We start from the raw sequence: 115,343 nt of genomic DNA, 5'->3' as shown, positions 1-115,343 counted from the left end.
CACATACCTATCCGTATCGCATTATTTGATTCTAAAGGCCAACAGATGGCAATTGGTAGGGAGCTTGTAGAGTTAAAAGAAAGTGAGCAGAAGTTTGTTTTTAATGATCTAAGCGAGCGGCCCGTAGTTTCTGTTTTACGAGAATTTTCCGCTCCAATTCGCTTAAAGTATGAGCTGAGTCAAGATGAGCTTTTGTTCTTATTACGCTATGAAACTGATGGTTATGCTAAATGGGACGCGGGCCAGCGTTTAGTGCTTAACTGTTTAGTTGACTGCTTGCGCTCACCCAAAGAGAAATGGCACATTCCAGAAGCACTGATTTCTGCTTTCAAATACATCTTATTAGACGAGTCTCTAGACACTGATTTGCGCGATGAGTTAATTTCTCCTCCTGGTTTTGAGGAAGTTGCCGCAACCATGGATTTGATTGATGTAACTCTTGTTGAGGAAGTACGTGATTATTTTGCTAAACAATTAGGATTAAGTTTGTTTCCCCAATTAAAACAAGTCTACGAACAATTATGGCGAGATGAGGAACAATACGAGGATTATAAAGACTATGAGCACAGAGGGTTGCGTTCTACCTGCTTATGTTTAATGATGCAAGCCAATGAAGCGGTAACTATAGATATTTGTAAACAACAATTTGCGGCTCGACGAACCATGACCGATCAACTGTCAAGTTTTGGTCTATTGGCCAACTGTTCTGATAACACCAGTCGCGCCCAAGCCATAGAAGATTTCTATAAGCAATGGTCTAAAGAGGACTTGGTTTTAGATAAATGGTTTGCAATCCAAGCCGCGTCTAAATTACCAGGTACTTTAGAACAGGTAAGACAATTGCTACAACATCCGGCGTTCAATATTAAAAATCCTAATAAAGTACGTGCTATTGTTGGCGCCTTTTGTTTAGCCAATCACCGTAATTTCCATGCCCTTGATGGCAGTGGCTATACCTTTCTAGGGGAAATGTTAGTTAAGGTAGATAAGCTGAACTCGCAAATTGCTGCGCGCTTGGCTTCACCTTTTACTCGCTGGCAAAGTTATAATGAGCCTAGACAGATCTTAATGAAACAGCAGTTAGAAAAATTAGCAAAATTGAAGCTGTCTCGCGATCTACGGGAAGTTGTCAGCAAGAGCTTGGCCGGGGAGAGCGAATAGTAATACAGGTCGGGCAACAGATTGCCCGGCAAAAGCTGTTATTGAGGTATTGGTGATATAGCGGCTAACTTTCTTATCCGAAAATGACGTTAACTTAAAGGAAATGAATCCAGTTCTTTTATAATTTGTCCTTGGGCATCGGCAATACCAACACCAATAGCGTATGCTGTTGCCTTAACTTTGACGTCATGTACTTTACTAAATTGCCCTATTAATAACTGCAGTTTTTGGTATAACGTTGCGCGTTGTTTAGGAGATAAATGCTCCGGATCAAAGACGGAGAAATGAGGTTGGTAATAACTCATGACGCTGGGACTACCCCATTGTTTAAATAGTTCTTGTCTTTTCCGATCTTTTGAGGCCCAATCAGGAGTAGAGGCATGCTGATCACGTAGCTCAGCTAATTGGCTTAATGTTTTGTTACTTAATTGCTGCAATCGCTCATTCTGTTCTAATGCTAACATGACATAGCCACTGGTACTGGCGTGAAAACGCTCTGTGGCGATCGATATGTTCTTTTGTTTTTGAGCCAAATCTTGAGTTTGCTTTATAACTGCGCTAATTTGTGTTTCTTCATACGTCGCGAGATATAAAGTGATATGAAGGGGATGGGTGAGAATAAAGGGCTTGACATGATAAGTACTCAGTAGCTTCTTCTGCTGTAGAAACTGATTAAAATGTTCGATGAGGGGAATGACCTGATTATTAGGCGTTAACTTAAGATACACGTTGATTGGTAAACTTATTGCTCGTGCTGTAATAGACATTACACAACATAGAACACCAAAAAAATAGAGGAATGCATGACATCTAAACGTTTTGCTGTTATCGGTAATCCCATCACACATAGCTTATCTCCTATTATTCATCAGTCTTTTGCTCATCAAGCGAAGATTGAACTTTCCTATGACAAAATACAGGGTGATGAGCGGCTCTTTGAACAGCAAGTATCTGATTTTTTCATTCATAAAGGCAAGGGATTGAATGTCACCTTGCCTTTTAAACAACGAGCATTTGCTATGGCTCAACATCGTACGGAACGATGTCTACTGGCTGGGGCAGCGAATACCTTATGGATATGTGACAATAAGTTGTACGCAGATAATACGGATGGCATTGGATTAATTCGTGATTTAACGCGTTATATCGATTTACCTGGAAAGCGTATTCTAATATTGGGTACAGGAGGTGCTGCGAGAGGAATAATACATCCCTTATTAGCTGCAAATCCTGAAACTTTAACTGTGGCGAGTAGAACAGTGGCCAAAGCAATAGCGTTGCAAAATGATTTTCCGCAAATTAAATATGCGGGTCTTGATACTTTATCGGAACTATTTGATTTAATTATTAATGCTACTTCTGCAAGTTTGGAAGGCAATACTATCTTTTTACCAGAGCAGGTGATGTCTTATAAACCGGTTTGTTATGATTTAGCATACCAACAAAAACAGGCTACTCCTTTTGTCGATTACGCTAAAAACCTAGGGTGTGTGGCAATAGATGGCATAGGGATGTTGGTTGAACAGGCTGCCGAAGCATTTTTTATTTGGAACGGGGTCAAGCCTAAAACAGAGTCTGTTTTGCAATTACTGCAGCAATATTAAAATGTCGTGTAACGGTTCACATAGCGGCGTCAACTTAAGCTTTTTAATGTAGCCTCAATCCCGGATTACGACTTCGTCTAATCCGTGCTACACATCCTTAAGTTGACGCCATTCACTGTTCATATAACGGTGTCACTTAACTAAAGAATGCAACAACTTCTTTAGCATTAGCAATAGTGTCATGGAAGCCAAGTTCTAAGAGCTCGCGGGTAAATTCTTTTTCAAATAATAAAAAACTTAATAAGTCCCCTGAATGGCTTTTTGCACCTAGAAAATTCAACAAATATCGCAGTAAGGCAGACATGGTTTTAAAATTGTTTTGTGCTAAAGAAGCCATATCTTGGCTTGGACGTAAATATAGAGTTGATATGGGACGCCAAGGAGAGCGGCGTTTTTTCCACATAGATAATAAAGTGGCTATCTCATTCATGCGATTAACCATTTCAATGTCTCTATCAAGGTTATCTAAGAACAATCCATTAAGCATATTACCTAAAATACTGGCAAAAGGAATTTCTTCATTGCGCAAAATTTCTGGATTAGTAAATTCGGGAAGTTCTCTTGTTCCTAAAATTAGAATCTTATCTACTTCAAAGCGTATAGCACCGCGTAAGGGAGCAACAAGCCCTATACTGCCATCTCCATAATGTAATCCATCTATAGCTATTGTTGGGAAGAAGAGAGGCAAGGCACTGGATGCCAAAATGTGCTCTGCACTGATGATGGCGCGTTGGCTACTATGACGAGGATAATGCCAATCATGAAATTCAGGGTGGTTATGGTTATAGAAAGAAATCGTCTGGTGGGTTTCATAGCAAAGACTAATCACCTCCAGAGTACTTAGATGTCCTGCATTAATATTTTCTTCTATACGCGAAAAATCGATAGTCTCATCAATAAACTGTTTCAATGGCGAAGTATCTAGTAAGTGGCCTGACTGTCGTTGTTTAATAATTAGGGTGCTCAAATTGCGCATTACAGACTTCCCTAATTCATAATTACTGGCCTTATAAATTTGCTGGCAATGGATCTCTCCCCATATCGATTCCAATTTATCCAGTGCCGTAGGAAAGTCATTAGCATTTTCTGCAAGTATTGCTGCATTAATACTACCAACACTGACCCCACTCACCATATCAAATGGAAAGGTTTTAGTTTGTAAAATGTGACCAATTGCCTTTAAAACACCAGCTTGATAGGCCCCTCGCGCACCTCCACCAGCCAGATATAGAGCTTTTTTAACCATGATGACTTATTCTTGTTTTTCATATTAAAAATATAGTTGAACATAGGCCTGCTTAGCAAGAAAGAATTGATGTAACTATACGGCTCGGTTCGTATAAAATCCATATTTTGCTCATCTTGAACAAAAAGAGAATCTTTTCACCAAGAGTTTAAGAGCTATAGTTCCTTTGTGCAGCTTCCAATTTTTTCTGCCATTATTATTAATGGCTTGATGCAATCTCGTGTGGTAGCAAAAGATAAGCATGTTACGTCATGTTCTCTTAATGTCTACTTGGTATATTTAAAGTAAGTCTTTTTTGGGAGCAGAGAAATGAGTCTAAGCGAAGATGAAATTGCTAAGAAATTAGATAAAGAAAATGTTCTAAAAGACTTAGAGTTAATGTTAGATCCTGTAGATTATAAGCTAGTTGCTTTAACTCGAGAATCTTTATTAAAGGCGGCAGCAGAAAAAGTACCTATGTTGTCACGATTATTGGATCGTGTAGGCGATTCAGGCGAATCAATTTCTAAGATAGGTGAACGAGTTAGTGATTTAACTCATACTGCATCCAGTCAATCGGTTAGTTCCGGGTTTCATATTGGTTCCGTAGCTATAGCTGCTTTTGATTTTGTGCGTATTCCTTTTATTTATCTTTCAGCCTATGTCTTGGGCCAAGAAGTTCCATTCACTCTGGATAACAATATTAAATGGGCTTATTCCGGAATATTAATGGCATTGGCAATTACGGCGCTAACTGTTCCTGTTGCAGCACCAATAATTGGTTTTATAGCTGCAAGTATCGGTATATCTGTGAGTACGTTTTTATTAGGCAAAACTCTCTATGAGCGTTATCAATTAGGTAAGGAATACAAAAAATTAAAGAAAGAATTAGACAGCGAAGAAGAGGAAATGCGTTTAATTCAAGAAGAGGTACACGTGTTACATGAACGCCTCAAAAAAGCGACAGATGAGCAAAGTATAATAGAGGTCTATACCGATATAGTGTTATTGCAAGAACGTTATATTGCACAGAAGAAAATTGTAGAAAAATTAAAAACGGATGAGCTGCATTTACAACAGAAAATAGAACAAGTAGGCATGATTCACGTGCTTGATAAAGGCGTTGGGATTGCGTTGGGATGTTTAACCATAGTGGGATTATCTCTCTCCTTATTTTTTCCGCCTGTGGGAATGGGAATATTAGCAGGAACAGCTATTGCCGGTGGTGTTTATCTTTTGGGTAGATTAACTGCTCCTTTGGTTCAGTCTTTTGGCCATTGGCTGGTAAGCAAATTTAAGAAATCAGTCGAAGTTGATTCTTTAGAGCAAGAGGCAGTGAACGACAATACGTTGACGGAGATCAACGAAGCACGGAAAGGTGCTGAATTAGATACGGCTCAGAAAAAGCTGGATGAGACGAACGAACAACATGTTCAAAAGGACATGCCCCATGAGTCCACCACCGATGTTTTGATTGGGTTAATGGGTAGTGATATTGAAGCGCGTAAAGCAAAGCATGAGCTTTCACATAAGGATGAAGTAACGATCGCCCTTAGTAACGAGCGTGTTACTCCTAAGCCAACCCAAGAGCATGTTAATAAAGAAAACGCTGATGAGGAAGAGGGGGAAGGGGAGGCCATAACAGAAACTGAGGGGCCTCAGCATCACTAAATGTGTCGTTAAGGCTCATTGCAAAAAGGAAAAAATTGCTTTAACTTAAAAATTTACCCTCTATAGGAATAGAATCCATGCTGGGCATTTTCCGTGAACAACCAGATGCATTTCGTATGATTTTCTTGTTGGAATTATGGGAGCGCTTTGGTTTTTACACGGTACAAGGCGTCTTGACCCTCTATTTTATTCGCTATCTAGGGTATAGTGATATGGATTCTTATTATACCTTTGGTGCTTACTCTGCTTTAGTTTATGGCTTGGTAGTCATAGGAGGATATCTTGGTGATAAGGTACTTGGCACTAAACGTACTATTGTCCTAGGACTGATTGTTTTATCAGCAGGGTATTTTTCTTTGGCTCTGGTCGATAAAAAAAATGTTTTTTTAGCTCTTGGTCTAATTTGCGTAGGGAATGGCCTATTTAAAGCGAATCCGTCAAATTTATTATCCAAATGTTATGAAGAAAATGATCCTAGGTTACATGGTGGATTTACTCTTTATTACATGGCCATCAATTTGGGTAGTATGGTTGCTTTATTTGCAGGACCTACCGTCGCTAGTCGTTATGGTTACACCTATACCTATTTAATTAGTGCTGTGGGTTTAATTATTGGCTTGGCTAATTATTGGTTTCAATATCAGTATATAGCTGATATTAATACAGCAGCAGATAAGCAACGAATTTCTGTGCGGCAATGGGGCATGGTAATTGTTGGCGTATTACTTCTTACCCTAATTTCCGCTCATTTATTACAAAATGTAATACTCGCCAAGAACTTATTATGGGGAATCACTTTTATAGTCATTGGTGCTTATATTCATTGGATGAGCAAAGAAGAAAAAGCATCTCGTATGAATATGCTAGTTGCTATGGTGCTTATGATCGAGGCAATTATTTTTTTCACTTTATATCAACAAATGCCGACGTCAATCAATTTGTTTGCGGTGAATAATGTAAACCCTGGTTTCTTAGGTATCACTATCGATCCTCAGAGTTTTCAAGCGTTAAATCCTATCTGGATTGTTCTAATGAGTCCAGTGCTGGCCTATGGCTATGATAAAATAAATGAAAAAGGTATTTTATTTTCTATTCCTTACAAGTTCGCTTTGGGCATGACCATGTGTGCTTTGAGCTTTTTAATCCTTTATTTTTCGCGTTTTTTTTATACTGATAATGGAGCGGTTTCTTCTTGGTGGCTCATTATTAGCTATTTGTTTCAAAGTCTAGGTGAGTTATTAGTTTCTGCTCTTGGAGTAGCAATGGTGGCGGAGCTAGTGCCAGCAAAAATTGCAGGATTTGTTATGGGGATATGGTTTTTAACCTCCGCTGTTGCTGGATTTATTGGCGCCACAGTGGCTTCCTATACTGCACTTCCTAAGCATATTAAACCTGGCATAGAGTCACTAATGATTTATACCACTGTATTTGCCTGGATAGGTATTATAACCTTGATTATCGCTTTATGTATGTGGCTATTAGCTCCGCATTTGAATCGTTATATTACTACCAATACAGCGAAGGAAAAAAATAAACTAGATTTGGTTGAATCGTCTACAGCTTATAATCCCAATCTGTAAGTGCTTACTTAGTGACGTTTACTTATGCATTTTGTAATGCCAACCATTTGTCATCCAGTATAATGGTCGTCTGTTCTCGGCAACCAGGCTATACGTGTTCAAGTTGACGTCATTACGTCAACGAGTACCAAATTCTTTGACTCCTGGTTCGAGCAAAATTCATCGATAGATCTCTTTCCAAATGCTACTGCAGAGGCACTGGTGCTCGACTTCTGCGTGTACACTTCGGGCTCCTCATCTCCTCGCAATTCATCCTTTGCAGCGCGCTTGGAAAGAAGTTTAATAAAGGTATCGGCTAGCGAATTACTGGCCATTGTAAAGAGGAGACTCCCTCTAATTTACTTTCCTTCTCTTCTTTCTTTTCTTTTTTTACTGACCAAAACTTGAGTGATTCATCTGCTAATGTTGTTGCAATAGCACATGGGTCCTGAGGATTTTGCGCTGAATGTAACACTTGTTCAGGCACCGCGGTACTTTGCTCTTTAACTAACCTGCGCCCCTCCTTAGACCAACAAGAAATAGAGGGATTGCCAACTCCTTGGGTTGCAAAAAAACCGTGTTGAGTAATCCAATGAATATCGCATACCGGCCCCTCTGTAGTTGCTTGAGCAAGGACTGTTCCAGACGTAACATCCCATAACTGTAATGTTTTATCTTCTACCTCACCTCCAGTAACAATTTTTTTAGGGTCTTCGGGCGAAAAAGCAATTGCTTTAGAAACGGTTGTATGTCCTGTGAATGATAGTCTTGGTTCGTGCAATTTGCGCACATCCCAAAGGCCAACGGAGTCGCCTATCCCTAAGGCGAGTGTATTTCTTTTATCGAATGCTAACCCAGCGAACCTTTCACCAAATGAGGTGATATGAAAAGTCATTCGCCCGGAGCGCACATCGTAATGACTTACAGTATATTGGCGATGGGGGGCGTTTTCAGCCCTATACCCAAGCAAATACGTTCCACTAGAAGATGCATCGGGAATTATCTTGGTAAAGATTGCTAAATTATTCACTGATGTTTGGCTATATGTTTGAGCATCAATAAAATGCAAGCTTGAGTCTGTGGTTGCCTGAGTAATAAACTTATTAGAGCAAGATAGGGCAGAAATAGTGGCGCTCGCCTCGTTGACTTTTCTAACGCTCTTCGTTTGAAGGTCATAGGAGTAAGTCGTATTACCTAGCCCTAGATATACCAATTCACTCCAGCACAATGGATTATAATAAGCATCACTCACTAAATTAGGCGCATCTAAAATACGAATATTATCCAGGGCAGAAAATTCACGCCTCTTGAGCATCAATGACTCTGGTTCGGGTAATTTAAAATTCAAGACTCTGGATCGTTGTAATGTTGTAAGAGAAAAACCAAACATTGTATGAAATAAAATGTCTGCCTCTCTGGTTGCAGGAATATCGAAGGTTCCCGCAAAAAGGGCCTCTTGCATTTCCCTTTCTGTTTGAGAAACAGGACGAGTAGGAATAAACCTATCACGATTCGGGCCAGGTTTCGTCTGAGGTTTTTTATTCTTTTGTGTAAAAGTATCTTGTTTTTCGGTCGTCATATTTAACTATACCACTGCTTAATCCTATAAACGAGTGTTTATTATACATGGCGGTCTAAAGTATTCCATAACTGGTGTTCTTTATTGCTCTGCCAAAAAATAGTATTTTTAAGCAAATAAGTAAGTGGTGTTTTAAAATTCATTTATTATTTTGGGAAGAATAGAGAATTTACAAAAAAGTGGTTAAACAATGCGCATCACTTGTGTTATATTTGCCATTTGCCATCGATAAAATAACACAAAGGATAAATAAAATTCTTGCGTGCCACGCATTTTTTCTATTATGGCTGTGTTATCTATGTTTCTCCGGTATTAAATTTACGTGGAAGAAAAATTCTGTGCTTTAAGGTTATGGACACATTACAACACAGTAGAATTTGCTAGTGCTACAAAAGTTCTAATATGAAGATAATCGGAGATAAAAATGAGTATGAGCGTGAAGATTGTATTGGGGAAACGCTCTCAAGAGTTGATTGAACAATACATAAATTTATGTCCATTTCACGTAACTGAGTTAAAGCAATTTGCTTCTTCTTTAGATTCTATGCAATTAATTGCTTGGTTACGTGACGACGTCACCATCCCTTCCTATGTTTCTTTGCGTTCTCGGCAAGAAATTGAATTTGTGCTTGCCTTATTAAGAGTTGAATTATTGAATGATTTGCTTAATTCTCTGGCAGGAGAGAACCCATCGAAGGAGGTTACAGAGGAGCCATCCTCTGAGTATGCAACACTGAAACTTATTCTCCTTGCTCTTGCTGGTACTCTATTTGCTGGTTGTGAAGGTTTTGACAGTATTACTACGATGCTGGGTGTTTTGTCATTACCATCTGTACTAATTCTTATCGCTGGACTGGCTTTTTCTATTTTATCCATAGTTGTTTTCTATAGTTATGATTTAATTCAGGTTTCAAAAAATCTGGGGGTGCCCTTAAGAGAAGCGCCTAAGTTACTTGATATTTATTTGCAGCAAATGAATGGGATTAAGAACTTAAGGAAAAAAATAGAGGGCTATCAATTAGCAACATTACCGTTAGAAGAGCTAATACAATTACAGCAAACACTAGTTATGCTTCAAATTCGTTTTCAGTCTGTAGCAGAAGCAAGTAACCAATTTAATAATGCACTTAATAGCAGTAAAATACAGCGGGGAAAATTTATAGTTACTAGTTTAGCTGGACTACTTTTTTTTGGTAGTGGTTTTTTTGCCGGACAATCAGTGGCTATGTTTGTCGCAGCATTTTATATTCCTGCAGTTTTACCAACTTTCTGGCCTGTCATTTTGTTTAGTACACTTGTCGGAATCGCGGCTTTTGCTCTTTACTGGCATCTCGAGCAAGATGGATTGAATAAATTGGTTAGCGGATGGTTTGGGCTAGATGAAGATAAAATAGAGCAAGTATGCAATACAAAGCGCCTCGATAGCGAAAGCCATAAGCTGGAGTTGTTAAAACAAAAAATAATCAGTACCGCACGTTTAACGGGTCATTTAGATACTCTACAAAATGAATTAATACGTGTTCACGAGAAAGAAGAAGTGCCGCCTAGCGATCCTACGGTTCAGCCTCCTCCTATTAGCACAACAAAAATCGGTGATAATATTTTTTCCTTTCATGCTCACCCCAAAGGAGTGGTGCCGAAGGAGGCTAAAGATGACTTGGATTCTAAAGATACTTTTACTGCTTCGTGTAGATGATGGTGTTCGCTTAAAGCATAAATCCTGTGCAATATAATTGTAGCTCGGTTGAAAGGACTGGCGTAGCGGTTTGCTTTAACCGCAAGCAACCACGCACTATACGAGTCTAGGTATCGTCATTCTATGAGCATTTACGGTAAGGCTAATTGCCAGCGCGTCCTAAATATTTAATATGTTTTTAACAAAAGGGATAGTAATTTTACGGTGAGCGGCAAGCGAAGCATCATCTAATAGATTCAATAATTGATGTAAATCATGCATATTACGAGAACAGCGGTTTAGTAAAAATTGAGCGACACTTTCAGGTAATTCAAATCCTCGCTTCAAAGCGTGCTGTTTTAAGGTATTTATTTTTTCTTCATCGCTTAATTCATTAAGTTGGATTGTTAATCCCCAAGAAAGTCTTGAGCGCAAATCAGCAAGACGAATAGGGCTTATGGCGGGCGGATGATTACCAGATATAATAAGCAGTCCTTTTTCCTCATCTTTGACTCGGTTATATAAGTGAAACAATGCTTCTTCCCAGGATGGATCATTGGCTATAGCATCTATATCATCGATACAAATTAATGTTTGTTCTTCTATGCCTTCTATCGCTTGAGGACCCCATTCCTTGAGAAGCATTAAAGGAAGATAAATAGCTGAGTGATTTGAGTTAACTGCTTGGCAGCAGGCTTGTAACAAGTGTGATTTTCCACAGCCTTTTGTTCCCCAAAGGTAGAGAAGTCTCTCTCCTTGAAAAGAGAGCATGTTTTGCAATTGCTGTTGTAATAGGGCGTTATTTTCCCAGTTAAAATCAGTAAGGGTTGCTTCATCATTTAATTTTATTGCTAAAGCTAATTGAGTATTCATTGGGATAAATCTTTTTGAGGCCATGCTCTTCTGCCCCAAGTCCAAAAGTAATCAACATAAGTTATTGCTGTGGTAAATGCCGTTATATAGATTAATACATCCATGAAAGAAGAGGAAAGTTTGAAAAAAGCCAATTCGAACAGGCATAAAGTAACCAAGGCCAATTGGAGCGTTGTATTAAATTTGCTTAATAACGAGGGTATAAAATCCAATTTGCGTTGAATACACCAATACCAAACGAGCACTCCTATAGAAATACTTAAGTCTCTTAAAAAGACGATAATCACTAGCCACCAAGGTAAAGAACCAAGCAGAGCTAATGAAATAAAACTAGACGCAACCAGTAATTTATCTGCCATGGGATCAACAAAAGAACCAAAGGTACTTTGACAATTTAAATATCTTGCTAACCAGCCATCTAGTCCATCAGTAAACCCAGCGATGATAAACGTATAAAATGCATCAACGTATTCATGATGATATAAATACATCACAAATGGAACAATTAGTACCAATCGGAACAAGGTTAATATGTTGGGTATGTGTTTTAGTATCATGTGCCAAGCGATAATTTTAAATTACTCTCAATAAACTTTGGTTTATTGAAGAATTATAAATATATTGAGCCAGAAGTAACATCTATAAATTTTGATGTTTTTAATGGCAGTAGTATGAGCTAGTTTATACAATACCGTTGCTGCTGTCACGTGATTGAGCGTTCTATCAGAAATTACCATCTAGAAAACTTAGTATATTTCCGAAAAAAGGACTAAAATCCTTGTGCAACCATCGGCCTCCTAATCATCTCTGCACCACCATGCTGCTCTGATGGGACAGCCCCGCATTTATGTAAGAGGTGTGCCTCCACGAGTGTTGTGAAGTCACTCTTAGCTGTAAAGAGGTAACGAGCGAAATTTTATTCACCATTATAAAAGTGGTTTTTATTATGGTATGTGCAGCGAGTTCGGTTGTTCTATATAAATACCTTTATTTGTATTTCCTTTTAACTTCATGGTTAATAAGCATTGATGTTGCCAAACACCAGATAGCAACAGGTGTTTCTGTTGGCTCAAAAGGGGAGAGGACAGTTCTTTGCTTAACTCATCGAGTATAGCGTGCATCACTTGGCGCACTATACTCCATAGTTGTTGGCCATCCAATTGATGTTCTTGCGCTAAAATTTTTATCCAGTAACCAATATTATTTTGCAGCGTTCCCTGGATAAAGCAATTATTTAACTCGGATATAGTGCTATTTTTAGATATTGGGGCTGGAGATAAAGTTAATTTTTCTTTATTTTCAAAACACTCTTCATAGGACACATTAATTATTTCATGGTCACGTATCATTAAACCCTGAGGCATATCATCAGTAAAAATTATGAAAGTATTTTGATGCTGTGTTGCAAAGGCAATGCCATATTTCAGCAATAGATGCAATTGTCCTAATAAGACTTTACGGCAATAAAGTTTGAAATAAACTATTGGATCTAATTCACTCGCTTGAATTATTTCAATAAGCAGAGGTCTATTGGATATAGGCGAGAGCGTTAATAAACCAGCTAAAGGTACGACTCTCTGGCCTGATGCAATCAGATTGGTCGGATTTTGCATAAGATTTACTGATACTTGTTGCTGATAATGTGAGAGGGAAGGTGGATTATGAATTTTTAGAGACGTTATTTCTGAGACTAGAAATAAGGTATGGTGATAGTGGTTTGCTTGCTCTAATAAAGAATTGACCCATTGTGATAGTGCCACATCATCTTGGTACGATGGCTCTTGATTTAGGTCTTTGGACGTATATGGGGTATGGATATCAAGAGATAATTTAATATAAGTATTTGATGGATTTATTGACATCATTACTTCCTCAGACATAGAAGGCATTACGGATTGATGATGTGGTAATAGGAAGAGTGATTTATCATCTATTAACTGGTTATAAAGAGACTGTAGTTTATTGCGCCATTGCCACGGATGTATTGGAATGGGGATATACTCCTCGGGAGGCAGATGATTTATTGTTAATTGCTCTTGCCATAGCCTAAATTCATCGGGAAAGCTTAATGCCATGGATGTTTTGAAATCGAGATGATGCGAAGCGATAGCGATTCTATTTTTGCGTAAAGCACACCAATGAAGGCGAATTTGGGCTTGAAATTCCGCTGAGTTTTGCAAGACTTCCCGTCGAGTAAATCCTATTTTGGCGCGAAAACAGGGATGAGATGGATGGCCTTGGCTGCCCCACTGTTCTAGAAATAATAACGCTTCATTTGCGGTATATTTGTCTTTTATCCATGACCAAAGGCTATCGTAGGAGCGAGCTTCATTACGAATTTGTGAGTTCCAACGTAATCTATAGGCTAGAGTCAATGCTTCATTTGCAATAGATTCATCTAATTCATCTCTAAGATTATTCCATTGATAAAATAGACTCGCTGGTTCTGATTGTTTTAATTTCGTTTGTAATTGATCTATAAAATCATGGACATGATGACTGATAATAGGTGAACGAGTTAAATGCTCCGCAAGGACAGAACGCTCCAAACGTTTTAACGTATTTTGGTGCGCCAAGGTGATAAAGTAATCAATGCTACTTTGTGGTAGGCCAATACCAATCTCAAATAATAAAAAGCGTAATTGGTGGCTAAGTTCGTCAAAACTCCCATATGCCAAAGCCATTTTGTCTCCAAAGATGAAATAAAGTATTACTTAAATATAAATGATAATCATTCTCATTTGCAACAGTATTATATAAAAAAACAAATCCTGCTTTGCAATGAGTTCTTGAAGAAGTCTATTGATAAATACGTTGACTTATACTAAGGACGAAATAACAGTTCATGGGAGAAGGGTAAAATGATAAGATGAGCTTTTTTTAAGCGATAATCATTATAAATGAAATACAGACCAGACATTGATGGATTAAGAGCGATTGCAATTTTACTGGTCCTTATTTATCACGGCGGACTTTCCTTATTTCCTTCTGGATTTGTTGGGGTGGACGTATTTTTTGTTATTTCAGGGTTCTTAATTACTAGTATTATTCATCGTTCGCTGTCTAATCATTCTTTTTCTTTTATTGATTTTTACAACCGAAGATTATGGCGATTACAGCCAGTCTTAGTTTGCTTTATCTTTTCGACTCTATTGCTTACCTTATTATTGTTTTTACCGGATGATTTGATTCAATTTAGTCGGAGTGCACGCAAAACTTCTTTATTTATATCCAATCTTTTTTTTAATCAAACAACAACAGGGTATTTTTCGCCGGACACTCACCAACTTCCATTATTACATACCTGGTCTCTATCTATTGAATGGCAATGCTATCTAATTTTACCGCTAGTGATGTATGGTTTGCATCGTATCTTTAGCGTACGAAATGTAGCCCTAGTGGTCTATGTGCTGACTTTTATCTGCTTATTATGCTCATGGTACTATTCAAAAACATTGCCTGTCCAAACCTATTATCAATTTTCCAGCCGAATTTTTGAATTTTTAATCGGAGCCTGTGTTGCTTTAGTTCCTTCTCGCCCGATGACAATAAACAAATATTTATTAAATTTTTTTGGTGGATTGGCCATTGTGCTTATTTTTTATAGTGCAAGCCTAGATGATATTCTTATCGCTTATCCTAATGGATATGCCGTTCTCGTTTGCGGCGCTACTGCATTTTTAATCGCTATTGGTCGCTTTTATCCAAATGAATTGATAGTGAAATTATTATCCTTACAACCATTGGTTTTTATCGGGGTACTATCTTATTCACTTTATATTTGGCATTGGTTGGTCTTTTCTATCATCAGATATCAAAGCATCATCGAGACCCTGCCCGTTTTGTTAATGGCTTATGGACTTACTTTCTGCCTGGCTTTCTTATCATGGAAATATATTGAAAAACCATCTAGGGCTTTGAATCGTCTGAAATTTAGCTATACAGTTGTTGGTTTATTACTAGTCCCTATAGCAATGATTCATGTCATTGATCATATTATTAAAGTGAAAGCAGGTTTCCCACAGCGCTTTAATCAGGAGTTAGTGGGGGTTTATCAACAATTGGAGCAATATGCTAGTGCACAAAGACCTTTATGTATTAGTAACAATAAAATAGATATAAACTCCCAATGTCACATAGGCGCTCAGAATGCTGATAGTAAAAAAGGGTTACTGATAGGCGATTCATTTTCTAATCATTATTGGGGATTTATCGACACTTTAGGGAAAGCGGCTCATTTAGCTGTTTTTGCTCAAGGAACTTCGTCGTGTATTACGCTGCCTGGAATTTATCTTTATGACTGGTGGCATTTTAAAAAGCAAATCTATCAGGAATGCCGAGAGCAAACCGATAAGTATTATCGATTGATACGAGAAAATCATTACGACTACGTAATCATAGGGCAAATATGGGCTAACTATTTTTCTGACAAGGTTATTAATCACTTAGGTGATGAGCGCTCTTTGGCGTTGACTAAAAAACGATTGGAAGTCGCTTTAGATGATGCATTAAGAATAATCACGGATTCCGGAGCGAAACCTGTTTTAATTAACTCCACCGCGATAACCACAGAAAATGTCCATGATTGCTTTTTTAAGCATATTAAATTCAGACGAGCTTATAGCCCTAATGAATGTAATTTTCCATTGACCATACTTGCTGGTGAACAGTGGTTTGATGATTTATTTGAACGGATGCAAATTAAGTATCCGCAATTAGTGATCATTGACCCTAAAAAAGTACAATGTGAAAATAATCAATGCAAAGCGGCGCTTAATGGGATTCCCATTTATCGTGATGAAGGGCATATAACCGATTATGCTTCCTATCAACTGGGTCTTATGTATCTACAAAAATTGGGTAATCCTTTAGCCTAAGATGGCTCGAAAAGCCCCCTCGCCCGCGTGAGATATTTTAATTAGAACCCAATAATCAATCGCGGGCGAGGGCTGGGGAGAGAGGCTTCGAAGGATATTTCTTCTTTCGCTTGACAACTATGGGCTTTGGGTCCGACAAATATCCTTGCTTTGCGCTTGATTTTAGGCAGGGAGCCTGGCCAATCCCAACAAAGGCTCTAATAAAAGGGTACTGCGCCCACATTATCAGGATATTTTAATTTTTATCTTCATTTTTGCGATAAAGAATTACTGTATTGCCAATCATTTGAACCAATTCCGCATCTAGTTGTTGGCATAAATCATTTGCCATTGCGATTCTATCTTCTCTTTCCGCACCATTAATTTTAACTTTGATTAACTCATGGGAGAGTAACGCGATATTGGTTTCTGCAACAACTGCTTCTGTTAATCCTTTAGCACCAAGAAGTATGACTGGCTTTAAATGATGGGCTCGAGCTTTAAGTGATTGTTTGAACGAAGTGTCCACTTTTATGTTCCTGATTGATAAAATGGCAAATTATTGCACGTTTTGCTGGGAAAAGGTAGTAAAATTAAGTATCATAGTAGCAAGCAATATAGAATTTGAGTGGTATGAGGCGTACAAAAAGCAGTAAACGCTGGTTAGAAGAGCATTTTAACGATGTTTACGTAAAAAAAGCACAAGCGGAAGGTTATAGAAGCCGAGCCATCTATAAATTAAAAGAAGTAGATGACAAGGAGTCTCTCCTTAAGCCTGGAATGACTGTAGTTGATCTAGGAGCTGCTCCTGGAGGATGGACTCAGTATGTTTCTGAAAAATTACAAGGTCGAGGGCGTATTGTCGCCTTAGATATTTTACCCATGGACGCACTACCTGATGTTACCTTCATTCACGGTGATTTTCGAGAAGATGACGTATTACAAGAGTTAGTAAATTTAATTCCCGAACGTGGTTTGGACTTGTTATTATCAGATATGGCCCCAAATATGAGTGGAACTGCCGCAATAGATATACCGCGGGCGATGTATTTAGTAGAGCTTGCTTTTGATTTTGCCGAAAAAATGTTAAAACCAGGGGGGACCATGTTAGTAAAAATTTTTCATGGCTCCGGTTTTGATGACTTAGTAAAACAAGCGCGAGCATCCTTTGACAAAGTGGTTATACGTAAACCATTAGCATCGCGGTCTCGCTCAAAAGAAACCTATTTGCTGGCAAAGGGCTATAATTTATAGTAATTTTATATATATATCTTATGGATAAAGATACAGTATTTTAGATGATTGTATTTACAAAAGCTGTAATTTGAGGTTATTCATCATCAAGCTGTAAGTAACTAACGAGGTTAATACTTTGAACGATATGGTTAAGAATTTATTTTTATGGCTGATTATAGCGATTGTTCTCGTCTCTGTTTTCAGTAATTTTGGCCCGCGTAACTCAGTTGCTGAGAAAGTTTCCTACAGCCAATTTTTGAAAGAAGTAGATCAAGGAATGGTGAACTCAGTTACGATCGAGGATAACAAAATCATTAAAGGCATCACGAAGAATAATAAACGTTTCGTGACTTATATGCCCATGCAAGATAACGCTTTACTAGGTGAATTGCTGAAAGGTAAAGTGGATGTCAGCGGTCAAGAAAAACAGCAAGAAAGTTTCCTCTTACATTTGTTCATCAATTGGTTCCCAATGTTGCTGTTAATTGGTGTTTGGGTATTTTTTATGCGCCAAATGCAAGGTGGCGGCGGCAGAGGGGCAATGTCTTTTGGACGTTCACGCGCACGCTTGTTGGGTGAAGATCAAGTTAAAGTAACTTTTGCCGATGTTGCTGGTGTTGATGAAGCTAAAGATGAAGTTAAGGAGTTAGTTGACTTTCTACGCGATCCTACCAAATTCCAAAATTTAGGGGGACGAATTCCGCGAGGCGTATTGTTAGTTGGTTCTCCAGGAACCGGTAAAACTTTATTAGCTAGGGCTGTTGCCGGTGAAGCTAAAGTTCCTTTCTTTACTATCTCTGGTTCTGACTTTGTTGAAATGTTTGTTGGCGTTGGGGCATCACGTGTTCGCGATATGTTTGAGCAAGCTAAAAAACATGCTCCTTGCATCATTTTTATAGATGAGATTGACGCAGTAGGTAGACATAGAGGCGCTGGGCTTGGCGGTGGCCATGACGAACGAGAACAAACTCTTAACCAATTATTAGTAGAAATGGACGGTTTTGAAGGCAGTGAAGGTGTAATTGTTGTTGCCGCAACGAACCGTCCTGATGTTTTAGATCCCGCATTACTCCGTCCAGGTCGCTTCGACCGTCAAGTTGTGGTGCCATTGCCTGATATTAGGGGCCGTGAGCAAATTTTAAGAGTGCATTTACAAAAAGTTCCTGTTGATAATAATGTAGATGTTATGGCTATTGCTCGTGGTACTCCTGGATTTTCTGGGGCTGACTTATCGAACTTGGTTAATGAGGCCGCTTTATTTTCAGCTAGATCCAATAAGCGCAAGGTTGGTATGTTGGAGCTGGATAAAGCTAAAGATAAAATTATGATGGGAGCAGAAAGACGTTCCATGGTGATGGATGAAAACGAGAAAAAATTAACTGCGTATCATGAAGCAGGCCATGCTATCGTTGGATTAAGCGTACCTGAACATGATCCTGTATATAAAGTTTCTATCATTCCTCGCGGTCGTGCACTTGGTGTGACCATGTTTTTACCTGAGCAAGACAGATACAGTCACAGTAAACGTCGCTTAGAAAGTCAATTATCCAGTTTATTTGGTGGTCGAATTGCTGAGGAGCTTATTTTTGGTCTCGAAAGCGTTACTACTGGAGCATCTAATGACATTATGCGTTCTACTGAGATCGCACGCAAAATGGTTACTACCTGGGGGTTATCTGCTTTAGGGCCATTAACCTTTGGTGAAGAAGAGGAAGAGGTATTCATCGGCCGTTCGATGAATAAACATAAGGAAATGTCAGATAGGACAGCACAACAAATTGATGACGAAGTTAGGGCTATCATTGATAGAAACTATCAAAGAGCTAAAGAAATTTTGGTAGCCAATATGGATACATTACACTTAATGGCGGAAAGCTTAATTAAGTATGAAACTATTGATTCCAAACAAATACAGGAAATTATGTCTGGTAAAGAACCTTCTCCTCCTGAGGACTGGGGCTCTTCTAAACCTTTGGAAAAGACTGATGCTGTCAATAATGCACCGGCTAAAATCGTTAGTAACGAGACTATAGAAAATCCTGCCGAAGAGCACTAATTTTATATCCGGTTATTAACGAGAGAGTTAGGTGAATTCCGATCAATTTGTCGACTGGTTAGGACGTCAAAATCAGTCTGAACTACACAATACTTTTGAAAAGCCGTTAATTATGGGAGTACTGAATGTCACTTCAGACTCCTTTTTTGATGGCGGGAAGTTTTTGTCTGTGAATAGAGCATGTGAACATGCTTTTCACCTAATTGCTCAAGGTGCGGATATCATTGATATTGGCGGTGAGTCAACTAAGCCAGGCGTACTACCGGCGCCTTTGGATCTTGAGTTGAGCAGGGTAATACCCGTTATAGAACAAATTCGTGCGCACTCTGATATTTGTATTTCCATTGATACGTATAAACCTGAAACAATGGCGGCTGCTGTTTATGCTGGGGCAAATATTATCAATGATATTTATGCCTTACGACAAGAAGGTGCTTTGTCTGTGGCAGCAAAGGCAGGAGTCCCTGTTTGTCTTATGCACATGCAAGGACAACCTCACAATATGCAAGAAAACCCTCAATACGCGAATGGTGTCATAGAGGATTTAAAACAGTTTTTTACCGAACGTATTAATGCTTGTGAACAGGCCGGCATAGATAAAAAGCGCTTGATATTGGATCCCGGCTTTGGTTTTGGGAAATTAGTAGGGCATAATTTGCAAATAATTTATAATATTGAGCAATTAAGAGACTTGCAATTACCCCTTCTTTTAGGTGTATCACGTAAAAGTACTATAGGGGCGGTATTAGACAAAAAAGTGAGCGATCGATTAATTGGAAGCCTTAGTATAGCCGTATATGCGGCTCTAAAAGGCGTGGGAATTCTTCGCACACACGATGTTGATGAAACACGCCAAGCTTTAGATATGATTGACGCAATTTGTCAATCAGGTTAAAGAATATTCAGGAGACCCTGATCCTGGGATAACTGAAGAACAATAATAACCCGAGAGTAATCATCTCGGATGAGATAATAAAGAGGTAAAGAAGGATGAGTCAACGTAAATATTTCGGCACTGATGGTATTCGCGGGCACGTTGGACTGTCCAGTATTAATCCTGAATTTGTTTTAAAATTGGGTTGGGCAGTAGGAAAGGTGTTAGCGAATGGACATAGGAAAAAAGTAGTAATAGGTAAGGATACTCGGGTATCAGGGTATATGCTTGAGTCTGCTTTAGAGGCTGGATTATCTGCTGCAGGCGTCGATGTGGCATTACTGGGTCCTATGCCTACTCCAGGTATTGCGTATTTAACACAAACCCTCAGGGCTAATGCGGGTATAGTCATTAGTGCATCTCATAATTTATTTGAAGATAATGGAATTAAATTTTTCTCTGCTGATGGCGGTAAATTGCCTGATAGTGTTGAGCTGGCAATTGAAGCAGAACTTGAAAAACAGTTAGAAACGGTAGCCTCAGGTAAATTAGGTAAAGCTACACGTATCAATGATGCCGCGGGGCGTTATGTCGAGTTTTGCAAATCGACTATTCCTTCTATGACTCGACTCTCCGGTTTAAAAATTGTAGTAGATTGCGCTAATGGCGCTACGTACCACATTGCTCCTAATGTCTTTGCAGAGCTCGGGGCGGATGTTATTTCTATAGGAAACAAGCCCGATGGCTTTAATATTAATAAAGACTGCGGCTCAACCTCACCTGAATTATTAAGACATAAAGTAATTAGTACAAAAGCAGATATTGGTATTGGCCTAGATGGTGATGGAGACAGACTCGTTTTAGTTGATGCACAAGGTAATCTTGTTGATGGAGACAAGATTCTTTATGTCATTGCTAAGGACCGCCAACAAAGAGGAGTATTGCATGGAGGTGTTGTTGGTACTTTAATGAGTAATTATGGTCTGGAATTAGCTATTGCTTCTTTAGGCGTCCCTTTTCTACGTACACGAGTGGGGGACCGATATGTTTTAGAAGCGTTGCGTGAAAAGGATTGGAAAATTGGAGGCGAGACATCTGGGCATATTGTGTGTTTAGATAAAACAACTACGGGTGACGGTATTGTTGCCGCATTACAAGTGCTCTCCATCATGGTCAAACAAGACAAGAGTTTGCAGCAATTAACGCAAGGAATCACTTTATTACCACAGTCTTTAGTAAATTTAAAAACAGATCGAGCTTCTGTCTTAGCATCTAATTCTCTGGTAATCGATGCCGTTAAAACATTGGAAGATAGCCTGAGAGGTGAAGGTCGAGTGTTACTTAGACCTTCTGGAACTGAGCCTTTATTAAGAGTGATGGTAGAAGGAATTAATGAGTCTGCTGTGAAACAACAGGCTCAAAAATTATGTGAGGATATTCGTCTCATTGATATGCAATTAAATGAAACAAGGCAGTCTGCTTAAGCAGTACAAATGGGAGGCGGATCTTTTTGCATGAGAAGATCTGCTTCTTCAAGCAATTGAGCCGTTTTCGTCTTGAAAAAACAAGGTTTCTTAGAGTATTCATGTTCGGCTTGTCCTGTAATCTTACCTACGATCCATCGATACAAATCTTCTATGACCTCCCAGATTTTTAAAAAACCTCTATGCCTTTTTAATGGTTCATAGCGCGGATCTAATGAAAGCGATGGCATTTGTTCGATTGATAATGGGGGGCTAATAGTCTCTTTGAGTGCTTTGGCCATGCGTAATGATTGTATCGCTTGCAACAATAGCTTTCCTTCAAAAGGAAAGTCTTTCTTCAACCTTAGGTATTGGGTATAAAGTGATTTAAATTGTTCAGGCACCAGCTCCGTTTCATTTTCTTCATCAAGTGCTTCATCAACTAGAGGCACATTAGGTTTGATAGACAGTAATTTATCCAGATCTTTTTCGGGGAGAGGGCAAAGGCGTATATAAGCCTGAATAATATTTATATTGGGGCTATGTTGTAAATCAAAGAGAATATCTCTTAAGACATGAGATGGCTTATAAGATGAAGGGTGCTTAATCAAATACGCTGCCAGTGCTTTACCTGTATTCAAGTACCACTCCTGAACTTCGCTGGGATGGTTTGATAATAAACAAGTAATTTGTTGATGATACTCTTCTAATTGTTGCAATTGAGTATCATCCATATACTGAGAGTTAACTCCTAGTTGTAATGGGGACAAAGGATACTCTTCTTTTGCGCTTGAAGAGTCACCCGATGGTTCTAGAATTGAGTCGGCCTGTTTTTGTAAATTTGCGCTTACTTCAACAGCCGTATCTGTGCGTTGTTCTTGTTGCACTATTTGTGTCGGTGAATGCGTGGATGCGGGTGTTTCTTGTTTGTCTGCAACGGGTATTAATGGAGTAGGTTGCTTATTTATTTCTTCTTCAACAGTGATTGTATGAGATGTCAGCACGCCGACCTGTTCCTGTATTCGTTCTTCAGACACCTCAATTAAAAGAACACCATCTTCACCTAAATTTGACTGTTTACGGAACGAGGTATCAATAGGTCTGGTGTTTGTTTCTGACGAGGATGAGGAGGGCTCTGTTATTGAGCTAGGCAGTACTGCCGCTGTTGATCCTATAGTAGATGTTTCTTGTAATAGACTTACTGGTTGCTCTGTTGTTAGATCAAGAGGCAAAATCGATGTCTCTGTGACTTTTGGCAGTTCCGTTGGGGGGAGATTACTTGGGGGAACAGCCTCCTCTTCGGAGGCGGACGAGGCGTCAGAAGGATTATGTAATAGAGCACTTGGTTGTTCTGACGTAAGCCGCAGCTCAACCAAGGGAGGCATCTCATCAGCCTGTAACGATTGGTTCATCTCCTTGGGTTCTTCTAACTTAGATGATTCAATTGGAGGAGGTTGTACAATAATGGATTGTTCTAACGTTAATGTGTGAGGAACTGAGAATACAGAAGGTTTGGTCTTTTCCTCCACATTAAGAGAGGGAGGTATCTTCTCAGAATGTTGTTGTGGTAATGGAATAGATGACTCTCCTGAAAGCGGCTGTTTATCCCACGGCGATTCTGTGTGTATTAGAGTCTGTATGGCTTCATGGGATACTATTGTTGGAGTATCTTTTTGTTTATCGGCTTCAACTGGTAGGTCGCTTAACTCTTTCTCTGTAGAGGCTGGTTGTAGACCATCCTGAGCACTGTCGGGTAACGGCAATGCTTGGATTTGTTCTATATTATGGGCTATTTCATTTTGTAAATTAGAGAACTCCTCCGTAAGAGACTGGAGAAGAGATGATTCAGGGGCCTCTATATTTGCCTTATCAATTTGGATGCCAATATTATTTTTCTGTTCTTGAAGCTTGCGTTGTTGTTGGAGCAATAATTCTAATTGAGAATCTAACTCAAGGAAGGAGTTACATGAATTAAGTTGCTCTTCTAATTCCTTCTTCGAGGGGAGTGAATTTATTTGCTCTTCTAATTCACATTGTCTAACCAATAGAGCATCTTGCTCTTGTGAAAGCTTATATTTAGTCCGCAACTCGCTCAATTGATGTGCAGTTGAACTTAATTCATTTGCTTTTTGTAAAATTAAGCTCATTTGCTCTAATTTCAGTTCAATAGCAGGCACGTTGTAAAGTACAGCAAGATAACGATCTGTGATTGAGTTATTAGTTGCAGAGATACTAGGAACTACTAAAATCGGATATTTTTCGAATAACTCATTTATTTGTAGCAATAAATTGTCTAATCCAGTAGTGGCTGGAATATTATTTTGAGCACGAGGGGCTAAGCGTTCTAAGGCGCTTACTTGCTCCTGCAAGATGGCTTTGTGTGAAGAAAGAATCCCCATTTTGTGTAATAGGCTTAAATACTTAAATGAGTTTTCTTGTTCTTGTATAGCGGTCTCATATTTTTTATGATCTTCAAACCAGCTAGCCCATTTATAAGGGTCAAGATAGGATAGGGCCGTTGGAATTTGATCTTGATATTGCTTGATTAAATTTGATTTATCAGGCGCTTTATTAAATTGCTCGGATAAACTTTCTTTTGTTTGGATCGCAAGAGTATTAATACTAATGTCCAACTGGACTTTTTCAAGTTCATTATTGACTGTACTTGCTTGTCGTTCAATTTCCTTTCTTTTATTTTGAATATCAATTGTCGCTATTTGTTTCTCAACTTGTGGAATTAAGTCAGCGAATTTATTTTTAATTTCTTTTAGCTGACTTACAGCAGACATTGTTGTAGCAACTATAGATTGGAACTCTTGCATCACACTAATAGTAGTACACGAGACTCCAAGTGCATTAAAATCAATGACTAGCTCGGCTATTTTATTTTTTAGTTGCAACAATTCTATTTTTGCAACGTTTAGATCGATAGCGGCAGATATCTTGTTTAGGTACGCACGGAATTCTAATACTGCTAACTTTTGAGTTTTACTATCTACAGGAGCACTATCCTCCAAGATTATCACACTTTGCATTTCTGGTTGTTCATTGAGTAGAGGCCTTAATTTCACAAAAGAAGAATCCAATGATTCGACAGTAGATTGAATTTGCTTTTGATGGTCATTAATTTTTTGTTGAAAGAACTCATCTTGCTTCTTTAATTCAATTAAATGAGCCTGTTGCAAGGTTAAATTGTGCTTTCGACTACCTATATCAAAGCTTTGATCAATTAATGTTCTTAATGAGACTAATCGATTCACGTGCATTTGCAAGTATGAAGGGGTTTGAGGAATATCCAGTGCGGGGTGTTGTTCAAATATAGCTCTTAACTTAACTGGATTAAATGGTGGGGTTAAAACGGAAAGGTCAGACATTATTTTCTGGATGATTTCTTTCATCGGTATATACTCCTTGTACAATCCGTACTTAAGATTCTAACTAAAACACCATACTAAGCAAGTAGGAATATAAAATAATAAATTGCAGGATTTATTCTCATAAAAATAGCGAATAATGCTACACATCCGGAGTAACTTTGGGTATAGTGCGCTACAGAAATCAGGAGGGATGATGAGACAGAAAATCGTTGCCGGTAATTGGAAAATGAATGGCCAATTTCAGCAGGTGATTCAACTGACCAATCAATTAAAAGAATTGATTGATGCAGAAAGCACTACTCAAGTTATAATAATGCCTCCAATAATTTATATTCCTTTAGTCAATGAGTTGCTAGGGAATAGTAATATAATGCTTGGAGCACAAAATATATATCCAAAGGATAGTGGTGCATATACGGGTGAAGTATCTGCATCCATGGTAAAGGAATTTAATTGCTCTTACGTTTTAGTTGGACACTCTGAGCGTAGACAATATTTTTATGAAGATGAAAAATTTGTCGCACAAAAATTCCACCATGTGAAAGAACATGGTATGATACCTGTTCTTTGCGTTGGTGAAACGCTTGTTGAGCGTGAGAAAGGACAAACAGAGCAAATTATTGCCAAACAGATATTGGCAATAAGTGAAAAAAATAAAAATTGCTTTCATGGATGTGTTATTGCTTATGAGCCTGTTTGGGCAATAGGTACTGGTAAAACTGCCTCTCCAGAGCAGGCACAAGAAGTACACCAGTTTATTAGAAAGTTAGTGGCGGAAATAAATCATAATGATGCCGAAAAGTTAACACTGCTTTATGGTGGTAGTGTTAACGAAAATAATGCTAAGGCATTATTTGCCATGCCAGATATTGATGGTGGCTTGGTTGGTGGTGCATCATTGAACGCGAAACAGTTTGTGGAAATTGTGAAATGTATCAATTGATATTAATTATTCATGTGGTAGTTGCTGTAGCCTTAATTGGCTTGGTGCTTATACAACATGGGAAAGGTGCTGATATTGGTGCCGCCTTTGGTTCTGGCGCTTCAAATACCTTATTTGGTAGTCAGGGAACTGGAGGTTTCTTATTTAAATTGACCGGTGGTTTGGCGATGACATTTTTTGTCACTAGTTTAATGCTGTCTTACTTGGTTTCAACCCAGTATCAAAAAGCAGAACAACAAGCAATTCCTCAACAAACCAGTGCTCCTGTGAATTCTGTTCCAGTTCCGGTTGATGGTGGTAATAGTAGTAAAAAACAATAAATACAAGTGAGAGTTGGATTTTAATATATTGAGAGAAACTGCATATAACGATGGGCTTGCTATTCTAAGATATCCCATCGGTGATGTTAATTTTAAAATGTATTAAATGAGAACTTATAAAACTATGCCGAAGTGGTGAAATTGGTAGACACGCCGTCTTGAGGGGGCGGTGGCGCAAGCTGTGCCGGTTCGAGTCCGGCCTTCGGCACCATTTAATCCGAGCAAGGTGAACTGATGCTATCTCAATATTTACCCGTTCTCGTTTTTATTATCATTGGGCTAGTCTTAGGATTAGCTATGTTGGGCGCTGGTTCGTTATTTTCGAAGCACAACCCTGATAGTGCCAAGAACGCACCGTACGAATGTGGATTCGATGCTTTTGAAAGTTCACATATCCCATTTGATGTCCGATTTTACTTGGTCGCTATTTTATTTATTATTTTTGATTTAGAGACGGCATTCTTTTTTCCCTGGGCATTAGCATTGCGTAAAATTGGTTGGTTTGGATGTGCCGCAATGTTGCTTTTCCTTGGGTTATTAGTTATTGGTTTTATTTATGAATGGAAACGAGGCGCATTGGAATGGGAATAATTCCTCCTCGTATATAGTCAAGAAGTCTTTGTGATTTCTTTTGTTAAATTTAACTGCTTAGAGGCTCGCTATGGCGGTTGCAGAATTGCAAAAAAATGGTTTTTTAACGACTTCGGTCGATAAACTCGTTGGATGGGCTCGCAGTGGTTCAATGTGGCCTATGACCTTCGGTTTGGCTTGCTGTGCAGTAGAAATGATGCATGTTGGTGCCGCACGTTATGATCTAGACAGATTTGGTATTATTTTTCGCCCAAGTCCACGTCAATCTGATGTCATGATCGTTGCGGGAACCTTATGTAATAAAATGGCTCCTGCTTTACGTAAAGTATATGATCAAATGCCTGAACCACGTTGGGTTGTTTCAATGGGCTCTTGCGCTAATGGGGGGGGATATTATCATTATTCCTACTCGGTAGTGCGTGGTTGTGATCGTATTGTGCCAGTTGATGTTTACGTACCAGGATGTCCTCCAACAGCTGAAGCATTGCTTTACGGCATTATTCAATTACAGAACAAAATCAGGCGTAAAAATATATTAGATGCCTAGTACCATTTAGTTTAGACAAATTGATTCATTGAAGGTGAATGTTGTAGATCATATTAATGAATTACTTTTCTAATTAAATTGTTATAGGGTCATTAAAGGTGCAAATTAGATGACTAAAAATGATCATTTGGTTGACGAGCTCAAGTCTAAACTAATCAATCACATCACTGATCTGAGCATAGCCTATGGCGAGGTAACCATAGAATGCAAAGCACAAAATTTGAAGGCGATAATGCTTGAGTTGCGTGATTTAGAGGCATTTTCTTTTGATCAGCTTATTGACCTTTGTGGTGTAGATTATTTGTCTTATGGTGAATACGATTGGGAAACTGAGTCAGCTACAGAAAGTGGATTTTCCCGCGGAGTTGAACGCCAAGAAGCAAGAGCTTATGCTATGGATAAACCTCGCTTTGCTGTAGTATACCATTTGCTGTCTACTAAGAAAAATCATCGCTTGCGAGTCAAATTATTTGTAGATGAGTCACATCTAATTGTTCCATCAGTACATGATTTATGGAAAGGCGCTAATTGGTTTGAGCGCGAAGCATACGACTTATATGGTATTTTATTCGAAGGACATCCTGATTTAAGACGTCTTTTAACCGACTATGGTTTTATAGGGCATCCATTTCGTAAAGATTTTCCTCTCAGCGGTCATGTTGAAATGCGTTATGATGCAAAATTACAAAAGGTTATCTATACCCCAGTAGACATCGCGCCCAGAATACTTGTACCCAAGGTTATTCGTAATGATAACCGTTATGTAAGTAATGAGGGTGATGAATAATGATTGAATTAAAGAATTATACTTTAAATTTCGGACCACAGCATCCAGCTGCGCATGGGGTGCTGCGTTTAGTTTTAGAGCTTGAAGGCGAGACTATAGTCCGCGCCGATCCTCATATAGGCTTACTTCATCGAGCTACAGAAAAATTAGTAGAAACGAAGCCTTACTTACAAAGTATAGGTTACATGGATCGACTAGATTATGTGTCTATGATGTGTAATGAGCATGCTTATGTAAGAGCATTAGAACAGTTACTCGATATAGAAGTTCCTCTGCGCGCACAATATATTCGAACCCTGTTCGATGAGGTTACGCGAATTTTAAATCATCTCTTATGGCTAGGTGCTGTAGCGCTAGATATAGGTGCAATGACCGTCTTCCTCTATTGTTTTAGGGAAAGAGAGTATTTATTTGATTGCTATGAAGCTGTATCTGGTGCACGTATGCATGCCACTTATTACAGACCAGGCGGCGTTGCTAGAGATCTCCCCGACACGATGCCTCAATACAAAGCATCAAGATGGCATAGCGACCGCGAAGTTGAAAAAATGAATGCTGACCGTCAAGGTAGCTTACTTGATTTTCTCGAAGCATTTGCCGAACGCTTTCCGCATTGTGTGGATGAATATGAAACTCTCTTAACAGATAACAGAATCTGGAAGCAGCGTACTGTAGACATTGGTGTCGTCTCGCCTGAAGATGCGTTGCAATGGGGGTTTACAGGGCCGATGCTTAGAGGTTCTGGTATCGCTTGGGATTTACGAAAAAAACAAAGCTATGCTGCTTATGATAAAGTAGAGTTCGACATCCCTGTTGGTAAAACAGGCGATTGCTATGATCGTTATTTAGTGCGTGTTGAAGAGCTAAGACAATCAAATCGTATTGTTAAGCAATGCATTGATTGGTTAAAGAAAAATCCCGGACCAGTTCGTGTGGATAATCATAAAGTGACCCCACCTCGTCGTGTAGAAATGAAACACGATATGGAGGCATTAATCCACCACTTCAAACTATTTACTGAGGGTTTTTGTTTACCACGTGGGGAAGTGTATTCAGCTGTTGAAGCTCCTAAGGGGGAGTTTGGTATTTATATGGTTTCTGATGGGGCCAATAAGCCATATCGTATGAAAATTCGTGCTCCTGGATTTGCTCACTTATCTAGCTATGATGAAATGGTGAAAGGTCATATGCTTGCTGACGGAGTAGCAATTTTGGCAAGTCAGGATATAGTATTTGGTGAGATAGATCGCTAATTTTAATCTTTTATGTGCAAATAATTAGGCACTAATTAATGAAATAAAGGTTTAGAAATGTCTGAGAATTCAGCAAAAATATTACATCAGTTCATGTCAGCAAAAGGCATGCACGATATTAATCACTGGATTGCAAAATATCCCGCAGATCAAAAGCAATCTGCTGTAATGAGTGCCTTAAGGATCGTTCAAGAAGAACACGGCCATTTAACCCCTGTTTTGATGGACGCTATAGCTGAATATCTAGAGATGCCTCCTATTGCCGTATATGAAGTGGCTAGCTTCTATACCATGTATGAACATAAGCCTACTGGAAAACATACTATTAATGTGTGCACTAATATTTCTTGTTTACTTAGAGATTCAGCAGATGTTGTCGAACATTTACAAAAAAAACTAGGGATTAACTTAGGTGAAACAACTTCAGACGGGCGTTTCACTTTAAGATCCGTTGAATGCTTAGGTGCCTGTGTAAATGCACCGATGATGCAAGTGGATAAAGATTATCATGAAAATCTTACTCCGGCGTCTATAGATGCAGCATTAGAACAGTACGAATAAAAGATAGAGGTGGTCGTCATGGTTGAATTAAATCAAGTTTGTTACCGAACAGTTCATTTACCTGAGCCTTGGACTCTATCAGCTTATGAAAGTCTTGGTGGCTATAGTGCTTGGCGCAAGATATTAAAGGAACAAACACCGCCACAAGTTATTATTGATGAATTGAAAACTTCCGCTTTACGTGGACGTGGTGGAGCCGGTTTTCCTACTGGCCTTAAATGGAGTTTTATGAACCGTAATTCTCCAGTACAAAAGTATGTAGTATGTAATTCTGATGAGGGTGAGCCTGGTACATGTAAAGATAGAGAGATTTTAAGTCTTAACCCACACCAATTGATTGAAGGCATGGCCATCGCTGGATATACCATGGGCGCTACCATTGGTTATAATTACATCCGCGGAGAGTTTTGGCTACCTTTTGAACGAATGGAATCCGCTTTGAAAGAAGCATATGAAGCAGGATTATTAGGTAAAGATATTTTAAAAAGTGGGATTGATTTTGATCTGTATAATCATCTAGGAGCGGGCGCTTATATTTGCGGTGAAGAAACTGCTCTATTGAATTCCATAGAAGGTAAGAAAGGACAGCCTAGATTTAAGCCCCCTTTTCCTGCAAATTATGGTTTATATGGAAAACCAACAACAATAAATAATACTGAAACCTTCGCCTCCGTTCCTGTAATTATGGAAAAAGGCGGTGAATGGTTCTTAAAACAGGGCCGGCCCAATAATGGCGGTACCAAATGCTTTAGTGTAAGTGGCCATGTAAATAAGCCTGGAAACTTCGAAATTCCACTAGGGACATCTTTCAAAACGTTACTTGAATTGGCTGGTGGCGTTATTAATAATCGTAAAATTAAAGCAGTTATTCCTGGCGGTACGTCTATGCCCGTTTTACCAGGAGACGTAATGCTTGGCCTTGATATGGATTATGACAGTATCCAAAAGGCTGGGTCTGGGTTAGGTTCCGGAGCTGTAATTATTATGGATGAGACTACGTGTATGGTTACGGCTTTATATCGTATCGCAGAATTTTATATGGATGAGTCTTGTGGCCAATGTACCCCATGTCGCGAAGGTACCGGATGGATGGTTCGATTACTGCACCGTATTATACATGGGCACGGAGAACCAGGGGATATAGAAAGACTAGTCAATGTTGCTGATAACATTGAAGGACGTACCATTTGTGCATTAGGCGAGGCAGCAGCTTGGCCTGTGCAAAGTTTTGTTAAGCATTTCTATAATGAATTTGATTATTTTATTAAGCATAAACGTTCGGTCGTTGCAGCATAATTTAGAAGGTTAGACCATGGCTACTATTGAAATAGACGGTAAAACATTTGAAGTAGAAAACGGTAAAATGATCATTGAAGTTGCCGATGAAGCGGGTATTTATATCCCTCGTTTTTGTTACCATAAAAAACTTTCTGTGGCTGCAAACTGCCGTATGTGTTTGGTTGAAGTTGAAAACGGTAGAAAGCCTGTCCCAGCTTGCGCAACTCCTATCACTAATGGAATGAAAGTATTCACGAAATCAGAGGAGGCGTTGCATTCACAAAAAGTGGTGATGGAGTTTTTGCTAATTAACCACCCCTTAGACTGTCCTATATGTGATCAAGGAGGGGAGTGTGAGTTGCAAGATATTTCTATGGGCTTCGGCGCAGATCAATCGGAATATACTGAAAGCAAGCGCTCCGTAGACGATGATGACTTGGGTGCTCTTATTTCAACGGAAATGACGCGCTGCATTCATTGCACACGTTGTGTTCGTTTTGGTGAAGAGGTTGCCGGAGTACGTGAGCTAGGTGCGACTGGTCGTGGTGAACACATGCAGATTGGTACTTTTGTGAAGCACAGCATGACGTCGGAGGTTTCAGGGAACATTATAGATTTATGCCCTGTTGGCGCTTTAACATCAAAGCCTTACCGTTTTTCAGCGAGAGCATGGGAAATGACCCAGCATGATGGTGTTGCCCCTCATGACTGTTTAGGAACAAATATATACTTCCACACCCGAAATAATAAATTGATGCGTGTGGTACCCAAAGAAAATGAATCAATAAATGAAACTTGGATATCCGATCGTGATAGATTTAGCTATTTAGGTCTAAACAGCCAGTTTCGTGCAGGTAAGCCAAAAATTAAGCGCAATGGTCAATGGGAAACTGTTGATTGGGAAACGGCGTTGAAATTCACAGCTGAAGGAGTTAGTCGAATAATTAAACAAAATGGTCCAGAGCAAATGGCCGCTTTTGCATCCAATTCGTCAACCCTGGAGGAGCTCTATTTATTACAGAAATTAATGCGAGAACTAGGGGTGCAAAACCTAGATCACCGTTTGCAACAAACTGATTTTAGAGACCAAAGCAATCAAACCACAACACCGAAAAGCTCCCTGCCATACGCAGAAATCGAGCATCAAAACACAATAGTATTGGTAGGTTGTAATGTTGATAGAGAAGTCCCACTAGCAGGGCTACGAATTCGTAAAGCATTTCGCAATGGAGCAAAAATATTCGCAATCAATCCAGTTAATTTTGAATATCGATTTGAACTTACTGAAAGCAGCGTTACTTCTCCTTTAGAAATGCCTATGCAATTAGCTAAGCTAGCTTTAGCGTTAGCGCATGATGCTAAGGTCTTACCTGAAGAAGTGCAAAAATTATTAATTGGATTAGAAGTCGATAAGACCACAATACATATAGCTCAAGCACTTAAAGAAAGTAAAGCCTGTTTAGTCACTGGGGCTCTATGTGAAAACCACCCGGAAGCTTCTTTGTTGCGTACATTAGTTTTTGAAATCCAAAAATTATCAGGTGCAAAAGTCCTACGCTTGACGAGTGGAGGTAATACTGCGGGGGCTTGGATGGCCGGTATGCTTCCGCACAGGGCAACTGCTGGTAAATCTGTTACGGAACCCGGGCTTGATGTTCAGGCGGCACTAAATGCAAAGCTTAAAGGATATTTTTTGATGGGTGTTGAGCCCGGATATGATTTTGCTAATCCTCACGGCGCAAGACAATCAATGCTTGCCGCAGAATTTGTTGTAATGCTAACTGCATACAATCATGAATCGATGTTGGATTACGTCGATGTTATTCTACCTATGGCTCCATTTGCAGAAACATCCGGAACATATATCAATGTGGATAATACGTGGCAGACAGTAAAAGGTGCTTTGGCACCTTACGATGAGGCACGACCCGCATGGAAAATATTGCGAGTATTAGGTAATTTATTACATTGCAAGCATTTTGATTACTCTTCAACAGAAGAAATATTATCTGAAATAAAAACTAATGCAGCTATGACAATGGAACATGATTATATACCTTATTATCCAGAATCTTTACCTGTTATTAATCAATCATTAGTTAGAGTCGGTGAATGGCCACTTTATCGTACAGATGCTATCGTAAGGAATGCTAAAGAGTTGCAATTATGTGCAGCATCTGAAACAGCTTGTATACGTATTCATCCATCGACTGCAGATAGATTGAAATTAGAAGAAATAGCTACTGTATCTCAAGGTGATATTGAGATAACATTGCCGCTAAAACGTGATGAGCGTATTGCGGCTGATGTGGTATGGGTAGCGAATGCAATGCCTGAAACAGCTGATTTAGGTCATTCATTTGCTGCAATAACAATTAAAAGCGCTAAATAGGTAAAAAAATGCTTCAAGACATTAGCATATTGATTTGGATTATCATCAAGATACTTGTAATAGTAGTGCCTCTACTTCTTTGCGTTGCCTATTTAATTTACGCGGAAAGAAAAGTTATTGGATACATTCAAGTTAGAATAGGCCCAAACCGAGTGGGTATTAGCGGGTTGCTTCAACCCTTTGCTGATTTAATTAAATTAATCACTAAAGAAATAATTATACCTACTAAATCAAACAAGTATCTTTTTATTATTGCCCCACTTTTTGCTTTAGTCCCTTCCCTAGCTGCTTGGGCAGTTATTCCCTTTCAGGAGGGCACGGTATTAGCTAATATTAATGCCGGCGTTCTTTATGTATTCGCTATGAGCTCGCTTGGGGTTTATGGTGTTCTTATTGCTGGTTGGGCATCCAACTCAAAATACGCAATGTTCGGCGCACTAAGAAGTACTGCGCAAACAGTTTCTTATGAAATTGCAATGGGATTTGCTTTAGTTGGGGTATTGCTAGCGGCTGGTAGCATGAACCTTTCGGATATAGTAATGTCTCAACGAGGCGGAATTTTACATTGGTGGTTTATTCCTCTATTCCCGTTATTTCTGGTTTTTTGGATTGCCGGAATTGCTGAAACCAATAGAGCTCCCTTTGACTTGGCCGAGGGGGAATCAGAGATTGTAGCAGGATTCCACGTCGAATATTCTGGAATAGGGTTCGCTCTTTTTTTCTTGGCAGAGTATGCCAGTATGATACTTATCTCAGTAATGATAAGTGTTTTATTCTTAGGTGGATGGATGTCACCTTTTGAAGGGATCCCTGTTTTAGAAAACATATTTTTCGTAGTGCCTGGCTTTGTATGGTTACTTATAAAAATTAGTTTCTTTCTTTTTGTTTACTTATGGGTAAGGGCAACATTTCCACGTTATCGTTATGACCAGTTAATGCGATTAGGTTGGAAAGTACTTATCCCGGTTACCATAGTTTGGATTGTCGTAACTGCCTTAATGGTTGTTACTCACCTTAAACCTTGGTTTTGATGGTTAATAGAGAAGCCGATGAAAAAAGCATATCAACAAATAAAGCATTACGTACGCAGTTTTCTTCTGTTAGAGTTGTTATCTGGTTTAAAGCTAACCGGTAAATATTTCTTTAAGAAAAAATTTACAGTTCAATTTCCAGAAGAGCACACTCCATCGTCACCTCGGTTCAGAGGCTTATTGGCATTACGCCGATATCCTAATGGTGAGGAACGATGTATTGCATGTAAATTATGTGAAGCAGTGTGCCCTGCATTAGCAATTACTATTGAATCTGAAGCAAGAGCTGATGGTTCAAGAAGAACCACTCGTTATGATATAGACATATTTAAGTGTATCAATTGTGGTTTATGTGAAGAGTCATGCCCTGTAGATTCTATAGTGGTTACTCCAATACAACATTATCATGTAAGCGAACGCGGCCAGAATATAATGACTAAGGAAAAATTATTAGCTTTAGGTGACATGATGGAACCGCAATTGGCAGCAGATCGTGCTGCTGATGAAAAATACCGATAAAGAGGTCAATTATGCATGATTTATTAGTTCAGGTAATTTTTTATATTTTTGCTGCCTTAGCGGTCGGTTCTGCTTTAATGGTAATTAGTCAAAATAACCCAGTGCGCTGTGTGCTATTCTTAGTACTCACTTTTTTTGCCAGTGCCATACTATGGATGTTAGTTGAGGCGGAGTTTCTCGCGTTGATTTTGGTATTGGTATATGTAGGCGCGGTCATGACTTTGTTCCTCTTCGTAGTCATGATGTTGAATATCGATGTTGAAAGTATTAAAACACATTTAATACGCTATTTACCCTTTGGTTTGATTATTGTTGCTTTACTAACAGGCCTGTTGATGGTTGCTATTCCTGCAGATTCTTTTAAAGGAAATATAGAGACTCAGCAAAATAGTCAAACGTCTGATTCACAATTGCTTAACTCTTCTTCTGTAACCAATCCTAACGATTCAAAAGGAGAGGTTTCTAATACTGAAGCATTAGGCATGGTTCTTTATACTGATTATTTACTCGCGTTTGAGTTAGCTGCCGCCCTCTTACTGGTCGCTATAGTATCAGCAATTACCTTGGTGCACCGAGGCGCTATTCGTTCCAAACGTCAAAATATAAAAGAACAAATTATGACTCGTTCCCAAGATCGAGTTCAATTAATCAATATGAAATCAGAGAAATAACAATTGGGGAATCCTTTATTATGATACCTGTTAATGATTATCTGATATTGTCTGCGATTTTGTTTAGTCTAAGCCTTGTAGGCATCATGCTAAATCGCAAAAATATCATTCTGCTACTAGTGTGTGTTGAACTAATGCTATTAGCGGTAAATACAAATTTCGTAGCCTTTTCACATTATTATCGTGAATTAAGTGGACAAGTATTTGTCTTCTTTATTTTAACAGTGGCAGCAGCAGAAGCCGCTATAGGTTTAGCCATAGTCATGTTGCTCTACAGAAATCGCGGCAATATTGATGTAGATAAGATGAATCATTTAAAAGGTTAAGATCGTGAGTATACTACAACTTTGTTTAATTATTGTTTTAGCTCCCCTTGTTGGATCTGTCATTTCTGGTTTGTTTCGTAATCAGATTGGCCGAGTAGGGGCTCATATGGTAACTATTATAGGAGTTACTATCTCTTTAATATTATCAATAGATATAGCCTATAAATTATTTTCAGGGGCGATTAGCTCGACAAGTGTTTTATTTTATCATTGGGCCACAGGTGGATTATTATTTTCCTATGAATTTAATTTAGGTTTTTTAATCGATCCGTTAAGCGTCGTAATGTTGGTCATTGTCAACTTTGTTTCTTTATTGGTTCATATATATAGTATTGGATATATGGCAGATGATGATGGATATCAGCGTTTCTTTAGCTATATTTCCTTATTTACTTTTATGATGTTGATGCTGGTGTCTTCAAATAACTTCCTCCAATTATTTTTTGGTTGGGAAGGTGTAGGTCTCGTATCGTATCTCCTTATCGGTTTTTGGTATCAAAGAGAATCTGCTTTGGAGGGAAGTCTAAAAGCATTTTTAGTGAATAGGGTAGGGGACTTCGGTTTTGTTTTGGGGATAGCATTAGTTTTTGCTTATACAGGTAGTCTTGATTACGCGACTGTATTTAAAAGTGCGACCTACTTAGCTAGCCAAAAGATAGAATTATTTTCTGGCCACCCTTGGTCATTGATGACTGTTATTTGCCTCTTGCTTTATGTGGGGGCTATGGGTAAATCAGCACAGGTACCATTACATGTGTGGTTACCTGAATCTATGGAAGGTCCTACACCTATTTCAGCGTTAATCCATGCGGCAACGATGGTTACTGCTGGGGTATTTATGATCGCTCGAATATCTCCTTTAATTGAGTTATCAACTACAGCATTAACTGTTGTTCTAGTTATTGGAGCTACAGGCGCATTATTTACTGGTATCTTAGCTCTAGTAATGAATGATATTAAACGTGTGGTTGCTTATTCTACCCTGTCACAACTAGGTTATATGATGGTGGCAATGGGGGCTTCAGCATATAGTGCGGGCATGTTTCATTTGCTTACACATGCGTGCTTTAAAGCGTTGTTATTCTTGGGCGCAGGATCAGTTATTATTGGAATGCACCACGAACAAGATATGAGGAAAATGGGTGGGTTATGGAATAAAATGCCAATCACTTACGCCACTTATTTAATTGGTTCATTGGCGCTTTGTGCATTTCCTCCATTTGCAGGTTTTTACTCAAAGGATACAATTATTGAGGCAGCGCAATTATCACAAATTCCCGGGAGTAGTTATGCCTATTTCTGCGTTGTAGTAGGAGCTATGGTAACCGCTCTTTATACTTTTAGATCTTTATTCATGACCTTTCATGGTCAGCCTCGTATGGATGAGCATACGTTGAGTCATGTTCATGAGTCTCCATGGGTAGTTTGGTTACCCTTAGTGTTACTCGCTATTCCATCTGTGATTCTCGGTTATGTACTTTATATGCCCATGCTTTTTGATAAACCAACCCTACTCAGCTCGTCAATTTTTGTTCTGCCTGAGCATAATGTATTGGCGGAGTTAGCTCATGAGGTAACTTCACCTTTCACAAGTATGCTTCATTCAGTTCACTCACTGACTTTATGGATTTCTTTAGCCGGTGCGTTTATAGCATGGATTTGCTATATTGCTTTCCCTGCTATTCCAAGTTATTTAGCACAGCGTTGTTCTTTAATTTATAACATGCTGATGAACAAATATGGTTTTGATCGTTTTAATGACATCTTTTTTGTTAAAGGCTCTAAAGGTATAGGCGAATTCTTTTATAGCGTAGGCGATCAAAAGTTAATTGATGGGGCTGTAGTAAATGGCAGTGGCCGACTGGTTCGATGGTTTTCAAGTAAAGGTCGTATAATACAAAGTGGCTATCTGTATCATTATGCAACAGTAATGGTATTGGGATTATTAATATTTCTGTGCTGGTTGATACTGGGCTAAAGACAAGGTAAGAATATGCATCATTTGCTTAATTTGCTGATTTGGTTGCCAATTATAGGCGGTGTTTTTGTACTCCTAACAGGAGATGAAAGTAATCCTAATATTTCGCGTTATTTATCGTTATTTACGGTATTGCTATGCTTAGTTGTTTGTATTCCTTTAGTAAGTGGTTTTGATATACAAACTGCAGGCATGCAGTATTTAGAGGACATTCCCTGGATGCCGGCCCTAGGTATTAACTACACTCTAGGTATCGATGGTTTATCACTGTTACTTATAGTTTTAAGTATTTTTACTAATTTAATAGTAATACTTTCTACCTGGGATGGGATTAAGAAAAGAGTATCGCAATACATGGCTTCATTCTTAATTATGCAAGGCCTGCTTGTTGGTGTCTTTTCGGCAATGGATGCCATTTTATTCTACATATTCTGGGAAGCTACATTAATCCCTATGTATCTTATTATTGGTATATGGGGTTCGGATAACCGCGTTTATGCTGCTATAAAGTTTTTCCTTTATACCTTCTTAGGCTCTGTATTAATGTTAGCTAGTTTCTTGTATATGGGGTACATTGCAGGATCCTTTAAGATAGAAACCTTCTATGCAATTAAACTGAGTATGACCGCACAGACATTAATTTTTATTGCGTTTTTCTTAGGATTCGCAATCAAGATTCCAATGTTTCCAGTGCATACTTGGTTGCCTGATGCTCATACAGAAGCGCCTGCCGGCGGTTCCGTAATTTTAGCGGCAATTTTACTTAAGTTAGGGGCATACGGATTCATTCGTTTTTCCCTGCCTATAGTGCCGGACGCGTGTAGTAAATATGCCGGGGTAATGGTTGCCTTATCATTGATCGCGGTAGTTTATATTGGATTAGTGGCAATTATTCAAAAGGATATGAAGAAATTAATTGCTTATTCATCCATCTCTCACATGGGATTTGTAACTTTAGGCTGTTTCGCTATATTTGCTATTGCAAATCAAACCGGATTAACTACCGCAGGTTTAGTTCTTGAAGGGGCCATTGTGGTGATGATTTCTCACGGTTTCGTATCAAGCGCAATGTTCGCCGGCGTCGGATTTATTTATGATCGTATGCACACACGACGGTTAGCTGACTTTGGTGGTATTGTAAATACTATGCCTATTTTTGCATCATTTTTTATGTTGTTTGCTATGGCCAATGCAGGACTACCTGGCACATCAGGCTTTGTTGGTGAGTTTATGGTGATATTAGGTAGCGTAAAGGCTGGTTTTTGGGTTGCCTTTTGGGCTGCTACTACATTAATTCTCGGCGCAGCTTATACATTGTGGATGTATAAGAGGGTTATCTTCGGTGCTGTTGCTAATGATAAGGTAGCTGCTTTAAAAGATATATCGGGATTTGAGTTAAGTGCTTATGTTTTGCTTGCTTTGATGGTTATCGCTTTGGGTATATATCCCAAGCCGATGTTGGAATATGTTCATCAAACAGTAAGCCACACTCTAGCACTAGCCGCTAAATCTAAATTGTAACGTTGCAAGGTTAAACAATATGACTGCATTACTTGAAAATATCCATGTAGCCCTTCCAGAGATGATCGTGCTGGCGACCGCATGCCTTGCATTGCTTACCGATTTATTTTGTCGGCATAAATATAAATCGGCTACATTTTTCGTCGCATGTATAGGCCTGTTTTTATCGGCGTGTGTTAGTTATTTATATATAGGCAGCTTTAAAGTAGTCACTTTAAACGGCTTATTTATTAGTGATGATATAGCTCATCTGATGAAGTTTTTCGTTTATATTACCGTTTTTTTCTGTTTTGCTTATTCTCATAATTATATGGAAGAACGGCAAATGCCGTATGGGGATTATTATGTACTAGGTCTTTTTTCAACCCTAGGTATGATGATTCTTATATCAGCTCATTCACTGTTAACAATATATCTAGGTTTGGAGCTCATGTCATTGCCTCTTTATGCTATGACAGCAATTAGACGCACTGATAGTGATGCGTCAGAAGCCGCAATGAAGTATTTTGTGATGGGAGCCATTGCTTCTGGAATGCTGTTATATGGTATTTCATTAATTTACGGGGCTACTGGAAAGCTTGATCTACTCGAAGTTGCTAATGCAATCGCTGCAAGCCATCAGCAACAAAATTTATTGCTGGCTTTTGCTTTAGTATTTATTCTTGCCGGAGTTGGCTTTAAATTAGCTGCAGTACCTTTTCATATGTGGGCGCCAGATGTCTACCAAGGTGCTCCGAGTGCGGTTACTCTATTTATTAGTACAGCACCTAAAGTTGCGGCGATGGGTATGGCGTTTCGCTTACTCACAATTGGTTTTATCGATATTGCGGCACAATGGCAGCAAATTATATTAGTCATGTCTTTACTATCAGCAGCATTAGGAAATTTATTTGCTGTAGTACAGAATAAAATTAAACGTTTACTCGCTTATTCAGCAATATCTCATATGGGATACGCATTATTTGGAGTTTTGGCTGCAAACGCAGCAGGTTATTCCGCTGCCTTATACTATATTGTTGTTTATGCTTTGATGTCTGCGGCTGCATTTGGTCTCATCGTTTTAATGTCGAATCAAGGCATGGAAATAGATAGCGTAGATGATTTAAAAGGATTAAATAAAAGAAGTCCTTGGCTTGCGTTTATGATGCTTGTTGTCATGTTTTCTATGGCCGGAGTTCCCCCTACCGTTGGTTTCTTTACTAAGTTGTTGGTGCTTAAAGCGTTAGTAGATGCCAATATGTTATGGGTCGCAATTGTTGGTCTTGTACTGACTGTTATAGGTGCATACTATTATTTGCGAATTGTTAAAATTATGTATTTTGATCAGCCTACTCATAATGAGCGAATTGTGATCGGTAAAGGCAATGGATTGTTCTATTCGTTAAATTGCCTTTCTTTACTGTATTTAGGAATATTTCCTGGGGCCTTAATTGCTGCATGCATTAATGCTTTTAATGGTTAATGTCATAGGACATATTAATTCCAAACTCTATACCAATAATGCTAGGTCATGTATCCCTGCCTAGCATTGCAAAAACTGTTCATCTTATGCTCTAAAAACCATTGATATACTATCTACAGCGAATTAAGACTAATTAATTACTAAACTTTGCGAAAAGTACTTGCTATGATCAGCAACTCCCAGTATAATTGGCCTCAGTTGACGCGGGGTGGAGCAGCCTGGTAGCTCGTCGGGCTCATAACCCGAAGGTCGTAGGTTCAAATCCTGCCCCCGCTACCACTTTTCAGAACCCCATTTATGGGGTTTTTTATTATGTTAAACAGGGTACTGTGCTAATCTAAGTCAGTTAACAGACTTGGGCGTGTGCGCCCTTTCTTTGTTTGTTAATTTAATATTATGATGCAAGATGAACTAGTACAATTACTGTCTCCCATTGTTAATGACATGGGATATGAACTCTGGGGATGTGAATACCTCTCTCAGGGTAAACACTCTTTATTGCGTATATACATAGATAAGCCAGATGGAATTGGAATCGAAGACTGTCAAGCAGTTAGTAAGCAAGTTAGCGCATTACTTGATGTAGAAGATCCAATTCCAGGAAACTATAATTTAGAAATATCATCCCCAGGCATTCCTAGGCCATTGTTTAACCATGAGCAATATCAACGTTACTTAGGACAAGCAGTTCAGGTAAAGACTTTTAAGCCAGTAAACGGTAAACGGAAAATGTCAGGTATTATTGTTTCAGCGAATGAAAGCACAGTAGTATTGGATATAAATGGGGAACATCAAGAACTACTTTTTTCAAATATTGTGAAAGCAAATTTGACAGTCTAGAGAGGCGAACAATGAGCAAAGAATTGTTATTAGTTGCTGAGGCGTTATCAAACGAAAGAGGGGTAAGTAAAGAAGTTATTATTCGTGCTATTCAGTCAGCACTAGAGTCTGCGACACGCAAGATTTTAGGCTTAGAAATAGGTGTGCGTATTAAACTTGACCCGCGAACTGGCGAATATGAAACTTTTAGATATTGGGATGTAGTCAATGATGATGAGCTTGAATTTCCCGATCATCAATTAACTTTAGACGAAGCTAAAAATCGTAATCCATCAATCGCAATTGGTGAGCGGATTGAAGAACTTATTCCTTCTATTGAATTCGGTAGAATTGAAGCCCAGACGGCTCGTCAAGTAATCATGCAAAAAGTTAGAGAAGCTGAGCGTGAACTAGTTATTGATCAATTCCGTAGTAAATTAGGTCAACTAGTCTATGGAACCGTTAAGAAAGTTACTCGAGATAATGTGATTATTGATTTGGGGGGTAAAGCAGAAGCCTTTTTACCTCGGACAGAGATGTTGCCTCATGAGATGTTTCGACCTAATGATAGAGTCCGTGCTTATTTATATGAAATTTCACCTCAGGCTCGTGGCCCGCAGCTCTTTGTAAGTCGTACACGTAATGAAATGCTTATTGAGCTATTCCGCATTGAAGTTCCTGAAATCGGTGAAAATATTATTGAGGTTCGTGCCGCTGCTCGTGATTCAGGAAACAGAGCCAAAATTGCTGTTAAAACTAATGATGGACGTATAGATCCTATCGGTGCTTGTGTCGGTATGCGTGGTGCAAGAGTCCAGGCGGTATCAAGCGAACTTGGTGGAGAACGTGTAGATATTATTTTATGGGATGATAACCCTGCGCAGCTAGTGATTAATGCTATGGCTCCTGCGGATATATCTTCTATAGTAGTCGATGAAGATAGTCATACTATGGATCTCGCAGTTGAAAAAGAACAGTTATCGCAAGCGATTGGTAGAAATGGACAAAATGTCAAATTAGCAAGCCAGCTGACAGGCTGGACTCTTAATGTCATGACAATAGAAGAGTTTGAAAATAAAAATCAAGAAGAATCAAGTAAAATAGTCAAGCTATTTACTTCTAATCTTGAAATTGACGAAGAAATTGCTACTTTATTGGTAGCCCATGGATTTTCTTCTCTAGAAGAAATAGCTTATGTACCTAAAGAAGAGCTGCTTGCGATAGAGGAATTTGATGAAGAGATCGTTGAGGAACTTAGAAATAGAGCGAATGATGCTTTGTTAACTATGGCACTTTCTTCAGGAAAAGGATTATCTGGCTCACCAGATGCTTCTCTTCTGACGATGGAGGGAATGACCGAAGAGCTTGCTAATAAATTAGCTAGTAAGGGCATTACTACTATGGAAGAATTAGCAGAGCATTCGGTAGATGAATTGCTTGAAATTGATAGTATAACAGAAGAAAAAGCCGCTGCCTTAATTATGAAGGCAAGAGAACCATGGTTTATGTAAGCACTGAGGTTTTTATAATTAATTACACCAGAGATGGTGTTTGAAAGTGTTAAAATATATATATGCAGTTTCATTAAGAAAGTGCTGAAAGAGGATATAAAATATGGCGGATGTGACGGTTAAACAATTAGCTCAAGTCGTTGGTATCCCAGTTGAACGCTTATTGAACCAGTTACAGGAAGCGGGGTTGTCTTTCACGGATGATCAACAGACTGTGAATGAGGATCAAAAGCGAATTTTACTCAATCACCTAAAGGGTAGCTCTGCACGTGATACCGTTGCTACACCTGAAAGAATAACTTTACGACGTAAAAGTTTATCTCAGGTTACTGTGGGGCACGATGTTCATAGTGGCAAAACAGTGAATGTTGAAGTACGTAAGAAAAAAACATTCGTTAAACAACGCAGTATTGTTGAGCAGCCTGAAATCGGAGAGATTACATCTCCTTCTGCAGCGGAGTCAGCGTCAGTTGTTGAAAAGCTCCCACCAAATGAAGAAAACACTACTGAAGAGCTAATTGTTGAAGCTCCGGTAGCCGATGAGTCTGTCGTTCAGAATGAGTCTGAAGGACAAAATATTGAAGAAGCTACTGTAATTCTTTCGGAAGAAGAACCTACTGATCCATTAGAATTGTTAACAGAAAAAGTCTTAGAGAATGCTTCACCAGAAGTCGTTTCTTCAGCAGTTTCAATGAAAGAAGAGGCGAAATCCGCAGAGAAAACCACTAAAAAGAAATTTGTTGAGCAAACGAAGTCTGAAGCTGAGGCCTCTGAGTTCAAAAAAGTTAAGAAAAAACCCAAATATCAAACTTTTGAACGGGACGAAGAGGATATTGATGCTCACCGTCGCGGTGGCCGGAATAAGTTTAAAAAACGTAAGGGTTCTGAAAAATCAGATAAATATAAAGAAGCAGAAGAGTCCTTAACACATGGATTTGCTTTACCTACAGCCCCCATCGTCAGAGAAGTAATGGTTCCTGAAACGATTACTGTTGCTGAACTTGCAAAACGTATGTCTGTGAAAGCAGCAGAAGTAATTAAAGTGATGATGACCTTAGGTGCCATGGCAACAATTAATCAGGTTATTGACCAAGAAACGGCGGTAATTGTTGTTGAAGAAATGGGACACAAAGCGACTGTTATAAAAGAAGATGCAATAGAAGCTGGCTTAGGTGAGTCAATATCTAAAGGGTCACATAGAGCTCCTCGCGCACCTGTTGTTACTATAATGGGGCACGTAGATCATGGTAAAACTTCTTTACTCGATTATATTCGCCGTACTAAGGTTGCTGCAGGAGAAGCAGGGGGCATTACTCAACATATAGGGGCTTATCATGTGAGCACACCTAAGGGCGATGTCACTTTTCTTGATACACCTGGACATGCTGCCTTTACTGCAATGAGAGCGCGCGGTGCTCAAGCAACTGATATAGTGATTCTGATTGTTGCAGCCGATGATGGGGTTAAACCTCAAACTATAGAAGCGATTCAACATGCTAAAGCAGCAAAAGTACCTATTATCGTTGCAATTAATAAAATAGATAAGCCTGATTCAGATCCTGAAAGAGTCATGAATGAATTGTCTGTCCATGAGGTTATCCCTGAGTCTTGGGGTGGTGACACCATGTTTGTTTCTATTTCAGCAAAAACAGGTATAGGTATCGATGAACTGCTTGACGCCATTTTATTGCAAGCAGAAGTTCTGGAGTTAACTGCATTAACCGATGGTGCGGCAAAAGGTGTAGTTATCGAATCGCGCCTGGATAAGGGACGAGGCCCTGTTGCTACTGTATTAGTGCAAAGTGGTACGCTGCATAAAGGGGATATTATACTCGCAGGTTTTCAATATGGTCGTGTTCGCGCATTAGTTGGCGATAACGGGGACTTAGTAGACAGCGCTGGACCATCTACTCCTGTAGAGGTTCTTGGTTTGTCGGCAATTCCTCATGCAGGCGATGAGGCTATAGTTGTTGCTGATGAGAAGAAAGCCAGAGAGGTTGCTTTATTCCGTCAAGGAAAATTCCGCGATGTTAAATTAGCAAGACGTCAAAAATCTTCTATCGAAGGCATCATGGAAAATATGACAGCAGCCGAATCCAAGGTGCTAAATATTGTCCTAAAAGCAGATGTTCAAGGATCTTTAGAAGCAATTTCTGATGCCTTAGTGAAATTATCAAATGACGAAGTAAAAGTTGAAGTAATTTCAAGTGGTGTTGGTGGAATTACTGAGTCTGATGTTCATTTAGCAATAGCATCTAGCGCAATTTTAATAGGATTTAATGTTAGAGCAGATAGTACTGCTAAGCGCTTGGCAGAGCAAGAATCAATATCTTTACATTATTACAGTGTAATCTATGACATTGTGGATCAAATTAAAGGGGCGTTAACCGGTATGCTTGCTCCGCAATTCAAAGAGCAAATTGTTGGTATTGCTGAAGTTCGTGATGTATTTAAATCGCCAAAACTTGGTGCAATTGCTGGCTGTATGGTTATTGAAGGGGCTATTAAGCGTAATAATCCTATACGTGTATTACGTGCTAACGTAGTAATCTATGAAGGTACCTTAGAGTCTTTACGTCGCTTTAAAGATGATGTGATTGAAGTTCGTCAAGGCTTTGAGTGCGGTATAGGTGTAAAAAATTATAATGACGTTAAGCCTGGCGACTTAATCGAAGTGTATGAGACTGTTGAAATTAAGCGTGATTTATAAAGATGAGCAATAATTTTAAACGTACTGATAGAATTGCTGAGATGATTCAACGTAAGTTGGCTCAGATCATTCCTCAGGAGATCAAAGATCCACGCTTAAAAGGTTTTGTTACTATTTCAGCGGTTAAGGTATCCGCTGATTTAGGACATGCAAAAGTGTATTTCACTATTTTTAGTGAGGATAAACAATTAGCTACCAATATTTTAAATGCAGCAGCAAGCTATCTGCGTACTGCTTTATCGCGTAGCATTACTTTGCGAACCGTTCCCCAGCTTCATTTTATTTATGATGAATCAATAGAATATGGTGAGCGGTTAAGCCGTCTAATTGATAAAGTGAATGATACGAACTCCGATGACGATGAAAGTAACTGAACATAAATCCGCTATAGATGGAATCCTACTGCTCAATAAATCTGAAGGAATGTCTTCTAATTTTGCTTTACAAAAGGCAAAGAACTTGTTTGGTGCTAAAAAGGCGGGTCATACAGGCAGTCTTGATCCTTTAGCTACGGGTATGCTGCCAATTTGTTTTGGTGAAGCAACTAAGATTTGTCAGTATATTCTTGATGCTGATAAATGCTATGAAACTACAGGGTTGTTGGGGATAAAAACTAATACAGCAGATGCTACTGGTGAAGTTATTGCTCAGACTGATGATTACTCTATTTCCGAAATGCAATTGCACGACATTTTAGAGCAATATAAAGGACGCACAAAGCAGATACCTTCGATGTTTTCTGCCTTAAAGCATAATGGTGTTCCCTTATATAAGTTTGCAAGAAAGGGTATAGAAATAGAGCGTAATGCCAGGGATATATTAATTAGTCAATTAGACTTGAATTATTTTGATGGAAAGCAATTTTCATTAACAGTAACGTGCAGTAAGGGAACTTATATACGCAATTTAGTTGAAGATATTGGCGATGATTTGCAGGTAGGAGCTCATGTCACTCGTCTACATAGGCTATACACTTCAGGGTTCCAACAGATACCTATGTACACTTTGGAACAAATAGAAGAAATGTCTTTAACACAGAAGATTAACTGCCTGATTCCCATGGATAAAGCAGTTGATTATTTGTCTCAGGTTATCTTATCTGACGAAGAGGTGTTTTCTATTCGTCAGGGCAGAGTTCTTGCTAATAAGATGAATGTTGATGTGGCAGATTGTGTTCGTCTCTATAATGAGCGGTCACAATTTATTGGAATAGGTGAACGACAAGTTAATGGTGATTTAAAAGCAAAGCGCCTACTTGCCTTCTAAAGGCCGTTTACAACCGCTACTTTTTTGACAAGGGTCATGTTTTTTGCAGCGATGCTCTAAAATCATGGTATTTTTGTTCAAACTAGAGCGTATTGTTAACACGCTTATACATGATTAATTATGTATAATGGGAGAGAAGTATGAAATTTTTTGCACAAATTAATTTCAAGCTCTTGTTTCATTTAGCATGCCTTGGTAGAATGTTCGCCTTTGAATGAATACTTAGCTTAGTTCCAGGAGTATATAATGTCGCTAAATAGCGCGGAAAAAGCAGAAATTGTTAAAGAATACAAGCGTGCTGATAAAGATACTGGCTCACCAGAGGTGCAAGTTTCTTTGATTACTGGTCGTATTAAATATTTGACTGACCACTTCAAAGATCATAAAAAAGATTTTCACTCCAGACGTGGTTTGCAAAGCTTAGTTAATAAGCGCCGCAAGTTGCTAAAATATTTGAAGCGTACAGATCAATCTCGTTATCAGACATTAATCCAAAGTTTAGGATTGAGAGATTCTTATTGATTGTTGAGATTATGGTCTCTAAAGAGACGCATCAGACATATTCAATCGTTTAGATAAAAGGCGCAGTTTTCTGCGCCTTTTTTTTCGTTATAATTACTTAATGGGGAACATTACGTGGCTAAAATTATAAAAGAGGTAGCATTTGGTGACCACACTCTAGTATTAGAAGCTGGTGAAATAGCAAGACAGGCTGATGGTGCTGTGTTAGTGAGCATGAATGGTACCCAAGTGTTGGTAACCGTTGTTGGAAAAAAAGAGAATGCGGAAAATAATGGGTTTTTTCCTCTCACAGTAAATTATCAGGAGAAGTTCTACGCGGTGGGAAAAATCCCTGGCGGATTTAATAAGCGTGAAGGCAGACCTAGTGATAATGAAACATTAATTTCACGTTTGATCGATAGACCCATTCGTCCCCTATTCCCAGATAATTTCTATAACGAAGTGCAAGTTATTGCGACAGTTCTTTCTTTAAATCCAGATGTTTCTTCAGACATTCTTGCAATGATAGGTGCTTCTGCAGCTATTGCTCTTTCCGGCATTCCGTTTAATGGACCTATAGGTGCTGCACGTGTAGGCTATAAAGATGGCATTTACTTATTAAATCCTAGCAGAAAAGAGTTGGAAGGATCTAAACTTGATTTAGTGGTTGCAGGTACTAAAGAAGCAATTTTAATGGTTGAATCAGAAGCCAAAGAATTAAGTGAAGATATTATGCGTGGCGCAATTATGTTTGGTCACGAAATGATGAAAGGTGTCATTAAAGTAATTGAAGAGTTAGCTGCTGAAACAGGCAAAGCTCGTTGGGATTGGACTCCAGCAGAAATCAACACTAATTTACAAGCAAGAGTTATTGATATGTGCCAGAATGATGTAGAGGCGGCCTATCTGATCAAAGACAAACAACAGCGTTATCAACGTTTAGATCAGTTGAGAGATCAAGCGGTAGCTGCATTATTAACTGAAAATGGTGAGTTAAGAGCAGACGAAATTACCGAAATGTTTGGTAATTTAGAGCGCTCTACGGTTCGTAACCGTATTCTTAATGGTGAGCCTCGTATTGATGGCCGCGATCATAAAACAGTACGTCCTATTGCTATTCGTACTAAATTCTTGGAAAGAACCCATGGATCTTGCTTGTTCACCCGCGGAGAAACCCAGGCTATCGTTGTTGCTACTTTAGGCAATGAGCGCGATGCACAAATTTTAGATGGAATTAATGGGGAAGCTAAAGATAAATTCATGCTCCATTACAATTTCCCTCCTTATTCTGTAGGCGAAGTAGGCATGGTTGGCAGTCCTAAGCGTCGTGAAATTGGGCATGGTCGTTTGGCTAAACGTGCTTTGATGGCAGTACTTCCTAGTGCGGCTGATTTTCCTTATGTACTGAGAGTTGTTTCTGAGATTACTGAATCTAATGGTTCAAGTTCCATGGCGACTGTTTGCGGTACTAGTTTGGCTCTGATGGATGCTGGCGTCCCTCTAAAAGCTCCTGTTGCAGGTGTGGCCATGGGGTTAATTAAAGAAGGTGAGCGTTTTGCTGTATTGACCGATATTCTAGGTGATGAAGACCATTTAGGTGATATGGATTTTAAAGTGGCTGGTACGGAACAAGGGGTTACCGCATTACAGATGGATATTAAAATCACTGGAATTACCAGTGAAATCATGGAGCAGGCGCTGGAACAAGCTTTAGCTGGCCGCATTCATATTCTTGGCATAATGAATAATGCTTTGTCTGAGCATAGGGAAGAATTATCACAGCATGCACCACGAATCACTACAATGAAAGTAGCTGAAGATAAAATTAGAACAATTATCGGTAAAGGTGGCGCAACAATTAAAGGTCTGATTGAAAGCACAGGAGTTTCAATTGATATTGATGATACTGGCGTTGTGCAATTATTTTCACCAGATCAAATGGCTTTAGAGGAAGCTCAACGACAAATTAAAGCGTTGATTGCTGAAGTAGAAGTTGGCCAGACTTACCAAGGTAAAGTAAGTAAAATTGTCGATTTTGGCGCGTTTATTAATCTTTTACCTGGCAAGGATGGATTATTGCATATTTCACAAATTTGCAATGATAGAGCGCAAAAAGTTGAGGATGTCCTAAAAGAAGGACAGGATATTGAGGTATTTGTCGCGGGGATTGATAAGCAAGGCCGCGTAAAACTAGAATGGAAAGATAAACCTCAAGCAGCCTCTAACGCAGCAAGCGCTACTGCGAATGATGAAGCAACACATCATGAAAAAGATGGCAAACATGCTGATGTGGTAAACGATCATTCAGAAGAAGAGTAAGTGCTATTGATTATAACCGGCAATGCGGCGTTGCCGCTTGCTGGTTATAAACCTTAAGTTGATGCCATCATTTGAAGGTTAATGGCGTCGATTTTAGGAGTATGGAGTAATACTGGTAGGTTGGAACCAAGCGATAGCGTAGCCCAACAGACGCCGTAAATATTAAGTTGATGCCATTACGCGAATGGCAAAGGTCAACGAATCAGGTTTAAAAATTCACTGCGGCTACTGTGATTAGAGCCCATTTCGCCCAACATCATCGATGTAGTCATAACAGAATTCTGCTTTTCAACACCTCGCATCATCATGCAAAGATGCTTTGCTTCTATCACTACAGCAACACCTCGAGCTCCAGTGACAGACTCAATACAACGAGCTATTTCTCCTGTCATTCGCTCTTGAATTTGTAGTCTTCGAGCAAAAAAATCAACAATGCGAGCGATTTTAGAGAGGCCTATTACTTTACCGTTAGGTAAATAACCTACGTGGCATTTCCCTAAAAAAGGCAATAAATGATGTTCGCACATAGAATATAATTCTATATCTTTTACTATGACCAATTCACTCATGTCAGAGTCGAAGAGAGCGCCATTTATAATGTCGTCCAGATCTTCACGATAACCTTTTGTTAAGTACCGCATCGCATTCGATGCTCGTGCGGGAGTATCTTTTAGCCCTTCACGATTGATATCTTCACCTAACTCTTGAAGGAGTTTAGTATATAGTTGTTCCATAGCAAGAACTCCTAGCCTGGCGGCCAAGTCATTTGACGTCCACCAAGTAAATGTAAATGAATGTGGTAAACTTCCTGCCCGCCACCAGAATTAATATTAAAAACTAATCGGTATCCTACATCACTAAGTCCTTCAGACTGAGCTAATTTCTTTGCTCTTAAAATCATCGATCCCAGAAGCTGACTATCATCATCGTCACAGTCATTGATTGTTGCAATATGCTGCTTGGGGATAATCAGTATGTGCGTAGGTGCTTGTGGTCTAATATCACGAAAGGCCATTATATCATTGTCTTGATAAACTACAGTAGCAGGAATTTCACCTTGAGCAATTTTGCAAAACAAGCAAGTCATAATTAACCTGATTAATAATTAAAAAGATATTATACATTTCCTTTATTAGATTGCGACAGCTTGTCTTTGTCTTTTGGCAAGATTTTTCATCAAAGTAGAAGTTATTATCGTGATGGAGGAGAAAACTCTAGGAAATTCAACAAATTTAGTACACTTAGCAGATGCAGTAGATCTAAAGGGCTTTTTCTAGGATAATAAACTTTTCTTATTGACTATAAGGGCATATAAATGAGTTTAATGGAAATTAAAAGCGGTAACGACGTTCCGAATGATATTAACGTGATTATCGAAATTCCTATGCATGGAGAGCCAGTAAAGTATGAAGTAGACAAAGAAACTGGTGCCTTGTTTGTCGATAGATTTATGGCAACCGCTATGTTTTATCCAGCCAACTATGGATATATTCCGCAAACTTTATCGGAAGATGGCGACCCAGTTGATGTGTTGGTGGTGACTCCTGTACCTTTAATCAGTGGCGCGGTAATTTCTTGCCGAACAATCGGCATGTTAAAGATGACAGATGAGTCTGGAGTCGATGCTAAGTTACTTGCTGTGCCTACCGCTAAATTGAGTAAAATGTATCAAAATATAGAATCTCACTTGGATTTACCACAGCATTTATTGTTGTCTATAGAACACTTCTTTACTCATTATAAGGACTTGGAAGAAGGTAAATGGGTTAAAATAGAAGGATGGGTCGGTCCGGAAGTGGCACGCGAAGAAATTATGTCAAGTATTAAACGTTATAATTCTTCTAACGAGTAAATTAATTATGAATATGGCATAAAAGACTGTATTGTTCTAAAAGATAAAGAGTTTAGATATTCTAAACTCTTTATCAATCTCGCTTTCTTGAATCCCTTATGATACTTTATTTTCTCGCAGCAAAATCATGAGGAAACTAAGTGCAATTCCCTATTTCAACGTTGTTGATCATTCTAGTTTTTTTGATTTTATTATCAGCATTTTTTTCAGGATCTGAAATAGGCATGATGTCTATTAATCGATATAAATTAAGATATCTGGTAAAAAAAAATGATAAACAAGCTATTCGTGTTAATCAGATGCTTGCACGACCTGACAAGTTATTAAGTGTCGTATTAATAGGCAATACTTTAGCCAATATTGTTTCATCGACTATAGCTACATTAATCGGCCAACGCTATTATGGGGAAATTGGGGTCGCTATTGCGACAGTTCTTTTAACACTGGTTGTGTTGGTTTTCGCTGAAATGACACCTAAGACACTAGCCGCAATTTATCCTCAACAAGTTGCTTTCTCATGCTCCTTACCGTTAAAAATTTTACTTTGGCTTTTTGCCCCTTTAGTTCATACGATTAGTTTAACGTCTAATGGAATTTTGAAAATATTTGGCATTTCAATAAACAAGATGCAGAAAGAAGCCCTAACTGGTGAAGAGCTTCGTTCCGTGGTACATGAAGCTGGCGGCCTTTTGCCAGTGGAACATAAGAGCATGTTAATTAGTTTGTTGGATTTGGAACAGGCTACTGTTGAAGATATTATGGTTCCTAAGGCGGATATAGTGGGTATTGATTTAGAGCAACCATGGTCGCAACTTTTAGAACAATTAGAAACAGCACAACATACTCGTTTGCCTTTATACAGGGGATCTATAGATAATCTTGTCGGGATGATTCATGCTCGAAACGTTTTAAATTTGGCATTAGAAGATAAATTAGATATTGATAGTTTATTAAAAAGCGCCGATGCCCCTTATTTTATCCCAGAGGCCACACCATTAAACATCCAAATTTTGAATTTTAGAAAGATGAAAAGACGTAGTTGCTTTGTAGTGGATGAATATGGCGATATTCTGGGATTGGTTACCATGGAGGACATACTTGAAGAAATAGTGGGCGAGTTTACCACGGACATCGCTGCTTTAAGTCGTGACATCACGCCCCTAGATGATGGGTATGTCATAGTAGATGCAAGTATGACATTACGTCATTTAAACCGTATGATGAGCTGGAATTTGCCTTTAATCGGGCCAAGAACATTAAGTGGTTTGATTATCGAGTATTTAGGCTATATCCCTCCTGCTGAGTCTTGCCTCGTTATAGACAATTATCGTATTGAAATTTTAAAGGTAAGTGATAACACGATTAAAGGAGTGAAAATGATTAAGGTAGGAAAGAAAAGAAAATAAAATTTTGTGATTGATTTATCTTTGTAGCGAGTTGATCAGTAGCATTCAACTTGAATAGGTCAGGCAAAAACTTGCTCAACCTACTCAAAAGAACTTATTTTAGCTCCTTAAAAGAGGCTATTAAATTAGTGTAAAATATAGTCGAGGTGCTTTCATAGGCTGAGTCAGTACCAACAACTAACCATGCTTCTCCTTTATCGTTACTTGTAACGTAGTAATCATCAAGCTTCTTTTGCATTTCTGCATCGGGTTGATAAGGCAAGGTTTTTAAGCGGTAAATAGAATCATGGGTATCAACTCCTATCGTTCCTATTAATATCATGTCTTTGCCGTCAATTGCTTGATTACCTTTATCTAAGGTCATTCTATAGTTATTGGCTTCATCAAGATAACGTTCAGGCTTTTTGTTCACTGCTCCTATTTTTACAAAAACAGATGAACCAGGAGAGCCGCCAGCTCCTACAGAGTCGCTGGGGGCATTAGATGCGAACTCTAAAGAAAAACTCACGAGATAACGAGTATTGGCTTTCAATCCACTTAGCTTTTTATAGGCGAACATAAATAAATCATCGCTATGATTATTTCCCGAAATTTTTAAGCTATGAGAGCTTGTTTTAATTTCATTAGGTAAGAACGCATCTTTTTCAAATTGCAGCTCGTAAAATCGCTCTTGCCCTTTAGGATAGTCAGCAAACGACACGGTAAATTCGTTGTGGTCAGAAAAAGTGTATTTATAGGTTTTTATCTCAGCAAGATGTTCTTGAGAAATTAACTGTGCTGATACAGACCAAGAAAATAAAAAACTAGCTAAGAGAATGCAAAAAGGAATGGTTTTTTTTATATAAAAATGTTTCTTTCTATAATGGATATGATTCAAAATGATTCCTTAGTGATTTAATTGGTCTAAATGTTACCATTTCAAGATCTGTTTGTATATTGTCTTCGATATGCATCGTTTCGAGCGTTCCTGCAAGGGCATTGTACTGCTTCAGCTTATTTGTAGGCACTCAAACGAAGGGGGGCGAGCAGCCGATGAAGCCTTGATGCCGCATAGGGTAATCAAGACCATTATTCTCAACATTAACTATTGGGCTCTTAAATTGATTTCTGAATCTGGCTCTTCAAACTGATGAGTAGGAGCATTTTGTATTAAGTGTTGTAAGCCTCCTTGTTCGGCAACCCGAGCACCAAGGCGTCCTTCTCCTAAGGCCGCTTGTTCCGCTTTGGTAAATGGTTCAATGGAGCCCTTGTATTGCGGATCTAGTAGGTGCATTAGTTTAGTTGCTGCATGTACTTTGACTTCGCTATTTTTTATATGGAAATAATCCGTTCCTAAAACTGCATCTAGAATGAAATAAGTTAAAGCAACGAGTCCCAAAAAGTTATAATGATACGACCATTCATTAGGACGTGTTTGGATGTAGTCTTTCAGATAGGGAAGAAGAGGAGAGCTTGTTTGTGTTCTAATCGCTGCGGCTTCAATAGATGTTGGTTGGACTGGAGGTGTTGGAGTAGAGAAAAGAGTATTACGCTGTACCGGCGTTTTTTTCTTTTGTGGTTCCAAGCCAGATGGTAGATAAGTGAGCGTCGTGGGGCAGGGAGAATAGCCCTGCGTTGCTATAATGCTAAAGATATTGTCGCAACGTTCTTTTATCTCTTTAAAATCATGTTGGGGCCTTCCTGGTTGGGCTTCCAGGAACGCTGCGGCGCTACGAAATAAAGTTAAACTGGATACTAACTTGTTAGCGTCTACTTGCCCACCCATCAAATGCGTTAGAGAAGCAGTTGGTTTCTTACTTAATTGTTGTTCAACAAGGGTTATCATCTCGTTGTAATTCTTAAAGAGAGCTGGATGACTTAGGTAGTCACAGGCTTCATTAAAATCAACAATACCATAAAACTTTGCAGTGCTACTGTAGCCAAGTTCTTTAAGTTGAGGAAATATATACCAAATCCAATGACTTGTTTTTTGTCCAGCAGCAATTTCCTTTTTTGCTTGGGCATAGTCTGTTGTTTGGGCATCAACGAAGCGTCTTAATTCAGGCATAAATGATCCTATCAATAAAGAATAATGAGGTGCAGTGTCTTTTTCGCGGTCTCAATGATTTAATATTGGTCAATTCTATCTTAATTATAGAAATAAAACACCTTTTTTGTCTTATTACAGAACAAAATGTTGAAAATAAAGAAGAGCCTACGAATAATAAGCTCGTTTACAGTGAATTTACTAAGCTAAAAGGGGAAAAAGTTAAAAGTTATGGTACAGTTGGATATCATTTAAGGAGTGGCTTGTGTGAAATGGACTCGCTTTTTAAGCTATAGCCTGATAACACTGTTATTTTTTCATTCCGCTATTGCTGCTCATCATATAGTAAACCTCTCTGTTCAATACAAGATGGTTCAGTATGCCGGAAAATTTCAGAAAGCTATCGCGGTAAATAATCAGATTCCAGCCCCGACGTTGCATTTTAAAAAAGGGGATAGAGTTACTATCAATGTATCTAACCATCTTGATAAAGAAACAGCAATTCATTGGCATGGTTTGCTTGTCCCTTGGCAAATGGATGGTGTTTTGGGAGTAGCACAGAAGGGGATTCCGCCCGGCGGTGTTTTCCGTTATGAATTTACTTTAGAGCAAGATGGTACTTATTGGTATCATGCTCATGCTGAATTACAAGAACAACAAGGTCTATATGGCGCTTTTGTCATCGACCCAATACATCCTACCCATTATAAATACACGAAAGATTATGTGATTGTTTTGTCTGATTGGAGTAACACCGCTCCCGAACAGATCTTGGCTAATCTGAAAAAGGAAGGGGACTATTATTCTCCAAAATTTCCATTGCAGCCATCTTTAGTCAAGTTTGTTCGTGATTATCGCAGCTCTTCAGCTGATGAGCGACAGAAAATTGTTTGATGATTACAAAATGATGCAGCAAATGCGCATGAGTATTTATGATATTAGTGATGTGGCATATGATGCATTTCTGTTGAATGGGCAATCAAAATTAGTGCCGTGGACTGCTCGAGTATGTAAAGGAGACGTAGTCCGATTGCGATTTATAGGGGCTGCTGCTAGCACTATCTTTAATGTAAAAATACCGAACAGTTCCATGCAGGTAGTACACATTGAAGGCAATGATGTGGTTCCTTACACAATAAAAAAATTAAAAATTGCGCCAGGTGAAACTTATGATGTTTTGGTTAGAATTCAACAAAATCAACCCTATATTATTTATGCCGAATCTATTGATACCCTTGGTGTCGTTTATGGCGCATTAATAACTAAACCACAGCAATTAGTTCCTTACCAAAACGTTAAACCTTTTCCTGAGCCTAAACCTGCGATGCGACAAATGATGTCTCTAATGATGCATGAGGACGGCGCATCTTCCCAGATGAAATCAGGCGACCATGACATGAAGATGGATCACCGCATGGGTGTTATGTTGATGCAGACCGAGCCAACGCAACAGGGTGATCTATTCTCCCCTTTTATGGGGCAAAAGGCCCAAACTTTTGGAACAAAATATCAAACGTTAAAAGCGGCAGTGAAAACTAATGATCCTAATAAACCGGTAAATCAGGTGATTAAAATGGAGTTATTTGGTTATATGGATCGGTATATTTGGTTTATTAATGGAGTACCTGAATATCTTGCTCGTCCAATCCCCTTAAAACCAAATAAGAGATATCGTTTTATTTTTACGAATCCTTCCATGATGCGTCATCCTATGCATATACACGGACATTGGTTTATTTTACGTAATGGACATGGTAGTTATGATCCCTTATTACATACTTTGGATGTCCCTCCAGGTGCTACGGTAACCGCTGATGTTGATACGGATGCTAATGGCCAATGGCTTTTTCATTGCCACCTTCTTTATCATATGATGAGCGGCATGTCTCGTGTATTTCAATACACTACATTACTAGAAATTACTAAAGATGAGGCAAAACCAGAACATATTATTCAACAAACATCTTATCTTAATCGTCCAATTGTTCGTGTCGATCACCCTCCTATCGACCAAACATTGGTGCACCATCCCATGGCGCACCCGATGAGGATCTATGGGGCTAACTTTTTGGATTTAGGAGCTGATCCTTTTCATCAAGTACAGAAACTGACCTTTAACGGTTTATATGGGTATGATTACAATAAGCTAGAGTTATTCAGTAATGATGCCGAAATGGAAAAAGGAAGCATCCAAAATGCGGATCTTGATATTTTCTATTGGCATCTTATAAATCAATTTTGGGCGATAAAAGGCGGAATAAATTATTTTTATAGACCTGCTCAATCACCCTATTGGCAGCCTGGTATTGGCATAGAAGGGCTCATGCCTTATTTTATTGCAACAAATGTTCGTACGTATTTTTATGGAGGAAGCGTTAAATTAGATATTGAGTTGCAGCGTGACTCACAAATGACGAATAATTTTTTTATCAGAACAGGCGCTAGGGCCATTTTAGCATCTAGAACAGTGATAAAGGCTGCAATTGGTAACGGGGTGAATCAAATGCGATACATTATTAGACCTTATTATCGTTTAGCGCCCGGGATAAGCCTTTTTGTGGAATATGAGCATGAACAAGATTATGGAACCTTTAAAATGCTCCAAAATCTTGAGAAAGAAAATGCGACTCAAGATACCGTAACCTTCGGGCTTTCGCTGTTATTTTAAAGTAGACTTCTTGCGCTGTTCTAATGTATCGGCGAATTGCTTTGTCGCTACGGTGCTCGAGTCCTCATGTGCCGGCGCGTACATCCCTGTTCTAAGTTTCTTTGTGTTTTTCCTTTTGTAGCGAGTTTTCCAATAATTAAGTTAGTAGGATATGGCAGAAGAGGAATAAAAATACATTTTATCGATAAGCCCGGTGATTAGGGATGCGGGGCCTGTTGATTTACTGGATGTTGGTCCTACACAATTAGCATAAAAATTAACAGCACTATGGGCAGCGAGGAATCTATCTTTTTCTATGGCATGGAACACTCCTATAATAGACGAGAGTAAGCTGCCTATTCCGGCCACCTTTTGTAGAAGAGCGGAGTCAAAATTAAATTGATCGATTTGATGTGCATCAATGACTATATGTCGTCTACCACTGACAACGACTGCAACCTTGTATTTTGTTGATAATGATTTGGCATTTTTTATAACCGTATCCGTATCAATAGGAAAGTGGTTGGGAGTATCTAATTGTCCTGTTAATAATCCCGCAATTTCATTGGGATAACCTCGAACGATAGCGATTTTGTGATTCTCAACAATGCTCATTGCCGCATCTGTTCTATAGCGACTTGCCCCGGTACCAACGGGATCTAAAATAATAGGAATCTTGAGCTCATTAGCTGTACGGCAGATGCGATGACTCAGAGGAATTAATTGTTCATCTAATTTGCCCAGGTTAATGACTACCGATTTAGATAATTTAAGAAGCTCTTCTATTTCTTGCTCTGCATGACTCATTATCGGAAAGGCGCCTAAACAACGCACTCCACTGGTAATAAGCTCTAAGGCATAATAATCGGTAATGTTTAATATAAAAGGTCTTGTTAGCTTAATTTTGGTTAAAATCTCATTGATTTTTTGTGTCATAAAAATTCCCTTTCTGTATTTCTAATTCCTGTTTTACTCAGGCCTTTGTTTACGTATGATGCATTTTACAGGATAACTCTTGTTTGACGATATAATATCTTTACTATTCTTGTTGAGTTTTATTTAACGGGTTTTAATTTGATGGGCTGGCATTGGTTGCTATTCTTTTTAATTGATTGATAGACCAAATGGACCACGTGGGGGCAACGATGAGAGTGAATAGTAAAAAAATAATATCAGAGGGAATGCCATTATTAGTGATCAAAGAATAAATTATTGTCAATAGAATGAATAAGCAAAGCCAAAAGATAAATAGAGTCAACTTTCTCCAACCATTACTTATTGTTGTTATGGATTTGCTGGCTTGGTAAATAGCATAAATTCCAATACTTCCAATAAAAAAGCCCCAGGCTGACAGTATAGCTCCTATATATTGTAGTGTTAGGAATACAGACCAAAAACCATGAAGAATCTTGGGCGATAAGTTCAAAATACCCATGATCATCCAACCGCTCAGTAAGCTGAGATCAACACATACCCCAGCAAATCCTCCGGCAAAAAAACATAAAACGGCGATATTGGTGAATGTACTCATCCCCCAAATACTGCGAAATGCTAAGCCGATGAACATCATTGCGCTATCTGCAATAGTAAAAACCGTAAAAACAAGTACATAATATGGCCAACCGGTATGCAATGCTAACATGAATTGAGAGGCAATTGCTGGGGTGTATTGAGTCTCGGGGGAAAATAAAACAGGGACTGCTATGGATGCGCCAATATAAATTAATCCGCCTATGAGCCATCCAAACCCATAGCAATAAAATATGCAGCGGAAAAAGCAATTCATCTGATCCATGATGCTAATCTCTTAAATTTCTTTTATTGTATATTGGACTTACGTTAATTTAATAATAGCATCATATAAAAATCTTATGATGAAATTTCTTAAAAAGCACTTCGCAACGCTCGTAATGATAAGCTATCAAGTGAACAGAAAATGTTGTAGCATTGTAATCCAATGCGTCATTCTATAGATTAATTAAAACGGATTTTTCTCTGTATCTTATGATAAAACATATATTTTGTATTGGCGGCGCAAATATAGATTGCAAACTGAAATCATCAGTTAATCTGACCTTAAGTACGTCTAACCCCGTTTCTTCAACCAGCTCTTATGGGGGCGTTGCTCGAAATGTTGCGCAAAATTTAATTCACTGGACAACCAATATTCATTTGCAATGTGTGGTCGGTGATGATGCTCATGGTCGACAAATGCTGGAGCATATTCGTCGTTTGGGCGTCAATACAGAGCATTGCGTTGTCTTAGCTGATAAAAAAACATCGCATTATTACGCTATTTTAAATCATGATGGGGAGCTGTTTGTCGCTCTTGCTGATATGAATATTTACGATGAGCTTACTATTGTTCAGTTTACCCCTGCTTGGGATTCCTGGCATCCACAGAGCCTTATTTTTTTGGATACTAATTTACCCGCCGAATTAATAGGCATGGTATTAAAACAAGCTGTTACACGAAACCTGCTTGTATGTATTGATGCCGTTTCGGTAACAAAGGCGCAAAAATTACCTTACAGTTTAGAACAGATTTTTTTACTCAAAACAGATCGTTTAGAAGCGAGTATATTAACTCATATGGCGATTAATTCTATTGAAGATTGTTTGAGCGCGGGTCGTAAACTGCGACGTCGCGGTGTGATGCATGCGGTGATCACTCTTGGGCGACTAGGATATGTTGTGGTTAATGAACGATGTGAAGAATATATTGAGGTACCTCAAATTGATAGAGTAATAGATACTAGCGGAGCAGGAGATGCTTTTATTGCTGGAATTTTATTAGGTTTACAACATAATGAGCCTATTCTTCACGCCTGTCAGTTAGGCGCAGCTGCAGCTGCATATACGATTCAATCCATCCATACAGTGGCTCCTGATATCTCCAAGTCTCATTTATATGCCTATATGAAAAAACATCAAATCCGTCATGAAACTATTGACGTCTAGTAAAAGAAGCATTCACCTTTACACCTGTAATCATTTATGAAGTAGCCACCATTAATGCACTATTCTAAATTTAGAAGAGAATAGTTTTATTAAATTAATAATGGCTTTATTCACACGCAGTGTTAAATTTATTATCTGTTATACACACTCTTATGTTTTGAATCCCAGCATTTACCTGCTTGGCAATGTTTATGTACGGTAGTATGCACGCAATGAGTTCCAGTGCATTTTGTTTTATTTTTATTGTAATTCCATACAGCATAACTGTTAGACATAAAACCAGTAGTGATAAGTACAATTAAAAGACTTTTAATATAGTTAGAAATCATAATAAGCTCCTTATTGTTAGCATATAACAACAGTTTGAACTACGGTTTTCATCTAGAGTATAGATTATTTTTTGTTCAACTTTGTAATTTTTCATGCCTCCATGTCAGGGGCAAGGATTCACTGGTTAGCCTGCTCGTTCAAATCGACCTCTAGAATAGCGTTTTTTTGCTCTAGCCTAATAAAGGCAATAAATAAACTAGAGTGTTGATAGGAAAATTTATGTTTCGTGAATTAATTAACGTTATTCCTCTCTGTATGTTGATCCCCTTTTTTATAATACTATTTGTATTAATAACTTACTTATCAGCCTCACTTTATGCGCAATTTGGGCTCTTTCCCCGATAACAACACGGTCTCTCCATTCTCGAATCCATGATTTCACTCCTTGATTTCTTGGCGGCGCTTTTCTGCTGAAATTTAAAAAGATAATGAATATGGAGGAACATAACTTTTCTCAGACAGCATTGTTCGTTAGAATCGCGATTTCCATATAAAAAATTGACCCTATGTTACACATTGCTCTTTATCAACCAGAAATTCCACCGAATACAGGGAATATTATTCGCTTATGTGCTAATAGTGGCGCACAATTACATCTAATACATCCCCTTGGATTTGCCCTTGATGACAAACGCATGCGTCGTGCCGGACTTGATTATCACGAATGGGCATCAATTCTACATTATGATAATTGGGCTGCTTTTGCTGAACAAAATGCCCATCGTAGAATTTTTTGTTGCACTACTAAAAGTAAACAGCTCTATAGCGATGTAGTTTATCAGCCGGAAGATATCTTATTGTTTGGTCAAGAAACCCGCGGTTTGCCTGATGAAATTCGTAACACGAACCTCACCATTCGTATTCCTATGCGAGAACAAAGTCGTAGCCTTAACTTATCCAACGCCGTAGCTATTATTCTTTTTGAGGCATGGCGACAACTTAAGTTTCTGTAATGAAACTGATCTGTGCCATACACGCTTGCAATCCCCTAGGGCACCTGTACTTTAGTGGATTGATCTTCCTGTATTATCAGCTAGCTTAACCAGAGGCCCGTTTTATTGAAAGTTAAGCTTAGGTCCTACTGGAACAATTTGTGTCGGATTAATGGCCTTATGACTGTAATAATAATGTTGTTTAATATGTTCAAAATTAACAGTTTGTTTTATGCCAGGGTATTGGTACAGTTTCTGCAAATAAGATGATAAATATTGATAATCACTAATGCGTTGCTGATTGGTTTTGAAATGACCAAAATAAACCGCATCAAAACGAATCAAGGTGGTAAACAAACGCCAGTCCGCCTCCGTTAGTTGCTCGCCCACCAAATATTGACGGTGACTTAAATGAGCATCTAACTCATCTAGAGTCGCAAATAATTCATAAAAAGCTTGCTCATAGGCCTCTTGTTTGGTAGCAAAGCCACATTTATATACCCCATTATTAACAGTGGTATATATCTTGTCATTGGTGGCATCAATTTCTGTTGCCAAATGTTCCGGGTAAAAATCTTGTGTGTTGCCTGTTAAGTGATTAAAGGCGTGATTGAGTTGACGAATAATTTCCGCGGACTCGTTACTCACAATGGTTTGTGTTTTTTTATCCCATAATACTGGTACAGTGACTCTACCAGAATACTGGTTGTCTGCTTGGCAATAAAGTTCATAAAGATAGTGCAGTCCATACAATGTGTCACCGGTGCTTCCAGCCATACCAGTTTTAAATTCCCAGCCATTTTCTAACATATGGGGGTGTACAACAGAAATGCTAATATATTCTTCTAATTGTTTTAAAGTTCTAAAGATAAGTGTTCGATGAGCCCATGGACAAGCAAGGGAAACATATAAATGATAACGCCCTTTTTCAGCAGGAAATAATGAATCGGTTTCTTTGGTAATTGCCTGTCTGAATTGGGGAGACTCTCTTTTAAATGCTCCGTCAGTTTTGCTGGTGTCGTACCAAGTGTCAGACCATTGCCCGTTAATTAAACAGCCCATGATTCCTCCTATGAAATAATCGTGCGGAATAGTTGTCATGCTTTATTAGACTTCTTTCGATACAGTCGAGTTTTGAAAGAGGTCTAATAAAGTTACAAGCTAGGTTTTTTACGAAAACTTACTGCTAATCTATTCCAACTATTAATTGTCACAATAGCCATAGTTAAGTCTACAGTTTCTTTTTCATTAAAATGACGAAGTACTTCTTGATAAACATCATCTGGTGCTTGCGTTTCGGATAATAAAGTAACTGCTTCTGTCCAGGCCAGTGCCGCACGCTCTTTCTCTGTAAAAAAAGGTGTTTCACGCCAGACACTTACCGCAAACAGTCGACGTTCTGATTCACCCCCTTTGCGTGCCTCAGCGGTGTGCATATCGACACAAAACGCGCACCCATTAATTTGAGATGCACGAAGTTTGATGAGATGAAGTAAAGAAGGCTCTAAACCGCTTTTATTCACATAACCTTCGAGGTTTAACATGGCCTTTACTGCCTCAGGAGAAATTACGTAAAAATCAAGACGAGATGTCATTTTAGCTCGCTACTCAGTGATTATAGTATGAATCTAAGCACTAATTTTGAGTTTTCGCAAATAATAGATCTGGGGGGGGGGGAACCGCATCTTGTGCCTGACTGGACCTTGCACTCAAGACAAAGATGCAAAAAGCTTAGCGTTACGCTCCAAGGGCAATGACTTTGCCATCAGGCTCATTTTCGGATAGTTCATTCTCCTGTGTCGCTTGAGTATTAAGCTTAAGTAAAGCTGTTTGTAAAGTACATGCCCAGGTTTTTAATGATTTACAAGTTTCTATGGTATCCATAGTGAAAAATGAACTTTTTACTCCTGCTTCGCGTAATTTTTTCTTTAAAGGCTCACTAATTCCTGCCAATAAACAGCTTTTCACGCTTGCTGCACAATTATGGAAAATAAATGAGTACTTGGTTTGTCTCTCTTTACGCATCGCTTCTAGGACTTTGATTTCATCTAGATAATACGGTACGCCATCCATTTTAGTAGGAAGAGTAATTGTATATTCAGGCTGTTTCCCTTCAGTAAAATCACGATCTTTCAAAAATTGTTCTTTACGCTTGGTCGTTTCTGTGCGGCGACGTCCATCCATTATTAAGGCTGCTACATCTTTCCTGGTTTTTCCATCAATTTTAAGTTCAACTTCTTTGATTGCAGTGGTAATTTCTTCTTTTTGATTTTTGTTTTGTGCCAATGTAGTCTCAAGTTGCCCGACGTCTTGTGCATAATGCGATTCAAGCGACTGCTTCAATGCAGACAACGCTTCATTTTCTTTTATTAAGCGTTGTCGTTCCGTTTTTAATTTTTGGATATTTTGAGTTATGGCTGTGAGTTGTTTTTGAGCTGATTGCTCCGGATTTTGAATTTGAAGGAGGTACGTTTGGATTCTTTCTTGCGATTTAAGTTGTGTACGGTTCCCCTCCATGTGCTGGGTATTTCTTTCTTGGGATAACTTCAACTCTCTCATTTGAGCTTGATGGGATTGAGTCAGTTGGTGCCATTGATTAGTTAGCTCCACATGGCCTTTTTCTAGCTGGCCTAGTTGTCTTTGCAATTCCTCTGATTTATCTAGATTGAGTTCCAATTCATTCGTGCTAACAATAAAGTCTAGATTTGTTCTTTTTTCACTTTGTATCTGTTCAATAAACGCTGCAAGAGGTTGTTTATGTTCAATTGATATGATGGAGTGGACACGGTCTTCTTCTGCGCGCATGTCGTCTTCATGAGCCTCAAAGGATGCTTTTACTCCTGCTTTTCCTGGATATAAATGTAGTTTTTTTAATGGGTCTTTGAACAATATGCTCGAAACAGTGGGTTTCTTGTCGGGCCAAAAACTGTTGGTAAATTGATTACAACGAACGGTCTTGGGTGCAATAGATGACTGATGCTTCTCTGTAGCGACTGATGTGGGAATTATATCTAATGTTTTTTTAGGACCCAGCTCTTCAAAATTAGCATCTACGAATACATAGTCTTTTGATCGCTCATCAATTTTTACGATGAAATTTGCATGCCCAACATGTTCTCCTTTGGATTCGGACGCTAGTATAGGGCCAAAAATTCCATGTTTGATTCGGTACTTATTAAATAAAACTGTGGTAGGCAACCAAATATTGACATCGAGCATAAACGCCATACTCCAAATAAAACTGGTTATAAAATATGAAAATAGTAAAATATTATATAAGGGTTATCTTAAGATAGTATTAAGAAATAGGGTACAAATGAACATAAGAATAATATTATTTTCTAATAAAGAGTTTATTATTCATTTTTCTCGCTTTTGTACGTTACCAACGCCGAATAAGATCTAAGCTTTAGAACTCAGATCTTAAAAAATTGGCACTGATAATAGCGTTTATTGAGATAATTAACAAAGCTTGATTCAATTGGTTATGGGTAGATGTGTTGGTTGTCTCGACATTAAGTTTTTTAAACCAAAGCTGCAAATAATCACGATGGCTAATAAATAAATTAGAGGAGTCAAGTACACATTATATCCCATATTGATAAGGGTGCTGACAACCATCGGTGCTATGCCTCCAAATAGTGTAAAGCCAATATTGTAGCAAAGAGCTACTCCAGTTAAGCGTATTGATGTAGTAAATAGACTGCATATTATTAAGGGAATAATCATTGCTGCGACGCCCTCCAAAACGCCTAGTATAATTAATCCTAAAACTAAGAAAACAGAACTTGTATTGACACTAATAAGCCAATAACTGAGGGGAATGAGTACGGCACTTAACAAGAGTAAATAGTTTAAAATAATGGATGGTGCTACTCGATTAGCTATTTTTCCTGTGAAATAAATTGCTATTACATTAAATAGCATCATTACAGGCATGATGTGCCCTACCAAGTGAGCGTTGATATGGAGCATTTCATTTAAATAAGTAGGCATGAATATAATGGTTAATACGGCTAATCCTGACATGATAGCTGTTATTGCAATACCTGTTACCAATTGAGGTAAATGCTCTTTTAATAACGTAGCTAGAGGAAATACAGGTTTATCATGAATCTTGTTAAATGCGGATGTTTCTCCTAAGGTTCTGCGGATATGGTAGCTAATAACACAAAGCACCCCACCAAAAATAAAAGGTAAGCGCCAACCATAAGAGCTTAGTTCTTCGATGGATAATAGAGAAGTAAGCAACTGATTAATAGCCATGCCTAATAGCAGACCTGAATTCACTCCAAACATTGTTAGACCAAATCCCGTGCCTTGCTTTCCAGGTAACGACTCACTAATATAGACATAGGTACTAGGTAATTCACCACCAATAGCCAATCCCTGAATTAAACGAAACAATAATAGTAAGAGAGGCGCTACTATTCCTATTTGTTCATAGGTAGGCAGAATGCCTATTGCTAAAGAAGAGAGTCCCATTAGAACAATAGTAACTACTAATACTTTTTTTCTGCCATACTCATCGCCTATATGACTAAAAAGCATACCGCCTATAGGTCGTGCTATATAACCTAAGATAAAGATGGCATAACTTTTAATTACGGCGAGCAAGGGGGCGCTTTCAGGAAAAAATTGCTGTGCAAAATAAACTGAAAAAACACCATAAATAATAAAATCATAAAACTCTAACATACCGCCTAAAGCGGCTAAATGAACAATTCTCTTTTCTTTGTCATTTAATTTAAAAGAATCTGTATGTAAACCCACAAGTTACCTCTTCCTGAATTATTGGGATGGCATATTCAATATCAACACTATACAAGTTGCAATACATTCTGTTGCTCTTTTAGCTAGAGTTTGCAAATTTCATTGCATTTACATTCAAGCTTTTTGTATTTATGATATTTGTAACAACTATCAATTGTAACGAGGTTATCATGTCACCACGTGGTGGGAAGCGCGAAGGAGCTGGCCGTCCTAAAGGGGAGCCAACAAAGACCATTCGCGTGCCTATTTCTCAATTAGAACTCATTGAACAAACTATGGAAGAGACGTATTACCTCCCAGTGTTTTCAAGCAAAGTGCAAGCTGGGTTTCCATCTCCCGCAGACGACTATATTGAGCGCTATCTTGATTTAAATACTGAATTTATCAAACATCCCGCGGCTACGTTTCTACTTAGAGCTACAGGAGATTCGATGGTAGATGCTGGAATTTTTTCTGGGGATTTGCTTATTGTTGATAAAAGCCTCGAGCCAGTGGATGGGAAAATAGTGATTGCTGCTATTAATGGCGAATTAACCGTGAAACGTTTATTACGCAAAAAGGGAAGAGTGCAATTAATGCCTGCTAATCCTAAATATCAGCCTATTGATATTACTGATGAGCAGGATGTTGTAATTTGGGGTGTTGTGACTTTAGTTCTTCATGAGCCGATTTAATGTTTGCTTTGATTGATTGTAATAATTTTTATGCTTCTTGTGAGCGCTTATTTCGACCTGACTTACGCGATAGGCCTATCGTGGTGCTTTCGAATAATGATGGCTGTGTCATCGCCCGTTCTAACGAGGCTAAAGCCTTGGGTATTACAATGGGGGCGCCTTTTTTCCAAATCAAGGCACTGTGTCAGCAACATCAAGTACATGCTTTTTCGTCTAATTACACGCTATACGGAGATTTATCCCATAGGGTAATGATGACGATTGAAGAGCAATGGCCGCATCTGCAAATCTACTCTATTGATGAGGCTTTTCTTGATTTATCGAGCATGCCTTCCTTTATGCGCGAGCCTTTTTGTTGTGACTTGCAAAAAAAGATTTTAAAAAATACCGGCATTCCTACCTCTATTGGTATAGGACAAACGAGGACTTTGGCGAAGATTGCCAATCACGTTGCCCGGAAAATAGTGAAGTCTCCTGTGGTTGATATTAGTGGTTCGCAGAACTATTGGATGCAACAAATAGACGTTGGCGATGTTTGGGGTATAGGATGTCAGTGGGTTCATAAGTTAAATAAGCAAGGGATACAAACAGCCCATGATTTAGCCATGACTAACCATCATTTATTAAAAAAACAATTTAATGTGGTGCTTATGCGCACCGCTATGGAATTACAGGGAATTTCCTGCGCTAGTTTAGACGATGCAGGGACCAGACAAAGTATTCTCTCATCCAAAAGCTTCGGGCAGATGCAAACCGACTTTAGTTCTTTAGCGCAATCATTAAGTAGTCATTGCGCTCGGGCAGTCGAAAAATTACGTAGGCAAAAATTAGTGACTCAACGGTTGTGGGTATTTGTGCATACCAACAGGTTTCGTGATGATTTGGTGCAGTACTTCCCCTCAATCGAACTAAAATTTATAAACCCAACTGACGATTTACGCTTAATTACCACCTCGGCTAAAAGATGTCTGCGCCGGATTTTTAAACCGGGATATCACTATAAAAAAGCAGGCGTATGTCTTGAAGATTTATCGCCTAAAAATCCAAGACAATTGGATATGTTTCACCAGCCCTCTGATGAGCAGTTAACTCATACAGAGCAACTTATGTCTGTATTGGATAGTATCAATCAACGGTTTGGCCGACAGACTATTCGATTGGCCGCTGAAGGGTATTCTAAGCCTTGGGCGATGCGGGCTGAACTTAAGTCCCCAGCTTATACCACGCGATGGACGGAATTGGCGCATGTCAGAATCTATTAATTTGGGACAGCATAATTAAGTAGTCATTGCTCATTACTCCAATTGTATTAACATTACTACAACCAGATTGTTTGTGGGGAGGTTATTGGAAATGCTACATTATTTTGAGTTAGCGTTGCGTGAAGCAATGAATGGTATTGAACAAGGTAATGGGGCACCATTTGGTGCGTGTATTGTCAATGAAGGCCAGGTTATTGCTCTGGCTCATGATACTGTTTTAAAAGAAAACGATGCGACATGTCATGCAGAAATGAATGTTATTAGAATCGCTTCAAAACGGTTAGCAACATACCAATTGAACTCCTGCATTATTTATTGTACTTCCGAGCCGTGCCCCATGTGTTTGGCGGCCATTCATTGGTCAGGTATTAAAGAGTGTCATTTTATCGCAGATCGAAAATGTGCTGCTGAATACGGATTTGATGACGACTTATTGTACGATGAGTTAAGCAAGCCTATTCCCCAAAGAACAATGTCTATGATGCAGCAAGATATTCTCTATGACGCAATAAAAAATCTATTTGAACGATGGAAAGAAAAAGGGTTACCTTTATGTTAAATCTAAGTGATTAATAACCAGCAAATGTGCTGGTTATTAATATATTAATATGGTTGATTATTGTACATTGCTTGAAATTAGTCATACACTTAATAATAAAAATGATAGCAAGGTAATCTGATGACCACTTTAGTTGACGTGTTGTCTACTCAACCATCAGAGGAAGTAGCAGCAAAGAAAAGAATCTTACTCCAACAGCTGATGGAGCAAAGAGAAGGATTTGATTTAAATCAAGATATTATTTTTGCATCGGGCTATCGATGCAAACCGCTACATCTTTTTTTGGCCGAAAACGACCCACTGACTATTCCTATAATTTTAACAACTCTGCGAATGCACTTTGCTTCTGACCGTTTGAGAGAGGCGCTTGGCAATTACACAGACAGCTATGGTAAAGCCTGTACTGCATATGTTATTGGTGCAGAAATTGGTTCTACCGCTAAACAACTCATGGAGTATGCATTTAATCCCTCTTACGAGGAGATATTTTTTCGCGGCGTTTACCATCATGGGGCAACAATCAGCACGCCAGGAACAGGAGGTATGTTTGCGAAAAAGGCTCCTATTGCTTCCCATGAAGAGGGCTTACTCCGGCTTGGCGAGTTTCGTGATACTCCAGCTCTAGGTGTAACGCCAGAACAATTAGATCAAGTGATGCATTATGATTCTCAATGTTGTTCTTTATACCAAGCACGAGATCGCGCCGTCAGTATTCATCCATCGATTAAAATCACTGATTTTGCAACAAAATTTGATGCGGTTATTACAGAGCAATTAGCTACATTTACAGCAATAACCGGGTTAAAAATGATGATTTCCCCAATATTTATCTATATTCAAGGCTACGAACTATTGTTGACTACGATGAGAAAAGAGGATGGCGGTATTGCCATGACCGTTACAGAGATAATGGGTAAAGAGGGTTCTAAATTGCAAGAGATGGATAAATTTTTTGTTGGCAAAGGAATTGAGTATCATCATAACATTCGACCTATTGTTGCTACTTTCAAGGGGCATAAAATTTATTCGTGTTGCGGTACAATGATGAATCTGATATTTAAAGTAGTCGATGATTATCACACTAATGCCGACGGTGTCGATGTAGCGCAAACTAATGCAACACTCACTGCAACCACAGCAGTTGAACTTAGTGGCACAATAGAAAGAGCTAATAGAGCCATTGGTCTTGCTTTAAAAGCAGAAAATCTTGCTCCCACAAAACCTCCTCCGATTTAATCAGATATTCTCAATTAATCAGTAAACTATTACTTGCGTCAACTTCAGATAAAATTGTAGCCTGGATAGAGCGAAGAGTAATTCGAGAGAGCGGAGCTTGAATCAGATTTTGATCCCGGGTTACGGCTGCGCCATCACACTGGCTACATCTCTTAAGTTGGCACCATTGGGTGAACTATTGAGGCGTGTAAGCCAATGCATGATCTGATTATTTTAATGTAATAAAAAAGTCAAATTGATAAAAAGCAACTATACTTTATTAATGCTGGAAGTCGGTGAGCTATTATGGCAAGGTTACAATTAGAACCAATTTCGCGTATTACCCTATCTGGTCCGGATATTTTTCAACAGCATTATCTAATTCCATGTACACCCGTAATTCTTACTAATTTCAGCGAATCATGGCTAGCTCGAACGAAATGGAGCTTCGATTATTTTAAAGACTGTGCAGGGGATGTGGTTATTCCTCTATATGGTGAGTCATTTTCAGGGACAGGAAAAAACTATCTGGAAGTGACCACCCACATGAATTTTGGTGATTATTTAGATTTAATTGCTACAGAGCGAACTCATTTACGTATGTTTTTATTTAATATCTTCAAACACATACCAACATTGAGTGATGATTTTGATTTTCCCCCTATTGTTCCTTCCTTTTTAGAAAAGCGCCCCTTTCTTTTCTTTGGGGGGCGAGGTTCTTTTGTTGATGCCCATTATGATGTTAATTTGTCCCATATTTTTTTGACACAATTTCTCGGAAAGCGAAAAGTTATACTGTTTGCTCCATCCGAATCGGTTCTGCTTTATAAACATCCTTTAACTGTTTCAACCAATATAGATATTGGCGATCCTGATTTTGTTAAGTATCCGAAATTGAAAGAAGCAAAAGGTATGGAGTGTGTTCTAGAGCCTTATGAAACTTTATTTATACCGAGTGGCTATTGGTATTATGTTTATTATGTAGAGGCGGGCTTTAGCTTAATCCTTCGCTCCCAAGCAATACCATTTACACGACGAATGATGGCGTTGTTGAATCTATTCAATTTATTAGTACTTGATAATAGCATTAGTAAATTGATTGGTGCGCAGAAATGGTATTGGTTTAAAGAACAAATGGCGGTGAAGCGCGCTCGTCGACATAAATGAAAATTTAAACAAAAATAGATATATATCATGACAAGTTGTCTATTTCTTGTTGAGATGGGCGGCGCGAAACTCATACTTATATTCGAGTACATACAACTCCAGAGTATATCATTGATTTTTGAGGTGAATTAGTATGCGAGTATACTGATGCTCTCTCTTGGAATGAGTTTTACGGTAGGTTCCCACGTAATTCACCTTCTAAGACCAAAACAGATATTCACTTTTCCGACAGGCGCGAATTAATTGATTTAGGAAAGGATGTTTTTACAGGAAAAAACGAGGAAAAACGGTTGAGTATCTTAGAGCAGGTAAACCTTTTGGTTGCAAGAGAATACTCTTCTAATGGAGTTACAAACGAGCCTACATTCGTATCTCTAGCTACTGTAAATGTCATTGACTACTAGTTATTCACAACCGCTTCATTTGTGTTAAAGTAATTTACTTATTTGGGCCCATGAAATAGATTCATTATCGTGGCAGAACAGCTGCAGTCATTCTGGCAATGCAGGTTTGTTTTCCCGCTTCATTAAAAATGTCAATGTGCCATACTTGAGTAGTCCGTCCCAAATGGATAGGGGAGGTTGTTGCCGTAACGAGGCCTTCTTTAACTGAGCGAATATGATTGGCATTAATATCTAAACCAACACAATAGAATTGGTTAGAGTCAACGACTCCATTTGCGGCCATACTGGCAATGGTTTCAGCCAAGACCATATTAGCCCCTCCATGCAGTATACCAAATGGCTGTTTGGTGCGTTCATTGACCGGCATGGTGGCTGTTAAAAAATCCTCTCCCACTTCAGTAAATTGAATGTCAAGAAACTCAGACATGGTATTTTTACCAAAGTGATTGAGCTCTTTCACTGTAAACTCCCTAAACCATATAGACATTTTTATCTCCTATCGTGTTAACTGACTCTACTGAGAATAAAGACTGAGATTATTTTAGGTAGAACGAGTTAACATGCTCTAAAAATAAGATAGACCTTTTTGGCTAGGAAAATCAATAATAAATTCTTATAATGAATGGATAATTATCTGACAAAATCACGAACTGCTAGAAGTGAATATGCCAAGAGCTCACCATCCATCACATCAATTGATTACTATCTCACAGAGGGAGGAGGCGATGTGCTTTCTTTCTGAAATAGACCCACCATTAAAGAAAGTAATCGACATAATCGGTTCTATGAAGATAGAACTCGATCCCTTAGAGACAGTATTTGAGGCTCTTGGTTCTTCTATCTTATATCAGCAACTCCATGGTAAGGCTGCAGCAAAAATTTTAGAGCGTTTGAAATTACTTTTTGGGAGTTCGAGCGCATTCCCTCAGCCGGCACAAATCATCCAATCTTCCGAGGAAGAGCTGAGATCGGTAGGATTATCTCGGGCAAAAGTTGCTGCTTTAAAGGATTTAGCTGAAAAAGCAATAGCTCGTTTAATTCCAAATAGGGCGCAAGCCGAAACAATGAGTGATATTGAGTTGATTACGGCATTTAGTCAAGTGAGAGGCATTGGGCGTTGGACGGCAGAAATGTTTCTTATTTTCAGTTTGGGGCGGCTCGATGTTCTTCCCTCCCACGATTTTGGCGTACGCAAAGGATTTATGAAAGTATATGCTCTCGATGATATGCCTACTCCCAAGGAACTCGAACAGTATGGCGAACGTTGGAGTCCTTTTCGCACGGCGGCATCTTGGTATCTTTGGCGAGCGCTTGAGATTGATGCCTCGTAGAATACACTGAGTCTGTGGGTATTGGATGTGGTGGAGCGATTGGGAGAAAAAAGATTCATCGATGAAGTCGTCCTACCATATAAGAATTGTGCATATTACTATCTAATTTTTTAGCTTAAGGATAGGCTCTTCTTTGGAATCCAACGTGTTCTTCGAGCTCCTTGGTTGCATCATCTTGTGGAAAATGGAGGATAGGGGCGTCAAAATAAGAGGGCTCATCGAAATCAAAAGCTGCAAATTGTCTAAACGCGCAACTTTTATAAAAAGCGATAGCGGATAGGTTATCTTTTCGTGCATATAATTCTAAGCCTAATGACTCAGAAAAATATTTATCCATTTCATTTAGAATAATTTTACCAAGACCTAATCTATTAAATGCGGGAGAGATATTAATAAAACGTAAATAGGTATAGCCTGATTTATAGTTCAATTCACAGGTAAAAAAAGCGATGGGTTGCTCATGAAAGCGCAAAATTAAATATTTAATTTCATTGTTGTTATTTATTTTATTTTTTTCTTGGTCAAAAGTTTCTTCAAAATAGCACTTAATTTTAAATAGATTGATTAGACGTTGTTTAACAGTAGTGATTTCTTTTTCTGGATTGGCTAAATATTCTTTGATTTTGTCAATTTCATTTTCCAATGGAGCAGTTTGGTAAAATAAATAAAACTGTAATGGCTGGATCAGCGTCCCCATGAGTCGATTAAGAGCATCTTTCGGGGGTAATTCACAAGCTTCTTCCCATAATATTTCGGCTTGCCTTGCAAAATTTTCTCCTACCTTAGGCGGAGCTTGCTCCATATAAGTACAGAGATAGGCTGCTACAAAATTACGCCTTAGAATGGGCCAATCTTTTTCTTTGGCGGCGTTCCATTCGAATAGCAAGTTGTCTGGGTTTTTTGCAAAAAAATTATATTTCATAATCTATGACTTTTTATTAATTATTGTAATTAGAGATTATATCCATTAAAAAATCGCTCGGGGTGCAAAGACAAGTCCCATTCCACCGGAAAAAGCGATGTTCGAGTGCAAGAATAAATGTAATGGAAACTGCTTGGCTTTTATCATCTTTAACATCCTGTAAAATAACAATAGATTTGCTTTAATTGAAATTTAATTACTTAATTAGTCAGTATGTTTACTAATTGGATTGTGTGCCACATCAATCCTGTCTGCGAGTTGATGTATCATAGTTTGAATGAGTCGCTTTGTGAAGTATCCTGCATGATTGTCTTTGTTAAGTACTAAAATCTCGTCTTTTGCACACGTTATTGTTTTGATTTGGATAGACAACTGGGCTGGATCACTTGTATCTATCATGTCATTTATATGAACTTTGTCCCAAGCAGATAGTTTTCTTTTGTCATTTTGAGCGATGCGGAGCTTATCTTCCCCTACCATTCTGGGGCGTTCTCCATGAACGAGGTTTGGTAGTATAAAAACCAATTCTAGATTGATATTCCCAGATTAAAATAAAAGTGATTCCTGCGATTTTACCAATTTTTAATGCTTGTTTTATAAAATACTTTTTTACGTCTAAATAATTCTGCTGAATGATTGATGGTAATTCGTAATAGGTCACTGGCCTGTTGGATAATTGCTTTAACTCTAGCTTAGCGTGCTCAAGGTGTCCTTTTTTTTCTAGCTGCGCCAAAAAATAGTTAGGACTAATTTTTCCCACAAGTAGCTCTTGCTGCAGATCATAGCGATGTTCGATGGTGTCATGTTTTATTTGATCCAGTTCACCCACGTAGCTTGATTCTGGATAGATTTTTTTTAATATCTCATAGGTTAATTCATTGTTTTCATTACGAGAAACCAGGTCTAAAATTTGCTTATTTTTTTTAATAAAATGGGCCACAAAAATAAAATATATGCCAGTTATTTCAATGTTCTCTTGCGCTATTTGTTGGCGTAATGTGGCCTTTATTACAGAACTATTCTCCCGTTCATAACAGGCGGTAAGATGTGCTTGCAGGTGTAATTTGTGAGCAATTAAGTTGCAAAACGAAAATATTTCTTCTTTTGTTAGGAGCTTCTCTGATATGAGTTGATTAATGAAACATAAATCCTCTTCATCGAGCATCCTTCCTAAAAAGGGACTCATTTGGGGACCTAAAATTGCATCTCCTAAGGATAAGATCTCTTCTGGAGTCATGCTGTCGACTAGGTCATCCACTTTCTCAAATAATTTTTTTAAACGGAGCAATCGAGAATGTAATGTCATGAAGAGGAGCCTGATTTTTTGGTCGGATGAAAAGAAAATTTTTGCTGCTAATGTTATATGCTCTATATAGGCATTACGCGCGAGCTGAAATACTATATCAGTCAACAAAGAGGCGTTACGCCAATATAATAATGAATTACTTCTATTTCTTGCCAGATAATGTTGTGTCCTACACAGTACAAAGCTAACGATGGATATATAATATAAAAAGGTCAATAGTTTAGAGTTTATTAGCAAGATGTTCGTACCTTTTTTTATATTATACATAGATTTCATAATGACAAAATTGCTGCTAAAAACCAACAACCAATTTAGAATTCAATCAAATTAATACACTTATTATTTTCCACCCATTGATTGGTCTGAACGGAGGCTTGTTTGTAAAGACGTAGATAGAGCTATGCGGTTCAATTTCAAATAAAGCAACCTTATTTTCTTCAGCAAATGTGATGTCCCATCTATTTTCTAGCTCCTGATGCACGGTAATTGAGCGTTTCTATTGTTACTTCAGATTCGCTTAATGTTCTCGCGCTATAATGGAGTTATCTATATACCACGAGACAATAGTTTCGGTCTCAATGGAGTGTGTATATCATGTCAAAAAACAACGTAAATACAGAACAATATTCTGTAATTAAAAACTTAAATAACTACCTTAAATATCATAACCTGCCGATCAAGGTAAATGAGGATGGAATTTGCCATGCATTATCTACTTTGTATATTCAATATGTATTGGATGGAAAAGAACAAGAGTTTGAACGACTTTTGTCGTTTATTGCTCAAAAGCCTCCTGTAGGGAGTGATGAGTTTCTTGAGGTAGAGCTATTTAGTCTTGTTGAAAAAATAATTGCGCTGCAAGTTAATGAAGGGAAAAGTACGCGCAATAAATACAGCCAATCTAACTCTCATCAACAGTTGCATGTAAAGGGTAAATACTTGCAATCAGTTTTTCAAATAGGGCTTGAAACAAACCTCGGAAACTGGGCTGAAATAATAAAAGAAATCAATTTACAACCCAATGAGGTAATGCGTGTCTGTACGTTACAACATACTATTGCAATAGCGCGAGATAAAGATGGAGTCTATAAAGTATATGACCCTAATAATTCAAGAGTGAGTCAGCAATTTGAGAGTGAAGATAAAATGGTTAAGTGGTTATCAAAAGAGGCATTTAATTTTTCATTACTTTCTTTGGGTAATAACACGTTGGATATGAATATAAATGTAATTAGTAATGAGCGGCCAAGTGATGGACGATTTCCTAGTAAAGGCGATCTGTTGAATAAATATTTGACCCCGAAGCAAAAAATGATAGATCCAAACCTTGGCGGTGGCTTGCACTTTGCTATGAAGTTCGATGATGCTGAAGCGGCGGAATATATTTTAAATAATAGCGAGACTAATTTTACCAATAAAGAGATTACTGATACCGCACTATGCGCCATTGTCCGTGACTCCGCTAATGCATTAGGGAAACTTTCAGAAAAACTGCAGAAAGAGGGCAAAATGAATTTGCTAAAAGCCCCTTTTTTGTATGCCCTTTCTTTGGGTAGTTATAGATGTATACAAGAGTTATTAAAAACGACGATGATGCAGGAGTTCTATGAGCAAGGTATATCTGATAGTTATCGCATAATGTTAACAAGCGCTTTTAAAGGCATGAATGAACATCTAATTGAGAAAGTAGTGACCGACGTTTTGCAGCAACATGGACCAGATGTTTTTACTCCTGAAATCGTATCTGAATTGATAGAGATATCCATAAAAGAACAAAATTCTCATGCGATTAATCTTCTTACAAGGACAATTGGTGATTTAGATAAAAAGATTAATAATAATGAACAGCGTTTAGAGTTTATAAAAAAGGCTATAGAGCATAACGATCCATTAATGGTCAGAGCATTAATTACTAATCTCAAAATATCAGCTGAAGAATTGAATTGTTTACATATGGGCCTATCTATTGTTAATAAGTATAATGTTGAGATTTTTACTACCTTACAAGAAAAGGGTTATCAATTTACGCCCCAAGCCCTCGATTTAATCGAGAGCAAGAAAAATCAAAGTATAGGTATTCTAAAGAGTTTGGGGATTGTCTTAATCCGTTTTTCAGAGTTTCTGACAAATCAAAACAAGATTAAAGTGGATGGTGATAAAATCGATCAATTTTCTTCTTTCAAGGAACGATATCAAAGCACCATAGAAAATGATGCCTCCGTATTAGAAGAAAATTGTAGTGAGGTACGGGCGATTTTCTTAAACAAAAGATGATGAGGGTGTTACGTGCCAGGTTGTGGGCTTTTTATATTTTTTACGTGCTGTTCAATTAATAAGGACATTCAATGCTAATTAAGAATATTTATGTTTATAACGATGCAGGGATGAAGGAATTAAGACACGTGCAGGTTACAGACGATGGCTTAAGAATAATGTTCAATAGTAACGATGATTTATCTCATCTTCCAGATACAAAAGTTATTGATGCTAAAGGTTGCTATTTTTTAATGCCCGGGATGTTAGATTCTCATGTGCATGGTCAGGGAGGTATTGATTTTGCTGATTTAGGTGATGAAACGAGTGAAGAAGGATTGGCGTGTATTGTCAAAGCCTTAGGAAAAACAGGCCTTTCTTATGCGTTAGCCACCTTAGTATCTATGCCTATAGCAGCCTTAAAAAAAGCATTGATAAAAATTAATGATTTTATGCACAAACAGGAACAAAATCCTACTCCAGGTTATACTCAGATAGTGGGTGTTCATTTAGAGGGTCCCTTTATCTCAAAGACGTGTAAGGGGGCTCATGCTGTAGAGGCTCTGCAAGAGAGCATCAGTATAGAACAATTTAGGGATATCATTAGTGCCGCACCTAATATTAAACAATGGAAAATCACCATTGCCCCTGATTTAATAGGAGCGGAAGAGTTTATTCGACAGACAAAACGTCTTGAACTAGAAGGCATTTGTGTAAAAGTATTTATTGGTCATTGCAATCCAGGCGATAAGCAAGCCATTAGTCGCGCTATAACCGCCGGTGCTTGTGGATTTACTCATCTTGGAAATGGCTGTCAAGAGTCGTGCAGCAGGGAAACTCGGGAGCTTAATGTCAATGATACAACAAGTCATGTGGTGCAATGGGTTCTTGAAAATTCAGGCAGTTGTCCCCCTGGAGTAGAGCTTATTGTCGATGGAGTGCATTTATCATCTTCATTTATTTCGCTCATACATAACGCAATAAAAAATAAAATTATTCTTGTAACCGATGCCTTAGGTCCCACAGGCTGTAAGGAAGGTATTTATAAATTAGGAACGTTAGATATCCGCAAGGAACAAAATAATTTCTATTTAGCTGACAATCAAGGTGATTTTCTGATGAGGGAAGGGGTATTACCTTCTGGTGAAAAAGGCCTTGTCAAAACGCTTGCAGGTAGTGCCGCACCGTTATCTTTGTGTGCACAAAGATATTTTGCAGCGATACCGAATGAACCAGTAGAAAGTCGTATGGATTTTCTGTACACCGCCCTTATTACTAATCCCAGGATTGCCTCTTTATCTAGGGGGGCGATAAGACGTTTATCTGATAACAACAATTTTTCTATTTTTAATAATAATGGACAACTTATTTTGAGTTCATGCCATGGTAAATTAATAGAGCATCAACCATTACAATGGCCAATATCAGGTATGCTTCATCAAGGGTTTCTAGCAATGCGGCCGGCTAGTGAAAACAACTCTACTGACGCTGGCACAACGTTCACCTATTATTAGATTTTTGTAAGCGATCGTTTGTTGAGTTTGGATTTAATTCTTCAATGTGTCTTGCCGCATTTGGGGGATAATCAGTTTAAGAGTTTAAGGGAGAATAATCAGAACTCAGGCTCTGTATCTCTTCTAAAGTTACGGTTTTAGAATCATTCATAAAAAATATAGGGCTACAAGGAATCAACTTCGACAATTGAGAGCTACTTACGGTGCCTTTCGAGGTAAGTGGCTCTTCTTTTGACCGTGTTGTACTCAGTGTTTCAGTGTCTGAGAAAAAGACATATGGTTTTTTTTGTTTACATTCGAAATTCACAATAAGCACTACATCTCTTATTGCAGAGCATTGATTTGCCATTCCTGATTCAGGAAGGCCGGGAGCGGCACGACATACAATCCGAGCTTCTGGGGATTTTTGCTCATTGAGCGCTTGCATTTTACTAAGCGTTTTTTTTAATGCGTGTGAGTCATTGAGTTTTAGAGCTAAAACACAACGAGGGCTGGGAGAGTCTTCGGAGTTCATCAAATAGGTATTTTCAATGATGTCAACATTGAGTTTTTCTTTCTCAATCATGTTGATAATCTCATCCCTCTCTTTAATAGTTAATGTCATATTTTGTTTCTTAGGTTGTAGTTTTTAATGATTATCTCAGTAAATACACCCTTTTTATACCATAAATTCTTGTTTAATCGAATAAGCTGAGGGGGACATGAGGTTGTCACTGCGCTTTATGGGCCTAAATGTTAATTAAAAAAGGCATCATATTTGGTTGAGATTGGGCTGCAATTTGCGACTTGTTATTTACAAAACGTATGAAGAACTCATCGATTTTCATGGACGATTCAATGAGTAAATAAACTACAAAATGAGAGTTTGAATCAGTTAGGCAGTCATCACTGTATTATTGCAGGCTGGTCGACTTTTGTTGTCCATGTAATTATAATTTCTTTTGTGCTCATATTGAGATCATAATTTAATAGATTTATATGAGAGAATATTAAACCATGCCATCAATAATTGTTCCTATGGGAGCTTATACCATTAGGAAAAAAGATACCGCACAACCGAATGATCACATCACATCTCCAGGAGCTCAAACCTGTGTGGTTGTTGTTTTGGAATCAAAACATGCTATAGCAGTAGCTCATATTGATTCACCACTTATTGCTGCGCAAGTCACGATGCAAATGGTTGATGAAATGAAGACAATGGGGCAAGGATCTATCACTGCACGCCTTTATGGCGGGGATTATGGCAACCCGTTGACTAGTTCTTCAAGTATTTCTAATGCACTTTATGCTGAGTTAAAGAAAAGAAAAATCGCTTATTCACATAACGATTATCACCTTTATGGTGGTTTTGTTATGGCTACTGCAACAGCTTTTTGGGCGTTAAGTTCTCTTGGTCCTGACTCCCTGCTTATTTCTTTGTTATGTGTCGTGTTGGCTTATAAAGCTGCCAGTATAACAAAGGCCATACTGCCAGAACATGTGCAGCCTAGCTTTTTGTCGAGCAATTTTGATGTTCGTGTCAACCTTGCGAGCGGTCAGGTACGTCTTGAAAAAGATAATGAAAAAAATAGTGTGGGGCTATTGGGTAAAGCACGAGAGAGTTTGTTTGGTGAACAATGGAGCAAGTTAAAAGCAAGAGAAGAGCTTAATCCAATAGATCCAGCCAATACAGAGAAGCTTGCAATGCTTCGAGTGTAAGCAAAAAATAGCGATATTAAAAGTTTTCTGCTATACAACTATTGATGCTCTTTATCTTTAATGGATTTAGCTCTATGGTGCGAGAGATACTCATATTAAATAGTCTATAAAAAGCAAATGATTATGTTGAGTTGGATATGGACTAAAGGGACAAAATATAATTTACTTCTTAAAGGTTAAAAAAATGCAATGGAATGATATGGATTCAATTAGAAGCCCGAATATGAGATGGCTAACAATATTCATTGTTATGTTGTTTATTAGTACCTTGTCTTTTAGCGCCCCATTAAAAGTTGGTGTAGGTCTCTCGGGGCCTCCTATTGCCGAGAGAGTTGTTACTGCTCACGGCCCTTATTATTTTGGATTTTGTATCGATCTGATGAATAAGATATGCCAACGCATTGGACAAAAATGTGTTTATCGCGGGGTAACACTGAAGAATCAATTGGAATTATTAGATAATGGCTCAATTGACTTATTAATTCTGTCTAAACCTTATACTTCGCTCGATGGGAAACAATATGCTATTAGCATTCCTTATGCGGTTAGTAAGATACAGTTCATTGCTTTAAAAAATAGCCCTATCAATAAAGTAGAAGAAATAAAAGATAAAAAAATTGGTGCAATCAAAAGTACGTTTTATGATCTATTACTTCAATCACCCTACCATGAGCACAATCAGATTATTCCTTATAATTTAGAAGGTGAACTCTTAGATGCTTTGGCACAAAAAAAAGTTGATGTTATTGTGTTTAATAACGCTATTGCTTATCGATTAGCTACTAATAATTTTTATGACATTAAACTGATTGGTCGCGATCTTCCTCTTGGAGATGGCTATGGCATTATCGGTCTTTCAGATAAAGCAGCATTAATCACTGAAATCAATAAAGCAATCCTCAGCATACAAAAAGATGGGACTTATGCTTCAATTTACAGAAAATATTATGAACCTTAGTTGCTTGTTAATATACTAGACCTCTTCTATCAGGAGGTTACTTCTATTAAAAAGAGGAATATCGCAATGAGTTGTTCGGGTTATTGGGTTTATATTTTACTGTGTGAGAATAACACGTATTATACGGGCTATACGAACAATCTTGAAAAACGCTACCTTTGTCATGTTGACGGCACAGGCAGTAAATACACACGCAGTTTTAAACCAGTTAAAATTGCTCAGGCTTGGGAAATTCACGAAGGGAAGAGAAAGGCAATGCAAGTAGAACGTTATATTAAAAAATTATCCCGTAGTGATAAAGATAAAATTATTACTGAGCCTAAGCTTCTTGATTTGCAGGTGATCTAAACATCTTCTTTTTCTCTTTTGGTTTGATACATGGCTTGATCGGCTAAAGTCATTAACTCATCTATGGTTTTGGCTTTGTCAGGATAAGTTGCAAGTCCTATGCTAATAGAGCTGTGATAGATTTGATTTTTAAAATGGAACGGTTGTTTAAACGCGTGTTCGATTCGTTTAATGATTACTTTAGAAATATCTTCGTCTCTTGAGTGTACAACCAATGCTGTAAATTCATCTCCACCTAATCGAGCAACGAAATCTTTCTCCCGAAAACAAGTCCTTAGTCGTTTTGCTGCTTCTAATAGTACATAATCACCTGCATCGTGACCAAAATCATCATTTATCGATTTGAAATTATCAAGATCCATGAAAAAGAGAGTGATGTAGGTACTAGCAGGTAACGATGTAATTATTCGTTCTAAATTAAACTTAAAATGTTGTCGGTTGGGTAGGTTCGTTAATTGATCAAAGCATGCTAAATAATAGTATTTATCTTTTTCAAGCTGTAGAGCGTAATTTTTTCTGCGCAATATCTGTGCATAATGATTTCTTTCTCGCAATAAACTATCCAGCGTGCTGACAATAATGATGAAGGCAACTAAATGGTTTATCCAATCAATAATAACCAGTTCAGTTGCGGGCAGAGAGTAATGGGCTGGAATTAAAAATATCCTGCATCCAATGATCATCAGTAAGGATAAGCTGGAATAGATTAATAATCCGGAGAAACCGACAAGTGCTAAACTCAAAGTAGGGATTACGTAAAACCATGCTGAGAATGAGGGACCTATCCCTCGCACCAAATAGTTTGCAATTAAGACGGTAATGAATGTAATGAAAAGAGTTACATGGCCACAGATAAATACGTTTTTACTGCGAATAAGCAGATATAAATTCAGCAATACTACGATTCCAGCTGTGCTAAGAACGGCTACTAAATAGTACAGTCTGCCAAACATATAGAGGACATCTATAAAAATGCAACATATCAGGAGTTCATAGGTTATGAGACGGATCAAGAAATATTGGCGGATATTGATGTCCGATAGATCTTCATAATTCATGGATTTAAAAAACTTATTATGTCCTGGCATTATAAACCTTATAACTGGTCTTAAAATTATCGGTTGTAAAGTGGGATTAAAATAACAATTCTTTTGAGCCGAGTCTGAAACTAACTGAGTTCATGTTGATCTTCTTCATCTTCATCGGCAACAAGATCCGTATTGATAATCGTATGCATTTTTTCTCGAAATACATTGGTTACTTGTTGTATATTGTCTTCGAGTTTCTTTTGCGCTTTCTCGTGTCCCATTTTATCAGCGCTTAGTTCCTTGACGCCTTTTAGTATGTCTTTTAACACCTCACTATTTTTAAAGTATTTGTTATAGCAAGAATTCATACTAAAAGTTGAGAAATATCCTTGCTCATCTTTAGGATTAAAGACCCTTTCTGGCACTCCTACTTTAATAGCATCTGCTTTAAATGGTATAGAGGAGTGTTCTCCAATAATCAGTAAAGCAGTATAAACAAATTGCATGGCCTCCTTATCAGAGCCATCTAATTTTAGCGGTTTATCTTTTGTTGGTGGTTTTTCATACCCTGCTAACATTTGTAATGCTGCTGCAAAAGCAACAGTTATTTTATCTTCCCGGGCTTGTATATCTGTTTTGGCATCACCCTCAGGAAATCTGGGGACAGTTATTTCCAGGTTGGGATGCGTTGGGGGGGAACCATCTGATAAGGCTTTTTCTTTCGTGCGTTCTTCAAGAATAATGCCAATTTTTTCTCCACTGCTATTACTAATAGTATGCTTACGGCATTCCCCTTCCTTTACACGACTAACCATTTGATAAATAGGTCCTTTTTCTTTGTCTTGCTCAAGATGAACGGCTCTTCTTTGTCGCTGCACTTGGGGTAAAGGGGTTTGCAGTAACTCATTTTTCTTATCAATAGAAATATCTTCATGTTCACTTTTAAATGATGTAAAAAGCTGAATATCCTGTTGATTTTCCACGGCGGTTTCTATTGTTTTAACTAACCCATCTTTAGCGACTACATGGCTTTTAGTGAGATCACCTCTCAAGATCTTTTGAGCAGGTAATAAAATATTATTTAATTCATCCTCTATCTGGTCCAAAGAACTTTGTAATTTTTGTCTATGTTGTTCAACACCTAAGCTATGTGGTTTTCCTTTTATTTCCTCTTTTTTGGGTAACTGTTCTAGAAATTTTGTCAGCTGAGTTTTCTGTTGCTGTAAATAAGCTACAAGTTTGTCGCATCCATCAGCCAATTCAGGCACGCTGGGGGTTAATGCTGTGGCAGCTGTTTTAGCTGAAGATTGAAAAGCAGGATTTAACCACGAGAAGGTATTATTTATTATTGATTCCAGCGGCTTTCTTATTGTACGTAGACTATCTAGTGTTGTAAAAAGCGAATTGACTTCAGACTCTTGATGGCGTTTTATCTTTTGCCACTCCTGGTTTAGCGATGTGTTATCCACTTTATTCTTAACTGCGTCCAATTGATTTACTTCTTCAAGACGCTGTTCTAACGCACCCACAACATGAGCTAAAGCTCTTTGCGTTTTGTGAATAGAAAGGGTAACGTTCTGTTTTCTCATGGCATTAATTGTTTCAATTGCTAAGGTAATTGAATCTGCTTTATTAGGATTTACTTCTCGCACTATATTGAGTGCTAATCCTAGAATTTCAATTTTTTCTTGGCGGTTTCTATGAGCCTGTTCATAGTCAATTCTGTCTTCAAGTTGTTGTACTGCCTCAAGAATATTTTGTTCTGCGACAGTATATATTAGTGAAGAGGGGCGCGGATTATCTTTTATAAATTTATTGAGTTCGGGTTCATCTGATTTGACCCAAGCATCAAACAACCTCCGATTTACTAATAAAGCACCTTCATCATTTTTTTCAGCATTTTCCCATTGTTCTGCTTTAGATTTAGGAATTTTTCCTTTAGCCGGTTTGATGAGTAATAAATCATTGGCAATAAGGAATGAGATCTTATTTTGTCCATGCTCTCGATACCATTTTTCTGCTGCAATAGAACCTTTTTGTCCCCAATAAAATCCTTGTTTCCCATAAGCTTTGGATTCACATAGATCCTCGGTTGAATTTAAATCCAGAGGGGCCACCTGATCGAATTTACTTGTTTTCCAGGCACGACGAGAGCCAAGATAACCAACCACGCGTCTAAAAGTTGTTGGTTCAGCACCATCAACACGGGTAAATATAGTTTGGGTGTTTTCCAATTTTTCAATTTTTTTAAGAATAGTCTTTACCTTTAAAGGATTAGAGAATGTTTCAGGAATAACAACACCTAGAGAGGGCGTTTCATATACCGCTTTCTGAATACATTTTTTACCCTTTCCCAGTATGGCACTTTGATCATGTAAGTCCGATATACCCGTGTATCCTTGTTTATTTGCAAGGCGAATGGCAAGTTTTCTCATCTGGGATACTTCTCTAAATACCCCTCCATCAACAGCAACTACATCATTACCTGGGGGGGCTCCTTCTGTAGTTACTTTGGGCAAATAAGCATTAGCTCTTTTCACTGCATCATGAGCTGCTGTGGATTTACCGCTGGCGGAGGGACCGGCAACAATAATGACAGGGCGTTGAGCCCACTTTTCTCCTTTATGATGCGTAGTTGACGTACAAAATACAGCGTCCATATATTCTTTACTATATCGTTCTTCTTTTAACGCTAACTGATACAATTCAGCACCATCTTGACCGAAGAACTCGTTGAGTGTCCTTGTTGCTTCTTCTGGGTTGTTTTTTCTAGAGTCACCTGAGGATGGGGGAGTATATGGAGTAAAATCTCTGCTTAAAGAATATTTAATGAATTGTTCACGAAAGAAATTAGGATTATCCACTTGGGCAATTGGTAGGTTATGTGCCTTACAATACTCTGCCATTTTTTGTAAGTGATTTTTTTGATATTTTTCAATGCCGGAATATAATTTTTTTTGTGCCTCAGATAACTGAGCGGAAGAACTACCAAGTCGCTCGTTAACAAATTGATGATTAGGCACATCTTTATCTTCTTTATAATGACCAACTTGCCGCAACAATCCTTGCTGTTCTTCCGCATCAATCGCTGCTTTTTCTGCTAGTGTCTTGCAAACGACGGGCTTTACCTTGGCCTTTTTGCCGACTTTTTCCGTACAAGCAAGAGTCATTTCTTCACCAAGTTCTTTATGAGCTTGCATATGACTTGATTTACTTTGATGTAAATGAGTTAGAGTGGGCTCTTCAAATTTATTACCGTTATAAAAACTTCCTATACCACTAGCCACTTGAGCTTTTGCACTTGCACCTTGATCAACGAGACTAACCAAGCTCAGAGCACTTTGTAAGCCAGTGTCATTTAAAGCAAGATCGAGAGCCAATTTAAGTTCTTTCGCTAATTCACGAGGATTGGATTGGGGAGTGCTACTAGCAAAAGCCTGTAATGCATTGAATAATCTTGTTTGTTCAGGAGTTAATGGTGGTTTTCTCAAAAGCAATGCATCCAAAACAGCGACACGGCTATTGATCAATTGAGCACGCTCATTGGCACTTTTACATCCGCTAATAGATGCTTCTTCTACAAGTACGGAAAGTGATTGTGTTAGCTTTGCATACTCTTTATCAAAATGCATATTATGGGCAATTAAATTTCTCAGACACGCCGTTGCATTAGCTACAACATCTGCCTGTGGCACTATAGGAGCTTTTTTCCATTCAGTTTTTATTGCTTGAATCATGCCTATTGCATTTTTTCCTTCTTTGGACGCACAAAAAGCAGATGTCCTTTGAGGGGTTGCTAAATATTTCTTATATTCATCAATTACGGAGTCTATTGCTTTTTGCTCAGAGACTGTAGCCGTTTTATATACGGTATGAAGTAAAGCAATTTCGCTCATTAAAGAGGCTTCTTCTACCAATTCCCTTTGCAATGAGCCATAACCTAAGGCAGAGCCAAAACCATTAATAGGAATATTTTGTACAAAACAAAGAGGCGGTACTTGCGTATTTAATATGCTTGCAGTTTCTAATAATGAGGCATTATAGCGATGAGCCCCCTCAATAATCTGTTTTGCTCCTTGAGTCTGCATGTTTTCATTAAAATGGTCATCCATGAGGTGATAAAGCGAGGTGTGTAAGTTATATATAAATGCTTTGTTAGGCCTAACGTCTTGTTCTCCTAAATCGTAACGCTCGGCGAGGGTTGCAATTTTATTGTATACGTCCTCAACATGCCATTCTTCAGATTCCTCAGTATTTTTAGCATCAAGAGAGGGAACTCGTATTTGATTGCGTGCATGGGGATGAGGATTAATTTTTCCCGTCTTACTGTCATAGGAGTGAGTGACAATATGGCGTGAAGCAAGATGCTTTTCTCCTTCACCTCGGTCATGGGAGGTTACTTCGGAGCCTTCAATCCAAGTTGCTAAACCTGACTCATTATCAGTATGTAATAGATCGTTAGGTGTTGCTGTCATTTTTTCAGCCAGTTCTCTTAATGGTTGGTTAAATGATTTTTCGTTGAAGGTAACTTTGGTACTCTTTATAATTTCCTCTCGTAGATATTGATGAGCTAGAGGCGTTATTGCTTTCCGCGCTTTGTCTAGTTCGCTATTTAAAATACCGAGATCGATTTTGTTGCCTTGATATGCTTTTTTTAACGCCGCAGCATAAGCTTGAGTCACGTCTTCATTTACTCGATGCATCGCTGCTCTATGCGCTTGCTTTAATTCAACTTCTTTTAGTCCCAATTCATCTACTGCTTTTTGATATACTCGGGAGGCTAGTCTTAAATGAAAGTCAAACTCTTGTTGAAGAGCAATAATGCTGCCTTTGGGCGTTGTTTCCAGTGCTTTATGAATGGCTGTATAGCGCTCTGGATCTTCTTTTTTCAACGCATCTAATAACTTCTGATCAAATTCTTTTTTTAATTTTTTATCGCCCTTAATATCCAAACTAACCGTCGTATTTTGTCCAACTAGGTTGGCCCAGATTTTTTCATCTATACTGGTATCCAGCATTTTAATTTTTTGTATATCTTGAGCGGTAAAACTAATGTCAATTAACATCCTGCCTTGAGGATCCATGGGGATTCTTTTAATATTATGCTTAGCCATTTTCAATGCTTTATTTTTCAAAAACTGCATATAAATGGCTTGAGCATTTGTAGGTAAGCTGGATATGGCCATGTTCTTATATAACTCAAAGTGAACTTATATTTATCATTATAGACTTAAATCAGTGTTTATCAGCAGTGTAGGAATCAAGACGATATCGTTTTGTTGTTAGATTGGTCATTTTGATTTATAATTGCCTTCTGTTTTTAAGAGAAGCACATAATGAAAAAGACTATTTCTGTATTTTTTAGTGGCACAGGGTTTTCTATTGATGATTCAGCAACGTTCCTTGCTGCCAATCTTTATGAGTGTGTTAAGCAAGGCGAGCAACAGATTAAGATGGGATTTGATGGTTGTGGGGTCGAATTCGGTCTTAGCGGTATAGTCTTTGGAAGTGGTTTGGATGAACAGTGCGACCGAGTCATTCAACGAATCATTGAGGAAATTGAGGCTGGTAACGAGATGACACTGAATGTGTATGGGCATAGTCGTGGTGCGGTTGGAGCACTGATGCTAGCACAACAACTCAGTGCAGTTGATCCAAAGTTACTATCGATTAACATGGCTTTGCTTGATCCCGTTCCAGGTAATTTGATTACGACGTCTACTTTTGATCCATTCAATATTAGTCTAGCTAATAAAACAATGGACTTAACTGACTGTAAACCGTTGAAAAAAGTTTTAGCTCTATATCCTCATGAGCCTTTGCCCGCCTTTGCTTTTCATGCGCCATTAATTGCTTCTTATCCAGAGGGAATTGAGTTAGATGAAGATGTAATTGGTGGTTGCCATGCTGAGGCGGAGCAGTTATCTAATTCTGCTTCAACCATAGCCAGTTTACGTATAAGCGAGTTTTTAACAAAGAATGGAACAAAATTTAATTCATCAGCTGACTATACAGATAACGCGGCATTAAACGCGGCTTACTTACAACAATACAAGCTGGAATTAGATAAAATCAATAAACTAGGTCCCATGACCCGAGATGCTCATTCTGCTAAAGGAGTCTATATTAATGCTAAAACAGGAGCCCAATATTTTAATGAGCATCATAAACGTTTAGCGTACGGTTCTGATGATGCAACTGTTGCTCTTACTATTGAACCCAGTTATGGCCCTGTTTCATTGTTTAAACGGGCAACCGCCACTTATCCTGTCGCATGGCAAATTTTGAAGTGGAGCAGCTTGAGTATTGGAATAGCCTGTTTACTCTTTTTTACCGGTGGTTTAGCTGCTATAGCTAGTTTGGGCGCTTTTAGTATTGTTGCTGCTGCGCCAGTGATAGGAGGGGCCTTAGCTACATTATGGTATGGGGCTATAAAGCCTGGTTTATTATGGGCAACCAATCGAATTTTTTATCCCTCGTATTCTATACGAGAAATAAACAGTGTCACTCTTGAGGCCGAAAAAGAGAGTACTGATAAACTACTGGATGTTTTTAGTGGCGAGGAATCACCTAAACCTGAAAAGCAATTACAACCAGAGGCACCTTATCATGGCCGTCGATTATTTGATTCTAAAGGGGCGAACCATAATACATCCTCTGAGCCCGCTTTTTCCAATGTATGTACCTTATAATGAGGTACAAAAATAGCAACGGCTAATTAGAAAATAAGTTGGGTTAAATGGAATATAGCCCAACAAAAAAACTCAATGTGAACTATATTTGTATAATAAACCGCCTGAATGATAGAGACAAAATGGGTACCGAAAAATTATCAGCGGATCTAGATCTAATAAGCAATGAAGACCAATGGAATGGTAAGGCAATTCGTCGGCGAAAAAAGCTTGCGCAAATGATGCAAGAAAAAATTCAGATTAAGGCAAATCCCCCTGAGGAAAAAGCATTTATTCAACGTTTGCTGACTAAGAAAATCCCCTTTCTTTCTGGTTTTTTGCAAAGTTTAAAAAGCACGGGTTCCTCAATTACCTCTTTGTTAATCAAGGTTCAAGATAGTTCTTCTCATGCATTACAAGGGGCTAATGCTGGTTTTCAGTATATTGGTCTTGGTTTAGCTGCAATTAATTTTGTTCGCATTCCCTTAATTTATCTTTCCGCGTTTATTGTAGGGGAAAAACCCCCATTCACTTTATCTACCGGCGCAAATTGGGCTTATTCGGCTGTGTTATTAGGGTTAACTCTAGCTGCTCTTTTAGTTCCTGTTGCCGCTCCGCCTATCGCAATTCTTATGGCGAGCATGGGGCTTGTTGCTGGGGTGGTTTCGTTGGGGAATATGATTTATCAACGTTATAAATTGCAAAAGTCCTTAAAAAACATTAATGCAGACATAGAGGAGAAGGAAGCGGTTTTAGATAGCATTCAACAACAGGCGCGAACATTAGAAGAGCAATTAACCAGTCTTGATAAAGAGGATAAGAATTATCAGACAAAGGCAGGTGAAATTTGCAAAAAAATTGATGCGTTAGAGCGACAATACGAAAGCACTAAGAATGAGTTACAAGGCTGTCACGATAAAAAATTGTTGGATGAGAAAACTCTTAGTGGTATGGGTAGCGCTGCATTTATGGATAAAGGGGTGGGCATAGTGCTTTCATCTATCGCTGTTATAGGTTTAGTTCTTAGTCTATTTTTCCCCCCGGTTGGTCTGGGACTTGTCGCCGCCAGCGCAGGGCTTGGAACTCTCTATGTTGTAGGGCGAGTTGCCGCTTCAGTAATTGGTCCTCTTCTCGCTCCCCATCTAAAAAAATTGGGGGAGAAGTTTGCGAACACATCCGAAAATACGGAGGATGAGCAGCTTTCTCATGATCTGGATAAAACGCTAACAAATCAGTCTCCTTCATCACCAGCAGAGCAAATGAATTATCGTTCTACTACAAGACAGGGGGAGTTGCCAATATTGGGATCTACATTGAAAACAATGAGAGGACTTTTTGGCGAAGAGGCAGGAAAACAATTACATGCACTTAAAGACGATGCTGTTGAAATGGGAAAGCTCGATGATCAATTGTTGAAGATCATTGAAAGTGGCAGTCATCTAGAGGCGCTGAATTTTTTTAGAAATTTAGCAGTGGTTGCTCAGAAAGAAAACTGTCCACATGGTGATTTACAGTGTCTATTTAACAAGTTTTCCAATATGAGTGGAGTATTGCCATTACTTGAAAGAGCACTTGATAAAGTTAAAAACGGTGATTTAGTATTGTCTGAAGTGGAAAGGGTTGAATTACACGCGTCTGAGCCTTTAATCGCTATTTTACAACAAAGTGAGCGACGTATTGATTTAGATTTTTTAGTCCCATCACACATATCTCACACCACAAGGTCAGATGCTGTGATGTCTGAAAAGCAGGAGAAAGAAGAATATGAGCAATGTTCTTTGAAGTAAATACGGCAAGCCTCATTTGTTATTTGCTCGCCACCTTTATTTTTGAATTATGCCTATCATTTTTACTCTACTTTTATCTTAAATATCACACATAAATTATATACGTGTCTCCACTAGACTGCGCCCCACACTTGCGTTGGGAAAAGGTCTATTGCAGAAATTACTTATTTTTTATATCGAACTCACTTTAAATAAGGTATGATTCCTTCATTATTAATAACTATTAAAGAAAAAAGATGAGAAAAATAGTTTTAATTTTGGCGTTGTTACCTTTAGTTGGGGTTGCCGTAGCTGATGAGGAGAATACAAGTACACCCTCAATTTTTCAGAATGAATGTAACAATACAAAAGATCCCGTAGAGCGTAAAAAGAATTGCCTACAAATGGAAAAACAAAAAGAGGCCGAAGAGGCGTTTAAAAATTTCCAAGAAAATAATCATATAGAAACTACGTTATAGAGGTAATCTCTCATTTCCGGGCATTAATTTAAGAGTCCAACTTATGCTATTTGGTAGCAACCTACATTATCTTCTCGATGAGAAATAAAGCGCTTAAGTTGATGTCATTAACTGTTGAGCGCTGTTCATTGGTCCAAGCTTTTTATCCAATGATCAATGTCATCATAATTTTGCGCAATTAAATCAACATTATTGAAGTGCGAATAATCAAGAGAGGAGGTCAGTGCTGCGATGCTCATTCCGGCATTCTTTGCTGCAGACGCTCCCTTCGGTGTATCTTCTATAGCCAAACAATACTGAGGATGTATGTCTAGGTGGCGAGCCGTAAGAAGATATCCTTCAGGTGATGGTTTGCCTTTACTGACATCGTCTATGGTTACAATGTGTTTAAAATATTTTTTTAACTCTCCATTATCCAATTTATTCAGGGTGGCATTTATTTCTTCTCGAGTGGCACCACTGCAGATAGCAAAGTGCTCTACTTTTTCTACATAAGTTCTTATAAAATTGTGCACATGAAATAATCCCTCTAAGGAGTCGTTATGATCAATAATGGCTTTATAGGCATATACTTTTTGAGTCATTAATGTGTTTATTTGCTTCGCCTCATAGAGAATATCTTTATCTTTGAAGAGCAAGGAAAATAATTCTTTATCTGATAAACCAACATATCGTTGAAAATATTCTTTTTCTGAAATATTAAAACCTAAATCAGATAAGACTTCATTATAGGCTTGTAAGTGTATAGGTTCACTATCAAACAACACCCCATCAAAATCAAAAATAATTGCTTTATATTTCATTATGTAATTGCGTATAAAATTTAATAAATTATATCATTAGAAAAAATTAGAAGCCTCATTTTATTAATTATTTTGTATTAATTATGAGTCTTTACTTGATAAGTCCTATGTTAGGATATTATTGGTGGAAGCCGCTTTACATAGGAGATGCACTGTGGAATTTTTGAATAAAAAAGTGATAGTGACAGGAGCTAATCGTAGCATAGGCAGAAAAATGGCGGTAACTATGGCCGAACAAGGTGCTGATGTGGTGATTAGCTATCATAATGATGAAATGGGTGCAGAGGAAACAATCAACGCAATTAAGGCAGCGGGGCGCGAGGCAGTAGCTCTTTATGCTGATTTCTCTCAAATGGAACAAGTGCTTGCTTTTGCAACCCAAGCAATTACTTTTTTAGGGCATGTTGATATCCTCATTAATAATGCCGGAATGTTGTGTCGTGAAACTCTGCTGGAATTACCTCCAGAAAAAATGCAGAGGGTATTTCAGGTTAACACTATTTCTCCTCTTTATTTGTTGCAATTGTGTGCCAACAATATGATTGAAAGAAATAATAAAGGTTCTATTTTAAATATTTCCTCCATTAGTGCCTCGATGACTATGACCAAAGGGATAGGGTATGCGGCATCTAAAGCGGCGATGAATAAATGGACGCAAAACGCAGCATTGGATTTAGCTCCATATGGCATTCGAGTTAACACTATCGCTCCAGGGGTGATAGAAGCTGGAATGAATGAAAATACAGCGGCGAGCAATCCTGATTTATGGGATTATTATCTTAGCAATATTCCTTTAAAAAGACCCGGAACTCCTGATGATATTACGAATATGGCCGTATTTTTAAGCTCTGAAAAAGCTGGATGGATTACAGGAAAGATTTTTGAGGTTGATGGTGGGCATGCTTTATAAAAAATAGTTTTAGAGCAAATATTGAACTATTTGCTATACTATATGAGTAACCTTAGGTATGGAAACAAGGAGGTTATCATGTCTAATCAATTACAAATGTTTGTTCGTGGAACTGATGGCAATTTATGGTTAGAGACAGGGCCGTTTGGTGATGTCCAGAGAACAATTGCAACACGTACTCAGATCGATGCTAATGTCAGCAATCTTTATTCTCAGGCCGGTGTAAACCGAATTTGGCGTACACCTTTTCAAGCAATCAATCCAGGAGAAGTATACGTATTAGGAAGTGATGATAACTTATGGCTAGAGCATGCTCCCTTTGGGGCAGTACCCCCTTCTCGTATCCATGTCGATGCTAATGTTTCTACATTTCAGGCAGTGGATTTAGGAACGATATTGGTATTAGGGACTGATGGTAATTTGTGGCTTGAGACAGCCCCTTTTGGCAATGTTCCCCCGCATCGTCAGCAAATCGATGGTAATGTGCAAGCATTTCAGGCTTTAGATATGAATACTATTTTCGTATTAGGCACTGATGGGAATTTATGGTTAGAAACAGCACCCTTTGGAAAGCAGATACCTCCATTGCGTCAACAAGTTGATGGCAATGTCATTCAGTTTTGGGCAATGGATTCAGGAACAGTCTATGTGCTAGGGAGTGATCTTAATTTTTGGTATGAGCCAGGTCCATTTGGTAATCTAGATATTACAACATCGATACGGACACAAATTGCTTCAAATGTAAATGACTTCCAGCCTTTACGTCTCTCAACAGATGGAGGCGAAGGTGGCGGTGTTAACGGCGGTTTGGCTGATGTGGTTTTTTTCTTGAAGCATGATGGCAGCTTATGGCTTGCGCAAGGACCTTATGAAGGACCCGATAAAACATCACAAACCAGTCATTTGATTTGTAATAATGCGGTTGCTTTTGACGCCCAAGATCCTTCGTCTCTTGTGGTAATCGATGGCAATCAAAATTTATGGCTTATGGGCGCACCATTTGATGCACAAAACACGTTGCAAGTAGATGGCAATGTAAATTCTTGCTTTCCATTATTCCCTAAAATGAACCTTATTGGCGGGGCTATTTCTTTCCGAGGAACTCACTCCTGATTAATATGAATAGACCTCATCAGAAACTCGCTGAGGGGGGATGAAATGCGGGGCGAAACGGCGCGCGGCTGCAAATACATGCGGATTCGTGCACTGGAGCGACGAAGCAATTCGCCCCCCATCAGTAGCGTTTCCAAACAAGTCTAATGACTGTCAATTAATTTTTTTAATTGGGGCCAAATGTTATCAAGAATTTTTTGCTGCGCTTGCTCATTAGGATGCAAGCCATCTTTTTGCATCAACCCGTCATTACCAGCTACCCCCTCTAAAAACATAGGAATGAGGGCGACTTTGTAGGTTTGTGCTAATTCAGTATAGGCGTGTTTAAATTGTTCCAGATATTGAGGACCATAATTAGGTGGAAGATCGGTTGCTAACAAAAGAACTTTGGCACCGGACTTTTGGCTTTCTGTAATCATGGTAATAAAATTATTTTTCATTTGCTTAATCGGAAGTCCACGCAGGCCATCATTTGCCCCTAGCTCAATAATAATTATTTTAGGCGTGTACTTTTGTAAGGCGGAGTGTATTTTGGCTAGACCATTGCTTGTAGTATCACCACTAGTACTGATGTTAATTACTTTAACATCGCCTTCTTTTTGCAGTTTTTCAGCTAAAAGATTAACCCATCCCTTTTGTACATCGATACCATAACCAGCACTTAAGCTGTCACCTAACACAACGATAGTCTTTGCTTGTAGAGGTGCTATTATTATGAAAAATATAAATAAGAGTAAATTTAGAGATCGCATGATGGCCCAAAAAGAAATTATAAGATTGGAACAAATCTATTATACAGTTAAAAATGGCGAGCAATACTTACCTATATTGACAAACATTAATTTGGAAATCAATGCCGGAGTGACTATAGCCATCACTGGTTCCTCTGGATCTGGAAAAACCTCTTTACTTAATTTGATGGCAGGATTCGAATTGCCGACCTCAGGTAAAATCTTTTACGATACCAAAGATATTACTTTGTTAGATGAAGATCAGCGGGCAAAGCTCAGAGCACGTCGAATTGGTTTTATTTTTCAATCGTTTCAATTACTTCCTAATCTTACTGCGTTGGAGAATATTATGCTGCCTCTGGAGATTCTACGCCAGGAGGATCCTTATCCCATCGCTAATTTTTGGTTAGACAAAGTGGGGCTTCATCATCGCGCGCATCATTTTCCTTTGCAATTATCTGGGGGAGAGCAACAACGCGTCGCTATAGCACGAGGATTTGCCATTTCACCTGCAGTTCTATTTGCTGATGAACCTACTGGCAACTTGGATATGAGTACGGGTAAAACCATTACTGAATTACTTTTTGCTTTAAATGAAGAGCATCAAACCACCTTGGTCATTGTCACTCATGACGAGCGTTTGGCTAAACGCTGCCAATTACATTGGCCGTTGGTCAATGGGAGTATACAGTGTTAAAATTTTCTTTCCTCATCAAGGCAATGATACGCGAATGGCGTAGCCGCGAGCTGACTTTATTATTTATCGCACTGATAGTCGCTGTGGCCTGCATTGGCGCAGTAAACAATTTTACCGCAATGGTTTCAATGCAATTGGAGCAAAGTGCTGTCAATATGCTTGGCGCAGATGCTATATTGACTAGCAAATCGCCTATTAAGTTAGAATGGATTCAAAAATCACAGGAAATTGGCTTAAAACAAACCGTCGCTCTTTCTTTCTCCAGTATGGCAATATATCAAGAGCAATTACAGCTTGTACAAGTAAAAGCTGTCTCTTCTCCTTATCCTTTGCGAGGTGTTCTAAAAATAGCGAATACTCTTTCCGACTTGTCTGGAACAGAGCAAAATAAGGCTCCCAGTCCTGGCACTGTGTGGTTAGAACCAAGACTTTTCTCCATATTGGCAACAAGGATAGGGCAGACAATTCAAATAGGCGCTTCTCGTTTTAAAATTACCGGGGTGATCCGTGATCAACCAGGACAGATTGGCGACTGGTTTGCAATTGCTCCGCGTATCATTATTAATTGGGCTGATGTAGCAAAAACAGAAGTGATACAGCGTGGCAGTAATGTGAATTACAACTGGTTACTGAATGGTACTCAAAAGCAATTGACAGAAATACAGAGTTTTTTAAACAAGCAGTCTGTTGATAAACAACAATGGCTAGACAGCCAAAATAGAAATCAACGAGTTACAGAAACTATAGAGCATACCCTAAATTACCTTAACTTAAGCACCGTATTGAGTATGATTCTTGCCGGAGTTGCCATCAGTATGTCCTCATTGCGTTACTGCCAGAGACATTTAAAACAAGTGGCTTTATTACGTTGTTTTGGCGCCTCTCAAGGTCAAATAATGCGCTTGTACATATCTAATATTGTTTTTTTGGGTCTTATTGCTTGTCTACTCGGCGCCGCCCTAGGTTATTCATTTCAACCGTTACTCATCAATTGGCTTGGTGGTCTTTTGCCGCAAACAGAACAACATTTCTCCTTGCGTCCTTTTTTTCTTAGTGTTGCAACGGGAATGCTCATTCTATTTAGCTTCTCTATAGGAACTATTTGGCAATTACGCAAGGTCAGCGCTATCGCTCTTTTTCGCCAGCAGCACGTAATATGGGGAAGGACTTTATTAGTAACATATGGCTTAGCTTTAGTACTCTTGGGCTTCATGGCTTATGTATATACAGGATCTTATAAAATTACTTGGACTGTGTTAATTGCCTGCATTCTATTTGTGGGCGTTGCTGTTTTAGGTCTTTGGTTCTTATTCGTTGGCCTAATGAAAACAGGGATCCATTTGTCTTTGAATTGGCGATTTGGTTTTACTAATATTGCTCATAACTTGCATGATAGTATGTTACAGGTTATAGGTATTGGTCTTGCTTTAACCGCTATACTTAGTTTGAACTTACTTAAAGATCATTTACTCAGTGATTGGCAGCGTCAATTACCAGGGCAAACCGCTAACTATTTTTTAATCAATATTGAGCCGGAACAGATTACTCCCTTGAGTAATTTACTAACAGCTAACCATATCAACAATGTTAGCTTTTATCCTATGGTTCGTGGACGATTAATAGAGGTTGATAATGTTCCGGTTAATCAACGCTATGGGGAGAAAGTCAAAAGCATCAATGCGTTACAAAGAGAGCTTAATTTATCATGGACGGGACAGTTGCCAGATAGTAATCAGATTGTTGCTGGTTCCTGGACAGTAACAGATCCTGCTGTGGATTGGGTTTCTGTAGATAAGGAGGTTGCTGATACGTTGCAATTGAAATTAGGAGATACTTTGTTGTTTAGCATTGGTGATATAAAGCAAAAAGTGCTCGTTTCAAGTTTCAGACAAGTAGACTGGAATTCTTTTAAACCGAATTTTTTCATGTTGTTTAAGCCAGGGCTACTAAATCAATTACCCCAAACCATGATCACCAGTTTTTATTTACCTTCTGAGCAACAAAAGGTGTTATTGCAAATTAACAAACAATTTCCTAATGTGAACCTGATTGATGTGACCAACACCATTAGTAAAATACGGACTGTATTTACCAGCGCAGGCAACGCAATAACGTTTATTTCCTTGTTTTCTTTCTGTATTGGAACAATTATTGTTATCCTGGCTATTTTGTCGTTTAGCAACACTAAAATACAAGAAACAAGGGTTCTGAAAATTTTTGGAATGGGACGTAAGACCCTATTATGGGTGCGAAGCAGCGAAGCTTTTTTAATTGGTTTATACTCCGGTGCATTGGCTATTTTTACCGCTTTTTTTATCAATTGGTATTTGGCAGAAGCGTTGCTCAAAAGTCAATTTTTAATGCCAGGGTTTCTTTTTATTACCGTACCTCTTGCTACTGCCCTTTTAATGGTCTTGATTAATATAATGATTCAAACAAAACAATACCAAGTTAGATCTCACTCTTGGGAAGTTCCCTAAGGACTGATCTTAGTTATCGAACTCATCAGGGTTTTTCACCTGAAGCTATTTTATATGTACGAGTTTAATTTTTACTTGTCTCTTATTTGTCGTTTAATTTGGATTAATTCTTTTTTTATTTCAGTAATTTCAGCAAGTCGTTCACAATTAAATTTTTGCGCAAAAATTAAAAACTCAATAGCATCGTTTAGGCATTCTGTGGCATTAGAGTATTGTTTTTCTATTATTTTATCACCAGAATTATCAACATAAATACCAGACATATAGAGCTTATAAGAGCAGGAGGCTCTTTTTTGGCTTTCTTTTATTTCCCCAAGGTGTTTGGCCAAAACATGACACTGGCTTGATAGAGAGGCATCATCAAAAACAGGGGCAGAATAACTGGAATGAGGTATAAATGTTGCAAGACTAAATGATATTGGGAGAAGTATATTTTTTAACATGTTAATCCTTTAATTTTTTATAAATGGCTCATTATAGAGTGTTATAAGAGCATCCATCATGCGACAAGTTTGAATCACTGAAGCCAAAGACGTTTTGCTCTCAAACTCAATACGTCGGCTGATATTAGATAAATACGTCTAAATAATCAACCGTGAAAATAGTATACAACTAATCGCTTAGTTATTGGTGAAATAATAATATGTTAAGCTTTTTTGTGTAATATTAGTACTTTTAGATTGAGAATTTGTTATGATCGTTCTGTATGTTCCCTTTGCTCATCATGCTGCCGGTGACTTAACTTCATCAGTTGAGCATTGGAAAAAAAATCATCAATTGAACTCCTCTCATCCCATACGTATCATTTTTTATGGCGATGATTCTGACTTAGATACGGCACTACTTGCAAATGAGCCGTTGGAGATTTTTATTTGCGCTCATGGAGCGGATGAACATCCTAACCAATTAGCAAATAACTCTGACTTCTCTAAGACCAATTGGCTTGATATCAAAGAGGTTGCTGCACGATTTAATAGTGATTTTTTAATTGTTGCTCATCAGATTTCTGCCATTCATTGCTATTGTTGTGGCAGTGACCACAAGAACAAGGCTCTGGCCAGTTTATTTCGTACTCACTTATTGCGCTCAGGAATGCCTATTTTCAGTTATGGTGGTTCTCTTTTTGGTGCTGATCATAAAGGTATATTATGGGCTGTCAAAGGAAATCAAAAAATACAAGCAAGAGATACAGCCTATATTCTTTTTAGTAGAGAGGAATCTTTAGGAGAGCTTTCATCACGTAAACATCCTAAAGAAGTGGATTGGACAGCACTCCATGAACAGTGTCGGGAAAAAAGGCGTGAGCAGTTTTTCGCGGGTATTAAAGAGCGAAAACGAAAAAATCGTGATGCGCATCGAGAGGCTAGCTTTTCCTCACAGAAAAGTAATTATAATTTTTAGCTAGATATTCGTTCTAGGGCGGCACTATTATTGGACATCAATTGCCAAAAGGGTACAATGCATAAAACAATCAACTAATTGAGAATAATATGGATACTGCTCCTAATTGTCCAGAATGCAATTCAGAATATACTTATCGCGACGGTTCACTTTTTGTTTGTCCAGAATGCAGTCACGAATGGTCTTTAGAAGAACGTGAAATGGCACATGAACAGGCCCTTCTTGTTAAAGATGCGCATGGTAATATATTACAAAATGGTGACTCTATTACTGTCATAAAAGATTTGAAAGTCAAAGGCTCTTCGGCAGTAGTCAAAGTGGGAACTAAAGTCAAAAATATTAGGCTTGTTGAGGGCGACCATAATATCGATTGTAAAATTGAAGGAATTGGTCCTATGAAATTAAAATCTGAATTTGTTAAAAAAGGATAATCGTACTTACCCCTTTCGGATAAGATCGCGGGATAATGTAGATGCTGTCTTATCCGAAATTAGCGTTTTTAAGTCTGGAGTTTTCAAGAGATGGTTTCGCCGGGCAACAAATTGCCCGACACCGAGATTTCCTCTGTTTTCCCCACCAATCATACCTACTTTTATGAGAGGCTTTTCTGCTTATGCTGGTGAGCCTTTGGTTTGTCAGGTGGCGTAATGAACCATCCCCCACCTAATGCCTTGATCAATTGAACACTGGCTGTTTGCCTTCTTAGGCGTATATTGACTTCTGCAAGTTCCGTTTGTAGGGCTGTATTTTCGACAACGACTACTTCGAGAAAGGTAATGACGCCGCCAATATATCTATATTTGGATTGGACCAAAGCTCGTTGTGCGGCTTTTGTTGCAGCGATAGCCGTGCGCTTTTCTTTATCTAGCTGCCTTATGGCGACTAAGTAATCTTCAACCTCTTGCACAGCGGTTAATACGGTTTGGCGATAATTAGCCACTGTTTCAAAATAACTAGCATTGGCTTGTCTTAATAACCCCGATAGTTTCCCTCCATCAAAAAGAATCATAGATGCTGTTGGTTGAATCAATGATAGAGATGTAGCTGGACCAATAGCCCAGAATAGGCTGGGCTTAGAGAAAAGATTAGATAACGTTTTGCTTTGAACACCTAGAATTCCAGACAAATTGAATTGAGGGAAAAAGGCGGCACGGGCAATGCCTATGTTAGCATTTGCTGCTTCCACCCGTAGTTCTGCCGCTACAATATCAGGTCTACGCTCTAAAAGAGTAGACGGTAAATCAGGAGAAACACTTATATAGTCTCTAGGTAATTTCCCTGGGGGTAAGGAAAAATCTGCTGGAAATTTACCAATGAGAATTGCAATGGCGTGTTCCAGTTGGGCACGTTGTAAACGTATATCCGCTGCCATTGTTTTCGCATTTTCTAGTTGAGTTTCTGCCTCATCAACATCGGCAATTGGTGCGGCTCCGCCTTTATGTCGTTGCTTTGTTAAATAAAGAGCTTTTTGATATGCAACTACCGTAGTGTCTAAAATTCGTTGTGATTCATCTGCTGCCCTTAAAGAGAAATAGTTATTCGCAAGAGCTGCATGTAAGCTTAAAGTGGCAGCAGCAAGATCTGCTTCACTTGCTTTGGCAAGGGCTTTACCTTGTTTCACTGCATTACGTACACTTCCCCATACATCAATTTCATAATCTAGATCAGCACCAAGTAAATAATTATTATAAATAGGCATAGTGCTGGGATTAGCCATAGTCACAGAGGTTTTCTGCCTCGATGCATTAGATATTGCTTCAATGGTTGGGAATAAGGCGGCTCGCGCTACTTGAGCTAAAGCACTGGCTTCTTGATAACGGGCGAATGCTGCTTTCAAATCTTGGTTTGCAGGAATGATATTTTCTTCTAGTTCGTTTAATGTGCGATCATGAAATACTAGCCACCAAGGGCCTGGTGTGCCTTGTGGGGGAGCAATTTTAACAGGAACCCATTTTCCCGTTTCTTTAAAATGATCGGGAACTGGCATAAAAGGTCGTTGATAAGTAGGTGCTAGGTTGCAACTATTCAGAGCAAATGCCAATGTCGCTAGTGCAGCTATTTTTCTCATGAGGCAACTCGTATTTGTTCTCCTGCCAATATAGAGTCCGGAGGATTTATAATGATTTTATCTTTAGGGGTTATTCCTGATTCAATTTCAACCTCGGAGCCAAAATCACGGCTTATTTTAATGGACTTCAACACCACTTTGTTGTTTTTGTCCACAATAGCTACTTGTAACCCCTCTGCTCGAAAAAGAAGGGCATTGACTGGTAATCTAACAGTGGTTGCTAATACAGGAAAGTTAAACGTGACTTCGGTGTATCCACCAGGGAGCAAAATCCCTTTTTTATTTTCTGCGCAAAATTGGGCTAATAAAGTAAATGAGGCTGGGTCAATAGCTTGAGCGCTATCTATTAGTTTTGCCGGAAAAACCTGTCCTGGATGTTCTGCAAAGGTTAAGGTAACAGCCATATTCGGGGTTATGCGGGAACTGTAATTCTGCGGTATATTAACGTAGATTCTTAACGGATCCGTCTGTGATAATTTAAATAGGGCAACTCCATTTAGGCTACTACCGGCATTAATTAATGCGCCAATATCTGTAGTTCGAGAGGTAATCACCCCATCAAAAGGTGCGATAACACGTTCAAAACTAACTAATTCTTTTAAGCGTTCAACATTCGCTTGCGCCGATGCCACCACAGCCTGTAATGCGATTGCGGAGCTGACTTTTTCATCGGTTTCCTGTTTAGAAACTGAATCAGTTTTTAATAAATTTAACCATCGTTTCGCTGTTGACTGAGCTAAGTTATTGTTTGCTATAGCAGTGTTTAAGTCCGACTTTGCTTGTGCATATTGAGCATCAAGTTCAGGTGTTTCAATAACAGCGAGTAAATCTCCTTTTTTAACGTGACTGCCTATATCGACATACCATTTTTTTATATAGCCGTTAGTCCGTGCATAAATGGTCGCTTCATGCCAGGCTTGTACGTTGCCAGGTAAAATTATTCTTTCGGTCCCTGTAACCTGTTGGGGTGAAATAGTAGCCACCACAGGGATGGCATTGAATTTAGTTTCGTTACGTAAAACAATAGCTGCATAGATGCGACAAGCAATAACGATCAAAACAAACAGACTAATAAGAGCAATGATTATTGTGATACGCGGATTTGATGATTTTTTGATTTGTGTATGCATTCGTTTAATCATGTTCTTTCCTTTGCTTTGCCTTTAATCTGCGATGGTGAATGACATAAAAAACAGAAGGGACGAAAAAGAGCGTGGAGACAGTGGCAAAAGATAATCCACCTATCACGGCACGCCCTAATGGAGCATTTTGTTCTCCTCCATCACCAAGCCCAAGAGCCATGGGCATCATGCCGATAATCATCGCTAAAGCAGTCATTAAAACTGGACGTAAGCGAGTTTTCCCTGCTTCAAGAGCTGCTTCGAAAGGGTTATTTGTTTCAACCAGATGCTCTCGGGCAAAACTAACAATAAGAATACTATTGGCTGTTGCTACCCCCATACACATGATTGCCCCAGTTAAGGCAGGCACGCTTAAAGGGGTAAATGTCATAAATAACATCCAGGTAATCCCTGCTATAGCGGCAGGTAGTGCTGTAATAATGATGAAAGGATCAGTCCATGACTGGAAATTAATAACAATTAATAAATAAACTAATAAGATAGAGAATATCAATCCCCAATAAAGACCGTTAAAAGAATGATGTTGTGTTTGAATCTGACCACGTACCACAACGGAAGAGCCTTTAGGTACTTCTTTTTTAGTTTGTTCAAGAATTTCATTGATATCATTAGCCACAGATTTTAGATCTCTATCCTGAACTGCAGCAAAAATATCAATAACGGGTTGAACATTATAATGAGATTCTACTACAGGCCCATTAATCCGTTTGATTGTTGATAGAGCACCTAAAATTTGTGCTTGATTGGGGGCATTTATATTCGAAATAGGGACATTGCGTAAGGCCTGAAGTGAATCCATAACGTATTGCGGTGCTTGAGTCACAATAGGGTAAGAAACTCCATTTTGTGGGCTTAACCAAAATGTTGGTGTTGTTTGGAAACTACCTGATAAGGTAATTAATAAGTCTGATGCTACATCATATTGGGTAAATCCTAATTCACTGGCTTTGCTGCGATCGACGGTTACCATAAATTCAGGATAGTTATTGGCTTGTCTAATGCGGACATCAACAAGACCTGGCACTAACTTTAGACGTTTTAATAGTCGATCAGCATACTTTGTATTTTCTTCTTCTTTTAAGCCAATAATTTGGAGGTCTATGGGAGATGAGAGACCGAAGTTAATAATTTGATTCACAATATCCGCTGGAAGAAAAGCAAAGCTCACGCCGGGGAATTTTTCTTGTAATTCTGTTCTTAGTGTTTTGACGTAGTCTGGGGTTGGCTTATGACCATCTTTTAATGAAATTAATATATCGGCATCAGCTGGTCCTACTGGCGCCGAGTTGCTATAAGATAAATTAATACCGCTTACCGGCAAGCCAATATTATCTACGATATTATCCAGATCCTTCTCCGGGATGATCCGTCTAATTTGAGTGTCAATATTATCAACAAGACGAGCCGTTTCTTCTACACGTGTACCTGTTGGGGCACGTATGTGAAGTTTAATTTGTCCTGCATCAACGTTGGGGAAGAAATCGGCACCAAGCCATGGCCATAGTAGAACTATTGAGACAACGACAAAAGCGAGAAAACCACCGATAAATAGAGAGGCATTTTCTAGTACTCGTGATAATAAGGCATAATAACGCTTACGGAAGGCTTCAAATTTTTCCTCAAAAGCATTATGAAAACGAACAAAACGATTGTTAGTTTGTTGATGTTCTTTGATTAAGTCATGGGGTTTTAATAAATATTTAGCCAATGTGGCGACAAGAGTACGCGATAAGATGTAAGAAGCGAGCATAGCGAAAATAACGGCTTCTGCTAAGGGAACAAACAGATATTGCGCCACGCCACCTAAATAAAACATCGGTACGAATACAATACAAATACATAAAGTTGATACTAATGCAGGTATAGCAATTTGCTTCGCTCCGTCTAGAATAGCCTGCTCCACCTCTTTGCCTTGTTCTAAATTCCAATTAATATTTTCAATAGCTACTGTAGCATCATCGACTAAAATACCTACAGCTAAAGCCAAGCCCCCTAGGGTCATAATATTTATTGTCTGTCCTAGGGCGGAAAGTAGCGTAATAGAGGCTATGACGGATAAAGGAATAGACAAGGTAATAATTAACGTACTGCGCCAACTGCCTAAAAATAATAGAATCATCAGTCCCGTTAAGGCTGCTGCGATAACTCCTTCGACAATGACTCCTTTAATGGCAGCAGTCACAAAGATTGACTGATCGGCCAATAAGGTTAAATTCAGTCCATTAGGCAGGCTTTCTTTAATTTTAGGGATTAAGTCCTTAATGCGACTAACAATATCTAGGGTAGAAGCATTCCCTGTTTTTTGTATGGACATCATTACGGCGCGTTCTCCGTTCACGCGTACGATGTTAGTTTGTGGTGCGAAACCATCGCGCACATGAGCCACGTCACGCACATACAGCACTCGTCCTGGAGTCGTTTTTACCGGTACATCATTGAGTTCCTCTGCTTTGAGAGGACTACCATTTAATTTAACAATGTATTCATATTGACCAATTTTTTGGGTTCCTGCAGGTAAGATAAGATTTTGTGCCAATATCGCGGCATTAACTCCTTGGGCTGACAGGCCATAAGTTTGCATGGCTTGAGGATCTAAGTCCACCTGGATTTGGCGCGTTTTTCCTCCGTAAGGATAAGGTAATGCCGCGCCTTGCACTGTAGCTAGCTGTGTACGAATGAAATTATTCCCCAGGTCATTTAAGTTTTGCTCAGGGAGTGTGGCACTGGATAAAACTAGTTGCAAAACAGGAACTGTTGATGCTTTATAACTCAAAATCAGTGGGGGTAGCGTTCCTGGTGGTAGGTTGCGGAGCATGGTTTGTGCTATAGCTGTAACTTGGCTCAGAGCCATATCCACATTAACATCAGGTTGAAAAAACAACTTAATAACGCTGACGCCAATTAATGATTCTGACTCGATATGTTCTATATCATTAACCGTGGTGGTTACTGCACGCTCAAACACACTGGTTATCCTATTCCCCATTTCATCAGGGGGCAAACCAGTGTAGTTCCACACTACACTGACGACGGGAATATTAATGTCGGGAAAAATATCTGTTGGGGTTCGCATGATAGCGAGTGGCCCAATAATAAGGAGCATCAGAGCTAATACTATAAATGTGTAAGGTCGTGAAAGAGCAATCCAAACGATCCACATAACATCCCATGTTCTTCATTTATTTTGAATTCGACAGTATAACAGTGAATGCAGTAGAAATATAATAACTGGTTGCAATAAAAATGATAAATTGCTCTTTCCAATTAGCCTTTATTTTTAAGCGGATAACATCGTTGTACTGGAATATTCCATATCATCTTGCTCTTTTATATCATCTTGTGTTTCAGGAGTAGTCTCCTCAAATTGAACAGTATATTCTGATATGTCTAACTCAATAGAAATACTTTGTTCACCAGAGGTTAAAAAGTGCTGATAACTAATATCTTCAGGGGACAGGGACAAATGTAGTGCGGCAAAATTAAATGCAGTAACTGCTTTTTTTAATGAGTTGACCTCGGCTTCAGTTCCAGAAACCAATATTTTATTCGTTGCATCTCTTTGTTCTTTCTCGCCACCAATAAACGCTAATGTTTCTATAGTGATATCACTTGTAGCCCCTAGTCCAGCAAAAGCCCGTAATTTTTCGAAGAAGTGAGTTAATATATTGACTGCTTGTTGATCATGCGGTGTTGATGATAGGTCAAAGCCAGTCCAATGATATAATCCACAATACTCAATTTCCTCATCTTCGTCGTCATCCCAAAACGAACCTTGTACGAGAAACGCGATGCACGTGGTGAGGCCATGGGTAGTTAACGCGGTATTTTCATCTGAAGTAAAACGTACTTCACTCATATTCACTTCAATGGTTTTTGAGGGCATGCTCAATCTTATCCAGTTAGCTGGTGTAACGGTGTAGATTTAATGGATAGGATTCAACACTACTTTTACATCGTGTACATCAATTTTTATTGAGGGCGCATTTTATCATAAAATGAACAAACTGAAACACTCTTGGGAAAAATCTATCCTTCTACGTCTCTTTCTTTTAGAGAAACCACTCTAGCAGTAAACATATATCCTCCATTACGAATGGTTTTAATTAAAGCCGGCTTTTTGGCATCTGCCTCTATTTTTTGCCGTAAGCGACTTATTTGTACGTCTATTCGCCGATCAAAGGGATTAAGGTCACTATTTTTAGTGATTTGTAAGAGAAACTCTCTATCGAGTATACGTTGCGGTTGTTGGACAAAAGTCAGTAATAAATCATATTCTCCCGCACTTAAGAGCAACTCTTGGTTGTTATCTCCAAAGACTTGGCGAGAAGCTGGATATAAGCGCCAATTGGTGAACATAATTACTTCTTTTTCGTGGTCTATTTTTTGTTGGGTGCGCAGAACTCGCCGAGAAATGGCATTGATTCGAGCGTGTAATTCGCGAGGATAAAGCGGTTTAGTAACGCAATCATCTGCTCCCGCCTCAAGCATAGAAATACACATTTCTTCATTGACAACGTCATTGATGACGAGTAGAGGCACTGGATAGTTATTGTAAAGTTGATGAATTGCTTTGGGATCCGGTTGTAAAATGGACCAATGAATTAAAATCGCAGTAGGCATTTCTTTTTCTAGATGTATAGGGTGTAATGCACTCTGCTGAATTATATCTAAATTAAACTTTAAAAAATAATCCTTTAGGTCTTCACTGACCGGTGTCGGGTCAATAAATAGCAAATAATGGCCTTGTGACATCGATTTGCTCCTAGAAGATTAAAAGTTTGGTTTAATTTTGTCAATTTTACTCCTTGGTTGCAAATAATTTTAATTATTTAGAAAGAGTATTTTATCTGTGTTTTTAATATTTGAACAATTTGTTTAATAAAAGGCAAGTAAATTTTTTATTTTGATGTTATGTTTAAATTAGGGGCATGTCTTATTGGTTTGAAAATGCTTTTTTGAGGAGGCAAGGATGGCTCAAAATACACCTAATATATTGCAATGGCTTATTAAGGATGAATATAAGGCTATAGCAGAAATTAAATACGAACAAAAACAATTAGAAAGTCGCTTAAATAAATATGTGCAACATGAGAAAGAACACGCTCTTTTTTCTGCTGAGATCGATGCATTATGTAATACTTTATCTCAGAAATATCTTGATTATCTTCAAATAATTGATGCCTCTATAACAAGAGAACGTATCGAATTACCTGAGCCTGATAGAGCACTGACTTGGCAACAACAATATGCTTTAATTTTACACTTGAAGCAACAGCTATATAAAACAGTCCATCATCAAGAAGAGTGTAAAATACTCAAGGAAATAGCTTCTCTTTATTATTATTTTAATCGATTGTCTCATTTCCCTCCTACTACTGCTAACAACGCAGGGGAGCATTCTGCAGTATTCAAAAAGATATTTAGACAAGACAATCTACAGATGTGGTTGATTGCCGTAGTCGATTTTTGTAATGAAAATAATGTTCAAGAGGCTGAGTTGTCTTCCTTATTTCATGAGTGGACCTCATCACAGCTTCAATCAGCATTAGACTTTTTCGCCTCGCCTAAATTAGTTGATTTAGTTAATGCCCTATTTATCTACAAGCTATATCCGGATAAATTATTTAAAGAATTAATCCATCCCGAAAAACTAGTTTCGGTCCGTACACGAATTGGCTTATTACATCATCAAATTGAAATATTAGAACAAAGCTTATATAACGCAGCCCTGCAACAGGGTTTAAAACCAGAAGTTGATTATTTATTTCATGGGGATGAACTACCGCAGGGAATAATGATAGACGTCGATGAAGAGTTCAGAGAGTTAATTCAACTAGCAATTAAATCAGTAAAGGTGAAATATACACATGAAAGTGAAGAACAAGTCACTCTCGAACGATTATATGATCTTGGCCTAGCTTATAAATTTTGGTTTAACCCGAATCGTTTGATTGACGCAGCGATGGTATTACAACAACGTTTAGTGAAAGATGATATTGCTGGTGAAAACAAGTTATCCGTATTTTCGCAGAAAATGGTTCTTTTATACGGACAGTTAACTACAACGGAGTGTCTCGATCTCTATGGCTATTTCGCCAATAATGACAGTCGCTATTTACTGTACACATTAATTGCCATAAATAAAGGTCAACCTCTGGAATGGCTGCCTCCTTTAAGTCTGTCTGAAAAAAATGCGATTGCTCAGGTATTGCAGGCATTGCAATGCGTTATGGAAGCCTTGCGGAATGAGTTGAAAATCAGACATGTTGCTACCGAGCCTTACGGTTATGATTTAGAGAAACAACACATACATACGGGACGTCGTAATCGTGATGCTGTGTTTCGTATCATAGCCATTTATGGTAGTGAAACAATCATCACAAATAACAGAGTAGAGGAATTATTTAATTTAATAGAAGATAGAATTAGGAACAGTGGTGGCTAAGTGGGGATGAGGAGCTTATTATACGGTATATTGAAACTATTCCGGAGAAACTACTCCTTTAAGTCAAAATAGCTAAAAAGGGGGAGGATAAACAACGTTGGCAATTTAAGACGTAGGCTGGACGCAGGATCAACCTACATTATCTTTTCGATATGTCTTAAGGAAGAGGGAGAAACAATTTCTTTCCATAAAAATGATAAAGCTGTTGAGAGAGTACACTTGCAGGTGTTTTTTGTGCAAAAGTGCTGTGTAAATCGTCGGTCCACTCTCCATTAGAAAGATTTTGTATAACTGCTATATAAGTTCTATCGTCTGGATAAAGAGCTAATACCCAGTTACCGCTAATAATTCCATATAATTTTTGATCATCAAAATACTTTAGCTTATTCTGTTTGATTTCCAGCTCGTCACTGTTGGGATTAACCGTATAAAATTCTTTTCCTATTTCCATGGCTTTTTCTTTGGAGAGCAGTTGATTAGGAAACATGCCGCTTTCAATAAAGAAAGCCCTTTCTGGCAACTGGGCTTGTGGATTCAGAATAGCTGGTAATAAGGAAATACCATCCATGCTGTATTGATTTTTGAGATGAAGAAAATCAAGGATCGTAGGAGCAATATCAATAAGAGCTATTCGCGTATTTATTTTATGATTTGACGTTATTCTTTTGCCATTCTTGTAAATATTAAACGCCAATACACTGTGATATTGTTTGGGGCTTAATATATCTGAGCCATGTCCCGCACTTTTATTGAGTACCGTTGCTGTTTTATCCTGAAGGTATTGAGCAAATCGGCTTGGTGGTGTTCCTTGGTAATTTTGATAATTAGTCAATCGTGTATTGGGGGAATATATAACCTCTCCATGGTCGCTTAATATAATTACTATGCTGTTATGAAAATAATGATTTTTTTGTAAAAAATTAAAAAATGAAGCGAATTGCTTGTCTACTCGGCGCAGCGCACTTTGATACAACCGAGCACGTTTTAGGATACTGAATTCATTGTTCACTTCTTCTGGTGACGATTCAGCCCATGCATAGGGCCAATGGGGGAGAGTAAAATGTACCGCTAAAAAAAGCGGTTGCTTGTCTTGTGATAGAGACAACTGGCTTCGTAATTTGCTGTCAAATGAGCTGGGATAATAGGAAAAAAAGCTGGCTCTGTTGATGTAGTTATAAGGGAAAAATCGTGCGCTGATACATGCATTAATCAGTAAGTTACTGAGTGGAAAATCATTGAATGTACCTAGTAAGATATCATTAACGCCCAGTTTGGGACCGATAATTTGTTTAAATCCAAAGTCCTTATCAATGCTGTTGAATCTTCGATCATCTGTTGCATAAATGGTGTCATAGCCTTGTTTATCTAGCATCCAAATAATACTTTTTTTACTTTCTATAAATTGTTTAGGGACTAAATTTTCTTCAGCATGATGATGTTCCGCATATAAACCGGTAAGCATGCTCGTCCACGCAGGATAGGTTCTGGCTAATGGACTAATCGCGTTGGTAAATTGCATGCTATTGCTGAGTAGTTGATGTAGAAATGGCATATTGTCTTTATTAATGCTTTCCGGGCTTAATGAGTCAATTCCTAGCATAATAATGTTCGGTTGAGATTGCTGTTCTCGATTTGATTCCGTAGCAAAATAATGACTGGTAAAGATAAAGATGGAAATGATAACCGACACCAAGATCGCGGCACATAGATTTTTGCGATAACAAAGACTATTGAGTAATAAAAAAATTATCCCCAGAGATGAAAGGCATAACACGATTAACATAACTTCAACCGGAATTGGAGGGCAAAATAACTTGCTAAATACACTGAGAGGGAAAAAATAAACATTGGCGCTGATAATGGCGCAAACAAATATTGACCAAATAATGATTTGCCATTGTTCCACGGAGAAATGATGCCAGGATCTTTTTAATAAGGCTATGAGTAAAATGGTTTGAACTAATGATAAGAGCACGTAGAGACTTATGTGGACGATTAATGTAGCGAAAAGTTCTAAGTATATTTTGGCTGGTAGAGCAACGGTACCGACGAAACTGCTATTTTGTGAGCATATAAGAATAAGCTGAAGAGCAAAGAAACATAAATTGCATAATAAATAAAAATAAAAATAAGATATAGATTGGTTCTTCTTCATGAAATAGTGTCAGCTGGACTATTTAAATGCCAGTTGTAAATATAACTATCAATGCTATTAGTATGTTTTAATTGGCTTAGCAGAGGTTCTTGGGCAAACTGCAATAAATGGGTGATGACCCCCTGTTTGGTTCCGCCAAAATCCTCTTCATACCAATCATATAGTTTAGAAATGATCAATTTACCTTCAATGACTTGAACCCCTCTGAGCGAATTAATGTACGTTACAGCGGCTTCGTTGAGTTGCTGTTCTATAGTCAAACCTTGATATGCTTGTTTATTGAGATTAGGGGCGCCAATAGTTCCATTATTTAACGCATAGTGGGTACGGGGATCATTCCAAATGGAACGAATAATTCTATTATTGATGTCGTCAAGCGATAAAACATTATTGTCTATGGTGACTAGATTAGCTCCCCAAGGACCGACACTGAATAAACCAGGTGAAATATTGATTTCTTGAATATTACTCACTGGGTAATATCTCGCGACGGTATATATGGTCAAGGCATTATGAAAATTGATCCAATAAGCTAGTTGTTCATGGCGATTATAATTATCTATGTTAATCTGAGACATTTGTTGGATGTACTCTTTGAGTAAATCTATGTCATTCGGAGTTAATTTGGTATAATTAACTAAATTAATTTTTTCTTCATTGGTAATTACACAACGATCAAGAAATTCCTGCCAGAGTTTATGAGAAATAACTTCTTGAGATAGAGGATTATGCACTTCCCATTTAGGCCACAGACTTTTATGGAAAGAGGCGTGGGCAAATCCTGTAAAAAAGAATAATATCAAGAGCGAAATACATAGTTTTATATAATTATATCGTGGGCTTATTCTACACATTAATTACTGCTCTGTTACGGAGTGCACTTCCTATGGTGTTGCTATCTAAAAACTCTAATTCCCCACCTGAGGGTATTCCGTGAGCTAATTGGCTAATATTAATCGATTCCTCACGCAAGAGTTGATGAATGAAATGCACAGTAGTTTGTCCTTCAACACTAGGGCTTAAAGCAAGAATAACCTCTTTAATTCCTTCCTGGATAATCAAGTTTTTTAACTTAGGTAAACCTATATCATCTGGTCCAAGTCCATCAAGAGGAGATATTTTTCCCATAAGCACAAAATATTTACCTTGAAAGGCGTTACTTTGTTCTATGGCAGATACATCGGCAGGGCTTTCTACTACACAAAGTAGAGAGGAGTCTCTATTGAGATTCTGGCACAAATTACATAACGTATGCTCGGTGTAATTATTGCACCGTTCACAATAAACAATAGAATTCATTGCCTGCTCTAAGCAAGAAGCGAGGTGCAAACCCCGCTGTCTTTGATGTTGCAATAAATGAAACACCATACGTTGAGCTGATTTTGGTCCTACGCCAGGAAGACAGCGAAGAGCGTCTACCAGGCGGCTTAGAGTATCCATCGTTAGGCTTATTCCCCTTTATCTCCACCCATCAAATCAGTTGGAATGTTCAGACCAGCTGTTAATTGGCTAATTTTATCTTTAGATGCTTTTTCAATTTTACGCACAGCATCATTCACTGCTGCAGCAACTAAATCTTCTAACATTTCAACATCTTCATCCATTAGTGTTGGTTTGATTTTGACTTCTGTAACATCATGTCGGCCATTCATTTTAATCGATACCATGCCACCGCCAGATTCGCCACTGACAACTAATTGACTTAATTGTTGTTGAGCTTCTTGCATGCGTTGTTGCATCTTTTGAGCTTCTTTCATCAAGTTACCAAGATTTTGATTAATATCCATCACGTCCTCTTCTATTTAGGTTTAATTTTAATATTATAAGTCATCTTTGAGCGGGACAATAGAATTTTTGACCAATTCGGCTGAAAATTCTTTTTTAATCTGTTGTAGCAAGGGATCATTCTGTAATGCCTGTTCTGCTCCTTGCTGTTTTTCCTGAGTTAATTTTTCTTTGTGTTGAGCTGGTGTTGCATGTACTGCATCATTACTTTGTAGAGTGATTTTGACTGGGGTTTGATAGTAATTGGCCAGAGCAGCTTCAATGCGCGAGAGAATTGTTGGGCTGAATAAGGATTGATGGCCTTTGGCCACTTTTAGAATAATATCTCGTCCATTCTTAGCCACAAACTCTGCATTTTCAATTGCATTGAGTGCCAATCCAGCTAATTTGAGTTGTGATACTATGCTATTCCAATCATCTATTTTATTAGGTTGCAAAAAAGTCCCTTCTGCTGAGGGCGACTGGGGGACTGGGGCTGTGTTCAAATCCTCATGAACTAGTGGTGTATTTTGCTCTGTTTGAGGCGCCGCGTGTTTTGTTTCTGCTTTCGTTGTTATAGACGGCACAGGAAGGAGATTCCCCATAACAGGAGAAATTGGTTCGGCACTCTCTT

Annotated in this window: 96 protein-coding genes, 2 tRNA genes and 3 pseudogenes (2 of these 101 running past the window's edge); 62 read left to right on the top strand and 39 right to left on the bottom strand. The window is 38.4% G+C overall.

Going from position 1 to position 115,343, the window contains the following annotated elements; translation table 11 throughout:
• A protein-coding gene (gene pepN / locus LFA_RS16180; protein ID WP_045097084.1) for an aminopeptidase N crosses the window boundary here: on the top strand, positions 1 to 1,161 show its 3' end. The gene continues 1,431 nt to the left of window position 1, outside the view; the window shows 1,161 of its 2,592 coding nt (coding positions 1,432-2,592); its start codon lies off the left edge, out of view; the stop codon is at positions 1,159 to 1,161.
• Between the two features lie 89 nt (positions 1,162 to 1,250).
• On the opposite strand, the gene LFA_RS16175 is transcribed toward pepN, so the two are convergent.
• On the bottom strand, positions 1,251 to 1,928 hold the full coding sequence (locus LFA_RS16175; protein ID WP_045097083.1) for a 2'-5' RNA ligase family protein: 678 nt from the start codon (positions 1,926 to 1,928) through the stop codon (positions 1,251 to 1,253).
• 36 nt (positions 1,929 to 1,964) lie between these two features.
• Between LFA_RS16175 and aroE the strand changes: the two genes are divergently transcribed.
• Positions 1,965 to 2,765 (top strand): shikimate dehydrogenase, encoded by an 801-nt coding sequence (gene aroE, locus LFA_RS16170; RefSeq protein ID WP_045097082.1) that lies wholly within the window; start codon positions 1,965 to 1,967, stop codon positions 2,763 to 2,765.
• 136 nt (positions 2,766 to 2,901) lie between these two features.
• Here aroE and LFA_RS16165 read toward each other — a convergent pair whose 3' ends face one another.
• On the bottom strand, positions 2,902 to 4,014 hold the full coding sequence (locus LFA_RS16165) for a patatin-like phospholipase family protein (RefSeq protein WP_157010398.1): 1,113 nt from the start codon (positions 4,012 to 4,014) through the stop codon (positions 2,902 to 2,904).
• A 306-nt stretch (positions 4,015 to 4,320) separates the two neighbouring features.
• On the opposite strand from LFA_RS16165, the gene LFA_RS16160 reads away from it, so the two are divergent.
• A complete protein-coding gene (locus LFA_RS16160) occupies positions 4,321 to 5,661 on the top strand; it encodes a hypothetical protein (RefSeq protein ID WP_045097080.1) in 1,341 nt (446 codons plus the stop codon).
• A gap of 77 nt (positions 5,662 to 5,738) precedes the next feature.
• Positions 5,739 to 7,241 (top strand): oligopeptide:H+ symporter, encoded by a 1,503-nt coding sequence (locus LFA_RS16155; protein ID WP_045097079.1) that lies wholly within the window; start codon positions 5,739 to 5,741, stop codon positions 7,239 to 7,241.
• 295 nt (positions 7,242 to 7,536) lie between these two features.
• Here the strand turns inward: LFA_RS16155 and LFA_RS16145 are convergent, their stop codons facing one another.
• Positions 7,537 to 8,799 (bottom strand): WD40 repeat domain-containing protein, encoded by a 1,263-nt coding sequence (locus LFA_RS16145; protein ID WP_045097077.1) that lies wholly within the window; start codon positions 8,797 to 8,799, stop codon positions 7,537 to 7,539.
• Between the two features lie 424 nt (positions 8,800 to 9,223).
• On the opposite strand from LFA_RS16145, the gene LFA_RS16140 reads away from it, so the two are divergent.
• Entirely contained in the window at positions 9,224 to 10,495 is a 1,272-nt protein-coding gene (locus LFA_RS16140; RefSeq protein ID WP_052674016.1) for a hypothetical protein, read from the top strand.
• 159 nt (positions 10,496 to 10,654) lie between these two features.
• Here the strand turns inward: LFA_RS16140 and hda are convergent, their stop codons facing one another.
• The 3 genes from hda to LFA_RS16125 all read right to left on the bottom strand — a co-directional run bounded on the left by hda (position 10,655) and on the right by LFA_RS16125 (position 14,031).
• Entirely contained in the window at positions 10,655 to 11,347 is a 693-nt protein-coding gene (gene hda / locus LFA_RS16135; protein WP_045097076.1) for a DnaA regulatory inactivator Hda, read from the bottom strand.
• Entirely contained in the window at positions 11,344 to 11,904 is a 561-nt protein-coding gene (locus tag LFA_RS16130) for a CDP-alcohol phosphatidyltransferase family protein (protein WP_045097075.1), read from the bottom strand. Before LFA_RS16130 ends, hda begins: the two co-directional genes overlap by 4 nt.
• Before the next feature lie 387 nt (positions 11,905 to 12,291).
• The gene (locus LFA_RS16125) at positions 12,292 to 14,031 is read right to left on the bottom strand and encodes an IucA/IucC family protein (RefSeq protein ID WP_045097074.1); all 1,740 of its coding nucleotides are present in this window, start codon (positions 14,029 to 14,031) and stop codon (positions 12,292 to 12,294) included.
• A gap of 216 nt (positions 14,032 to 14,247) precedes the next feature.
• Between LFA_RS16125 and LFA_RS16120 the strand changes: the two genes are divergently transcribed.
• On the top strand, positions 14,248 to 16,224 hold the full coding sequence (locus tag LFA_RS16120; RefSeq protein ID WP_045097073.1) for an acyltransferase family protein: 1,977 nt from the start codon (positions 14,248 to 14,250) through the stop codon (positions 16,222 to 16,224).
• Positions 16,225 to 16,459: 235 nt separating this feature from the next.
• On the opposite strand, the gene yhbY is transcribed toward LFA_RS16120, so the two are convergent.
• Complete coding sequence (gene yhbY / locus LFA_RS16115; protein ID WP_045097072.1) at positions 16,460 to 16,732, bottom strand: ribosome assembly RNA-binding protein YhbY; 273 nt, start codon at positions 16,730 to 16,732, stop codon at positions 16,460 to 16,462.
• A 104-nt stretch (positions 16,733 to 16,836) separates the two neighbouring features.
• On the opposite strand from yhbY, the gene rlmE reads away from it, so the two are divergent.
• The 4 genes from rlmE (at position 16,837) to glmM (ending at position 21,853) form a co-directional block, all read left to right on the top strand.
• Positions 16,837 to 17,457, top strand: a complete 621-nt coding sequence (gene rlmE, locus LFA_RS16110; protein ID WP_045097071.1) for a 23S rRNA (uridine(2552)-2'-O)-methyltransferase RlmE — start codon at positions 16,837 to 16,839, stop codon at positions 17,455 to 17,457.
• Positions 17,458 to 17,584: 127 nt separating this feature from the next.
• The gene (ftsH, locus tag LFA_RS16105; protein WP_045097070.1) at positions 17,585 to 19,495 is read left to right on the top strand and encodes an ATP-dependent zinc metalloprotease FtsH; all 1,911 of its coding nucleotides are present in this window, start codon (positions 17,585 to 17,587) and stop codon (positions 19,493 to 19,495) included.
• Positions 19,496 to 19,526: 31 nt separating this feature from the next.
• Positions 19,527 to 20,390 (top strand): dihydropteroate synthase, encoded by an 864-nt coding sequence (gene folP / locus LFA_RS16100; RefSeq protein WP_045097069.1) that lies wholly within the window; start codon positions 19,527 to 19,529, stop codon positions 20,388 to 20,390.
• A gap of 95 nt (positions 20,391 to 20,485) precedes the next feature.
• Entirely contained in the window at positions 20,486 to 21,853 is a 1,368-nt protein-coding gene (gene glmM, locus LFA_RS16095; RefSeq protein WP_045097068.1) for a phosphoglucosamine mutase, read from the top strand.
• Here the strand turns inward: glmM and LFA_RS16090 are convergent.
• A complete protein-coding gene (locus tag LFA_RS16090; RefSeq protein ID WP_045097067.1) occupies positions 21,850 to 25,230 on the bottom strand; it encodes a hypothetical protein in 3,381 nt (1,126 codons plus the stop codon). The two genes, glmM and LFA_RS16090, sit on opposite strands and share 4 nt — an antisense overlap.
• 172 nt (positions 25,231 to 25,402) lie before the next feature.
• Between LFA_RS16090 and tpiA the strand changes: the two genes are divergently transcribed.
• The 26 genes and pseudogenes from tpiA to pnp all read left to right on the top strand — a co-directional run bounded on the left by tpiA (position 25,403) and on the right by pnp (position 50,515).
• Complete coding sequence (gene tpiA / locus LFA_RS16085) at positions 25,403 to 26,152, top strand: triose-phosphate isomerase (protein WP_045097066.1); 750 nt, start codon at positions 25,403 to 25,405, stop codon at positions 26,150 to 26,152.
• The gene (gene secG, locus LFA_RS16080; protein WP_045097065.1) at positions 26,140 to 26,472 is read left to right on the top strand and encodes a preprotein translocase subunit SecG; all 333 of its coding nucleotides are present in this window, start codon (positions 26,140 to 26,142) and stop codon (positions 26,470 to 26,472) included. The genes tpiA and secG overlap by 13 nt, the downstream gene beginning before the upstream one ends.
• A 126-nt stretch (positions 26,473 to 26,598) precedes the next feature.
• A tRNA-Leu gene (locus LFA_RS16075) sits at positions 26,599 to 26,683 on the top strand.
• Positions 26,684 to 26,706: 23 nt separating this feature from the next.
• Complete coding sequence (locus LFA_RS16070) at positions 26,707 to 27,063, top strand: NADH-quinone oxidoreductase subunit A (RefSeq protein WP_045097064.1); 357 nt, start codon at positions 26,707 to 26,709, stop codon at positions 27,061 to 27,063.
• 70 nt (positions 27,064 to 27,133) lie between these two features.
• Positions 27,134 to 27,610: a NuoB/complex I 20 kDa subunit family protein gene (locus tag LFA_RS16065; protein WP_045097063.1), complete on the top strand. Its 477-nt coding sequence runs from the start codon at positions 27,134 to 27,136 to the stop codon at positions 27,608 to 27,610.
• Between the two features lie 109 nt (positions 27,611 to 27,719).
• Positions 27,720 to 28,397: an NADH-quinone oxidoreductase subunit C gene (locus LFA_RS16060; protein WP_045097062.1), complete on the top strand. Its 678-nt coding sequence runs from the start codon at positions 27,720 to 27,722 to the stop codon at positions 28,395 to 28,397.
• Positions 28,397 to 29,650, top strand: a complete 1,254-nt coding sequence (locus LFA_RS16055; protein WP_045097061.1) for an NADH-quinone oxidoreductase subunit D — start codon at positions 28,397 to 28,399, stop codon at positions 29,648 to 29,650. The genes LFA_RS16060 and LFA_RS16055 overlap by 1 nt, the downstream gene beginning before the upstream one ends.
• A gap of 57 nt (positions 29,651 to 29,707) precedes the next feature.
• Entirely contained in the window at positions 29,708 to 30,211 is a 504-nt protein-coding gene (gene nuoE / locus LFA_RS16050; protein ID WP_045097060.1) for an NADH-quinone oxidoreductase subunit NuoE, read from the top strand.
• Positions 30,212 to 30,229: 18 nt separating this feature from the next.
• Entirely contained in the window at positions 30,230 to 31,507 is a 1,278-nt protein-coding gene (gene nuoF / locus LFA_RS16045) for an NADH-quinone oxidoreductase subunit NuoF (RefSeq protein ID WP_045097059.1), read from the top strand.
• 16 nt (positions 31,508 to 31,523) lie between these two features.
• Positions 31,524 to 33,881, top strand: a complete 2,358-nt coding sequence (nuoG, locus tag LFA_RS16040) for an NADH-quinone oxidoreductase subunit NuoG (protein WP_045097058.1) — start codon at positions 31,524 to 31,526, stop codon at positions 33,879 to 33,881.
• An 8-nt stretch (positions 33,882 to 33,889) separates the two neighbouring features.
• Positions 33,890 to 34,912: an NADH-quinone oxidoreductase subunit NuoH gene (gene nuoH / locus LFA_RS16035; protein WP_045097057.1), complete on the top strand. Its 1,023-nt coding sequence runs from the start codon at positions 33,890 to 33,892 to the stop codon at positions 34,910 to 34,912.
• Between the two features lie 18 nt (positions 34,913 to 34,930).
• Positions 34,931 to 35,431, top strand: a complete 501-nt coding sequence (nuoI, locus tag LFA_RS16030) for an NADH-quinone oxidoreductase subunit NuoI (protein ID WP_045097056.1) — start codon at positions 34,931 to 34,933, stop codon at positions 35,429 to 35,431.
• A gap of 11 nt (positions 35,432 to 35,442) precedes the next feature.
• The gene (locus LFA_RS16025; RefSeq protein WP_045097055.1) at positions 35,443 to 36,102 is read left to right on the top strand and encodes an NADH-quinone oxidoreductase subunit J; all 660 of its coding nucleotides are present in this window, start codon (positions 35,443 to 35,445) and stop codon (positions 36,100 to 36,102) included.
• A 20-nt stretch (positions 36,103 to 36,122) separates the two neighbouring features.
• Positions 36,123 to 36,428 (top strand): NADH-quinone oxidoreductase subunit NuoK, encoded by a 306-nt coding sequence (nuoK, locus tag LFA_RS16020; RefSeq protein ID WP_045097054.1) that lies wholly within the window; start codon positions 36,123 to 36,125, stop codon positions 36,426 to 36,428.
• 4 nt (positions 36,429 to 36,432) lie between these two features.
• The gene (nuoL, locus tag LFA_RS16015; protein WP_045097053.1) at positions 36,433 to 38,406 is read left to right on the top strand and encodes an NADH-quinone oxidoreductase subunit L; all 1,974 of its coding nucleotides are present in this window, start codon (positions 36,433 to 36,435) and stop codon (positions 38,404 to 38,406) included.
• Positions 38,407 to 38,421: 15 nt separating this feature from the next.
• Positions 38,422 to 39,927, top strand: coding sequence for an NADH-quinone oxidoreductase subunit M (locus LFA_RS16010; RefSeq protein WP_045097052.1), 1,506 nt, complete (start codon positions 38,422 to 38,424; stop codon positions 39,925 to 39,927).
• A 19-nt stretch (positions 39,928 to 39,946) separates the two neighbouring features.
• Entirely contained in the window at positions 39,947 to 41,389 is a 1,443-nt protein-coding gene (gene nuoN, locus LFA_RS16005; protein ID WP_045097051.1) for an NADH-quinone oxidoreductase subunit NuoN, read from the top strand.
• Between the two features lie 202 nt (positions 41,390 to 41,591).
• Positions 41,592 to 41,668 (top strand) — tRNA-Met (locus LFA_RS16000).
• 117 nt (positions 41,669 to 41,785) lie between these two features.
• Positions 41,786 to 42,229: a ribosome maturation factor RimP gene (rimP, locus tag LFA_RS15995; RefSeq protein ID WP_045097050.1), complete on the top strand. Its 444-nt coding sequence runs from the start codon at positions 41,786 to 41,788 to the stop codon at positions 42,227 to 42,229.
• 11 nt (positions 42,230 to 42,240) lie between these two features.
• Positions 42,241 to 43,719: a transcription termination factor NusA gene (nusA, locus tag LFA_RS15990; RefSeq protein WP_045097049.1), complete on the top strand. Its 1,479-nt coding sequence runs from the start codon at positions 42,241 to 42,243 to the stop codon at positions 43,717 to 43,719.
• A gap of 103 nt (positions 43,720 to 43,822) precedes the next feature.
• Positions 43,823 to 44,150 (top strand): annotated as a pseudogene (locus LFA_RS20665) (translation initiation factor IF-2 associated domain-containing protein); the annotation flags it as partial.
• A gap of 68 nt (positions 44,151 to 44,218) precedes the next feature.
• Positions 44,219 to 46,429, top strand: a pseudogene (gene infB, locus LFA_RS15985) (translation initiation factor IF-2); the annotation flags it as partial.
• 2 nt (positions 46,430 to 46,431) lie between these two features.
• Positions 46,432 to 46,803: a 30S ribosome-binding factor RbfA gene (gene rbfA, locus LFA_RS15980; RefSeq protein WP_045097047.1), complete on the top strand. Its 372-nt coding sequence runs from the start codon at positions 46,432 to 46,434 to the stop codon at positions 46,801 to 46,803.
• Positions 46,790 to 47,695, top strand: a complete 906-nt coding sequence (gene truB / locus LFA_RS15975; RefSeq protein ID WP_045097699.1) for a tRNA pseudouridine(55) synthase TruB — start codon at positions 46,790 to 46,792, stop codon at positions 47,693 to 47,695. Before rbfA ends, truB begins: the two co-directional genes overlap by 14 nt.
• Before the next feature lie 246 nt (positions 47,696 to 47,941).
• Positions 47,942 to 48,217, top strand: a complete 276-nt coding sequence (gene rpsO / locus LFA_RS15970; protein WP_045097046.1) for a 30S ribosomal protein S15 — start codon at positions 47,942 to 47,944, stop codon at positions 48,215 to 48,217.
• A 114-nt stretch (positions 48,218 to 48,331) separates the two neighbouring features.
• Positions 48,332 to 50,515, top strand: coding sequence for a polyribonucleotide nucleotidyltransferase (gene pnp / locus LFA_RS15965; protein ID WP_045097045.1), 2,184 nt, complete (start codon positions 48,332 to 48,334; stop codon positions 50,513 to 50,515).
• Between the two features lie 194 nt (positions 50,516 to 50,709).
• Here pnp and folE read toward each other — a convergent pair whose 3' ends face one another.
• Positions 50,710 to 51,249, bottom strand: coding sequence for a GTP cyclohydrolase I FolE (gene folE, locus LFA_RS15960; RefSeq protein ID WP_045097044.1), 540 nt, complete (start codon positions 51,247 to 51,249; stop codon positions 50,710 to 50,712).
• 11 nt (positions 51,250 to 51,260) lie between these two features.
• Positions 51,261 to 51,602 (bottom strand): histidine triad nucleotide-binding protein, encoded by a 342-nt coding sequence (locus LFA_RS15955; protein WP_045097043.1) that lies wholly within the window; start codon positions 51,600 to 51,602, stop codon positions 51,261 to 51,263.
• Between the two features lie 228 nt (positions 51,603 to 51,830).
• Here LFA_RS15955 and ppa point away from each other — a divergent pair, with 228 nt between their 5' ends.
• Both ppa and LFA_RS15945 read left to right on the top strand, forming a co-directional pair.
• Complete coding sequence (gene ppa / locus LFA_RS15950) at positions 51,831 to 52,367, top strand: inorganic diphosphatase (protein WP_045097042.1); 537 nt, start codon at positions 51,831 to 51,833, stop codon at positions 52,365 to 52,367.
• A gap of 140 nt (positions 52,368 to 52,507) precedes the next feature.
• On the top strand, positions 52,508 to 53,773 hold the full coding sequence (locus tag LFA_RS15945; RefSeq protein ID WP_045097041.1) for an HlyC/CorC family transporter: 1,266 nt from the start codon (positions 52,508 to 52,510) through the stop codon (positions 53,771 to 53,773).
• A 94-nt stretch (positions 53,774 to 53,867) separates the two neighbouring features.
• Here the strand turns inward: LFA_RS15945 and LFA_RS15940 are convergent, their stop codons facing one another.
• Both LFA_RS15940 and LFA_RS15935 read right to left on the bottom strand, forming a co-directional pair.
• The gene (locus LFA_RS15940) at positions 53,868 to 54,650 is read right to left on the bottom strand and encodes a hypothetical protein (protein WP_231865869.1); all 783 of its coding nucleotides are present in this window, start codon (positions 54,648 to 54,650) and stop codon (positions 53,868 to 53,870) included.
• Positions 54,651 to 54,857: 207 nt separating this feature from the next.
• Positions 54,858 to 55,820: a DUF1810 domain-containing protein gene (locus LFA_RS15935; protein ID WP_045097040.1), complete on the bottom strand. Its 963-nt coding sequence runs from the start codon at positions 55,818 to 55,820 to the stop codon at positions 54,858 to 54,860.
• A 276-nt stretch (positions 55,821 to 56,096) separates the two neighbouring features.
• Between LFA_RS15935 and LFA_RS15925 the strand changes: the two are divergent.
• Positions 56,097 to 58,467: pseudogene (locus tag LFA_RS15925) on the top strand (multicopper oxidase domain-containing protein).
• Between the two features lie 141 nt (positions 58,468 to 58,608).
• Here the strand turns inward: LFA_RS15925 and LFA_RS15920 are convergent.
• Both LFA_RS15920 and LFA_RS15915 read right to left on the bottom strand, forming a co-directional pair.
• Positions 58,609 to 59,382: a hydroxyethylthiazole kinase gene (locus LFA_RS15920; RefSeq protein WP_045097038.1), complete on the bottom strand. Its 774-nt coding sequence runs from the start codon at positions 59,380 to 59,382 to the stop codon at positions 58,609 to 58,611.
• A 133-nt stretch (positions 59,383 to 59,515) separates the two neighbouring features.
• Positions 59,516 to 60,241 carry a hypothetical protein gene (locus LFA_RS15915; protein ID WP_045097037.1) on the bottom strand — a complete coding sequence of 242 codons (726 nt, stop codon included), beginning with the start codon at positions 60,239 to 60,241 and terminating at the stop codon, positions 59,516 to 59,518.
• Positions 60,242 to 60,450: 209 nt separating this feature from the next.
• Here LFA_RS15915 and LFA_RS15910 point away from each other — a divergent pair, with 209 nt between their 5' ends.
• Positions 60,451 to 61,407, top strand: coding sequence for a carbohydrate kinase family protein (locus tag LFA_RS15910; RefSeq protein ID WP_052674015.1), 957 nt, complete (start codon positions 60,451 to 60,453; stop codon positions 61,405 to 61,407).
• A gap of 131 nt (positions 61,408 to 61,538) precedes the next feature.
• On the opposite strand, the gene LFA_RS15905 is transcribed toward LFA_RS15910, so the two are convergent.
• Entirely contained in the window at positions 61,539 to 61,736 is a 198-nt protein-coding gene (locus LFA_RS15905) for a hypothetical protein (RefSeq protein ID WP_045097036.1), read from the bottom strand.
• Between the two features lie 507 nt (positions 61,737 to 62,243).
• On the opposite strand from LFA_RS15905, the gene trmL reads away from it, so the two are divergent.
• Positions 62,244 to 62,690 (top strand): tRNA (uridine(34)/cytosine(34)/5-carboxymethylaminomethyluridine(34)-2'-O)-methyltransferase TrmL, encoded by a 447-nt coding sequence (gene trmL, locus LFA_RS15900; protein WP_045097035.1) that lies wholly within the window; start codon positions 62,244 to 62,246, stop codon positions 62,688 to 62,690.
• Between the two features lie 102 nt (positions 62,691 to 62,792).
• On the opposite strand, the gene LFA_RS15895 is transcribed toward trmL, so the two are convergent.
• The 4 genes from LFA_RS15895 to LFA_RS15880 form a co-directional block, all read right to left on the bottom strand.
• Positions 62,793 to 63,731, bottom strand: coding sequence for a glutathione S-transferase family protein (locus LFA_RS15895; RefSeq protein ID WP_045097034.1), 939 nt, complete (start codon positions 63,729 to 63,731; stop codon positions 62,793 to 62,795).
• A gap of 92 nt (positions 63,732 to 63,823) precedes the next feature.
• Positions 63,824 to 64,264, bottom strand: a complete 441-nt coding sequence (locus tag LFA_RS15890; RefSeq protein ID WP_045097033.1) for a carboxymuconolactone decarboxylase family protein — start codon at positions 64,262 to 64,264, stop codon at positions 63,824 to 63,826.
• Between the two features lie 142 nt (positions 64,265 to 64,406).
• Positions 64,407 to 65,888, bottom strand: coding sequence for a hypothetical protein (locus tag LFA_RS15885; protein WP_052674014.1), 1,482 nt, complete (start codon positions 65,886 to 65,888; stop codon positions 64,407 to 64,409).
• A 258-nt stretch (positions 65,889 to 66,146) separates the two neighbouring features.
• Positions 66,147 to 67,442 (bottom strand): MFS transporter, encoded by a 1,296-nt coding sequence (locus tag LFA_RS15880; RefSeq protein ID WP_045097032.1) that lies wholly within the window; start codon positions 67,440 to 67,442, stop codon positions 66,147 to 66,149.
• 170 nt (positions 67,443 to 67,612) lie between these two features.
• Between LFA_RS15880 and LFA_RS15875 the strand changes: the two genes are divergently transcribed.
• From LFA_RS15875 to LFA_RS15855, 5 genes are all read left to right on the top strand, one after another.
• Positions 67,613 to 68,116, top strand: a complete 504-nt coding sequence (locus LFA_RS15875) for a LexA family protein (protein WP_045097031.1) — start codon at positions 67,613 to 67,615, stop codon at positions 68,114 to 68,116.
• The gene (locus tag LFA_RS15870; RefSeq protein ID WP_045097030.1) at positions 68,116 to 69,378 is read left to right on the top strand and encodes a Y-family DNA polymerase; all 1,263 of its coding nucleotides are present in this window, start codon (positions 68,116 to 68,118) and stop codon (positions 69,376 to 69,378) included. Before LFA_RS15875 ends, LFA_RS15870 begins: the two co-directional genes overlap by 1 nt.
• Positions 69,379 to 69,469: 91 nt before the next feature.
• Positions 69,470 to 69,937 carry a nucleoside deaminase gene (locus LFA_RS15865; protein WP_045097029.1) on the top strand — a complete coding sequence of 156 codons (468 nt, stop codon included), beginning with the start codon at positions 69,470 to 69,472 and terminating at the stop codon, positions 69,935 to 69,937.
• Positions 69,938 to 70,057: 120 nt separating this feature from the next.
• Positions 70,058 to 71,173 carry a hypothetical protein gene (locus tag LFA_RS15860; protein ID WP_045097028.1) on the top strand — a complete coding sequence of 372 codons (1,116 nt, stop codon included), beginning with the start codon at positions 70,058 to 70,060 and terminating at the stop codon, positions 71,171 to 71,173.
• 285 nt (positions 71,174 to 71,458) lie between these two features.
• Complete coding sequence (locus LFA_RS15855; RefSeq protein WP_045097027.1) at positions 71,459 to 72,319, top strand: cupin-like domain-containing protein; 861 nt, start codon at positions 71,459 to 71,461, stop codon at positions 72,317 to 72,319.
• 468 nt (positions 72,320 to 72,787) lie between these two features.
• Here the strand turns inward: LFA_RS15855 and LFA_RS15850 are convergent, their stop codons facing one another.
• The gene (locus LFA_RS15850) at positions 72,788 to 73,210 is read right to left on the bottom strand and encodes a hotdog fold thioesterase (RefSeq protein ID WP_045097026.1); all 423 of its coding nucleotides are present in this window, start codon (positions 73,208 to 73,210) and stop codon (positions 72,788 to 72,790) included.
• Between the two features lie 178 nt (positions 73,211 to 73,388).
• Here LFA_RS15850 and LFA_RS15845 point away from each other — a divergent pair, with 178 nt between their 5' ends.
• Positions 73,389 to 74,054: a DNA-3-methyladenine glycosylase family protein gene (locus LFA_RS15845; protein ID WP_065814378.1), complete on the top strand. Its 666-nt coding sequence runs from the start codon at positions 73,389 to 73,391 to the stop codon at positions 74,052 to 74,054.
• Between the two features lie 115 nt (positions 74,055 to 74,169).
• Here the strand turns inward: LFA_RS15845 and LFA_RS15840 are convergent, their stop codons facing one another.
• From LFA_RS15840 to LFA_RS15830, 3 genes are all read right to left on the bottom strand, one after another.
• A complete protein-coding gene (locus tag LFA_RS15840) occupies positions 74,170 to 74,976 on the bottom strand; it encodes a GNAT family N-acetyltransferase (protein WP_045097024.1) in 807 nt (268 codons plus the stop codon).
• Between the two features lie 204 nt (positions 74,977 to 75,180).
• Positions 75,181 to 75,456 (bottom strand): hypothetical protein, encoded by a 276-nt coding sequence (locus LFA_RS15835; RefSeq protein ID WP_045097023.1) that lies wholly within the window; start codon positions 75,454 to 75,456, stop codon positions 75,181 to 75,183.
• Positions 75,440 to 76,282: a hypothetical protein gene (locus LFA_RS15830; RefSeq protein WP_045097022.1), complete on the bottom strand. Its 843-nt coding sequence runs from the start codon at positions 76,280 to 76,282 to the stop codon at positions 75,440 to 75,442. Before LFA_RS15830 ends, LFA_RS15835 begins: the two co-directional genes overlap by 17 nt.
• Before the next feature lie 594 nt (positions 76,283 to 76,876).
• Here LFA_RS15830 and LFA_RS20385 point away from each other — a divergent pair.
• Together LFA_RS20385 and LFA_RS15810 are read left to right on the top strand one after the other, a co-directional pair.
• Positions 76,877 to 78,556: a hypothetical protein gene (locus LFA_RS20385; protein ID WP_231865868.1), complete on the top strand. Its 1,680-nt coding sequence runs from the start codon at positions 76,877 to 76,879 to the stop codon at positions 78,554 to 78,556.
• Between the two features lie 71 nt (positions 78,557 to 78,627).
• Positions 78,628 to 80,049, top strand: a complete 1,422-nt coding sequence (locus LFA_RS15810) for an N-acetylglucosamine-6-phosphate deacetylase (protein WP_045097021.1) — start codon at positions 78,628 to 78,630, stop codon at positions 80,047 to 80,049.
• Between the two features lie 76 nt (positions 80,050 to 80,125).
• Here LFA_RS15810 and LFA_RS15805 read toward each other — a convergent pair whose 3' ends face one another.
• A complete protein-coding gene (locus LFA_RS15805; RefSeq protein WP_045097020.1) occupies positions 80,126 to 80,653 on the bottom strand; it encodes a hypothetical protein in 528 nt (175 codons plus the stop codon).
• Positions 80,654 to 81,045: 392 nt separating this feature from the next.
• Between LFA_RS15805 and LFA_RS15800 the strand changes: the two genes are divergently transcribed.
• The 3 genes from LFA_RS15800 (at position 81,046) to LFA_RS15790 (ending at position 83,056) form a co-directional block, all read left to right on the top strand.
• The gene (locus tag LFA_RS15800; protein WP_045097019.1) at positions 81,046 to 81,750 is read left to right on the top strand and encodes a hypothetical protein; all 705 of its coding nucleotides are present in this window, start codon (positions 81,046 to 81,048) and stop codon (positions 81,748 to 81,750) included.
• Positions 81,751 to 81,934: 184 nt separating this feature from the next.
• Entirely contained in the window at positions 81,935 to 82,708 is a 774-nt protein-coding gene (locus LFA_RS15795) for a transporter substrate-binding domain-containing protein (RefSeq protein WP_045097018.1), read from the top strand.
• Between the two features lie 66 nt (positions 82,709 to 82,774).
• On the top strand, positions 82,775 to 83,056 hold the full coding sequence (locus LFA_RS15790; protein ID WP_045097017.1) for a GIY-YIG nuclease family protein: 282 nt from the start codon (positions 82,775 to 82,777) through the stop codon (positions 83,054 to 83,056).
• Here the strand turns inward: LFA_RS15790 and LFA_RS15785 are convergent.
• Together LFA_RS15785 and LFA_RS19030 are read right to left on the bottom strand one after the other, a co-directional pair.
• Positions 83,053 to 84,009, bottom strand: a complete 957-nt coding sequence (locus LFA_RS15785) for a GGDEF domain-containing protein (RefSeq protein WP_231865867.1) — start codon at positions 84,007 to 84,009, stop codon at positions 83,053 to 83,055. The genes LFA_RS15790 and LFA_RS15785 overlap by 4 nt on opposite strands.
• 215 nt (positions 84,010 to 84,224) lie before the next feature.
• A complete protein-coding gene (locus LFA_RS19030) occupies positions 84,225 to 89,270 on the bottom strand; it encodes a hypothetical protein (RefSeq protein WP_052674013.1) in 5,046 nt (1,681 codons plus the stop codon).
• Between the two features lie 150 nt (positions 89,271 to 89,420).
• Here LFA_RS19030 and LFA_RS15770 point away from each other — a divergent pair, with 150 nt between their 5' ends.
• From LFA_RS15770 to LFA_RS15760, 3 genes are all read left to right on the top strand, one after another.
• Positions 89,421 to 90,776: an alpha/beta hydrolase gene (locus tag LFA_RS15770; RefSeq protein ID WP_045097016.1), complete on the top strand. Its 1,356-nt coding sequence runs from the start codon at positions 89,421 to 89,423 to the stop codon at positions 90,774 to 90,776.
• Between the two features lie 122 nt (positions 90,777 to 90,898).
• Entirely contained in the window at positions 90,899 to 92,542 is a 1,644-nt protein-coding gene (locus LFA_RS15765) for a hypothetical protein (RefSeq protein ID WP_045097015.1), read from the top strand.
• Between the two features lie 236 nt (positions 92,543 to 92,778).
• Positions 92,779 to 93,000, top strand: a complete 222-nt coding sequence (locus LFA_RS15760; protein ID WP_045097014.1) for a hypothetical protein — start codon at positions 92,779 to 92,781, stop codon at positions 92,998 to 93,000.
• A 125-nt stretch (positions 93,001 to 93,125) separates the two neighbouring features.
• Here the strand turns inward: LFA_RS15760 and LFA_RS15755 are convergent, their stop codons facing one another.
• Positions 93,126 to 93,803 carry an HAD family hydrolase gene (locus LFA_RS15755; protein WP_052674012.1) on the bottom strand — a complete coding sequence of 226 codons (678 nt, stop codon included), beginning with the start codon at positions 93,801 to 93,803 and terminating at the stop codon, positions 93,126 to 93,128.
• A 154-nt stretch (positions 93,804 to 93,957) separates the two neighbouring features.
• On the opposite strand from LFA_RS15755, the gene LFA_RS15750 reads away from it, so the two are divergent.
• Positions 93,958 to 94,713 carry an SDR family NAD(P)-dependent oxidoreductase gene (locus LFA_RS15750; protein WP_045097013.1) on the top strand — a complete coding sequence of 252 codons (756 nt, stop codon included), beginning with the start codon at positions 93,958 to 93,960 and terminating at the stop codon, positions 94,711 to 94,713.
• A gap of 78 nt (positions 94,714 to 94,791) precedes the next feature.
• Positions 94,792 to 95,826, top strand: a complete 1,035-nt coding sequence (locus LFA_RS15745; protein WP_045097012.1) for a hypothetical protein — start codon at positions 94,792 to 94,794, stop codon at positions 95,824 to 95,826.
• Positions 95,827 to 95,969: 143 nt separating this feature from the next.
• Here LFA_RS15745 and LFA_RS15740 read toward each other — a convergent pair whose 3' ends face one another.
• Positions 95,970 to 96,506 (bottom strand): arylesterase, encoded by a 537-nt coding sequence (locus LFA_RS15740; protein WP_231865866.1) that lies wholly within the window; start codon positions 96,504 to 96,506, stop codon positions 95,970 to 95,972.
• Positions 96,507 to 96,540: 34 nt separating this feature from the next.
• Between LFA_RS15740 and LFA_RS15735 the strand changes: the two genes are divergently transcribed.
• Positions 96,541 to 97,254, top strand: a complete 714-nt coding sequence (locus LFA_RS15735) for an ABC transporter ATP-binding protein (protein WP_231865865.1) — start codon at positions 96,541 to 96,543, stop codon at positions 97,252 to 97,254.
• On the top strand, positions 97,248 to 99,734 hold the full coding sequence (locus tag LFA_RS15730; RefSeq protein WP_045097009.1) for an ABC transporter permease: 2,487 nt from the start codon (positions 97,248 to 97,250) through the stop codon (positions 99,732 to 99,734). The genes LFA_RS15735 and LFA_RS15730 overlap by 7 nt, the downstream gene beginning before the upstream one ends.
• Before the next feature lie 71 nt (positions 99,735 to 99,805).
• Here LFA_RS15730 and LFA_RS15725 read toward each other — a convergent pair whose 3' ends face one another.
• Positions 99,806 to 100,177 (bottom strand): hypothetical protein, encoded by a 372-nt coding sequence (locus LFA_RS15725; protein WP_045097008.1) that lies wholly within the window; start codon positions 100,175 to 100,177, stop codon positions 99,806 to 99,808.
• Positions 100,178 to 100,427: 250 nt separating this feature from the next.
• Here LFA_RS15725 and LFA_RS15720 point away from each other — a divergent pair, with 250 nt between their 5' ends.
• Positions 100,428 to 101,135 carry a hypothetical protein gene (locus tag LFA_RS15720; RefSeq protein WP_045097007.1) on the top strand — a complete coding sequence of 236 codons (708 nt, stop codon included), beginning with the start codon at positions 100,428 to 100,430 and terminating at the stop codon, positions 101,133 to 101,135.
• Positions 101,136 to 101,224: 89 nt separating this feature from the next.
• Positions 101,225 to 101,566, top strand: coding sequence for a zinc ribbon domain-containing protein YjdM (locus tag LFA_RS15715; protein ID WP_045097006.1), 342 nt, complete (start codon positions 101,225 to 101,227; stop codon positions 101,564 to 101,566).
• Positions 101,567 to 101,727: 161 nt separating this feature from the next.
• Here the strand turns inward: LFA_RS15715 and LFA_RS15710 are convergent, their stop codons facing one another.
• From LFA_RS15710 to LFA_RS15690, 5 genes are all read right to left on the bottom strand, one after another.
• Complete coding sequence (locus tag LFA_RS15710; RefSeq protein ID WP_045097005.1) at positions 101,728 to 103,203, bottom strand: efflux transporter outer membrane subunit; 1,476 nt, start codon at positions 103,201 to 103,203, stop codon at positions 101,728 to 101,730.
• Positions 103,200 to 104,345, bottom strand: a complete 1,146-nt coding sequence (locus tag LFA_RS15705; RefSeq protein WP_045097004.1) for an efflux RND transporter periplasmic adaptor subunit — start codon at positions 104,343 to 104,345, stop codon at positions 103,200 to 103,202. The genes LFA_RS15710 and LFA_RS15705 overlap by 4 nt, the downstream gene beginning before the upstream one ends.
• Complete coding sequence (locus LFA_RS15700) at positions 104,338 to 107,505, bottom strand: efflux RND transporter permease subunit (protein ID WP_045097003.1); 3,168 nt, start codon at positions 107,503 to 107,505, stop codon at positions 104,338 to 104,340. The genes LFA_RS15705 and LFA_RS15700 overlap by 8 nt, the downstream gene beginning before the upstream one ends.
• A 117-nt stretch (positions 107,506 to 107,622) precedes the next feature.
• On the bottom strand, positions 107,623 to 108,228 hold the full coding sequence (locus tag LFA_RS15695) for a hypothetical protein (RefSeq protein ID WP_045097002.1): 606 nt from the start codon (positions 108,226 to 108,228) through the stop codon (positions 107,623 to 107,625).
• A gap of 143 nt (positions 108,229 to 108,371) precedes the next feature.
• Positions 108,372 to 109,097: a winged helix-turn-helix domain-containing protein gene (locus LFA_RS15690; RefSeq protein ID WP_045097001.1), complete on the bottom strand. Its 726-nt coding sequence runs from the start codon at positions 109,095 to 109,097 to the stop codon at positions 108,372 to 108,374.
• Between the two features lie 217 nt (positions 109,098 to 109,314).
• Here LFA_RS15690 and LFA_RS15685 point away from each other — a divergent pair, with 217 nt between their 5' ends.
• On the top strand, positions 109,315 to 110,790 hold the full coding sequence (locus LFA_RS15685; RefSeq protein ID WP_052674010.1) for a hypothetical protein: 1,476 nt from the start codon (positions 109,315 to 109,317) through the stop codon (positions 110,788 to 110,790).
• 157 nt (positions 110,791 to 110,947) lie between these two features.
• Here the strand turns inward: LFA_RS15685 and LFA_RS15680 are convergent, their stop codons facing one another.
• The 5 genes from LFA_RS15680 to dnaX form a co-directional block, all read right to left on the bottom strand.
• On the bottom strand, positions 110,948 to 112,573 hold the full coding sequence (locus tag LFA_RS15680) for a sulfatase-like hydrolase/transferase (RefSeq protein ID WP_231865864.1): 1,626 nt from the start codon (positions 112,571 to 112,573) through the stop codon (positions 110,948 to 110,950).
• Positions 112,574 to 112,941: 368 nt separating this feature from the next.
• The gene (locus LFA_RS15675; RefSeq protein ID WP_045096999.1) at positions 112,942 to 113,799 is read right to left on the bottom strand and encodes a DUF547 domain-containing protein; all 858 of its coding nucleotides are present in this window, start codon (positions 113,797 to 113,799) and stop codon (positions 112,942 to 112,944) included.
• Positions 113,792 to 114,385, bottom strand: a complete 594-nt coding sequence (gene recR / locus LFA_RS15670) for a recombination mediator RecR (protein ID WP_045096998.1) — start codon at positions 114,383 to 114,385, stop codon at positions 113,792 to 113,794. The genes LFA_RS15675 and recR overlap by 8 nt, the downstream gene beginning before the upstream one ends.
• Positions 114,386 to 114,393: 8 nt before the next feature.
• Positions 114,394 to 114,732 carry a YbaB/EbfC family nucleoid-associated protein gene (locus tag LFA_RS15665; RefSeq protein WP_045096997.1) on the bottom strand — a complete coding sequence of 113 codons (339 nt, stop codon included), beginning with the start codon at positions 114,730 to 114,732 and terminating at the stop codon, positions 114,394 to 114,396.
• 33 nt (positions 114,733 to 114,765) lie between these two features.
• On the bottom strand, positions 114,766 to 115,343 hold the end of the coding sequence (gene dnaX, locus LFA_RS15660; RefSeq protein ID WP_045096996.1) for a DNA polymerase III subunit gamma/tau. The gene runs 1,240 nt beyond the window's last position; the window shows 578 of its 1,818 coding nt (coding positions 1,241-1,818); its start codon lies beyond the right edge, outside the window — the gene reads right to left on this strand; the stop codon is at positions 114,766 to 114,768.

This window comes from Legionella fallonii LLAP-10, assembly GCF_000953135.1.
In the GTDB taxonomy this organism is placed as follows: domain Bacteria; phylum Pseudomonadota; class Gammaproteobacteria; order Legionellales; family Legionellaceae; genus Legionella; species Legionella fallonii.
Note: the sequence above shows the minus strand (reverse complement) of the source record. Positions and strands in the feature narration are given on the sequence as shown.

Coding starts and splice junctions, on each gene's coding strand:
- LFA_RS16175 (WP_045097083.1), bottom strand. CDS start 1,928: ATGTCTATTACAGCACGAGCAATAAGTTTACCAATCAACGTGTATCTT.
- aroE (WP_045097082.1), top strand. CDS start 1,965: ATGACATCTAAACGTTTTGCTGTTATCGGTAATCCCATCACACATAGC.
- LFA_RS16160 (WP_045097080.1), top strand. CDS start 4,321: ATGAGTCTAAGCGAAGATGAAATTGCTAAGAAATTAGATAAAGAAAAT.
- LFA_RS16155 (WP_045097079.1), top strand. CDS start 5,739: ATGCTGGGCATTTTCCGTGAACAACCAGATGCATTTCGTATGATTTTC.
- LFA_RS16145 (WP_045097077.1), bottom strand. CDS start 8,799: ATGACGACCGAAAAACAAGATACTTTTACACAAAAGAATAAAAAACCT.
- LFA_RS16140 (WP_052674016.1), top strand. CDS start 9,224: ATGAGTATGAGCGTGAAGATTGTATTGGGGAAACGCTCTCAAGAGTTG.
- hda (WP_045097076.1), bottom strand. CDS start 11,347: ATGAATACTCAATTAGCTTTAGCAATAAAATTAAATGATGAAGCAACC.
- LFA_RS16130 (WP_045097075.1), bottom strand. CDS start 11,904: ATGATACTAAAACACATACCCAACATATTAACCTTGTTCCGATTGGTA.
- LFA_RS16125 (WP_045097074.1), bottom strand. CDS start 14,031: ATGGCTTTGGCATATGGGAGTTTTGACGAACTTAGCCACCAATTACGC.
- LFA_RS16120 (WP_045097073.1), top strand. CDS start 14,248: ATGAAATACAGACCAGACATTGATGGATTAAGAGCGATTGCAATTTTA.
- rlmE (WP_045097071.1), top strand. CDS start 16,837: ATGAGGCGTACAAAAAGCAGTAAACGCTGGTTAGAAGAGCATTTTAAC.
- ftsH (WP_045097070.1), top strand. CDS start 17,585: ATGGTTAAGAATTTATTTTTATGGCTGATTATAGCGATTGTTCTCGTC.
- glmM (WP_045097068.1), top strand. CDS start 20,486: ATGAGTCAACGTAAATATTTCGGCACTGATGGTATTCGCGGGCACGTT.
- LFA_RS16090 (WP_045097067.1), bottom strand. CDS start 25,230: ATGAAAGAAATCATCCAGAAAATAATGTCTGACCTTTCCGTTTTAACC.
- tpiA (WP_045097066.1), top strand. CDS start 25,403: ATGAGACAGAAAATCGTTGCCGGTAATTGGAAAATGAATGGCCAATTT.
- secG (WP_045097065.1), top strand. CDS start 26,140: ATGTATCAATTGATATTAATTATTCATGTGGTAGTTGCTGTAGCCTTA.
- LFA_RS16070 (WP_045097064.1), top strand. CDS start 26,707: ATGCTATCTCAATATTTACCCGTTCTCGTTTTTATTATCATTGGGCTA.
- LFA_RS16065 (WP_045097063.1), top strand. CDS start 27,134: ATGGCGGTTGCAGAATTGCAAAAAAATGGTTTTTTAACGACTTCGGTC.
- LFA_RS16060 (WP_045097062.1), top strand. CDS start 27,720: ATGACTAAAAATGATCATTTGGTTGACGAGCTCAAGTCTAAACTAATC.
- LFA_RS16055 (WP_045097061.1), top strand. CDS start 28,397: ATGATTGAATTAAAGAATTATACTTTAAATTTCGGACCACAGCATCCA.
- nuoE (WP_045097060.1), top strand. CDS start 29,708: ATGTCTGAGAATTCAGCAAAAATATTACATCAGTTCATGTCAGCAAAA.
- nuoF (WP_045097059.1), top strand. CDS start 30,230: ATGGTTGAATTAAATCAAGTTTGTTACCGAACAGTTCATTTACCTGAG.
- nuoG (WP_045097058.1), top strand. CDS start 31,524: ATGGCTACTATTGAAATAGACGGTAAAACATTTGAAGTAGAAAACGGT.
- nuoH (WP_045097057.1), top strand. CDS start 33,890: ATGCTTCAAGACATTAGCATATTGATTTGGATTATCATCAAGATACTT.
- nuoI (WP_045097056.1), top strand. CDS start 34,931: ATGAAAAAAGCATATCAACAAATAAAGCATTACGTACGCAGTTTTCTT.
- LFA_RS16025 (WP_045097055.1), top strand. CDS start 35,443: ATGCATGATTTATTAGTTCAGGTAATTTTTTATATTTTTGCTGCCTTA.
- nuoK (WP_045097054.1), top strand. CDS start 36,123: ATGATACCTGTTAATGATTATCTGATATTGTCTGCGATTTTGTTTAGT.
- LFA_RS16010 (WP_045097052.1), top strand. CDS start 38,422: ATGCATCATTTGCTTAATTTGCTGATTTGGTTGCCAATTATAGGCGGT.
- nuoN (WP_045097051.1), top strand. CDS start 39,947: ATGACTGCATTACTTGAAAATATCCATGTAGCCCTTCCAGAGATGATC.
- rimP (WP_045097050.1), top strand. CDS start 41,786: ATGATGCAAGATGAACTAGTACAATTACTGTCTCCCATTGTTAATGAC.
- nusA (WP_045097049.1), top strand. CDS start 42,241: ATGAGCAAAGAATTGTTATTAGTTGCTGAGGCGTTATCAAACGAAAGA.
- rbfA (WP_045097047.1), top strand. CDS start 46,432: ATGAGCAATAATTTTAAACGTACTGATAGAATTGCTGAGATGATTCAA.
- truB (WP_045097699.1), top strand. CDS start 46,790: ATGAAAGTAACTGAACATAAATCCGCTATAGATGGAATCCTACTGCTC.
- rpsO (WP_045097046.1), top strand. CDS start 47,942: ATGTCGCTAAATAGCGCGGAAAAAGCAGAAATTGTTAAAGAATACAAG.
- folE (WP_045097044.1), bottom strand. CDS start 51,249: ATGGAACAACTATATACTAAACTCCTTCAAGAGTTAGGTGAAGATATC.
- LFA_RS15955 (WP_045097043.1), bottom strand. CDS start 51,602: ATGACTTGCTTGTTTTGCAAAATTGCTCAAGGTGAAATTCCTGCTACT.
- ppa (WP_045097042.1), top strand. CDS start 51,831: ATGAGTTTAATGGAAATTAAAAGCGGTAACGACGTTCCGAATGATATT.
- LFA_RS15935 (WP_045097040.1), bottom strand. CDS start 55,820: ATGCCTGAATTAAGACGCTTCGTTGATGCCCAAACAACAGACTATGCC.
- LFA_RS15920 (WP_045097038.1), bottom strand. CDS start 59,382: ATGACACAAAAAATCAATGAGATTTTAACCAAAATTAAGCTAACAAGA.
- LFA_RS15915 (WP_045097037.1), bottom strand. CDS start 60,241: ATGGATCAGATGAATTGCTTTTTCCGCTGCATATTTTATTGCTATGGG.
- LFA_RS15910 (WP_052674015.1), top strand. CDS start 60,451: ATGATAAAACATATATTTTGTATTGGCGGCGCAAATATAGATTGCAAA.
- LFA_RS15905 (WP_045097036.1), bottom strand. CDS start 61,736: ATGATTTCTAACTATATTAAAAGTCTTTTAATTGTACTTATCACTACT.
- trmL (WP_045097035.1), top strand. CDS start 62,244: ATGTTACACATTGCTCTTTATCAACCAGAAATTCCACCGAATACAGGG.
- LFA_RS15895 (WP_045097034.1), bottom strand. CDS start 63,731: ATGGGCTGTTTAATTAACGGGCAATGGTCTGACACTTGGTACGACACC.
- LFA_RS15890 (WP_045097033.1), bottom strand. CDS start 64,264: ATGACATCTCGTCTTGATTTTTACGTAATTTCTCCTGAGGCAGTAAAG.
- LFA_RS15885 (WP_052674014.1), bottom strand. CDS start 65,888: ATGCTCGATGTCAATATTTGGTTGCCTACCACAGTTTTATTTAATAAG.
- LFA_RS15875 (WP_045097031.1), top strand. CDS start 67,613: ATGTCACCACGTGGTGGGAAGCGCGAAGGAGCTGGCCGTCCTAAAGGG.
- LFA_RS15870 (WP_045097030.1), top strand. CDS start 68,116: ATGTTTGCTTTGATTGATTGTAATAATTTTTATGCTTCTTGTGAGCGC.
- LFA_RS15865 (WP_045097029.1), top strand. CDS start 69,470: ATGCTACATTATTTTGAGTTAGCGTTGCGTGAAGCAATGAATGGTATT.
- LFA_RS15860 (WP_045097028.1), top strand. CDS start 70,058: ATGACCACTTTAGTTGACGTGTTGTCTACTCAACCATCAGAGGAAGTA.
- LFA_RS15855 (WP_045097027.1), top strand. CDS start 71,459: ATGGCAAGGTTACAATTAGAACCAATTTCGCGTATTACCCTATCTGGT.
- LFA_RS15850 (WP_045097026.1), bottom strand. CDS start 73,210: ATGTCTATATGGTTTAGGGAGTTTACAGTGAAAGAGCTCAATCACTTT.
- LFA_RS15845 (WP_065814378.1), top strand. CDS start 73,389: ATGCCAAGAGCTCACCATCCATCACATCAATTGATTACTATCTCACAG.
- LFA_RS15840 (WP_045097024.1), bottom strand. CDS start 74,976: ATGAAATATAATTTTTTTGCAAAAAACCCAGACAACTTGCTATTCGAA.
- LFA_RS15835 (WP_045097023.1), bottom strand. CDS start 75,456: ATGGTAGGGGAAGATAAGCTCCGCATCGCTCAAAATGACAAAAGAAAA.
- LFA_RS15830 (WP_045097022.1), bottom strand. CDS start 76,282: ATGACATTACATTCTCGATTGCTCCGTTTAAAAAAATTATTTGAGAAA.
- LFA_RS20385 (WP_231865868.1), top strand. CDS start 76,877: ATGTCAAAAAACAACGTAAATACAGAACAATATTCTGTAATTAAAAAC.
- LFA_RS15810 (WP_045097021.1), top strand. CDS start 78,628: ATGCTAATTAAGAATATTTATGTTTATAACGATGCAGGGATGAAGGAA.
- LFA_RS15805 (WP_045097020.1), bottom strand. CDS start 80,653: ATGACATTAACTATTAAAGAGAGGGATGAGATTATCAACATGATTGAG.
- LFA_RS15800 (WP_045097019.1), top strand. CDS start 81,046: ATGCCATCAATAATTGTTCCTATGGGAGCTTATACCATTAGGAAAAAA.
- LFA_RS15795 (WP_045097018.1), top strand. CDS start 81,935: ATGCAATGGAATGATATGGATTCAATTAGAAGCCCGAATATGAGATGG.
- LFA_RS15790 (WP_045097017.1), top strand. CDS start 82,775: ATGAGTTGTTCGGGTTATTGGGTTTATATTTTACTGTGTGAGAATAAC.
- LFA_RS15785 (WP_231865867.1), bottom strand. CDS start 84,009: ATGTTTGGCAGACTGTACTATTTAGTAGCCGTTCTTAGCACAGCTGGA.
- LFA_RS19030 (WP_052674013.1), bottom strand. CDS start 89,270: ATGGCCATATCCAGCTTACCTACAAATGCTCAAGCCATTTATATGCAG.
- LFA_RS15770 (WP_045097016.1), top strand. CDS start 89,421: ATGAAAAAGACTATTTCTGTATTTTTTAGTGGCACAGGGTTTTCTATT.
- LFA_RS15765 (WP_045097015.1), top strand. CDS start 90,899: ATGGGTACCGAAAAATTATCAGCGGATCTAGATCTAATAAGCAATGAA.
- LFA_RS15760 (WP_045097014.1), top strand. CDS start 92,779: ATGAGAAAAATAGTTTTAATTTTGGCGTTGTTACCTTTAGTTGGGGTT.
- LFA_RS15755 (WP_052674012.1), bottom strand. CDS start 93,803: ATGAAATATAAAGCAATTATTTTTGATTTTGATGGGGTGTTGTTTGAT.
- LFA_RS15745 (WP_045097012.1), top strand. CDS start 94,792: ATGTCTAATCAATTACAAATGTTTGTTCGTGGAACTGATGGCAATTTA.
- LFA_RS15735 (WP_231865865.1), top strand. CDS start 96,541: ATGAAAAATATAAATAAGAGTAAATTTAGAGATCGCATGATGGCCCAA.
- LFA_RS15725 (WP_045097008.1), bottom strand. CDS start 100,177: ATGTTAAAAAATATACTTCTCCCAATATCATTTAGTCTTGCAACATTT.
- LFA_RS15720 (WP_045097007.1), top strand. CDS start 100,428: ATGATCGTTCTGTATGTTCCCTTTGCTCATCATGCTGCCGGTGACTTA.
- LFA_RS15715 (WP_045097006.1), top strand. CDS start 101,225: ATGGATACTGCTCCTAATTGTCCAGAATGCAATTCAGAATATACTTAT.
- LFA_RS15710 (WP_045097005.1), bottom strand. CDS start 103,203: ATGAGAAAAATAGCTGCACTAGCGACATTGGCATTTGCTCTGAATAGT.
- LFA_RS15705 (WP_045097004.1), bottom strand. CDS start 104,345: ATGATTAAACGAATGCATACACAAATCAAAAAATCATCAAATCCGCGT.
- LFA_RS15700 (WP_045097003.1), bottom strand. CDS start 107,505: ATGTGGATCGTTTGGATTGCTCTTTCACGACCTTACACATTTATAGTA.
- LFA_RS15695 (WP_045097002.1), bottom strand. CDS start 108,228: ATGCCCTCAAAAACCATTGAAGTGAATATGAGTGAAGTACGTTTTACT.
- LFA_RS15690 (WP_045097001.1), bottom strand. CDS start 109,097: ATGTCACAAGGCCATTATTTGCTATTTATTGACCCGACACCGGTCAGT.
- LFA_RS15685 (WP_052674010.1), top strand. CDS start 109,315: ATGGCTCAAAATACACCTAATATATTGCAATGGCTTATTAAGGATGAA.
- LFA_RS15680 (WP_231865864.1), bottom strand. CDS start 112,573: ATGTTAATCGTGTTATGCCTTTCATCTCTGGGGATAATTTTTTTATTA.
- LFA_RS15675 (WP_045096999.1), bottom strand. CDS start 113,799: ATGTGTAGAATAAGCCCACGATATAATTATATAAAACTATGTATTTCG.
- recR (WP_045096998.1), bottom strand. CDS start 114,385: ATGGATACTCTAAGCCGCCTGGTAGACGCTCTTCGCTGTCTTCCTGGC.
- LFA_RS15665 (WP_045096997.1), bottom strand. CDS start 114,732: ATGGATATTAATCAAAATCTTGGTAACTTGATGAAAGAAGCTCAAAAG.